The 92338-nt window shown below is 61.5% G+C and carries 58 protein-coding genes and 1 rRNA gene (1 of these 59 running past the window's edge); 37 read left to right on the top strand and 22 right to left on the bottom strand.

Annotated features, from left to right (window positions below):
- A 5S ribosomal RNA gene (rrf, locus tag AEQ67_RS28225) occupies nt 1-100 on the top strand; the annotation flags it as partial.
- Nucleotides 101-212: 112 nt separating this feature from the next.
- Here rrf and AEQ67_RS28220 read toward each other — a convergent pair.
- The gene (locus AEQ67_RS28220) at nt 213-1136 is read right to left on the bottom strand and encodes a TIGR03571 family LLM class oxidoreductase (protein WP_059407039.1); all 924 of its coding nucleotides are present in this window, start codon (nt 1134-1136) and stop codon (nt 213-215) included.
- Between the two features lie 265 nt (nt 1137-1401).
- On the opposite strand from AEQ67_RS28220, the gene mrdA reads away from it, so the two are divergent.
- A complete protein-coding gene (gene mrdA / locus AEQ67_RS28215; protein WP_059407038.1) occupies nt 1402-3294 on the top strand; it encodes a penicillin-binding protein 2 in 1893 nt (630 codons plus the stop codon).
- 12 nt (nt 3295-3306) lie between these two features.
- Here the strand turns inward: mrdA and AEQ67_RS28210 are convergent, their stop codons facing one another.
- A complete protein-coding gene (locus AEQ67_RS28210; protein ID WP_059407037.1) occupies nt 3307-4266 on the bottom strand; it encodes a LysR family transcriptional regulator in 960 nt (319 codons plus the stop codon).
- 157 nt (nt 4267-4423) lie between these two features.
- Between AEQ67_RS28210 and AEQ67_RS28205 the strand changes: the two genes are divergently transcribed.
- The 6 genes from AEQ67_RS28205 (at nt 4424) to AEQ67_RS28180 (ending at nt 9925) form a co-directional block, all read left to right on the top strand.
- The gene (locus AEQ67_RS28205) at nt 4424-5725 is read left to right on the top strand and encodes an MFS transporter (protein WP_059407036.1); all 1302 of its coding nucleotides are present in this window, start codon (nt 4424-4426) and stop codon (nt 5723-5725) included.
- Nucleotides 5722-6477: a class II aldolase/adducin family protein gene (locus AEQ67_RS28200; RefSeq protein ID WP_059407035.1), complete on the top strand. Its 756-nt coding sequence runs from the start codon at nt 5722-5724 to the stop codon at nt 6475-6477. The genes AEQ67_RS28205 and AEQ67_RS28200 overlap by 4 nt, the downstream gene beginning before the upstream one ends.
- The gene (locus AEQ67_RS28195; protein ID WP_059407034.1) at nt 6474-7403 is read left to right on the top strand and encodes a 2-hydroxyacid dehydrogenase; all 930 of its coding nucleotides are present in this window, start codon (nt 6474-6476) and stop codon (nt 7401-7403) included. The genes AEQ67_RS28200 and AEQ67_RS28195 overlap by 4 nt, the downstream gene beginning before the upstream one ends.
- Nucleotides 7404-7530: 127 nt before the next feature.
- On the top strand, nt 7531-8910 hold the full coding sequence (locus tag AEQ67_RS28190) for an MFS transporter (RefSeq protein WP_059407033.1): 1380 nt from the start codon (nt 7531-7533) through the stop codon (nt 8908-8910).
- Nucleotides 8911-8928: 18 nt separating this feature from the next.
- On the top strand, nt 8929-9321 hold the full coding sequence (locus AEQ67_RS28185; RefSeq protein ID WP_059407032.1) for a RidA family protein: 393 nt from the start codon (nt 8929-8931) through the stop codon (nt 9319-9321).
- A complete protein-coding gene (locus AEQ67_RS28180; protein WP_059407031.1) occupies nt 9314-9925 on the top strand; it encodes an RraA family protein in 612 nt (203 codons plus the stop codon). The genes AEQ67_RS28185 and AEQ67_RS28180 overlap by 8 nt, the downstream gene beginning before the upstream one ends.
- On the opposite strand, the gene AEQ67_RS28175 is transcribed toward AEQ67_RS28180, so the two are convergent.
- Complete coding sequence (locus AEQ67_RS28175) at nt 9922-10854, bottom strand: LysR family transcriptional regulator (RefSeq protein ID WP_059407030.1); 933 nt, start codon at nt 10852-10854, stop codon at nt 9922-9924. The two genes, AEQ67_RS28180 and AEQ67_RS28175, sit on opposite strands and share 4 nt — an antisense overlap.
- A 162-nt stretch (nt 10855-11016) precedes the next feature.
- Here AEQ67_RS28175 and AEQ67_RS28170 point away from each other — a divergent pair, with 162 nt between their 5' ends.
- The 7 genes from AEQ67_RS28170 (at nt 11017) to qhpG (ending at nt 20644) form a co-directional block, all read left to right on the top strand.
- Entirely contained in the window at nt 11017-12327 is a 1311-nt protein-coding gene (locus AEQ67_RS28170) for an MFS transporter (protein WP_059407029.1), read from the top strand.
- A 138-nt stretch (nt 12328-12465) separates the two neighbouring features.
- A complete protein-coding gene (locus tag AEQ67_RS28165; RefSeq protein ID WP_059407028.1) occupies nt 12466-13695 on the top strand; it encodes a Zn-dependent hydrolase in 1230 nt (409 codons plus the stop codon).
- 136 nt (nt 13696-13831) lie between these two features.
- Complete coding sequence (locus AEQ67_RS28160) at nt 13832-14857, top strand: histone deacetylase family protein (protein WP_059407027.1); 1026 nt, start codon at nt 13832-13834, stop codon at nt 14855-14857.
- A gap of 211 nt (nt 14858-15068) precedes the next feature.
- The gene (locus AEQ67_RS28155; protein WP_059407026.1) at nt 15069-16973 is read left to right on the top strand and encodes a sigma-54-dependent Fis family transcriptional regulator; all 1905 of its coding nucleotides are present in this window, start codon (nt 15069-15071) and stop codon (nt 16971-16973) included.
- Nucleotides 16973-18691, top strand: a complete 1719-nt coding sequence (locus AEQ67_RS28150) for an ABC transporter ATP-binding protein (protein WP_059407025.1) — start codon at nt 16973-16975, stop codon at nt 18689-18691. Before AEQ67_RS28155 ends, AEQ67_RS28150 begins: the two co-directional genes overlap by 1 nt.
- A complete protein-coding gene (gene qhpE / locus AEQ67_RS28145; RefSeq protein ID WP_059407024.1) occupies nt 18681-19358 on the top strand; it encodes a subtilisin-like serine protease QhpE in 678 nt (225 codons plus the stop codon). Before AEQ67_RS28150 ends, qhpE begins: the two co-directional genes overlap by 11 nt.
- The gene (gene qhpG, locus AEQ67_RS28140; RefSeq protein ID WP_059407023.1) at nt 19355-20644 is read left to right on the top strand and encodes a flavin-dependent monooxygenase QhpG; all 1290 of its coding nucleotides are present in this window, start codon (nt 19355-19357) and stop codon (nt 20642-20644) included. Before qhpE ends, qhpG begins: the two co-directional genes overlap by 4 nt.
- A gap of 128 nt (nt 20645-20772) precedes the next feature.
- Here qhpG and AEQ67_RS28135 read toward each other — a convergent pair whose 3' ends face one another.
- Nucleotides 20773-22263: an aldehyde dehydrogenase family protein gene (locus AEQ67_RS28135; RefSeq protein ID WP_059407022.1), complete on the bottom strand. Its 1491-nt coding sequence runs from the start codon at nt 22261-22263 to the stop codon at nt 20773-20775.
- Between the two features lie 276 nt (nt 22264-22539).
- Here AEQ67_RS28135 and AEQ67_RS28130 point away from each other — a divergent pair, with 276 nt between their 5' ends.
- A complete protein-coding gene (locus tag AEQ67_RS28130; protein ID WP_059407021.1) occupies nt 22540-22794 on the top strand; it encodes a DUF1652 domain-containing protein in 255 nt (84 codons plus the stop codon).
- A 48-nt stretch (nt 22795-22842) separates the two neighbouring features.
- Here AEQ67_RS28130 and AEQ67_RS28125 read toward each other — a convergent pair whose 3' ends face one another.
- A complete protein-coding gene (locus tag AEQ67_RS28125; protein WP_059407020.1) occupies nt 22843-23199 on the bottom strand; it encodes a hypothetical protein in 357 nt (118 codons plus the stop codon).
- 344 nt (nt 23200-23543) lie between these two features.
- On the opposite strand from AEQ67_RS28125, the gene peaA reads away from it, so the two are divergent.
- The 4 genes from peaA to peaD all read left to right on the top strand — a co-directional run bounded on the left by peaA (nt 23544) and on the right by peaD (nt 28103).
- Nucleotides 23544-25124, top strand: a complete 1581-nt coding sequence (gene peaA / locus AEQ67_RS28120) for a quinohemoprotein amine dehydrogenase subunit alpha (protein ID WP_059407019.1) — start codon at nt 23544-23546, stop codon at nt 25122-25124.
- Between the two features lie 82 nt (nt 25125-25206).
- Nucleotides 25207-26637 carry a quinohemoprotein amine dehydrogenase maturation protein gene (gene peaB / locus AEQ67_RS28115; RefSeq protein WP_059407018.1) on the top strand — a complete coding sequence of 477 codons (1431 nt, stop codon included), beginning with the start codon at nt 25207-25209 and terminating at the stop codon, nt 26635-26637.
- A 1-nt stretch (nt 26638) separates the two neighbouring features.
- Entirely contained in the window at nt 26639-26962 is a 324-nt protein-coding gene (gene qhpC, locus AEQ67_RS28110; protein WP_008145336.1) for a quinohemoprotein amine dehydrogenase subunit gamma, read from the top strand.
- A 22-nt stretch (nt 26963-26984) separates the two neighbouring features.
- Nucleotides 26985-28103 (top strand): quinohemoprotein amine dehydrogenase subunit beta, encoded by a 1119-nt coding sequence (gene peaD / locus AEQ67_RS28105; RefSeq protein ID WP_059407017.1) that lies wholly within the window; start codon nt 26985-26987, stop codon nt 28101-28103.
- A gap of 134 nt (nt 28104-28237) precedes the next feature.
- On the opposite strand, the gene AEQ67_RS28100 is transcribed toward peaD, so the two are convergent.
- Together AEQ67_RS28100 and AEQ67_RS28095 are read right to left on the bottom strand one after the other, a co-directional pair.
- Nucleotides 28238-28639, bottom strand: a complete 402-nt coding sequence (locus tag AEQ67_RS28100) for a lysozyme inhibitor LprI family protein (protein WP_059407016.1) — start codon at nt 28637-28639, stop codon at nt 28238-28240.
- 63 nt (nt 28640-28702) lie between these two features.
- Complete coding sequence (locus tag AEQ67_RS28095; RefSeq protein ID WP_059407015.1) at nt 28703-29101, bottom strand: GFA family protein; 399 nt, start codon at nt 29099-29101, stop codon at nt 28703-28705.
- A 222-nt stretch (nt 29102-29323) separates the two neighbouring features.
- Between AEQ67_RS28095 and AEQ67_RS28090 the strand changes: the two genes are divergently transcribed.
- Together AEQ67_RS28090 and AEQ67_RS28085 are read left to right on the top strand one after the other, a co-directional pair.
- Nucleotides 29324-29812 carry an SRPBCC family protein gene (locus AEQ67_RS28090; protein WP_059407014.1) on the top strand — a complete coding sequence of 163 codons (489 nt, stop codon included), beginning with the start codon at nt 29324-29326 and terminating at the stop codon, nt 29810-29812.
- A 7-nt stretch (nt 29813-29819) separates the two neighbouring features.
- Complete coding sequence (locus tag AEQ67_RS28085; protein ID WP_059407013.1) at nt 29820-30629, top strand: aminoglycoside phosphotransferase family protein; 810 nt, start codon at nt 29820-29822, stop codon at nt 30627-30629.
- A gap of 761 nt (nt 30630-31390) precedes the next feature.
- Here the strand turns inward: AEQ67_RS28085 and inhA are convergent.
- Nucleotides 31391-32074 carry an isonitrile hydratase gene (gene inhA / locus AEQ67_RS28080; protein WP_059407012.1) on the bottom strand — a complete coding sequence of 228 codons (684 nt, stop codon included), beginning with the start codon at nt 32072-32074 and terminating at the stop codon, nt 31391-31393.
- Nucleotides 32075-32165: 91 nt separating this feature from the next.
- On the opposite strand from inhA, the gene AEQ67_RS28075 reads away from it, so the two are divergent.
- The gene (locus AEQ67_RS28075; protein ID WP_059407047.1) at nt 32166-33149 is read left to right on the top strand and encodes a GlxA family transcriptional regulator; all 984 of its coding nucleotides are present in this window, start codon (nt 32166-32168) and stop codon (nt 33147-33149) included.
- Here the strand turns inward: AEQ67_RS28075 and AEQ67_RS28070 are convergent.
- The 3 genes from AEQ67_RS28070 to AEQ67_RS28060 form a co-directional block, all read right to left on the bottom strand.
- Nucleotides 33118-34017, bottom strand: a complete 900-nt coding sequence (locus AEQ67_RS28070) for an alpha/beta fold hydrolase (RefSeq protein ID WP_236710410.1) — start codon at nt 34015-34017, stop codon at nt 33118-33120. The genes AEQ67_RS28075 and AEQ67_RS28070 overlap by 32 nt on opposite strands.
- A 268-nt stretch (nt 34018-34285) precedes the next feature.
- Nucleotides 34286-34675, bottom strand: a complete 390-nt coding sequence (locus AEQ67_RS28065) for a hypothetical protein (protein ID WP_059407011.1) — start codon at nt 34673-34675, stop codon at nt 34286-34288.
- A gap of 293 nt (nt 34676-34968) precedes the next feature.
- A complete protein-coding gene (locus tag AEQ67_RS28060; RefSeq protein WP_059407010.1) occupies nt 34969-36804 on the bottom strand; it encodes a glycoside hydrolase family 15 protein in 1836 nt (611 codons plus the stop codon).
- Nucleotides 36805-37061: 257 nt separating this feature from the next.
- Here AEQ67_RS28060 and AEQ67_RS28055 point away from each other — a divergent pair, with 257 nt between their 5' ends.
- The 5 genes from AEQ67_RS28055 (at nt 37062) to AEQ67_RS28035 (ending at nt 63259) form a co-directional block, all read left to right on the top strand.
- Entirely contained in the window at nt 37062-38234 is a 1173-nt protein-coding gene (locus tag AEQ67_RS28055) for an MFS transporter (protein WP_059407009.1), read from the top strand.
- Between the two features lie 186 nt (nt 38235-38420).
- Complete coding sequence (locus AEQ67_RS28050; protein WP_059407008.1) at nt 38421-39155, top strand: thioesterase II family protein; 735 nt, start codon at nt 38421-38423, stop codon at nt 39153-39155.
- A 245-nt stretch (nt 39156-39400) separates the two neighbouring features.
- A complete protein-coding gene (locus AEQ67_RS28045) occupies nt 39401-50380 on the top strand; it encodes a non-ribosomal peptide synthetase (protein ID WP_059407007.1) in 10980 nt (3659 codons plus the stop codon).
- Nucleotides 50380-62142: a non-ribosomal peptide synthetase gene (locus tag AEQ67_RS28040; RefSeq protein ID WP_059407006.1), complete on the top strand. Its 11763-nt coding sequence runs from the start codon at nt 50380-50382 to the stop codon at nt 62140-62142. The genes AEQ67_RS28045 and AEQ67_RS28040 overlap by 1 nt, the downstream gene beginning before the upstream one ends.
- A gap of 160 nt (nt 62143-62302) precedes the next feature.
- Nucleotides 62303-63259 (top strand): alpha/beta hydrolase, encoded by a 957-nt coding sequence (locus AEQ67_RS28035; RefSeq protein WP_059407005.1) that lies wholly within the window; start codon nt 62303-62305, stop codon nt 63257-63259.
- Between the two features lie 240 nt (nt 63260-63499).
- On the opposite strand, the gene AEQ67_RS28030 is transcribed toward AEQ67_RS28035, so the two are convergent.
- The 5 genes from AEQ67_RS28030 to pvdM all read right to left on the bottom strand — a co-directional run bounded on the left by AEQ67_RS28030 (nt 63500) and on the right by pvdM (nt 71721).
- Entirely contained in the window at nt 63500-65977 is a 2478-nt protein-coding gene (locus AEQ67_RS28030; RefSeq protein ID WP_059407004.1) for a TonB-dependent siderophore receptor, read from the bottom strand.
- Between the two features lie 222 nt (nt 65978-66199).
- A complete protein-coding gene (locus AEQ67_RS28025) occupies nt 66200-67849 on the bottom strand; it encodes a cyclic peptide export ABC transporter (RefSeq protein WP_059407003.1) in 1650 nt (549 codons plus the stop codon).
- 222 nt (nt 67850-68071) lie between these two features.
- Nucleotides 68072-68935 carry a dihydropyoverdine dehydrogenase gene (pvdO, locus tag AEQ67_RS28020; protein WP_059407002.1) on the bottom strand — a complete coding sequence of 288 codons (864 nt, stop codon included), beginning with the start codon at nt 68933-68935 and terminating at the stop codon, nt 68072-68074.
- Between the two features lie 125 nt (nt 68936-69060).
- Entirely contained in the window at nt 69061-70341 is a 1281-nt protein-coding gene (gene pvdN / locus AEQ67_RS28015; RefSeq protein WP_059407001.1) for a pyoverdine-tailoring periplasmic protein PvdN, read from the bottom strand.
- A 30-nt stretch (nt 70342-70371) separates the two neighbouring features.
- Complete coding sequence (gene pvdM, locus AEQ67_RS28010; RefSeq protein ID WP_059407046.1) at nt 70372-71721, bottom strand: pyoverdine-tailoring dipeptidase-like protein PvdM; 1350 nt, start codon at nt 71719-71721, stop codon at nt 70372-70374.
- Nucleotides 71722-71959: 238 nt separating this feature from the next.
- On the opposite strand from pvdM, the gene pvdP reads away from it, so the two are divergent.
- Nucleotides 71960-73579 (top strand): pyoverdine maturation tyrosinase PvdP, encoded by a 1620-nt coding sequence (pvdP, locus tag AEQ67_RS28005; protein ID WP_059407000.1) that lies wholly within the window; start codon nt 71960-71962, stop codon nt 73577-73579.
- 131 nt (nt 73580-73710) lie between these two features.
- On the opposite strand, the gene AEQ67_RS28000 is transcribed toward pvdP, so the two are convergent.
- The 3 genes from AEQ67_RS28000 to AEQ67_RS27990 are packed head-to-tail and all read right to left on the bottom strand — an operon-like array spanning nt 73711 to nt 78259.
- Nucleotides 73711-75105 carry an efflux transporter outer membrane subunit gene (locus AEQ67_RS28000; RefSeq protein WP_059406999.1) on the bottom strand — a complete coding sequence of 465 codons (1395 nt, stop codon included), beginning with the start codon at nt 75103-75105 and terminating at the stop codon, nt 73711-73713.
- A 7-nt stretch (nt 75106-75112) separates the two neighbouring features.
- The gene (locus AEQ67_RS27995; RefSeq protein WP_059406998.1) at nt 75113-77086 is read right to left on the bottom strand and encodes a MacB family efflux pump subunit; all 1974 of its coding nucleotides are present in this window, start codon (nt 77084-77086) and stop codon (nt 75113-75115) included.
- Entirely contained in the window at nt 77087-78259 is a 1173-nt protein-coding gene (locus tag AEQ67_RS27990) for an efflux RND transporter periplasmic adaptor subunit (RefSeq protein WP_059406997.1), read from the bottom strand.
- A 392-nt stretch (nt 78260-78651) separates the two neighbouring features.
- On the opposite strand from AEQ67_RS27990, the gene AEQ67_RS27985 reads away from it, so the two are divergent.
- The 6 genes from AEQ67_RS27985 to AEQ67_RS27960 all read left to right on the top strand — a co-directional run bounded on the left by AEQ67_RS27985 (nt 78652) and on the right by AEQ67_RS27960 (nt 88413).
- Nucleotides 78652-79134 (top strand): sigma-70 family RNA polymerase sigma factor, encoded by a 483-nt coding sequence (locus AEQ67_RS27985; protein WP_059406996.1) that lies wholly within the window; start codon nt 78652-78654, stop codon nt 79132-79134.
- Nucleotides 79135-79282: 148 nt separating this feature from the next.
- Nucleotides 79283-80620, top strand: coding sequence for a lysine N(6)-hydroxylase/L-ornithine N(5)-oxygenase family protein (locus AEQ67_RS27980; RefSeq protein ID WP_059406995.1), 1338 nt, complete (start codon nt 79283-79285; stop codon nt 80618-80620).
- Between the two features lie 489 nt (nt 80621-81109).
- Nucleotides 81110-83812 carry a magnesium-translocating P-type ATPase gene (gene mgtA / locus AEQ67_RS27975; RefSeq protein WP_059406994.1) on the top strand — a complete coding sequence of 901 codons (2703 nt, stop codon included), beginning with the start codon at nt 81110-81112 and terminating at the stop codon, nt 83810-83812.
- 218 nt (nt 83813-84030) lie between these two features.
- Nucleotides 84031-84435: a hypothetical protein gene (locus tag AEQ67_RS27970; RefSeq protein ID WP_059406993.1), complete on the top strand. Its 405-nt coding sequence runs from the start codon at nt 84031-84033 to the stop codon at nt 84433-84435.
- A 111-nt stretch (nt 84436-84546) separates the two neighbouring features.
- Nucleotides 84547-85173, top strand: a complete 627-nt coding sequence (locus tag AEQ67_RS27965) for a response regulator transcription factor (RefSeq protein WP_059406992.1) — start codon at nt 84547-84549, stop codon at nt 85171-85173.
- Nucleotides 85174-88413 carry a transporter substrate-binding domain-containing protein gene (locus tag AEQ67_RS27960; protein WP_059406991.1) on the top strand — a complete coding sequence of 1080 codons (3240 nt, stop codon included), beginning with the start codon at nt 85174-85176 and terminating at the stop codon, nt 88411-88413.
- Between the two features lie 3 nt (nt 88414-88416).
- On the opposite strand, the gene dkgB is transcribed toward AEQ67_RS27960, so the two are convergent.
- From dkgB to AEQ67_RS27945, 3 genes are all read right to left on the bottom strand, one after another.
- Complete coding sequence (gene dkgB, locus AEQ67_RS27955; RefSeq protein ID WP_059406990.1) at nt 88417-89220, bottom strand: 2,5-didehydrogluconate reductase DkgB; 804 nt, start codon at nt 89218-89220, stop codon at nt 88417-88419.
- Nucleotides 89221-89420: 200 nt separating this feature from the next.
- Nucleotides 89421-89948 carry a PaaI family thioesterase gene (locus AEQ67_RS27950; RefSeq protein ID WP_059407045.1) on the bottom strand — a complete coding sequence of 176 codons (528 nt, stop codon included), beginning with the start codon at nt 89946-89948 and terminating at the stop codon, nt 89421-89423.
- Between the two features lie 286 nt (nt 89949-90234).
- Complete coding sequence (locus AEQ67_RS27945; protein WP_059406989.1) at nt 90235-91143, bottom strand: LysR substrate-binding domain-containing protein; 909 nt, start codon at nt 91141-91143, stop codon at nt 90235-90237.
- Between the two features lie 104 nt (nt 91144-91247).
- Between AEQ67_RS27945 and AEQ67_RS27940 the strand changes: the two genes are divergently transcribed.
- The gene (locus AEQ67_RS27940) at nt 91248-92114 is read left to right on the top strand and encodes a pirin family protein (RefSeq protein ID WP_059406988.1); all 867 of its coding nucleotides are present in this window, start codon (nt 91248-91250) and stop codon (nt 92112-92114) included.
- 93 nt (nt 92115-92207) lie between these two features.
- On the top strand, nt 92208-92338 hold the start of the coding sequence (locus AEQ67_RS27935; protein WP_059406987.1) for an isochorismatase family protein. Its footprint extends 553 nt past the window's final position; 131 of the gene's 684 nt are visible here — the first part of the coding sequence; the start codon lies at nt 92208-92210; the stop codon falls past the right edge of the window.

Genomic DNA, 92338 nt, shown 5'->3' with positions numbered 1-92338 from the left:
CATTGGAACCACCTGATCCCATCCCGAACTCAGCAGTGAAACGATGCATCGCCGATGGTAGTGTGGGGTTTCCCCATGTGAGAGTAGGTCATCGTCAAGATTAAATTCCGAAACCCCTATCTGCGTACGCAGGTAGGGGTTTTGTTTTGCCCGCAGGAAAGTGCTCCGAAAAAGGGAGCGCCCAATGGCGATCCCTGGTTCCAGCAACATCGTCAGTGGAACTTCGGCAGAACGTGTTCGGCAATCTCTTCAATAACCTCTGCCACAGGACGCTCGCTACGACGCAGGTGCAGACCAACGTGCTGTACACCCGCCTCACGCAATGCATGAAGCTCGTCGATTAATGCCAGCCGCCCACTGCTGCCGCCAAAACGTACGCGTCGCATCGGTGCATTAGGATTGGCTGCCAGATCGAGATGAACGAAGCTGATGTAGGGTTTATCGCCACCGACCTCCCGCCACAATCCGACTCGACGACGATGTTCGTCCGGAGTACCGGGGTAAGCAAGCCAGCCATCCATATGCTCACCGATCCAGGCCGGGGATTGCTGACCAAGCCCGGCCACTAATAACGGCACCGGTTGATCACGCTCAGGAAGCAATCGAGCGCCTTCAGGCAGTAGCCCTTCGCCTTGGCTGCGCAACAACTCGACCGTGTCGCGAAAGATCTCGCCGCGCTGATCGTAGTCCACGCCAAACAACGGATATTCCATCGGGCGGTCGCCACTGGCCACGCCAAGGAGCAACCGGCCATCGCTCAACTCATCGACACTGTTGGCTGCCTTTAGCGTCAGCCAAGGTTGACGCAACGGCAGCACAACGGCCGCCGTACCCAGCATGATGTTGTCGGTAATCCCCGCCAGGTAGCCAAGATAAGAAAAGGTTTCGAACACCTGCGCGGCATCACCGAATTGAGGGTCGTAAACCGGGACATCGCGAACCCACAGTGCGCGCAAACCCGCCTTATCGGCCAAGCGCGCCATGGCAGCGTGCTGCTTCAGATCGGGCACCCCAAACGGTCTATCCTCAGCCATCCTCAGCCGCTGGCCATCACTGGACCAATCATTATCGAGCGGCAGTTCCAGCCCGATGGAAAATCCATTCGGGCCAAGCAATCGTTGAAAACGTGGGTGCATGAAAGACTCCAAAAAAGGGAATGACATACACCCAGTATCTACAGGCCCTCCCGCAAGAAAAATGCATGAATGGGAATATCAATCTTGCGTAAAACGCACGATTAAGAAAAAGCCGACCGTCGTTTTGGCCCTCAAGGACAACCGTTCGAGGAAATCGCGCTAAAGTGACCGCGCGGTTTTTGGTATGGTGCAGCTCGTTTTTTAACGGACTGATTTCAAGCCCACGGATCGGTGCTTCCTTTTTAGTCAAAGAGCTGCTGCAGAAATGCCCGAACCCATACCGATCAAGGACCATGAAGTAGAGACGCGGCTGGTCAATAAAAGACTGATGGCTTGCGCTCTTTTCGTCGTCGCCATTACCTGCGCGCTGGTGGTGCGCATGTATGTCCTGCAGGTGGTCGAATTCGACTATCACTCGACGATCTCCGAAAACAACCGGGTCCACGTCCTGCCAATCACGCCCACCCGAGGTTTGATCTATGACCGCAATGGTGTGGTTCTGGCGGACAACCGACCGAGCTTCAACCTGACGATCACCCGCGAACGCGCCTCAGATGTCAAAGAAGAACTGGATGAGGTCGTCACTCTCCTGCATCTGCCGACGGAGGATCGCACGCTGTTCGAAAAGGCGATGAAGCAGGCGCGCCATCCGTTCGTACCCGTCACTCTGTTCTATGAACTCAGCGAAGAGCAGATCGCCGTGCTCGCGGTAAACGAGTTCCGTCTGCCGGGGATCGATGTCGAGCCACAGTTCGTTCGCCACTACCCGCTGGGCGCGCATTTTGCGCATTCGATTGGCTACGTTGGCCGTATCAACGAGAAAGAATCCAAAGCCTTGGACACGGTGGAATACCGAGGCACCCAATCCATCGGCAAGACCGGTATCGAAAAATTCTACGAGTCGGAGTTGCACGGCCAGGTTGGTTACGAAGAAGTCGAAACCAACGCCCAAGGCCGCGTATTGCGGGTGCTCAAGCACACTGATCCGATCCCGGGCAAAAACATTGTCCTGAGCCTCGACGTCAAACTTCAGGAAGCCGCCGAGGAAGCCTTGGGTGATCGCCGTGGTTCGGTGGTTGCACTCGATCCGTCGACCGGTGAAGTGCTGGCCATGGTCAGCAAACCGAGCTTTGACCCGAACCTGTTTGTCACCGGCATCAGTTTCAAGGAATACGCGGCACTGCATGACTCCATCGACCGGCCGCTGTTCAACCGCGTCCTGCGCGGTCTCTACGCGCCGGGTTCGACCATCAAGCCGGAGGTGGCGATTGCCGGCCTCGATGCGGGTGTGGTCACCCCACAGACCCGCGTCTTCGATCCGGGTTATTACCAACTCCCGGATTACGACCACAAATATCGTAACTGGAACCACAGCGGCGACGGTTGGGTGGACATGGACGCGGCGATCATGCGCTCCAACGACACCTACTTCTACGACCTCGCCCACAAACTGGGTATCGATCGCTTGCACGACTACATGGCGATGTTCGGCCTCGGCGAGAAGGTCTCCCTGGACATGTTCGAAGAGTCTGCCGGCCTGATGCCGTCCCAGGCCTGGAAGCGCGCCACCCGTCGTCAGGCCTGGTTCCCTGGCGAGACGGTGATCCTCGGCATCGGTCAGGGCTACATGCAAGTCACACCGCTGCAGCTGGCTCAGGCCACGGCGCTGATCGCCAACAAAGGTGTGTGGAACCGGCCGCACCTGGCCAAGACCGTGGACGGTGTTGCGCCGGTGGATGAGCATCCGATGCCGAACATCCTGCTGAAGAATCCGCATGACTGGGAACAGGTCAACCACGGCATGCAGATGGTGATGCACGACGCTCGCGGGATCGCCCGCGCGGCGGCGCTGGGGGCTCAATACCGTATCGCCGGCAAGAGTGGTACTGCGCAAGTGGTGGCGATCAAGCAGGGTGAGCGCTACAACCGGGCGAAAACCCTGGAGCGTAACCGCGACAACGCCTTGTTTGTCGGTTTCGCCCCGGCCGAGCACCCGAAGATTGTCATTTCGGTGATGATCGAAAACGGTGAGGCCGGTGGTCGCGTTGCCGGTCCCGTGGTGCGGCAGATCATGGATGCCTGGTTACTCGATCAGGACGGCCACCTCAAGCCGCAATACGCTACGCCAGCCAAAGCGCCCGGCGATCCTCACGTCTAAACAGTCAAGGCTTCACAGCACAGGCTCACGAATGCTGAGCATGTGCTGGAAGCTTTCGAGGAACACCGTTTCGGCCTGACTCATCTTCTGCTCGCGATTCCACAACAGCTGGATATCGAAATCCACCACCCCGTCTTCCGGTGGTAAACGCCAAAGCAACCCTTGCTCGACATCCCGGCGCACCAGGTGTGTCGGCAGGCAACCAATACCAAACCCTGCGCAAATCAAGCGGTAAATTTCTTCGAAACTGGTGGATGACGCGACGATCTTGCCGGTGAAACCTTGCTCGTCGCGAAACAGCGTCAGCGGTGAAAGGTTGCCGCCGAGCTGGTCACTGGTGAAGCTGACGAAGTTCTCCGCAGAGAGTTGTTCAAGTGTCAGATTCTGTTGCCCAAAGAGTCGATGGCGCTGCCCGCAAAAGTACGCATAACGCTCGCGAAACAGCACCCGTTGCTCCAGCCGGGGTTGCGGCAAACGACACAAGCCAACACCAACGGTCGCGGTCTTTTGCAGCAACGAACTGATGATGTTCGAGCTCCCCATCACCTCGACTTCAAACTCGATTTTCGGATGGGTTTCGTGGAAGTCGGCAAGAAATTCATCGTAGTGCCGCGCTTGCACGCCGCTGACGGTGAGGATGCGGATCTTGCCCACCACGTCATCGTTACGACTCTCTACCACCGTACCCAAGCGAGAAATATCCCCGTAAATGTCCGCTGCAATGCGCAGCACTTCCTCTCCGGTTTCCGTCAGATCAAACCGTCGTCCGCTACGGGCAATCAATACACATTCCAACTGTTCTTCCAGCCGTTTCAGGGCCTGGCTGACGGCTGACTGCGTGATGTGCAAACGCGCGGCGGCACGGCTCATGCTGCCTTCCTGGCCGATCACCAGATAAGTGCGTAGCAGGTTCCAGTCGAGGCGGTCATTGAGAAACCGGCGACCTACCCACGGGTTCGAAGTGGAGGGCATAAACATTCCTGGTAGTAGCGTTGCTAATAGTAAAGATAAGAATTTGAAAATTGACTAATCCTGGCACGGAAGCGATAAAGCTAACAAGCGCCACAGAGTGCAATCCGTAAACAGCCTTCAGTACCTGCCCAAAACTATAAATACACAGGGTCTTTGCATGCACACTACCCCTCAACCGCGTCGAGCTGCGGCCGCTGCCTTCATTGGCACGACCATCGAGTTCTACGACTTCTACATTTACGCTACGGCAGCGGCGTTGGTGCTCGGGCAAGTGTTCTTCCCTAGCAGCGACCCGGTGATGAGTACCCTGGCAGCTTTCGGCAGTTTCGCTGTCGGTTTCATCGCTCGCCCAATGGCCGGCATGGTGTTCGGTCATCTGGGCGATCGCCTCGGCCGCAAAAAAATGCTGCTGGTAACCATGGCGCTGATGGGTTTGGCGACCGCTGGCATCGGCCTGTTGCCGAGCTATGCCAGTGTTGGCATCTGGGCGCCGGTCGGTCTGATTGTGCTGCGTTTGATCCAGGGCATTTCGGTCGGTGGCGAGTGGGGTGGGGCGGTGCTGATGGCCAGCGAGCACGCACCGGCCAAGCGTAAAACCTTCTACGCGTCTTTCGCCCAACTCGGCAGCCCGGCCGGTTTGCTGTTGGCGTTGATCGCCTTTCGCCTGGTGACGTCCCTTGAACCGGAAGACTTCCTCGCCTGGGGCTGGCGTCTGCCATTCCTCGCCAGCGGTGTGCTGATGATGGTCGGCCTGATGATTCGCTCCGGCGTTCACGAGTCGCCGGAATTCGCCAAGGCGCGGGACAACAACGAGACCGCCAAATACCCGGTGAAAGATGTCATCCGCACCTGCTGGCGGCAGATCCTGTTCGCCGCCGCTGCGGTGACCATCGGTTCGGCCGGATTCTTTTTCACCAACACCTTCATGATCACTTACGTCACCCAGTATCAAGGCATCGCTCGCTCGACGATCCTCGATTGCCTGTTTCTGGTGACCGTCATTCAGTTGCTCTCGCAACCGCTTTCCGCATTGCTCGCCGAGCGCATAGGCGAAGGGCGCTTCCTCAAACTGGTTGCGCTGCTGTGCATGGTCACGCCGTATCCGATGTTCCTGCTGGTGGGTACGCAAAACATCGTGCTGATGACCGTCGGCATTGCGCTGGCGGTGGTGATTCTCTCGGCGCTGTACGCGGTGATCGCCGGCTACATGACCCAGGCATTCCCGGTGCACCTGCGCTACTCGGGCATTTCTATCGCTTACCAGCTGAGTTGCGCGCTGGCCGGCGGCACCACGCCGCTGATCGGCACGCTGCTGGCGAGCAAGTTTTCCGGACAATGGTTGCCGTTGGCGGTGTTCTTCACCTTGCTCTCAGCCCTGTCCCTGATCGGTGTTTGCGGCCTGGCGCGTCTGCGCGCCAACCCGGTCGTCACCCACGCTGCTAAAGAGGTGTATTCGTGAGTAAACCTGAACACATCGGCCCGGTTGAATGGCAAGCCCGTTGCGAACTGGCTGCGCTGTATCGACTGGTCGCGCACTTTCGCATGACCGACTTGATCGACACGCACATCACTCTGCGGATTCCGGGGCCCGAGCATCATTTTCTGATCAACCGTTATGGGGTGATTTTCGACCGCATGCGCGCTTCGGACCTGGTGCGTATCGACCAAGAGGGGCGAGTGGTCGACCCGGCTTATGAAGGTCATCGGGTCAACGCCGCTGGCTTCGTCATCCACTCGGCGATCCACATGGCCCGCCCGGATCTGAACTGTGTGATCCATACTCACACGGCTGCCGGCATGGCGGTCGCTGCGCAGAAACAAGGCTTGCTGCCGATCACTCAGCACGCGCTGAAGTTCTACGGCAAGTTGGCGTATCACACCTATGAAGGCATCGCCCTGTCGCTGGATGAGCGCGAGCGCTTGATTGCCGACCTGGGGCCGCACCGGGCGATGATCCTGCGCAATCACGGGTTGCTGGTCGGTGGCTCGGGCGTGGCCCAGGCGTTCCAGGAAATTCACTTTCTGGAGCGTGCCTGTCAGGCGCAAGTGGCGGCACTGTCCGGTGGTTCGGCGTTGCATTACCCATCGCCGGAAGTCTGTGCGCACACCGCCGAACAGTTTGACCGCGATGAGCAGGACAACATCATCGACTTGGCCTGGGAGGCCGCTTTAACCCTGATCGAATCCCAGCGTGAGTCCTATCTGTCATGAACACCGTGGTTCTGTTGTCCCGCGATACCCTGCTGCTCAAGCAACTGCAAGCTGCGTTTGCCCGCAGCGCGCCGCAGCTCACCACCGTGCTGGCCGATGATCCGTTGGCCAGGAACGCGCAGATTGCCGCGTGCTGGTTTCCCTTGCCGGGCAGCCTCGCTGCGTTGCCGAACCTGCAGGTCATCCACTCAGTGGCCGCTGGCATCGATCACCTGGAACACGACCCGTCGTGCCCGGATTTGCCCGTGTGCCGGGTTGTCGACCCCGGCCACCGTCAAGGCATGACCGAGTACGTGCGCTGGGCAGTGATCCACTTTCACCGCGGCTTCGATCAAGTGTTATTACAGCAGCAGGAACAGCGCTGGGAGCGTCCGCTGCAACGGGCGGCGGGGCAGTTCAAAGTCGGGGTCATGGGCCTCGGGTCGTTGGGCAGCGCTATTGCCCTCGACCTGGCTGCGGCCGGGTATGACGTCCGTGGCTGGGCTCGTCGCAGCAAGGATTTGCCGGGCGTGCAGACCTTCGCCGGAGCGGAAAAACTCAATCCGTTTCTCGATGGCCTGGAGCTGCTGATCAACCTGTTGCCCCTGACCAGTGAAACCCGCGGCATCCTCGGCAGTGCAACGTTTGAGCACCTCGCCAATGGCGCCTCCATTGTCAATTGTGGTCGAGGCGGGCATCTCAATATCGACGATCTGGAACAAGCGTTGAGCCGAGGAAAATTACGCGGCGCTCTGCTGGATGTTTTCGAACAGGAACCGCTGCCGGTCGATCATCGTCTCTGGAATATGCCCGGCGTCACCATCACCCCACATATGGCCTCGGCAGCCTCCCACGACTGTATTGCCGAACAAGTAGCAGAAAACTTCCGCCGATTGAATGCCGGTGAGCCGCTATTGAATTGTGCGGACAGAACACTCGGTTATTAATAAGTAAGCGCCTTGCATATTCGCCCATTTAGTTGGGCGATCTATAACAACAATTCCTCATTTCGAACGTTTTACTGCCAGTTAAAACAATTAAATACGAGTTCTTGAAGAACTCCTGGAGACAGTAATGAGCGATCTATCGCCTGTAGAAAAGTCCGGCGCACCTCCTGAAGTTGCAATCAGCATGAAGAAAGTTGCCGTGGCCAGTGTGATCGGCACCACCGTGGAGTGGTACGACCTGTTTGTTTTCGCCACCGCGTCGGCGCTGGTGTTCAACAAAGTGTTCTTCCCGGACTTCGATCCGTTGATCGGTACATTGCTGGCTTTCGGTACGTTTGCTTCGGCGTACCTGGCGCGGATTGTCGGTGCGGCACTGTTCGGTCATTTCGGTGACCGTTTGGGACGCAAGTCGATGTTGTTGGTTTCGCTGCTGACCATGGGCGCGGCTACATTCGCCATCGGGTTATTGCCGAACTACGCGGCCATTGGTATCTGGGCGCCGATCCTGTTGCTGCTGCTCCGGGTGATTCAAGGCCTGGCGCTGGGCGGCGAGTGGGGCGGGGCGGTGTTGATGGCGGTGGAACATGCGCCGGCCAATAAACGCGGCTTGTATGGTTCATGGGTGCAGATCGGCGTGCCGGCCGGGACCATGATTGCCAACCTGGCGTTCCTGTTGATCGCGGCGTGGCTGTCCCCCGAAGACCTGTTGGCGTGGGGCTGGCGCATCCCGTTCCTGGCCAGCGTGCTGTTGATCGCCGTAGGTTTGTACATCCGCTTGAACATCGCTGAAACCCCGGCCTTCAACAAGGTCAAGGAAGCCGAGGTCCAGGTCAAAATGCCGCTGGCCGAAGTCTTCCGCAAATACTGGAAACAAGTGCTGCTGGGCGGGATTGCCACCATGTCGACCGGTGCATCGTTCAACATCATCGTCGCGTTCGGCTTGACGTACGGCACGCAGAATCTCGGGTTCAGCCGCAGCGTGATGCTCGGCGTGGTGCTGCTGTCCTGCGCCTGGTGCATCGTCATGTTGCCGGTGTTCGGCGCGCTGTCGGACCGCTACGGACGCAAGCCGATTATCGTTGCCGGCATCGTCGCCGAAGCGTTGGTGGCTTTCCCGCTGTTTTGGTTGATGGACACCAAAGAGCTGCCGCTGGTGATCTTCGGCTACCTGCTGTTGATGACCGCGTTCGCGGCCAACTACGGACCGATTGCGACGTTCCTCGCCGAGCTGTTCGGCACACGAGTGCGTTACTCAGGGTTGTCGATCAGCTACATGTTGTCCGGCCTGCTCGGCAGTGCGGCGACGCCCATCGTCACCACCGCCTTACTCGCAGCGACCGGCAAAGGCTCTTCGGTGGCCTGGTACATGATTGGTGCGGCGTTGATTTCGCTGGTGGCGCTGTTGCTGCTGACCGAGACCTTCAAGCGAGACATCAGCGAAGTCCCGACGGCAGTGCCGGCCGCTGATCCCGTTCTCGGAAAATCAATCAAATCGGCTGCAGCCTGATTAACGGAGTTCAACACCATGCGCAGAATTCAATCGGCCCCGGGCTTCATCGGCCCGGTCGGCCCTTACTCCCAAGCGGTGGTCAGCGGGCATCTGGTGTTCACCGCCGGGCAGATTCCGGCCCAGAGCGGGCTTGATGATCAGCCGGCCCATTTCACCGAACAGGTTCGGCAAACCTTGCGCAACCTGGAGGCGATCCTGATTGAAGCCGGGTCCGACTTCAGCCACGTGATCAAGGTCAACGCCTACCTCACCGATCCGGCGCAACTGGAGCCGTTCAACGCGGTGTATCGCGAGTTCCTCGGCCATGCACCGCCGGCGCGAACCACGGTGTGTGTGGCGCTGTGGGGTGTTTCGCTGGAAATCGATTGTGTGGCCGAGTTGATTGCCAAGGAGCCGCAGCATGGATGAGTCGCAGCTGATCGAACAGCTCAACGCGGTGAGTTTTCCGACCCTCGGGCATTTTCTCGAGGAGGGCTTTGCCGACTCGCAGCTACGAGCCATGGTGCCCGGCGTGAAAATCGTCGGCCGCGCGCTGACGCTGAAACTGGTCGGCGCTGATGCGATTGCGGTCAATCAGGCACTGGCGTTGATCAAACCCGGCGATGTGCTGGTAATCGACACTGGCGGCGACTGGCAACACGCCCCGGTTGGCGCCGTCACCAGTTGCGCCGCGAGTTGTGCCGGGGCTGTGGGCATTGTGGTCGACGGCGTGGTCACCGATCTGCTGGAACTGCGCGAGGCCGGGCTGCCGGTCTTCGCCCGCGGCACCAGCCTGCTGACCACCAAGCTGCATGGCCGTGGCGACAGCCAGATCAATCAGCCGATTCAGTGTGCCGGTGTCACGGTGCACCCCGGGGATCTGGTGCTGGCGGACGACAACGGCGTGCTGTTTCTCGACCCGGTCACCGCGCAAAACGTCATCGAGCGCGCGCTGGCCTCGGATCGCGCCGAGCCACGCTTGCTCGAACGTTTACGCGCCGGGGAGCCGGTGGCGCAGGTATTGAGCGTTTAGGCCGTCAGCCGTTGTTGCAGACTTTCAAGGAAGATCGTCTCGGCCCGGCTCATGCGCTGCTCGCGGTTCCACAGCAAATGAATGTCGACATCGGCAATCCCTTCGTGGGGCGGCAGGCGCCAGAGCAAACCCGCTTCGACGTCCGCCGCCACCACGTGCTCAGGCAAACAGCCAATGCCGAACCCGGCGATCACCAGTCGCCGGACTTCTTCCAGGCTCGGTGACGAGGCGACGATGCGTCCGCTGAAACCCTGCTGATCACGAAATATCGTCAGCGGCGAGAGCATGCCGCCAATCTGGTCGCTGGTGAAACTGACGAAATTCTCGCGCTGCAAATCCCCCTCGACCACGTTCTGCCGGCCGAACATTGCATGGTGCTTGCCGCAGAAAAACGCATAGCGCTGACGCAGGAACAGCCGTTGTTCCAGGCGCGGCTGCGGGCGACGATTGAGGCTCAGGCCGAGGGTCGCGGTCTTTTCCTGCAAGGCGCTGACGATGTCGGAACTGCGCATCACATCCACTTCCAGATCCACACGCGGATGCTGCCGATGAAAGTCCGCGAGGAAGTCATCGAAGCGGTCCGAGAAGATCCGGCTGATGATCAACAGCCGAACCTTGCCGATCACTTCGTCGGCCGGCTGCTCCAGCACGCTGCTGACCTGGGACATCTGCCCATAGATTTCCCCGGCGAGTTCGAAGATCTGTTCTCCGACCTCGGTCAGGGCAAACCGTGGCCCACGGCGGGCGATCAGTTGCCGACCCAGTTGCTCCTCCAGACGCTTCAACGCCTGGCTCACCGCCGGTTGTGTCAGGTGCAGGCGGGCGGCGGCACGGCTGATGCTCAGCTCCTGGCCGATCACCCGAAAGGTGCGCAGCAGGTTCCAGTCCAGGCGGTCGTTGAGCAGGCGTTGCACATCGCGTTCGGCCATGAAATCACTCGATTATAAGGTGGCGTAATACTTCGCATAATAAATAGAAAATTGACTAATCATAGCCCCGGGACGATAAATCACACCTAGACAGGCGCCGTCAGAGTGCCTTGATTCAGCCGTTTCTCTCCTGCCAAAAAAACAATCAAAGGAGCCCGACCTATGAAGCCCCAAGCTTCTTCCCAGCCGCGCCGTGCGGCAGCCGCCGCCTTCATCGGCACCATGATCGAGTGGTACGACTTTTACATTTATGCCACCGCTGCCGCGCTAGTGTTCGGCGCGTTGTTCTTCCCGTCCGACGACAAACTGTTCAGCACCATGGCCGCGTTCGGCCCCTTCGCCGTGGGCTTCTTTGCGCGGCCGTTGGGCGGGATTATCTTCGGCCATATCGGCGACCGGATCGGCCGCAAGAAGTCGCTGATCATTACTTTGCTGATGATGGGTGTGGTCACGGTGTGCATCGGCTTGTTGCCGACCTACGCACAAATCGGCGTAGCGGCGCCGGTGTTGCTGATTCTGCTGCGCATCGTCCAGGGCATTGCCGTCGGTGGCGAGTGGGGCGGGGCGGTGTTGATGGCGGGTGAGCATGCGCCGAAAGGTCGACGCAATTTCTTCGCCTCCTTTGCGCAACTGGGCAGCCCGGCCGGTTTGATCCTGTCGCTGCTGGCGTTCAGCGCGGTCACCCGTTTGCCGGAAGAAGATTTGATGAGCTGGGGCTGGCGCCTGCCGTTCCTCGCCAGTTCATTGTTGCTGCTGGTGGGCCTGGCGATTCGACTGGGCGTGAATGAGTCGCCGGAGTTCCTCGCCAGCCGCGAACTGGCCAGCAAAAGCACACGCAAGGAGCAGGCGCCAGTGATGGAAGTCCTGCGCACCGCGTGGCGTCCGCTGCTGCTGTGCATCGGCGCTAATACCCTCGGGATTGCCGGGGTGTATTTCACCAACACCTTCATGATCGCCTACACCACGCAACAACTCGAACTGCCGCGCTCGCTGATTCTTGAGTGCCTGTTTGTGGTGGCGATCATTCAGTTCTGCATCCAGCCGCTGGCGGCGTGGGTCGCCGAGAAAATTGGTGCGACGCGTTTTCTGTGTCTGATGTCGTTGCTGGCGATGGGCTCGCCGTACCCGATGTTTGTGCTGGTCAGCTCGGCCCAGGCGCCGCTGATTATCCTCGGCATCGCCTTGGCCGTGGTGTGCATGGCGTCGTTTTACGCGGTGATCGCCGGTTACGTCAGCGGCATGTTCGAGACCCGCGTGCGCTACACCGCGATCTCTCTGGCGTACCAGATTTGTGGAGCCCTGGCCGGTGGCCTGACGCCGCTGATCGGCACGATGCTGGCGCACAAATACGCCGGTCAATGGTGGCCGATGGCGGTGTTCTACAGCCTGATCGCCGCGACGTCGCTGATCTGTGTCCTGTCCCTTGCGCGTCGCCATGCCCGCGCCGAGCGCATCGAATTTGCCAATGCCTGAATCCGATCAATCACAAACAACTGCACCCCTGTAGGAGCTGGCTTGCCAGCGAAGGCGTCCGAAAGATTGATACCCGTCCCAAGGGCCCCTTCGCCAGCAAGCCGGCTCCTACACAGAGCTCAATTCGTGGAGTAACTCATGTTAAAGATTAATGGTGAACGCCTGTGGGCGAGTCTGATGGCCATGGCTGAAATCGGCGCTACAGCACGCGGTGGTAGCTGCCGTCTGGCCCTGAGTGATGAAGACCAGGCCGGTCGCGAACTGTTTTCCCACTGGTGCCGCGAAGCCGGCATGACCTTGAGCGTGGATGCCATCGGCAACCTGTTCGCCCGCCGTGCTGGCACTGATCCTGACGCCGCGCCGGTGATGATGGGCAGCCACCTCGACACTCAACCCGAGGGCGGGCGTTTCGACGGTGTGTACGGCGTGCTCGCCGGTCTGGAAGTGGTGCGTTGCCTGAACGATCTGGGCATCCAGACCCGCAAGCCGCTGGAAGTGGCGGTGTGGGCCAACGAGGAAGGCGCGCGTTTTACCCCGGCGAGGTTCGGCTCGGCGGTGTTCACCGGAATCATGCCACTGGACGCGGCGTTGGCGGTGCGTGACATCGATGGCATCAGTGTCGCCGAGGCGTTGCAGCGCACCGGGTATGCCGGCGAGCGTCCGTTGGGCGGCGCGGTGGATGCGTACTTTGAAGCGCACATCGAACAGGGTCCGATTCTCGAAGACAACGCCAAAAGCATCGGCGTGGTCAGCGGTGGCCAGGCGATTCGCTGGCTCGACGTGCGGGTCGAAGGCATGGCAGCGCACGCCGGCACCACGCCGATGCCGTTGCGCAAGGACGCCTTGTACGGCGTGGCGCGGATGATCCAGGCCATCGAAGGCCTGGCCACCGATTTCGCACCGGAAGGCCTCACCACCGTCGGCGAGTTGAGCATCAACAAGTCCTCGCGCAACACCATTCCGGGGTTGGTGAATTTCACCGTCGACCTGCGTCATCACCGCGATGAAGCCATTGATGCGATGGAGCAGCAGGTGCGTGCACGGCTACAGGCAATCGCCGACGGTCGCGGCTTGAACCTGACGATCACCCCGCACTGGATCAGCCCGGCGACGCCGTTCGATGTCGATTGCGTGGCGGCGGTGCAGCAAGCGGTCGACGGGTTGGGCTACGCTCAGCAATCGATTGTCAGCGGCGCCGGGCATGACGCGATTCACCTGGCGCGGTTCTGCCCGACGGCCATGGTGTTCATCCCGTGCGTCGGCGGCTTGAGCCATAACGAAGCCGAAGATGTGCTGCCCGAAGACGTGCGTCAGGGCACCGATGTGTTGCTCAACGCCGTGCTGTCCCGCGCCGGCCAAGTCGAGTAACCGCCATCCCTGTAGGAGCGAGGCTTGCCCGCGAAGGCGTCAGCACATTCAGCATCGACGTTGCCGGACACACTGCCTTCGCGGGCAAGCCTCGCTCCTACCGGCGTACCAAGATCAACTGACAGGTGTTTACCCCATGCGCAGTTTTTTCCATCCTGAACAATTGCTCCACCATCCACGCAGCTACTACTCCCGTGGGCAGATGCGCACGCCGCAGGAAGTGCCGGAGCGCGCGCAGCGCCTGGTGCAGGCGTCGCACTCGCTGGGTTTTACCGTCGAGCAACCGACCGATGCCGGGCTCGATCCGTTGCTGGCGGTCCACGGTGCGCCGTATCTGGAATTCCTTGAGGAAGCACATCAGCGCTGGAAGGAAATCCCCGAGGATTGGGGCGACGAAGTGATGTCGAACATCTTCGTCCGCGAGCCCAACGCCTTGCGCGGGATTCTCGCCCAGGCCGCACGCTACCTGGCGGACGGCAGTTGCCCGGTGGGCGAACAAACCTGGCGCTCGACCTATTGGTCGGCGCAAAGCGCAATTGCCGGGGCCCAGGCGTTGCTCGATGGCGAGCCGGCCGCGTATGCCTTGTGCCGTCCACCGGGGCACCACGCCCGGGCCGAAGCGGCGGGTGGTTTCTGTTATGTGAACAATGCGGCGGTGGCGGCGCAGGTGTTGCGCGGCGGGTTTGCGCGCGTCGCCGTGCTCGATACCGACATGCACCATGGGCAAGGGATTCAGGAGATTTTCTACGACCGCGATGATGTGCTTTACGTCTCGGTGCATGGCGATCCGACTAATTTCTATCCGGGGGTGGCCGGGTTTGCCGATGAACGCGGGGTCGGGGCGGGCGAAGGTTTTAACCTGAACTTGCCGATGGCGCACGGTTCGAGTGAGGCGGATTTCCTAAGTCAACTGGATGTCGCGTTGGCGGCGGTGCAGGATTTTGGCGCCGAGGTGTTGGTGCTGTCGCTGGGGTTCGATATTTTCGAGCTGGATCCACAGAGCAAAGTGGCGGTGACGCGCGAAGGGTTTGCGCTGCTGGGCGAGCGGATTCGCAGTTTAGGGTTGCCGTGTCTGATCGTGCAGGAGGGCGGGTATCACCTGGAGAGCCTGGAGGATAATGCCCGGGCGTTTTTTGTGAATGCCGAGGTGTGGCAACTCTGAGTTTTGTGGCGCCTGGGAGGGCGCTTTCGCTGGCAAGCCAGCTCCTACAAGAACCGGTCACCCTTGAACCTGTAGGAGCTGGCTTGCCAGCGAAGAACGATAACGCGGTGCAACGGATGAAACACACTTGCCATCCCCCTGACGTTAACGTAAAGATTGCGCCAGGGCGCTGAATTTGAAAGGCGCAAAGCGGACCGATCCGGAGCGCTTGATGACGCTAATAAAAACAACTCCACCCAAACTGCACCGCGAAGCCCGGCTGGCCCGGGAAAAACTCCATCTGGAGGGCGAAGTCCCCGATGGCGTGTTGCGCGCGGAAATCGATGCGTCGTGGCGGCGCAGCCTCAGCCATGGCGTGCATTTCAACGGCAAGCATGAGCTGGCGCTGGAATCGAGTGCGACGCTCGACGTGCTGCTGTCGAGCAATCGGCTGCTGATCGACGCCGCTTTGCCGGCCATTGATTACCTGGCCGAACGCCAGGGCAAGGAAGGCCTGATCATCCTCGCCAACTCCGACGCGACCATTCTCGCCGTCGAAGGTCGCGCCGATCGCCTCAAGGGCAGCGGCCTGCAAGACATCACCCTCGGTGCCTGCTGGAGCGAAGCCGCGCGCGGCACCAATGCGCTGGGCACCGCGCTGGTCGAAGCCCGGCCAACGATGATCGATTGCGGCGAACATTACCTCGATCGCCTGACCGATTTCTCCTGCACCTCGGTGCCGATCCATTGCCCGCAGGGCGACATCCTCGGTGTGCTCGACCTGACCCGCGAAGGTCCGCTTGGCCGCGTCCACGACAGCACCGCATTACTGGCCATGGCCGTCAGCCAGATCGAAAGCCGGGTGTTCAACGCCAGCTATCCGGACCAGATCGTCCTGGCCTTCCACAGCCGCCGACAGTACCTCGAATCGCCGTGGCAGGGCTTGCTGGCAGTCAGCCTCGGCGGACAAATCCTCGCGGTCAGCGCCCAGGCCTGCCAGTTGCTGCACGCCGAGCGTTCGGCGTTGGTCGGTAGACGGTGCGAAGAATTCCTCGGCGTCGATGGCCTGCAATTGTTATCGCGCCTGCATCAGGGCGGCATCGGCAGCCTGCAAACCGCCAAAGGCGAATTCTTCTACAAAACCCTGCGCGCGCCACAGCGCTCGATCAACGTCAGTACACCTGCGCGCAGCACGGTCAAAACCGCCAAACCCCAACCGGACCTGGATGCCCTGGCCGGCAGCAATGTCCGTTATGCCCGTGCCTTGCGCATGGCCCGACAAGGCCTGGCCAATGAATTGCCTGTGTTGCTGCTGGGCGAAACCGGCACCGGTAAAGAAGTCATCGCCCGCGCCCTGCACATGGCGGGCACGCGCTGCGACAAACCCTTCGTCGCGGTGAACTGCGCGGCGATTCCCGAAGGCCTGATCGAATCGGAACTGTTCGGCTACCGCGAAGGCGCGTTCACCGGCTCCCGGCGTGGCGGCATGATCGGCCGCTTGCAACAGGCCCATGGCGGCACCTTGTTTCTCGATGAAATCGGCGACATGCCGCTGGCCTTGCAGGCGCGTCTGTTGCGGGTGCTGCAGGACCGCAAAGTCGCGCCGCTGGGGGCTGGCGAGGAACAGGACATCGACGTCGCGCTAATCTGCGCCACCCACCGCGACCTCAAGCGCCTGGTGGAAGAAAAGCACTTTCGCGAGGACTTGTTCTACCGGGTCAACGGCATCAGCGTGATGCTCCCGGCCCTGCGCGAACGCGACGATTTCACCGCTCTGGTCGGGCGCCTGCTGACCAAACTCGACGCACCGACCTCTGTCCTGCACGACGATTTAAGCCGCTTGCTTGGCAACTATCACTGGCCAGGCAACATCCGCCAATTGGAGATGGTCCTGCGTACTGCGCTGGCCATGCGCGAACCGGGCGATACCGTGCTCACGCTCGACCACTTGCCCGACAGCATGCTCGACGAACTGACCGCCACCGAACGCCCTCAGGCCGGGAGCATTCGTGAAAATGAACTGGAGCTGATCCGCCAATCCCTGGACAGCCATCAGGGCAACGTCTCGGCCGCCGCCGACGCCTTGGGCATCAGCCGCGCGACCTTGTACCGCAAGCTCAAACAGTTGCGCTCGTGATGCAGCGCCTGATCGTTCGGCTGATCCACAGCCAGAACCCCGAAGCCCTGCACGTGGCGTTGCGTTGGCTCTACAGCTTTGTGCAACCCCATCGTCTGGCGATTGCCGGGCTGCTCGGTTTGTCGGCCTGTGCTTCAGCGCTGGTGCTGGTGCAACCGTGGCTGACCAAGCTGCTGATCGACGACGGCCTGCTGGCGCGCAACTTCCCGATGCTGGTGCTGATCGCCGGGCTGATGATCGTTGCCGGGTTGCTCGGCACGCTGCTGTCGGGCATCAATCGCTACCTGCACACGCGGTTGTCCGGGCGGATTTTGTTCAGCCTGCGCGACGACCTTTATCGGCATTTGCAAACCCTGTCGCCGAGCTTCTACGGCCAGCGGCGCATCGGCGACCTGATGTCGCGCCTGGATGGCGACGTCGCCGAGATCCAGCGCTTTGCCGTGGACTCGCTGTTCTCGGCGGTGTCGAGCGTGATCGGCCTGGTGGTCGCCGTGGCCATGTTGTTGACCCTGTCGTGGAAGTTGTCGTTGCTGGCGCTGGTGCTGATTCCCCTCGACGTACTCTGGTTGCGCTGGATGCGGCGCAAGGTCGAGCGCGATGTGCGGCAGTTGCGCGAGCGCTCGGCGGACATGTCTTCGTTCATGGTCGAGACGCTGCCGGTGATGAAATTCATCCAGTCCGCCGGCCAGCAACAGCGTGAAGCACGGCGGCTGGAGACCCTGGGTCACGGCCACATGAGCCAGGTGCTGCGCTTGCAAGTCACCGAGTTTTTCACCCAGGCCGTGCCGGGTACGTTGACGTCCCTGTCCCGCGCCTGTGCGTTTTTGATTGGCGGGTATTGGGCGGTGCAGGGCACCTGGCAACTCGGCGCATTGATCGCGTTTTCCACCCATTTGGGCATGGCCGTCGGACCGGTGCAGAGCCTGCTCGGGCTGTATGTGGCGATCCAGCGGATGACCGTCAGCCTCGGACGCGTGATGGAATTGCGCGGCGAGGAGCCGACCGTGCTCACGCCGGTTTCGCCGCAGCCGATGCCGAGCTCCGGCGAGCTGCGTTTCGACGACGTGCACTTCAGCCATCCCGGTCGCCCGAGCACCTTGCGCGGCATCGAAGCGCGAATTCCCTACGGCTTGAAAGTCGCCCTGAGCGGCGGTTCCGGGGGGGGTAAATCGACCCCGATTGATCTGCTGCACCGCCACCACGACCCACAGTCTGGCCGGGTGTTACTGGGAGACGTCGACTTGCGCGAACTGGACCTGTTCCAACTGCGTCGGCGAATCGCCGTGGTCAGTCAGGACATTGTTTTGTTTCGCGGCAGCCTCGCCGACAACCTGGCCTACGCCGTACCGGACGCCAGCCGCGAGGCGATCACCGAAGTGGCGCGGTTGGCGCAACTCGACAGCCTGATTGCCACTTTGCCGGAAGGCCTCGACAGCCCCTTGGGCGAGCGCGGCCAGCAGTTGTCCGGCGGGCAGAAACAACGCATCGCCATTGCCCGGGCGCTGTTGCAGGACCCGTTGATCCTGGTGCTGGACGAAGCCACCTCGGCGGTGGATGAAGCCACCGAGCGCGAAGTGATCGAGGCCATCGACCGCCTGTTTGCCGGGCGCACGCGGATTCTGATCAGCCACCGTCCTTCCACCCTGGCCGATGCCGATCTGCGCTTTGAATTGCTCGACGGCGTGCTCATTTCAAAAACGGTGCTGCATGAAGCCTGAGTTGCGGATTGGCGTGGTGGACAGCGGCCACTCGGTGGTGCAACGGGTGCAAGTAGTGGCCGGGCGGCGGTTCTCCTTGCTGGATGACGGGCTGGCCGAAAGTGACTTGCGCGACGATCCGCTGGGCCACGGCAGCGCGGTGATCGAGGCCATCGGCCGGCGCGCACCTTCGGCGGTGTTTTGCGTCGCTCAGGTGTTCGACCAGCGTGGGGTTACTAGCGCGTTGCAGATTGCTACGGCGATTGACTGGCTGGTGGCGCAGGACGTGCGGCTGATCAATTTGAGCCTCGGTTTACGTCAGGACCGTAGCCTGCTGCGTGAAGCCTGCGCGGCAGCCGTGGCACAGGGCATTTTGCTCTGTGCGTCGAGCCCGGCGCAGGGCGAGGGCGTGTTTCCGGCGAATTATCCGCAGGTGCTACGCGTCACCGGCGATGCCCGTTGCGGCGAGCATGAATGGTCGTGGCTCAACAGCGCTCAGGCAGATTTCGCGGCATGTGTGCACGGGACGTATCCGGGGCAGTCCGGCGCCAGTCTGGGTTGTGCGGCGTTGAGCGGGCACATTGCCGGCTTTCTGGCTGAACACCCCGAAGCGTGTAACGAACAGGTCATTGAATGGCTGCGGGAAAACGCCCGTTATCGCGGCCCTGAACGGCGTTTCGGCCCATGATTTTTATTCTCGGTGCAGGACCTGCGGGCGCAGCGGTGGCCTTGGGTTTGCGCCGACTCGGTTACCCGGTGACGCTGGTCAGCGAGTGGCGACGGTTTGCCGCGCTGGAGGGCGTTTCCGTGCGAGTGCTGGAGGCCTTGCGTGGCGCCGGCCTGCATCAAGCGCTGGCGGACGCGGCCTTGCCTTCCCAGCGGCAAGTGTCGTGGAACGGCCAGCAGCATGCACAAAATATCGAATTCCTGCTGGATCGCCCGAGCTTCGATCGCGGCTTGCGCGAGGACCTGCGTGTTGCCGGCGTCGAGCTGATCGAAGGTCGGGTGTTGACCGTTCAGACGTCCGCTTCGGGACACCGGATCGAGATCGAAGGACGCGAAACGCTGTTCGCAGATTTTCTAGTGGAGGCCCGTGGCCGTCAGGCACCGACCCTCGGCAAAGGCCTGCGCGGGCCGGAAACGGTGAGCCTGCTCAATCGCTGGCAAGGCACGCCGGGCAGCACCGCCAGCGCGGTGGAAAGTCTTGAGGACGGCTGGGCGTGGATGGCGCGACGGGCCGACGGCCAGTGTTACTGGCAATGGACGGTGGACGTGGCCAGCGCTGAGTTGCCGGGCAAGGCGATGTTGCTTGATTACTGTCGCCAGCGACGTCAGGGCTCGGCGTTGGCCCGGGCGTTTTTTGCTGATGGGCCGCAAACGGATCTGCAACTGCATGCGCGCAGCAGCACCGCCATCCTGTGCCCGCAGGTGTGTGGCGATAACTGGATTCGGGTGGGAGATGCGGCGATGGCGGTGGACCCGTTGTCGGGCAATGGCATCTTTCAATCGTTGTCCTCGGCATTGCAGGCGCCGACGGTGATCAACACGCTGTTGCGCAAACCCGAACGAGCGGCGCTGGCGCAGCGCTTTCACCAGCAGCGGGTGGAGCAGTTATTTTTGCGTTTCGCGCGGATTGGGCGGGATTTTTATGCGGATGAACAGCGGTGGCTGGATCAGCCGTTCTGGCAAGCGCGGCGGTGCTGGCCGGATGCTGAGGTGGCGCATGCCGAGGCGGATTTTGCGTCGCTGAGGATTGAGCGGGCACCGGTGTTGAAGGATGGGTTTGTCGATGAGGTTGAAGTGGTGATTACGGCGGATCAGCCGTTGGGGATTTGGCATGTTCAGGGCGTTGAACTGGCGCCGTTGGTGCGGCGGTTACAGACCGAGTCGGCCGAACAGGCGCTGGCCGGGTTGACGGTGGAGCAGGGGCGGGTGGTTCGGGGGTGGTTGTTGAGTCAGGGATTTAAACCTTGAGATTTGCGGTGGCTAATCTGGCCTCATCGCGGGCAAGCCCGCTCCCACGGTGATTTGTGTGATGTCGCTTCAACACAAAACCTGTGGGAGCGGGCTTGCCCGCGATGGCGTCCGAAAGAACGCTGCTATTACAACTTGATCAGCACCGACTTCAACTCAGTGTAATGCTCAATCGCCGCATACCCCATCTCCCGCCCAACCCCCGACATCTTGTACCCGCCAAACGGCAGCGCCGGGTCCAGGGCGCTGTGGCAGTTGACCCACACCGAACCCGACTTGATGCGCGGAATCATCCGGTGCACCGCCGCCAGGTCGTTGGACCAGACGCTGGCCCCCAATCCATAAGGACTGTCGTTGGCCATGCGCAACGCATCGGCTTCGTCATCGAACGGAATCGCCACCAGCACCGGGCCGAAGATTTCTTCCTGGACCAGCGAGTGCTTCTGATCGACATCCACAATCACCGTCGGTTTGACGAAGAACCCCGGCCCGAACTGCTCGCCGCCGCAGGCGATGGTCGCGCCACTTTCCCGGCCCTTTTCGATGTACCCGTAAACCCGCTCCTGCTGGCGTGCCGAGATCAGCGGCCCCATCTCGACACTCGGGTCCAGCCCGTTGCCGAGCTTCATGGCGTTGGCGATGTCGGCAATGTCCGCCACCACGTTGTCGAAATGCTTGCGCTGCACATACAGCCGCGAACCCGCGCAGCAGACTTGCCCCTGATTGAAGAAAATCGCGCTGGCGGCACCGGCTGCGGCGGACTTGAGGTCGGCATCGGCCATGACGATGGTCGGCGATTTTCCGCCCAGTTCCAGCGTAACGCGGGTCATGGAGTCCATGGCGATCTTGCCGATCTGCTTGCCCACGGCGGTGGAGCCGGTGAAGGTCAGCTTGTCCACCAGCGGGTTGTGGGTCAGGGCCGAGCCTGCGGTGATGCCGGTGCCGGTGACTACGTTGAACACGCCTTCCGGGTAACCGGCTTCCAGCACCAGTTCGGCGAGTTTCAATGCGGTCAGCGGGGTTTCGTCGGCGGGTTTGAGCACCACGGTGCAGCCGGTGGCCAGGGCCGGGCCGAGTTTCCAGCAGGCCAGCAACAGCGGGAAGTTCCAGGCAACGATGGCACCGACCACGCCCACGGCTTCGCGGCGGATAAAGCTGTGGAACTGATCGTTGGGCATCAACGGCATCGACACCTCAACGCTGGAGCCTTCGATCTTGGTGGCCCAACCGGCCATGTAGCGCAGGAAATCGATGGACAGCTGCACGTCCATCACCTGGGCGACCGCGGCACTTTTGCCGTTGTTCAGGCATTCCAGTTGCGCCAGCAGTTCGGCATCGCGCTCCATCAGGTCGGCGAGTTTCCACAACAGGTTCTGCCGCTCCCGGGGGCGGGTGCGGGTCCAGACGGAATCATCGAAGGCCCGGCGGGCGGCGAGTACGGCGCGGTCGACATCGTCGGGCGTGGCCCGTGGCACCACGCACAGCACTTCGCCGGTGGCCGGGTTGTGCAGCGGCATGGTCTGGCCGTCGGCAGCCTCGACCCATTCGGCGCCGATCAGCATGCGCGGGGCGCGCTGGATGAACGCCGAGGTGGCGGGAAGCAAGTAAGGGAGGGGCATGGCGAAACCTCTTGTTGTTCGTGAGAACAGGGGTTTCGCAATGGCTGTGCCAAGTGTCGGGAAGGGGCGGGAAAGCCCTTTGTCGGTGGGGTTTTGGCTAACCTGAAGTCATCCATGCAGGGCAGGCTTTGTCGCAAATCGCGACAGCGGCTGAGACGACGAGCAACCGGGTTGCGACCTTGAGCCCCCCAGTATTGAGGACTAGAATTTTCAGGCTCGGAGGGTGAAATGACGGAGCATTTACCCCGTCACACATCTGGCGCGAGGGAGGTAGCGATGTTCCTTTCAACCCTGGAAATTCAAAGCATCATTGAGCATAAAATGTTGCCTGCCGTGTGCACATGCAGCGTCGAAGCAGACCAATCCCTGACGATTCGGGTCTGCGACTGCATGACTGGCAAAGTTGATCTGGTGGCGACCCATGTTCCCCTGTGGACGCTGGACAGCCCCCACGCCATTGCCTCGCTGGTGGCCGATATGCGGCAGGAAATCGAAGCTCACAAAGGCGTTCAGCCGACCTTTTTCATCTGACCCGACGTCACGCCGCACCACGGAGGTGGTGCGGCCAGCGTCGACTGATCAAGACGCCACTTGCCGGGAAATTTCTTCGAACGTGGCGCCATCTACGGCAGCCAACAGCTTTCTGTCATCGTTCAGCGTTGCCAGAAACGTCACTTCGGTTTCCTTGCCCGCCAGCATGAATCCGGCAATCGCGCCGATAGGCCCTAGCAGCATGGCGCCGGCCACGCCGAAGCCGATGGCGTCCTTGATGTTGTTGATCGACTCCTCGTTGGCAACTTCCAGGCGCTTGAACGATGAGAGTGGAAGGTTGATGCCGGGCCATGGGTGAAGCGGCGTTCTGAGGGTGAAAACGCCCTCTCGGTACTCTCCGTCACCCTGCAGAAAGTCCCCCGCCAGGACAGTGATGCTTGCCATTTTTTTATCCTCGACTGGCAATCGGTGAACAACCATTTCGCACTGGCAGGCAACCCTCGTCAATCGTCGGCCGATGAGCTGTTTCGGCCGGGGCATCTATGCTTGTCTCAGACTGCAACACCTGTCGCGATATTAGACGCAGGCGATCGGGTCCAGAACGGGCTTAAGGCAGTCATCTTCACGCAACTCATTGATTCAAAAGCTTATCGGCAAGCTGGCACGCTCCGTGTATTGCTCATCGCAGACGTTTCTCTTGCCTCCGTCAGCAGCGCGCCGCCGACGGCAGAAACCATAAAAACGATAAGCCACAAAAATAAGAAAGCACCGTGCGAGGTTCGACGTTGATGAAGAGAAAACTCCGATCAGGCCTGAGCGCCAGTCTGCTGGCCGTGGCCGCTTGTGTGGCGCTGCATTCGCCTTACAGCCTGGCAGCCCGCGACGCCCAGACCATCCTCAAGGAAACCTGTCAGGGCTGTCATACCCCTGAAGCCGATAACGCCCTGAGCCGTATCAGTCACCAGCGCAAAACGCCGGAAGGCTGGCTGATGAGCATCGCCCGCATGCAGACCATGCACGGTTTGCAGATCAGCGATGACGACCGCCGTACCCTGGTCAAATACCTGGCCGACACCCAAGGCCTGGCGCCCAGCGAAACCGACGGCGTGCGCTATGCGCTGGAACGGCGACTCAATACCGTCGAGAAATTCGACGACCAGACCAGCCAGATGTGCGGCCGCTGCCACTCCGGTGCGCGGGTCGCCCTGCAACGCCGTCCGGCCCAGGAATGGGAACGCCTGGTGAATTTCCACCTCGGCCAATGGCCGTCGCTGGAATACCAGGCCCTGGCGCGCGACCGCGACTGGTTCGACATTGCCCGCAAGGACATGGTGCCGCTGCTGGCCAAGCGTTATCCGCTGGACAACCCGGCCTGGCAAAAATGGCTGAAAGCCGCACCGAAGGCCGAGGCCCTGGTGGGTGACTGGAGCTTCAGTGGCCATCTGCCGGGCAAAGGTGAAGTGGCCGGGGTGATGAGCGTGACTGCCGACGGCAGCGACACCTTCAAGGTCAGCGTCAAAGGCCAATACGCCGACGGCAGCCCGTTCAACGGCGACGGCAGCGCGATTCTATACAGCGGCTACGAATGGCGCGGCAACGTGACCATCGACGGCGTGACCATGCGCCAGGTGTTCGCCGCTCAAGGCAGCGCCCTGCAAGGCCGGATGTTCGAGGCTGAACACGACGAACGCGGTCTCGATTTCGTCGCCGCCAAACAAGGCAGCAGCCGTTTGCTGGCGGTGCAGCCGGGTTATCTGAAGGCCGGCGCCGAAACCGAAGTGACCCTGATAGGTAGCGGTCTGACTGGCAAACCGAACTTCGGCAAAGGCGTGGAAGTGGTCGCCATCGTCGAGCAGAGCCCTGAGCGGATCAAAGTCAAACTCAAGGCTGCGGCGAATGCCCAACCGGGCATGCGCAACGTCACCGTTGGTACGCTAAAAGGCCCGACCCTGTCGGTCTACAGCAAAATCGCCGAAGTCAAAGTCGTGCCGGAATTCTCGGTGGCACGGATTGGCGAGGGCGGTGGTTCGACGCCGAAAGTCCAGGGCCGTTTCGACGCTGAAGCCTGGGGCAAAGGCGCCGATGGCAAGCCGTATCGCATCGGCGTGTTCCCGGCGCAATGGTCGGTCGAAGCCTTCGACGACCGCGCCAAGGAAGACGAGGACGTCAAGTTCGCCGGCACCATGCAGGCTGACAGCGGCGTGTTCACACCGGGCGATGCCGGGCCGAACCCACAACGCAAAATGTCCACCAACAATGCCGGCAACCTCAAGGTGATTGCCGCCGTCGACGACGCAGGGAAATCCCTGACCGGCGAAGGCCACATGATCGTCACCGTGCAACGCTGGAACAATCCACCCATTCCATGAGTTGACTGATCTCTCACGGTTTCAGACATCTTTTTGGAATGACCGCAGGCCCCGTAAAACGGGGTTTGCACAGGAGGTTGCAATGGGCGCTATTTTGAATCTGGTTGAACGGAACCTGCACGAAGTGCATGTCGATGCCGACCGCATGCTGTTTCACATTCCCAGCAGTTCGCTGTTCGCCAGCGATGAGCTGACGGGCACCATCATTGATACTTTGCGCGGTCCCGGTTGTTCCTCGGACGACCTGATCCAGCGTTTGTCCGCGCGCTTCAACGGCGAAGAAATCACCGAGACCCTGCGCGAGTTGATGTCACTGGAACTGGTCAGCGACGGCTCGCCACTGACCCCGGACATTGGCACCAAGCGCGTCGAGCGCACGGCGATCAATACCGTGGTGCTGAACGTCAACACTGGCTGCAATCTGAGCTGCACGTACTGCTACAAGGAAGACCTCGACAAGCCGTCGGCCGGCAAGAAAATGGACGTCGAGACGGCGGTCGCCTCGGTGGAAATGCTGCTGCGCGAATCGCCGGATGAAGAGCGTTTCACCGTGGTGTTTTTTGGTGGCGAACCGCTGAGCAATCGCAAGCTCATCGAGTACATGGTCGACTATTGCGAGAAGCGTTTCCGCGAGGCGGGCAAGTTCGTCGAGTTCGTCATGACCACCAACGCCACGCTGCTCACCGAAGAGACTGTGGACTACCTGAATGCCCACCGTTTTGGCCTCTCGGTCAGTATCGACGGGCCGAAAACCGTGCACGACCGCAATCGCATCACCGTGGGCGGGCAGGGCACGTATGACGTGGTGCGGCGCAAGGCCGAGATGCTGCTGTCGCGCTACAACAGCCGTCCGGTCGGTGCGCGAGTCACGTTGACCACCGGCGTGACCGATGTGGAAACCATCTGGGATCACCTGTTCAACGAACTGGGTTTTGCCGAGGTCGGCTTTGCCCCGGTGACCTCTGGCGACATCAGCACCTTCAACCTGTCCAGCGACGAACTGATCGAAGTCTTTGCCAGCATGAAAAGACTTGGTCGGCGTTACCTGGAAGCGGCGCTGGAGCACCGCAACATCGGGTTCTCCAACCTGCACCAGTTGATCACCGACATCCACGAAGGCCACAAAAAAGCCCTGCCCTGCGGCGCGGGCCTGAAAATGCTGGCGGTGGATCACAAAGGTGAATTGAACCTGTGCCACCGCTTTACCGGTTCGAGCCTGCCGACCTTCGGCAATGTGCACAGCGGTGTGAAGCAGGTCGAGTTGAACGACTTCCTGTCCCAGCGCCTGGACCGCACCAACACCGGTTGCGAGGACTGCCAGATCCGCAACCTCTGCTCCGGCGGCTGCTACCACGAGAGCTACGCCCGTTACGGCGACCCGACCCACCCGACCTATCACTACTGCGAACTGATGCGTGACTGGGTCGACTTCGGCATCGAGGTCTACACCCGGATCATGGCCCACAACCCTGCGTTTATCAGCAGCTACATCACTCCGCGCAAGGCTCACTGATATGAAACATCTCAAGGCAATCAATAATAAAGCGTTGAAACTCGATGAGGCCGCGGCCGAAAACCGTATCGAAGAAGTGGTGGCGATGAGCTCCGTCGCGGGTTGTGCCTCGACCACCGACCCGGGTTGGGAGATCGATGCGTTTGGCGGGGTGTCGTCGTTGTGCCAGCCGATGGAAGCTGACCTGTATGGCTGCTCCGACCCTTGCTGGTGGCCGGCCCAGGTGCCCGACATGATGAGTACCTACCCGGACTGGAACAAGGATGCCCAGGCGTCCAACGAAAACTGGCGCAACCTCGGGACTGTCTTTCCAAAAGACAAGTAATCGGACACAGAAGGATTTCAGCATGCTTACTGTAAAAGCCTGCGGCCTGGCCGCGTTTGCCGTCCTGAGCGTCTGTTCACTCAACGTTCTGGCCGATGAAAACACTGCACTGCAAGACGGTCACGAGTACATGTTGACCACCAATTACCCGAACAACCTGCACGTCATCGACCTGGCCACCGACACCTTGTTCAAGACCTGCAAGATGCCGGATGCCTTTGGTCCCGGCACCGTGCAGTTGTCGCCGGATCGCAAGACCGCCTACGTGTTGAACAACCACTACGCGGATGTCTACGGCGTCGAGCTGGACAGCTGCAAACAGGTGTTCCACGCCAGCATCACCCAGAAACCGGGGGAGAAAGCGAAGTCGATGTTCGCTTTCACCCTCAGTCATGACGGCAAGGAACTGTTCGCCATCGCCAACCCGACGTTGATGCTCAACGACCGTTACGAAGTGCAGCAGCCTCGACTGGATGTCTACGCCACCGACACCGGCATGGACGCCAAACCCGTGCGCAGTTTCCCGGCACCACGGCAGCTGACCATCATGCAGAGTGGCGACGACGGCACGCTGTATGTGGCGGGGGCGGATGTCTACAAGGTTGATGTGAACACCGGCAAGTTCGACGTACTGATCCCCAGCCGTCACTGGAAACGCCCGAACTACAGCGCGCCGGACGTGCTCTACGTGTGGAACCAGCAGACCTATCGCCATGATTTTTCGCTGCTCTACACCACCGCGAAATTCAAGGACAAGAAGCAGGACCCGTTGACCGCCGAGTACCTCTACGGGCTGTTCAGCATCGACCTGAAAACCGGCAAGACCGAAACCACCGACTTCGGCCCTCTGACGGAAATCTACTTCAGCGGCATGCGCTCGCCCAAGGACCCGAACCTGATGTTCGGCGTGCTCAACCGCTTGGCCAAGTACGACATCAAGCAGAAGAAAATGCTCCAGGCGGCGACGCTGGATCATTCCTACTACTGCATTTCCTTCAATAAGGACGGCAGCAAGATCTACCTGGCGGGGACGTTTAATGACGTGGCGATCTTTGATCCGGAGAGCATGAAACAGATTGGCAGCATCAAGTTGCCGGGTGGGGATATGGCGATCACGACTGCGCAGATATTTGTCCGGTAATCCCGGCGTCTGAAAAGACGCCTTCGCGGGCAAGCCTCGCTCCTACAGGTTTGAGTCGTTCGCCGTGTTGTGAACGACTCAACTCTGTAGGAGCGAGGCTTGCCCGCGAAGAGGCCCTCAAGCACACCAAAGCATCAAGCCCCCGGCACCGGGCAACTCAAATCCCCCTCCTGACACTTCAAGTAATTCTTGAACGTCTCAACCCGCGCCTTGGTCAATTCAGTGATGCAATTGCTGTAGATCAGCGGATACACACTTCCACCCTCCACCCCGGCGCTCGAGAACTTGCACTCGGCATCCCGAAACGCCACCCACGCTCGCTGTGCGCCGATCAGCAGTTTTTTGCTGTCAGGGTTGCTCTTCAAACGCGTGGTGATCTGCTGGTACAGCGCATTCAACTCCTTGTCGGCAGCCTTGTTCTGCTGCGCCGCGCACTGATTCATCGTGGTCTGATCGGTGGCATTTTCGCAGTCCACGGCATGGGCGAGGGTGCTGAACAGCAGAGGCGTCAGCGCCAGGAAAAAGCGTGGGTGCATGGTGTTTCTCGCTATGACATGAAAAGTTGACGTGCAGTGTAGCGCTGCGGCGTGATCAGTCATCTATGCCTGCCATTCAGGGTGTTTTTCAATCGCCTCATATTCAAGCCAGGGCACGTCATGAGATGTCCAGATATGCGCTTGAGGCGTCATTTTCGGGTCAACATCCAACGTCGCTACACGCACGATAACGTGGGGCTGGGCCAAACGTTCTGCCACCAAGTGTGAGCCACACACCGAACAGAAATGCCGAAACTTGCCCGGCGACGATTCATAGCTGCTGAGCCGGTCCTGGCCTTTGGTCCAGCGAAAGTGTCCGCGCAGGACCCCGGCAGTCGAAGCGAACGCCGCCGCATGGGCCTTGCGACAGGTTTGGCAGTGGCAATGACTGATGGGCATGTCGAGGCTATCGAGTTCGTATTCGATGGCTTTGCACAAGCAGCTACCGTGCAGGCTATTCATGATATTTCCCCGTGAGAATGAGTGGGTGTGGGGGCCGATCTTCTTGTCTGATGGGCAAACGTTAGCAGCTTCAGGTCGCCGACTCTTGCCTTCAAATCCGTGCTACGGGTCAAAAAGTCAGCCGAATATTTCACACAGGGTTGATTGCAAAGCCCGATTGATACAACTTTAGGGTTGGTCTTGTGGTCTTACAGGCCTACTGTTCATTACAGGAGGTGACATATGAACCCAGCATCAGATCGCATCGAAAGGAAGATCCTGTTAAAAGCGCCGCGTTCGCATGTCTGGCGCGTGCTGGCCAATGCCGAAGCCTTTGGGCAGTGGTTTGGCGTGGCACTGGAGGGCAAGCGTTTTGTCGCCGGTGAGTGGACTCAGGGGCAGATTACGTACCCCGGTTATGAGCATTTGCTGTGGAATGTACTGGTTGAGCGGGTCGAGCCGGAGCGGGTGTTTTCGTTTCGCTGGCATCCGTATGCGGTGGAGCCCGACATGGACTACTCCCAGGAGCCCACCACGCTGGTGCTGTTCGAGCTTGAAGACATGGACAACGGCACTTTACTCAAGGTCACCGAGTCCGGTTTCGATCACATTCCGCAGACGCGCCGGCTCAAGGCGTTCCGCATGGACAGCCGGGGCTGGGATGAACAGATGAGCAACATCGAAGAGTTTCTGAAAACCAGCGCCAAGGCACGCGAGCGTCAGGAAGAGTGAGCGCTGCATGTTTGAGCCCTGGTTAACGCGCTGGGAGCTGGTGCCGGACGGCGAGCCGATCATCACGCCCGGCAGTCGCTTGCTGCCGGTGCGCATGGGTGATGTGCCGGCGATGCTGAAAATCGCCGTCGATACCGACGAAAAGTTCGGCAACCGGCTGATGACTTGGTGGGGAGGCGAGGGCGCTGCCCGCGTCTACGCCCATGAAGATGACGGGTTGTTGATCGAGCGTGCCATGGGGCAGCGGTCATTGATGGACATGGCGCTCAACGGCCAGGACGACGAAGCCAGCCAGATCCTGTGTGCGGCATTGGCGCGGCTGCATGCGCCGCGACCTTCGTCACCCCCTCCGCTGGTGCCATTGGCGCCATGGTTCAAGTCGCTGCGTCTGGCGGCCGAACAGCATGGCGACCCTTATTCCGTGAGCCTCGCCGCTGCCGAAGCCTTGCTGGCCGAGCCGCAGGACGTCGTGGTGCTGCACGGCGATGTTCATCATGACAATGTTCTCGATTTCGGCCCGCGAGGCTGGTTGGCCATCGATCCGAAACGGGTGATCGGTGAACGCGGTTTCGACTACGCCAACATTATCTGCAATCCCGAACTGCCCACGGCGACGGATCCGCTGCGCTTTCAGCAGCAAGTCGCAATGGTGGCACAAGCCGCCGGACTTGAGCGTCGGCGATTGCTGCAATGGGTGCTGGCGTTTGCCGGATTGTCGGCGGCCTGGTTTCTCGAGGATGACGATGCCCTGGCTGCTCAACGTCAGCTGCAGGTCGCGGAACTCGCGGCTTCCATGCTCGACACCTTACGCGTCTAAGGGTTTTCGGAAGGGGTGGTATAGCGAATGTCTTACATGTAATGGTAACTATGTCGCCTATTACAGATTGGATCCGATGCGTAATCTAGCCTCATCAACTGAAGCACAGGAAGTGCCTCAGGATCACGGACGATCGACCATCAGCAAGGAACGCTACCGACAGGGAGTCGACATGGTCTTGGGAAAACCCGCTTCGGCGGGTTTTTTTTCGTCTATCGAAAAGCGCTGGCATATTTTCACCCTGTAGCAGCTGCCGAAGGCTGCGTTCGGCTGCGAAGCAGTCGTAAAAACAGACACTGCGGTGCTTCTGACATACCGTGTTTATAGGGTTACGACTGCTTCGCAGCCGAACGCAGCCTTCGGCAGCTGCTACAGGGGAGAGGTTTTGTGGCTTAAATGGTCAAAGGCTTACGCTGGGGCGCTGGTATGTCCTCTGTTTACCCTTAACCGATGTGGTTAATCTGGATCCATCAACTGAGTCGCAGGATGCACTCAGGATCACGGATGATCGACCATAGGCCAGGATGGCTGCTGACAGGATGTCGCAATGGTCTTGAGAAACCCGCTTAGGCGGGTTTTTTTTCGCCCGGAATAAAGCACCAACACCGACCCTGTAGCAGCTGGCGAAGCCTGCGTTCGGCTGCGTAGCAGTCGTAAACCCAGAGCACACGTTTTCCTGATACACCGCGTGTGCTGATTTTTACGACTGCTGCGCAGCCGAACGCAGGCTTCGCCAGCTGCTACGGGGTTCGCGTTGTGGCTTAGCGGTCTAGTTTCGCGGCTACTCGCTCGGTGATTTCCGAGCGCAATTTCAACGACCCTGCGGAGCGTTTGCGTGCTTCCTCCAGCACGCCGACCGGCGCTGTCTCGGGGCTGCCCGAAGTAAACGGTGGCGCCGGAGCGTATTCCAGCTGCAACTGCACCAGTTCTGCAGTGTCCTTATCGAACAACTCTGCAGCCAGGGTCAGGGCAAAATCGATCCCTGCGGTAATTCCGCCCCCCGTCAGCAGATTGCCGTCGCGCACCACCCGATCCTTAACCGGAGTTGCCCCCAACGGCGCCAACAGTTCGTGATAGGCCCAATGAGTGGTGGCGCGTTTGCCCTTCAGCAGACCCGCCGCGCCGAGCACCAGCGCGCCGGTGCAGACCGACGTGACGTAACGTGCATTGGCTGCCTGAATCTTGATGAAGGCCAGCGTCTCGTCATCCTCCATCAATGGCCCTACGCCGCTGCCGCCGGGTATGCAAATCACATCCAGCGCCGGGCAATCGGCGAAGGTGGTGGTGGGTTTCAGTACCAGGCCGGTGCTCGCGGTGACCGGCACCAGGTCCTTCCAGATCAAATGCACTTTCACGTCCGGCAGTGAGGCCAGTACGTCGTAAGGGCCGGTCAAGTCCAGTTGCTGAACCTGTGGAAACAACAGAAAACCGATCTGCAACGTCATGGCTTTTTTTCTCATGAAGTGGGTGGACGACTTCACTGTAGACTCGTAGGATTTGGCGTATACGCCAATATCCCCACGAATTACGCCAATGATGCCTAAGACCATTCACGTGCTCGCGTTTGCCAATGTGCAACTGCTCGATGTAACCGGGCCATTGCAAGTGTTTGCCTCGGCCAACGATATCTCACGCCAGCAAGGGCTGGCGCTGCCTTATGCACCGACGGTGATTGCTAGTGGCGGCGGGGCGGTGATGTCGTCGGCGGGGCTGGCTCTGCTGGCTGAACCGTTACCCGAGGAGGGCAGCGACACCTTGATTATCGCCGGTGGCTGGGGTGTTTATACGGCGGCGGACGATCAGTCGCTGGTGGCGTGGGTGCGTGAACATGCGACGGATTGTCGGCGAGTGGCGTCGGTGTGCACCGGGGCGTTTTTGCTCGCGGCCAGTGGCTGGCTCGATGGGCGTCGGGTGGTCACGCACTGGACCCGTTGCGATCAGTTGGCGCAGAAGCATCCAAAACTGCAGGTCGAACCCAACCCGATTTTCATCAACGACGGCCCGGTGTGGACCTCGGCCGGGGTCACCGCCGGTATTGACCTGGCGCTGGCCATGGTCGAAGAAGACCTCGGTCGCAGCATGGCCCTGGAAGTGGCACGGCAATTGGTGGTTTTCCTCAAGCGGCCCGGTGGCCAGTCGCAGTTCAGCGTGACCCTGTCGCTACAGAAAGAAGGCAACCGTTTCGACGATCTGCATGCCTGGATCAGCGAAAACCTCACCCTGGATCTGGGCATCCCGACCCTTGCCCTGCAGGCCGGCATGAGCGAGCGCAGCTTCGTCCGCCACTACCGCGCCGACACCGGCCAGACCCCGGCGCGGGCCATCGAATTGATTCGGGTCGAGACAGCGCGCCGGTTGCTCAGCGATACCGGCGTGCCGATCAAACGGGTGGCGATGCAATGCGGATTCGGCAGCGAAGAAACCCTGCGCCGCAGTTTTCTACGGGCCATGGGCGTAACGCCGCAAGCCTATCGCGAGCGGTTTTCCGTCAGCCTTCCAGCAGATCCAGTAATGCTTTGACCGTCGCCGTCGGGGCCTCTTCGGGAATGTTATGCCCCACGCCCGCCAGCATTCGGCGCTCATAAGGACCGGTGAAATGCTCGATGTCGTCGTCGAATTCGGCTGCGGGCCCTACGCCATCGTCGGCGCCGCACAGGGAAATCGTCGGCACGCTGATCGGCGGTTGTTGGCTGAGCGCTTGTTCCATCCACTCCAGCGCCGGGTCGCCGGGCGCATACATGAACCGGTGGCGATAGGACTGGATCACCACGTCGACAAAATCCGGGTTGTCGAAGGCAGGAGCGCTAAGTGGATACAACTCAGGCCCCTTGGCCCAGGTGGGTGACCACAACTTCCACAGTAATTCGCACAAGGCCCGGCGATTGTTCGTCAGGCCTTCGACACCGCGCGGTGTGTGGAAATAGAACTGATACCACAGGCGGTGCTCGGTTTCCGGGTCTCGCGGCTGGATTGATTTTGGAATGTTCTGAAGGTTGTAGCCGTCACCGGTAACCAGGCAACGGACCCGCTCCGGCCACAGCGCCGCGACGATGCACGCTGCCCGACCGCCCCAGTCATATCCGCAGAGGGCGGCTTGTTTGATGGAGAGGCCGTCCATCAGATCGAGCAAATCCTGGGCGAGCGCGGCTTGTTGGCCGGAGCGCAGGGTGTCGGGGCTGATGAAGCGGGTCGGGCCATAACCGCGCAGGTACGGGACGATCACGCGATAGCCCTTTGCGGCAAGGACTGGGGCGATTTCATCGTAGGCGCGGGGGGAGTAGGGGAAGCCGTGGAGCAGGATGACCGGATCGCCGGTGGCGGGGCCGTGTTCTTCGTAGGCGAGCGTCAAACAGGATGTTTGAGTGGTTTTGATGGGGTAGCCGGTCACGACAAACTCCAGGAGTTGTTGGCATTCTAAAATGCCGGACGATGACTTCATTAAGCGATTTCAGCTGTCACGCATTACTTGTAGCAGCTGGCGAAGCCTGCGTTCGGCTGCGCAGCAGGCGTGAAACCAGGCAACGCGGTGTATCAGGAACCCGTGTGCACAGGGTTGACGACTGCTGCGCAGCCGAACGCAGGCTTCGCCAGCTGCTACAGGGGGGTGCGTTTTACTCCCGGGTCCTTGCCGCGCCGCTACCGCAGCGCAACGAATATCAGGTTTCAACTTCCGCCATCTGATTGAAGTATTTCGATCGATCCGGCGTGAACGTCACCACCATCTTGGTCCGTGAACAGGTCCACGCCCGCTCTTCAGCCAAATCTACATCCAGATCATCCCCGCGCAACCCTTGCCACTGGGCGAGGTATTTGAGGGAACCGTACTTTTCGAGTTTCTTCAGGCTGCGGCTGACGCCACCTGTCCAGCCCAGCACCGGCAGTTCGCCGGCAAGGCACTGTTGCGCGAGGTCGGGAAAGCGGGCGGCGCGTTGGCGGCCTATTTCCCAGCATTTGATCAGGCCCTTGTCGTCGGCTTCCCACAGTTCATCGCGGTTCAGGCCTGAGCGCAATGGGGTGTCGATGCTGCGGTGGATGTGCTGGGTCATTCGGGTTCCTTGAATTCGGGTTTTCTTGGGCAGCTCCGCTGCACCCGTTGTCCGTCGATGGTAGGGGGGGATTTGAGGGCTGGCAACAAGGGATTACGGGGTGGCAGTGCAGGGCATTCACGGGTTTTGTTTAATTGTTGTAGGTAGAGATTCAGCCTGTTGGTCTTGTGGGTGGCTGATGGTCCCATCGCGGGCAAGCCCGCTCCCACAGGGTTTGGTGGTGTTCACACAATTGTGTTTACACCGAGAATCCATGTGGGAGCGGGCTTGCCCGCGATTGAGGCGACGCGGTCTCAAGGCTGCCAGAAATTCTTCTCCCCACTCAATTTCCGATCGAGAAAACTCGCCGCGCTGATCAGTGCCAGGTGCGTCAACGCCTGCGGTGTATTCCCCAGATGCCGGGCGTGACTGTCCAGCTCTTCGGCATACAAACCCAGCGGGTTGGCGTACCTCAACAGCTGTTCAAACTCCAGATGAGCCTTTTCCACCTGACCCGCCCGGGCCAGGCATTCGACGTACCAGAACGAACATGCGGCGAAGGCGCCTTCGGTGCCGGGCAGGCCGTCGATGCGGGTGTCATCGTTGCGATAGCGGTACACCATGCCGTCGCGCACCAGGGTTTTTTCGATGACTTGCAGGGTGGCGAGCCAGCGCGGGTCCTTGGCGCTGACGAAGCGCACCAGTGGCATCAACAGCATCGAGCCGTCGAGCGCGGTGCCGCCCTTGTACTGAACGAAATGCCCGCGTTCTTCGTTCCAGAAGTTTTCCCAGATGTCGACGTAGATCGCCTGCCGCGTCTGGTCCCAGCGGGCGAAAGGCGCGGGCAATGAACGTTTGGACGCCAGGCGAATGGCCCGGTCCACGGCGACCCAGCACATCAGTCGCGAGTGCAGGAAGTCGTGCTCTTCGCCGCGCATTTCCCAGATGCCAACGTCCTTTTGCTCCCAGGTTTCGCAGACCTGATCGACCACTTCCACCGCATGTTTCCAGCCTTCATGGGAGATGGCCTCGCCGTATTTGTTGACCAGGTACACCGCGTCCATCAGCTCGCCAAAGATGTCGAGCTGGATCTGATCGTAGGCCTGGTTGCCGATGCGCACGGGTGTTGCGCCGCCATGGCCGGACAGGTGCGGCAGTTCGGTTTCCGGCAACTCCTGACGGCCGTCGATGGCGTAGAGGATGTTCAGTTTCTTCGATTTGCCCTGGCAGTCGCTGACCCGCCCGCGCAGCCAGCGCATGTAGGCGTTGGCTTCCTCGACGAAACCCAGACGCATGAAGGCGTAGACGGTGAACGAGGCGTCGCGGATCCAGGTGTAGCGGTAATCCCAGTTGCGTTCGCCGCCCGGTGTTTCCGGCAGGCCGAAGGTCGCGGCGGCGAGGATCGCACCGTGTTTGCGCGAGGTCAGCAGCTTCAAGGCCAGGGCCGAACGATTGACCATTTCCCGCCAGCGACCCCGGTAGTTGGACTGGCCGATCCAGTCGCGCCAGAACTTCAGCGTGCGTTCCAGGCTCAGCGTGGCAGCGCCGGTCTTGAAGCGTGGGTCGTCGATGCCGCCGAGCAGGAACTCAGCGCTCTGGTCTTGATCGAGGGTGAACTCGGCAATCGCCGCGTTGCCGTCGATGCTCAAGGATTGATCCGAAGACAGGCGCAGCGAGGGCTGATCGGCGGCCGCAAAGGTCACGTCCTGTTCATCCATGCGTGCGCGGGTCTTGGCCCGAGCGTAGTCATGGCGCACGGCGCAGCGCATGCGAAACGTCGCCTGGCCGCTGACCACGCGCACCCGGCGGATCAGCATGGGTAAATCGTCCTCAGTGTCGCCGATGGGCAGCAGGTCGGTGACCTCGACCACCGCGCGATCGCTGAGCCAGCGGGTTTGCAGGACGTTGGTGTCGGGCAGGTAAATCTGTTCGCGACGGGCGTCGGGCAAGTCCGGCGACAGTTGGAAGATACCGGCCTCGGGGGTGTCCAGCAGCGAACAGAAGATCGACGGGCTGTCGAATTCGGGCCAGCAGAAAAAGTCCACGCTGCCCTTGTCGTTGACCAGTGCCGCGCTGCGCATGTCGCCGATGATGCCGTGGGCGTCGATGGCGCTTTGTCGTTCGGGGTGATGATCGTGGGAATTCTGCATGAAGGGTGAAGCCTTGCGTCGAGGGCCTAATTAGCTGACTGGTTTGGACGGTGGAGAGTTCATTTGTCGGAACGAGCACAGTGGCTTTGCTGGCCTCATCGCGGGCAAGCCCGCTCCCACAATTGTTTGTGTACGCCGCTCAACTGTGGGAGCGGGCTTGCCCGCGATGGGATCTTCACATTCCACCAACAATTGGCGGCTTCCCTCGCGATCAGCCTTTGTGGACACTTGCAGGCCATTGTCGAGACCCACACCCCATGGCAAACCCCTACCGCGAATTATTCAACGCCCCAGGCAGCGGAGCCTTTGTGCTGGCCGGGATGATCGCGCGCATGCCGATTTCCATGACCGGCATCGGCCTGATCACCATGCTCTCGCAGTTACAGGGTGGCTACGGACTGGCCGGCGCGGTGGCGGCGACGTTTGCCCTGGCCACGGCATTTTGTGCGCCGCAGGTTTCCCGGCTGGTCGATCGTTTTGGTCAGCGGCGGATTTTGCCGGTGTCGGCGCTGCTTGGCGGCGGGGCGTTGCTGATGGTGTTGCTCTGCACGCGCTTGCAGGCGCCGAACTGGTCGTTGTTTGTATTCGCCGCGCTGGCCGGTTGCATGCCGAGCATGTCGGCGATGGTGCGGGCGCGTTGGACCGAGGTGTATCGCGGTCAGCCTCAACTGCAAACTGCCTATGCGCTGGAATCGGTGCTGGACGAGGTGTGCTTTATCGTCGGGCCGCCGCTGTCGGTGGGCTTGTGCGTGGTGGCGTTCCCCGAGGCCGGGCCGTTGGCGGCGTTGCTGATGCTGGCGATCGGGGTCACCACGTTTGTCTTGCAGCGCGGCACCGAGCCACCGGTGCATCCGCATGAAGAGCACCATCAACGCTCGATCATTCGTTCGGTCGAGATTCAGTTGCTGATGCTGTTGATGGTCGCCATGGGCCCCATCGTCGGCGTGGTGGATGTGGTCAGCGTGGCTTTCGCCCAGCAGCAAGGGCAACCGGCGGCGGCGAGCATTGTGCTGTCGGTGTACGCCATCGGCTCGTGCCTGGCCGGGCTGGCGTTCGGGGCATTGCGTTCGAAAGTGCCGTTGCCGCGATTGTTTCTGTACGGCGGAGTAGCGACGGCGGTGACCACGTTGCCGTTGCTGCTGGCGGCGAACATTCTCGGGCTGTCGCTGGCGGTGTTCGTCGCGGGACTGTTTTTTGCGCCGACGTTGATCGTGGCAATGGCGCTGGGGGAGCAAATCGTACCGCCGGCCAAACTCACCGAAGGCCTGACCTGGCTGGTCACCGGGTTGAGCATCGGCGTGGCGATCGGCGCGGCGAGTTCCGGGGGGCTGGTGGATGCGTTGGGCGCGCGCAGCGGGGTTTGGGTGGCGATTGCCGCCGGGGCCGTGGTCCTCGGTTCTGCCCTGCAAAGCTATCGCCATTTGAAATAGAGAACCATTGTGGGAGCGGGCTTGCCCGCGATGACGGAGTGTCATTTAACAATGATGGTGCCTGACACACCGTTATCGCGGGCAAGTCGGATCGCCGCACCGCCGCTCCCACAGGGATCTCCATTCAACTAATTATTGTTGTGCCTCATACGTTCTCTTATACAGACAACTTTCGAGGTAAACCCGGTGACCCAGCTGACTTTGCTCTGCCTGCCCTATTCGGGCGCGAGTGCCATGGTCTACAGCCGCTGGCGGCGCAAACTGCCGGAGTGGCTCAAGCTGCAGCCGTTAGAACTGCCGGGCCGTGGCGCGCGGTTTGGCGAACCGTTGCACACCGACATGCGGCGTCTGGCGCTGCAACTGGCCCACGAACAAAAAGCCACGCTCAAGGCGCCATACGCGATGTTCGGCCATAGCCTGGGCGCGTTGCTCGCCTGTGAACTGGCCCATGCCTTGCGCTCGCTGGGTGGCCCGGAACCGGTGGCGCTGTTCGCCTCGGGCACGGCGGCGCCGACGATGCGGGCCGACTACGACCGGGGTTTCGCCGAGCCGAAAACCGACGCCGAACTGATCGAGCAATTGCGCACCCTCAACGGCACCAGCGAGGAAGTCCTGGCCAACGAAGAGCTGATGAGCCTGACGCTGCCGGTGCTGCGCGCGGATTTTCTGCTGTGCGGGCGTTTCGAACCGCAGCAGCGCCCATTGCTCAAGTGCCCGGTGCATGTGCTCGGCGGCAAGGCTGACCGCGCCACCACCGAGCAATTGATCGGCTGGCGCAAGGAAACCCACGGCAGTTTCTCCGTGGACATGCTCGCGGGCGGGCACTTCTTTATCCATGAGCATGAAGCCAAGGTGCTGCGGGTGATCAAGGATCAGCTTGAGGTTCATCATCGGCGCCATGGCTTGATGGCCGTCAGCTAACAGATCTCAACCATCACACACCCCCTGTAGGAGCTGGCTTGCCAGCGAAGAGGCCATGACGGGCAACATTGATGTTGGCTGTCAGGCCGCCTTCGCTGGCAAGCCCGCTCCTACAAAGGCCGTCTGCGCCGCGTATTGCCCTCCTTTCTGATAGTTGTTCTCATTCGCTAATTTTTCCGGTCTGCATTCGTTTTATAGGGACGACGTGCCTTTGTGCTTCCTGCCAACGATCCGGATGCTAAGAAATGAATGCTGAAGACTCCTTGAAACTTGCTCGCCGGTTTATCGGGTTGCCCCTGGAAAAGCGCCAGATGTTCCTTGCGGCCTTGCACAAGGAGGGCGTGGATTTCGCCCGTTTTCCGATTCCGGCCGGCGTCGAAGCCGAGGATCGCCAGGCGCTGTCGTACGCCCAGCAACGCATGTGGTTTCTCTGGCAGCTGGACCCGCACAGCGGCGCGTATAACCTGCCGGGCGCGGTGCGGTTGACCGGGCGTCTGAACCTGCCAGCGCTGGAACAGGCCTTCGCCAGCCTCGTGGCACGCCACGAAACCCTGCGCACAGTGTTCCAGCGCCAGGCCGACGACACCTTGCTGCAAGTGCCGGCCGCGGCGCCGCTGGTGATCGATCAGGTGGATTTCAGCGCATTGCCGGCCTCGGAGCGAGAGACGGCCATCGCCAAAGCGGCCGAGCAACAATCGGTGCAGCCGTTCGACCTGGAAACAGGCCCGTTGCTGCGCGTCACCGTGCTCAAGCTCGCCGAGCAGGAACACGTCCTCCTGCTGACCCTGCACCACATCGTGTCCGATGGCTGGTCGATGAACGTGCTGGTCGACGAATTCATCCGTTGCTACGACGCTTTTGACGCCGATACGCAACCGCAACTCGCGCCACTGCCGATCCAGTACAGCGACTATGCGTTGTGGCAGCGCCGTTGGCTGGAGGCCGGCGAGCAGGCGCGGCAACTCGACTACTGGCAAGCGCAACTGGGCGCCGAGCACCCGGTGCTGGAACTGCCCGCCGATCACCCGCGCCCGGCGATGCCGAGCTATCGCGGCACCCGTTACGAGTTCGCCGTCGACGGGCAACTGGCCGAGCAACTGCGCGCCACCGCGCAGCAGCACAACATCACCTTGTTCATGCTCTTGCTCGGTGCGTTCAACGTGCTGCTGCACCGCTACACCGGGCAGACCGACCTGCGCGTCGGTGTGCCAATCGCCAACCGCAACCGCGCAGAAATCGAAGGGCTGATCGGCTTCTTCGTCAACACCCAGGTGCTGCGCACCCAGCTCGATGGCCAGACCCGCGTCGACGAGTTGCTGCGCGCCATCAAGGAAACTGCTCTCGGCGCCCAGGCCCATCAGGACTTGCCGTTCGAGCGCCTGGTCGAAGCGCTGAAACTGGAGCGCAGCCTCAGTCACACGCCACTGTTCCAGGTGATGTACAACCACCAGCCGCAGGTTGCGGACATTTCCACCGTGACGACGGCATCCGGCCTGGCGCTGGGCGTGATCGAGTGGGAAGGGCGCACCACCCAGTTCGACCTGACCCTCGACACCTACGAGAAGGGCGGCAAACTGCACGCCGCGCTGACCTACGCCAACGACCTGTTCGACCCCGCGACCATTGCGCGTATGGCGCAGCACTGGACTCACCTGCTGCGCGGTATGGTCAGTGATTCGCAGCAACGCGTCAGTGATTTGCCGCTGCTGGAAAAAGCCGAATATCAGCGCATCGTCCATGACTGGAATCGCGCCGACGAAAGTCTCCCGCTGGACCTGTGCATTCATGAACTGATCAGCCAGCAAGCGACCGCCAGCCCGAGTGCACTTGCCGTGACCTTCGCGACGAAGCAGCTGACTTACGCGGCGCTCGACAATCAGGCCAATCGCCTGGCGCACAAGCTGATCGAACTCGGCGTAGGCCCGGAAGTCCGCGTCGGCGTGGCGATGCCGCGTTCCGAGCAACTGCTGGTGGCGTTGCTCGCGGTGCTCAAGGCCGGTGGCGCCTACGTGCCGTTGGACCCGGATTACCCCGCCGAACGCGTGGCCTACATGCTCGAAGACAGCCGCGCCCTGGTGCTGCTCACCGAGCAATCTGTCGCTGCGACATTGAGCGTATCGGTCGACACCCAAGTGTTGCTAATGGACAACCTGGCGCTGGCCGCTTACCCGAGCAGCGCCCCGATTACCCGCGTCACGCCGAACAACCTGGCTTACGTGATCTACACCTCCGGTTCCACCGGCAAGCCCAAAGGCGTGGCCATCGCCCATCGCAACGTGCTGGCGCTGATCGACTGGTCGAAATCGGTGTACAGCCGCGCCGACATCCAAGGCGTGCTGGCCTCGACCTCGGTGTGTTTCGACCTGTCGGTGTGGGAGCTGTTCGTGACCCTGGCCAACGGCGGCTCGGTAATCATCGCCCGCAATGCCCTGGAGTTGCCGCAGCTGCCGGCGCGGGATCAGGTGCGCCTGATCAACAGCGTGCCGTCGGCGATCAATGCGTTGCAACGCGACGGGCAGATCCCGCCGAGCGTGCGCATCATCAACCTCGCCGGTGAACCGCTGAAGCAAAGCCTGGTGGACGCGCTGTACGAACAGTCGAGCGTCGAGCACGTCTACGATCTGTATGGCCCGTCGGAAGACACCACCTATTCGACCTGGACCCGTCGCGAGGCCGGTGGCCGCGCCAACATCGGCCGTCCGCTCAAGCACACCGCCAGTTATTTGCTGGACGCCGATCTGCAACCCGTGCCGCAAGGCGTGTCGGCCGAGTTGTACCTGAGCGGCGCCGGCATCACGCGCGGCTACTTGGCGCGCCCCAGCCTGACCGCCGAAAAGTATGTGCCGAACCCGTTCGCCAGCAACGGCGAACGCCTGTACCGCACCGGCGACCTGACCCGTTATCAGGCCGACGGCACGCTGCAATACGTCGGGCGCATCGACCATCAGGTCAAGGTCCGTGGCTTCCGCATCGAACTCGGTGAAATCGAAACGCGGCTGTTGCAGCAGGACGCCGTGCGTGAATTGGCGGTGCTGGCGCAGGACGGCGTCAACGGTCAGCAACTGGTCGCCTACATCGTGCCGACCGCTCCGGCGTTGCTGGACGATATCGACGCGCAAGCGAGCCTGCGTGAAACCCTGAAAGCGGCACTGCGCCGGCACTTGCCGGATTACATGGTCCCGGCGTTTCTGCTGTTCCTCGAGCAGCTGCCGCTGACCCCCAACGGCAAACTCGACCGCAAGGCCTTGCCGGCCATCGACGGCACTCAACAACGCGAGCACGTCGCGCCACGCAGCGCCCTGGAAAAATCCCTCGCCGCGATCTGGCAGGACGTGTTGGCCATCGACAACGTCGGCCTGGAAGACAACTTCTTCGAATTGGGCGGCGATTCCATCGTTTCCATGCAAGTGGTCAGCCGCGCGCGTCAGGCCGGGATCGTGTTGAGCCCCAAGGACCTGTTCCAGCACCAGACCATTCGCAGCCTGGCGCAAGCGGCTCGCAGCGGTGAGCAACACCTGATCGACCAAGGTCCGGCGGTGGGCACGGTGGTGCTGGCGCCGGTGCAACAGTGGTTCTTCGAACAAGCAATTCCCGAGCGTCAGCACTGGAACCAGTCGCTGCTGCTGGTGCCGCGCGAGGCGCTAAACGTCGAAGCGCTGGATCAGGCGTTGGTGAAATTACTCACCCAGCACGACAGTTTGCGTTTGCGTTACCAACAGACTTCCAAAGGCTGGCAGCAAATCTACACAGCGCCGACCACTGAATCGGTGTTGTGGCAGCGTCAGGCGCAATCGATCGAAGGGCTCAACGCTCTGTGCGACGAAGCCCAACGCAGCCTCGATCTGCAGAACGGTCCGTTGATGCGTGCGCTGCTGGTGGCGATGGCCGACGGCACCCAACGTTTGCTGCTGGTCATTCATCACCTGGCGGTGGACGGTGTTTCCTGGCGCGTACTGCTGGAAGATCTTCAGCAGTTTTACAGCGGCAACGTCGTCGCGATAACGAAAACCAGCAGCTACCAGCGCTGGGTCGCACGCCTGCAGGATCATCTGCCGACCTTTGAAAACAGCCTAGATCACTGGCAAACCCAGCTGCGTGAAGCACCGACCGATCTGCCATGCGACCGCCCGAACGGCGCACTGGAAAACCGCTTCGAGCAGAAACTCGAACTCAAATTCGACGCCGAGCAAACCCGCAAGCTGTTGCAACAAGCCCCGGCGGCCTATCGCACCCAGGTCAACGACCTGCTGCTGACTGCCCTGGCGCGGGCGGTTTGCCGCTGGAGCGGGCAGGGCAGCACGCTGATTCAGCTGGAAGGCCATGGCCGCGAAGACCTGTTCGACGACATCGACCTGACCCGCACCGTCGGCTGGTTCACCAGCCTGTTTCCGGTCAACCTGATCCCGGCGAACGACCTCGGCGCGTCGATCAAAACCATCAAGGAGCAACTGCGCGCTGTGCCGGACAAAGGCCTGGGCTACGGCGCCCTGCGCTACCTCGGCAGCCCGGCGATCCGTGCCGAACTGGCCGCATTGGCGCAACCGCGCATCACCTTCAACTATCTGGGGCAGTTTGACCGGCAATTCGACGACGCCGCGCTGTTCATCCCGTCCACCGAAGGCAACGGTGTGGCACAGGACCCGTCGGCACCGCTAGGCAACTGGCTGACCATCGAAGGCCAGGTCTACGGCGGCGAGTTGTCCCTGAGTTGGGGCTTCAGCCGTGAGATGTTCGACACCGCGACCATCCAGCGTCTGGCTGACGAATACGCGCAAGAATTGCACGCGCTGATCGAACATTGCTGCACCGTTGAAGCACCGCAAGCGACACCGTCGGACTTCCCGTTGGCGCGGATCAATCAGGCGCAACTCGATGCATTGCCGGTCGCCGCCTCGACCCTTGAAGACCTTTACCCACTGTCGCCGATGCAGCAGGGCATGCTGTTCCACACCCTGTATGAGCCGCAGGTGGGCGCCTACATCAGCCAGTTGCGCCTGGACATTCAGGGACTCGATCCGTTGCGATTCGCTGAAGCCTGGCAAGCGGCCGTCGAGCGTCACGACATTCTGCGCAGCAGCTTCCACTGGCAGGGGCTCGACACCGTGCACCAGGCGATTGTGCGTCAGGTGGCGTTGCCGCTTGAAGTGCTTGAAGCGACCGATACCGATGCGCTGGCCGACGCCGAACGCGCCCAGGGTTTCCAACTGGGCACCGCACCGCTGTTGCGTTTGAAGCTGGTTCGTACCGGCGCCGGTGACTGGCACCTGATCTACACCAGCCACCATATTTTGATGGACGGCTGGAGCAACGCGCAGTTGCTCGCCGAGGTGATCCAGCATTACGCCAACCGGCAGTCGCTGCCGGCGCCGTCGGGGCAATATCGCGATTACCTGGGCTGGTTGCAGCAGCAATCGGCAGTGGCTAGCGAGCATTTCTGGAAAGCCGCGTTGGCGCCGCTTGAAGCACCAACGCTACTGGCCGAAGCTTTAAGGCCACCGGTTGGCGCCGAGGGCACCGAAGAGCACCGCGTCACCCTCGACACCAGCGCAACCCAGCGTCTGGCCGAGTTCGCCCGCCAACAGAAAGTCACCCTCAACACCGTGCTGCAAGCGGCCTGGAGTCTGTTGCTGCAACGCTACACCGGCCAGGATTGCGTGGTGTTCGGGGCCACCGTGGCCGGGCGTTCGGCGCCGCTGCCGGGGATCGAAGAGCAGCTTGGGCTGTTCATCAATACGCTGCCGCTGGTCTGCGCGATGCGGCCGGATCAAACCGTCAGCCAGTGGCTGGGCGAGCTGCAAGGGCTGAACCTGGCCATGCGCGAGTTTGAGCATGTGCCGCTTTACGACATTCAAGGCTGGGCGGGGCAGCAAGGTTCGGCGCTGTTCGACAGCCTGCTGGTGTTCGAAAACTTCCCGGTGGCCGAAGCACTGAAGCAAGGCGCGCCGGCCGGGTTGTCGTTTGCCAACCTGCACAACCATGAGCGCACGCACTATCCGCTGACCCTGGGCATCGAGTTGGGCGAAGGTCTGAGCCTGGACTTCAGCTACGACGCGGCGCGGTTCAGTGCGGCTCAGGTTGCTGAGTTATCGGCCAATTTGCAGCATCTGCTGACGCAATTGGTGGCGCTGCCGAACGCGGCATTGGGCGCGTTGGAATTGCTTGATGTCGACGGCAAAAAAGCAGTGCTCGTGATCAGCCAACCGGCCACGGTTGAGTTATCCACAACGCTGTTGGTACACGAACAAATCGCCGCTCAGGCTGCCGCCACTCCGCATGCGTTGGCGTTGCAGGTCGACGGTCAGACTTTGAGCTACGGCCAGTTGAACACCCAGGCCAACCGTCTGGCTCATCGGCTGATCGACAACGGTGCCGGCCCAGGCAAGCGTGTCGGCCTTGCGGTGCGTCGTGGTCCACAATTGATCGTCAGCCTGCTGGCGGTACTGAAAAGCGGTGCGGCCTATGTGCCGCTGGACCCGAACTACCCGGCTAAACGCCTGAGCTACATGATCGACGACAGCCGCCTCAACGTGCTGCTGTGCGAATCGGGTCTGCTGGACGATTTGCCGCTGCCGGTGGAACTGCGTCTGTTAAGCCTGGACGCGTCGCTCGGCTATCCCGACCACAATCCGCACAATCACGCGGTCACCGACAATCTGGCTTACGTCATCTACACCTCCGGTTCCACCGGCCAGCCCAAAGGCGTGGCCATCGCCCATGCCGCGCTGCGTGAGTTCTGCCAGAGCGCCGCCGACTATTCGCGGCTGTCGGCATCCGACCGCGTGTTGCAGTTCGCCACCTTCAGTTTCGATGGCTTCGTCGAGCAATGCTTCCCGGCGCTGTGCGTCGGTGCGGCGCTGGTCATGCGCGGCGATGAGCTGTGGGATGCCGGCCGAATGGCCGCCGAAATCGTCGCTCAAGGCGTGACCGTGGCGGACTTGCCGGCCGCCTACTGGTATTTACTGGCCCGTGAATGTGCCAGCGGTGCCGTGCGTAGCCTGGGCCATTTGCGCCAGGTTCACGTCGGCGGCGAAGCGATGTCGGTCGAAGGTCTGCGCTTGTGGCATCAGGCCGGTTTGAGTCACGTGCGTTTGCTCAACACCTACGGGCCGACTGAAGCGACGGTGGTGTCCAGCGTTCACGAGTGCCACCTGATCGATGCCAGCGACGCGTTTGGCATTCCAATCGGGCGTGCCATCGCGGGCCGCGCGTTGTATGTGCTGGACTCGGCCGGTCAACTGCTGCCAAACGGTGGCGTCGGTGAACTGTGCATCGGCGCGCCGTCGAGCCTGGCGCAAAGTTATTTCGATCGCCCGGCGCTGACCGCTGAACGCTTCCTGCCAGACCCGTTTGCCCGTGAGCCGGGTGCGCGTTTGTACCGCAGTGGTGACCTGGCGCGTTACAACGCCGAGGGCGATCTGGAATACGTTGGCCGTATCGATCATCAAGTGAAGATTCGCGGTTTCCGCATCGAGATGGGCGAGATCGAAGCCTGCCTGCAAGCGCGGGAGGAGGTGCGCGAAGCGGCTGTTATCGCTCAGGACGGGACGCAACTGGTGGCGTACATCGTGGCCAGCAGTGCAGTGGTTTCTCAGACCGACTATCTCGAAAACCTCAAAGCCGTTCTGCGCCAGTCTCTGCCGGAATACATGGTGCCGAGCCATCTGGTGCTGCTGGCCAAATTGCCGCTCAACAACAACGGCAAACTCGACCGTAAAGCGTTGCCGCGTGCTGAAGCCATCGAGGCTCAACGGGCATTCGTGGCGCCGGCCGAGGGGCTTGAAACGCAACTGGCGCTGATCTGGCAGGCAGTGCTGCAAGTCGAGCGCGTGGGTCGCGACGACAACTTTTTCGAGTTGGGCGGGCATTCGTTGCTGGTGCTTCAAGTGATTTCTCGCGTGCGTCAGCACCTGCACCTTGAACTGTCCGTGAGCAGCCTGTTTTCCGCTGCGAACCTGGCGGAATTTACCGAGCGTGCAGCGCTGGCGAATGTCAGCGGCCAACCGCTGCTGCAACGTGCGCCGGTCGATCAACCACATATCCTGTCCTACGCCCAGCAGCGTCAGTGGATTCTCTGGCAACTGGACCCGCAGAGCCCGGCCTACAACATTCCCGCCGCGCTGCGCCTCAAAGGCCCGCTGCACCGCGAAGCCCTGCGCGAAGCCTTCGACCAGTTGCAGGCCCGTCACGAAACCCTGCGCACGACCTTCGAGCAGGATGGTCAGCAAGCGCGTCCGCTTGTCCACGCCGAAATGCCCTTGCAATTGAGCGAACGGCCTGTCGATGAATCCTCGATCAATAGCGCCGTGGCCGAAGAAATCGCCCGGCCGTTCGACCTGCGTAACGGTCCGCTGTGGCGCGTGTTGCTGCTACAAGTCAGCACCGAGGAACAGGTGCTGGTGCTCACCGTGCACCACATCGCTGCCGATGGCTGGTCGATGCAGGTAATGGTCGATGAGTTCAGCGCGCTGTATCAGGCTGCCGTCGATGGCAAAGCGGCGAACCTTGTCACTCTGCCGGTGAACTATAGCGACTACGCCCGTTGGCAGCGTGACTGGCTGGAGGCCGGCGAGGGCGCGCGTCAACTGACGTGGTGGCGCGAGCAACTGGCGGGTAGCCAAACCCCGCTTGAACTGCCGAGTGAACTGACCCGCCCGGCGCGTCGAACCGAGCGCGGGGCCAGCCTGGCGCTGAACGTTGATCGCACGTTGCTGGCCGGTTTGCGCCAACGTGCGCAGGAGCAACAGGTGACGCTGTTCATGCTGTTGCTGGCGAGTTTCCAGACCTTGCTGCATCGCCAGAGCGGGCAGCCGAGCATCAACGTCGGCGTGCCGAGCGCCGGCCGTTCGCGGATTGAAACCGAAGGCCTGATCGGCTTCTTCATCAACACCCAAGTGTTGCGTGCCGAGATCGACGGGCAGCAACCGTTCAGTGCCTTGCTGCAACAGGTCAAGCAAGTGGCATTGGCGGCACAGGCCCATCAGGACTTGCCGTTCGAGCAACTGGTCGACGCGTTGCAGCCTGATCGCAGCCTGAATCACAGCCCGTTGTTCCAGGTGCTCTACAACCATCAGCAGCAGTTGGGCGGCAGCGTTGAACGCACCGTCGCGGGTATGCAGGTCGAGCGCCTGCACTGGCAGCAACACACCACCCAGTTCGACCTGGTGCTCGACACTCAGGAGCAGGGCGAAGCACTCGACGCCAGCCTGACTTACGCCACGGACCTGTACGACGCAGCGTCCATGCAGCGCCTCGCCAAACAATGGCTGAACCTGTTGCGCGCCGTGGTCGAAGACCCACAGCAGCGGGTCGCTGAATTGCCGTTGCTGCAAGCGCCGCAAAAGGCTGCGCTGATCGAGCATTGGAACCCGGCGTTCCAGGCGCAAGCGCCGTCGCCCACCTTGCACCAGCTGTTCGAAGCTCAAGCCGCACAACGGCCGAACAGCATTGCGCTGGTCTACGAAGGCGAGCAACTGACCTACGCCGCGCTCAACGCTCAGGCCAACCGACTGGCGCGCAAACTGCGCGAGCAGGGCGTCGGCCCGGAAGTGCGGGTCGGCATCGCCACCGAACGGGCGATGCCGCTGGTGATCGGGCTGCTGGCGATTCTCAAGGCCGGTGGCGCCTACGTGCCGCTGGACCCGCAGTACCCGGCCGAACGCCTGAGCTACATGATCGAAGACAGCGGCATCACGCTGCTGCTGACCCAACACCATTTGATCGACGGTTTACCGGCCCGCCACGGCGTGCAAGTGCTGAGCCTGGAGTCGTTGCAGCTGGACGCTTACAGCACCGACAACCTGACGGCGCTGGCGACCCCGGACAACCTCGCCTACGTGATCTACACCTCCGGTTCCACCGGTCGGCCGAAAGGCGCCTTGCTCAGCCATGGCAACATCGGGCGTCTGCTGAGCGCTACAGCAACCGAGTTCAACTTCGGCCCGGACGATGTCTGGACGCTGTTCCATTCCTACGCCTTCGACTTCTCGGTGTGGGAGCTGTTTGGTTCGCTGTGCACCGGCGGGCGTCTGGTGATCGTGCCGTATGACATCAGCCGCGAGCCGCAAGCGTTTCACCGTTTGCTCTGTGATGAAGGCGTGACGGTGTTGAACCAGACCCCGAGCGCGTTCCGTCAGTTGTTGCCGATTGCCTGCGCCAGCGAAAAAAACCTGGCGCTGCGTCAGGTGATCTTCGGTGGCGAAGCCCTGGAAGTCGCCAGTCTGCGTCCATGGTTCGAACGCTTCGGCGACCAGCAACCCACGTTGGTCAACATGTACGGCATCACCGAAACCACCGTGCACGTGACCTACCGCGCCATCCGCCTGGCCGACCTCGACGGCAAGGCCCAAAGCCCGATCGGCCTGCCGATCCGCGACCTGCGCTGGTACTTGCTCGACAGCCAGTTGCAACCGGTGCCGGTGGGTGTGGCGGGTGAGTTGTACATCGCTGGTGCCGGTCTGGCGCGGGGCTATCACGGGCGATTCGGCCTGACCGCCGAGCGCTTCGTGCCGAGCCCGTTCGATGCCGCGCAGCGCCTCTATCGCAGTGGCGACCTGGCGCGCCAGCGTGTCGACGGCAGCATCGACTACCTCGGACGAATCGACCAGCAAGTGAAGATCCGCGGTTTCCGTATCGAACTGGGCGAAATCGAAGCCGCATTGCTGGCCCAGCCGGGTGTGCGCCAAGCGGTGTTGAGCGTGCATTCCAGCGAGGGCGGTCCGCAGTTGTGCGCCTACGTCGTCGCCGAACAAACCCCGCACGACCCGATTGCCTGGCGCGACCACCTGCGCGCCGCGCTCAAGGTCGATCTGCCTGATTACATGGTGCCGAGCCACTGGCTGCTGCTGGATGCCTTGCCACTGACCGGCAACGGCAAGCTCGACCGCAAGGCCTTGCCGCTGCCGGATGCCGAAGACTGGCAACGACCGTTCGAAGCCCCCGAAGGCGATCTCGAACGGCAACTGGCGGCGATTTGGGCCGACGTGTTGGGCGTGGCGCAGATCGGCCGGCGCGACAACTTCTTTGAACTGGGCGGGCACTCGTTGCTCGCCGCCCAGGCCAGTGCCCGCGTGGAACTGGAACTGGGCATCGAGCTGCCGCTGCGCGCGCTGTTCGAATCCACCGACCTTCAGGCTTATGCCGCCATGGCCGGGCAACACGCCCCGGCTGACAACGATGCACGTCTTGATGCGCTTGAGTCGCTTCTCGACGAGATGGAGATCAACTGATGGAACACACCACTGCCCAGCGTATCGCCAGCCGCTTCGCCGGCCTGCCTGCCGACAAGCGCCGCGAGTTTCTGACACGCATGCAGGAGCAGGGCGTGAGCTTCGGCCAACTGCCGATTCCGCCCGCTGCCGAGCCGCAAGCGACCTTTGAACTGTCGTACGCGCAGCAGCGCCAATGGTTTCTTTGGCAGCTCGATCCGCAGAGTTCGGCGTACAGCATTCCCGCCGCCCTGCGTTTGCACGGGCCGCTGAATGTCGCGGCGTTGCAGCAGAGTTTCGATGTGCTGCTGGAGCGTCATCAGAGTTTGCGCAGCCGTTTCGTCGAGGACGACGGTCAAGTGCTGCAGACCTTGGCTGCATTCACTTCGCTGCCGATCGAGCAGGTCGACCTGCGTGCCGAACCTCAGGATCAGCGTTTCGATCTCGCCATGAAAACCGTCGAGCAGGACATCGCTCGCCCGTTCGATCTGCAGCACGGTCCGCTATTGCGGGTCAGCCTGTTGCAGCTCGATGCCGACGACCATGTGCTGTTGCTGACTTTGCACCACATCGTCACCGATGGCTGGTCAATGGGCGTGTTGGTCGAGGAGTTTTCCCGACTTTACGCCGCCCATTGCCAAGGACAGAACGCGGCGCTGGAAGCGTTGCCGATTCAGTATTCCGACTACGCCTTGTGGCAACGTCGCTGGATGGACGCGGGTGAGCTGGAGCGTCAGCTCAACTGGTGGCGTGACACGCTGGGCAGCGAACAACCGCTGCTCGAATTGCCCACCGACCGCCCGCGTCCGGCGCAACCGAGCCAGCGCGGTGCGCGGCTGGATTTCGCCCTCGATGAACACCTGGCCAGCGGCCTGATCACATTGGCCAAACAGCGCGGCGTCACGCCGTTCATGCTGTTGCTGGCGAGCTTCCAGGCTTTGCTTTACCGTTACAGCGGCCAGTCCGACCTGCGCGTTGGCGTGCCGATTGCCAACCGCAATCGCGCGGAGACCCGTGGCCTGATCGGCTTCTTCGTCAACACCCAGGTGATGCGCGCCAAGCTCGATGGATGCCTGTCGTTCAGCCAGTTGCTCGACCAGACCCGCGCCGCGTCGCTGGATGCCCAGGGTTATCAGGACCTGCCGTTCGAGCGGCTGGTGCAAGCGCTGCAAGGTGAACGCAGCCTGAGCCACAGCCCATTGTTCCAGGTGATGTTCAACCACCAGCAAGCCAAACCGGCGGCGGTCAGCGGTTTACTCGCCGGCCTGCGCGTTGAAGCGTTGAATGCCACGGCGCACACCACGCAATTTGACCTGCAACTGGACACTCAGGAGGAGGGCGACAAGCTGTTCGCCAGCCTGACGTACGCCACCGACCTGTTCGACGCCGAGCGTATCGAGCACCTCGCTCAACATTGGCGCAACTTGCTGGCCGGGGTGCTGGCGAATCCGCAATGCCCACTGGCCGAGTTGCCGCTGCTGGATGCCGACGAGCGCCTGCGTATTCTTGATGACCTCAATGACACGGCTCAGGCGTATCCGGGCGAAGTCTGCGTACAGCGGCATTTCGAAGAGCGCGTGATTGAAAACGGTGAGGCGACTGCGCTGGTGTTCCAGGGGCAGTCCATGAGTTACGCCGAGCTGAACCTGCGCGCCAACCGCCTGGCCCATCACTTGCGAGCTCAAGGTGTCGGCCCGGAAGTGCTGGTGGGGATTGCTTGCGACCGTTCGTTTGAAATGGTCGTCGGCCTGTTGGCGATTCTCAAGGCGGGTGGCGCCTATGTGCCGTTGGACCCTGAGTATCCAGTTGATCGCCTGAGCTACATGATCGAAGACAGCGGCATTTCGCTGTTGCTGACCCAGGAGCATTTGCTGGCGCAATTGCCGACCCCGGACCACGTGCGCACCGTGTGCCTGCACGCCGAGGCTGACTGGTTGAGCGATCTGCCAGGGACTGATTTGCCGAACCTTTCCGTCGCTGAAAACCTCGCCTACGTGATCTACACCTCCGGTTCTACCGGCAAACCCAAAGGTGCGGGCAACCGCCATGTGGCGCTGCACAACCGTCTGGAGTGGATGCAGCACGCCTACAACTTGCTGCCGAGCGACCGCGTGCTGCAAAAAACGCCGTTCAGTTTCGACGTGTCGGTGTGGGAGTTTTTCTGGCCGCTGATGAAGGGCGCCACGCTGGTCATCGCCGCGCCGGGCGAGCATCGCGATCCACAACGTCTTGCCGCGCTGATCGTTGAACAGGCGATCACCACGCTGCACTTTGTGCCGTCGATGCTTTCGGCGTTCATCGCTGCCGACGAGACGCTCGCTTGCACGTCGTTGCAACGGATCATTTGCAGCGGCGAAGCGCTGCCGATGGAACTGCAACGCCAGACCATGCGCAGCCTGCCGCAAGCCCATCTCTACAACCTCTATGGCCCGACCGAAGCGGCCATCGACGTCACCCACTGGACCTGCGTCGAAGAAGGCCGCGACAGCGTTCCGATCGGCCGCCCGATCGCCAACCTGCGCACCTGCATCCTCGACAGCGAACTGCAACCGTTGCCGCTGGGCGCGGTGGGTGAGCTGTACCTCGGCGGTGTCGGCCTGGCTCGCGGTTATCACCGTCGTGGCGCGCTGACCGCTGAACGTTTCGTGGTCGACCCGTTCGGCAGCGGCGAGCGCCTGTACCGCACCGGTGACCTGGCGCGCTACCGTGCCGACGGCGCCATCGACTACTGCGGGCGTATCGACCATCAAGTGAAGATTCGCGGTTTGCGCATTGAACTGGGCGAAATCGAAGCGCGCCTGCAAGAACATGCCGACGTGCAGGAAGCCGTGGTGCTGGCCCTCGATGGCCCGAGCGGCATGCAACTGGTCGCGTACATCGTGCCGCAGGACCGCGCGTTGGTCAGCGCCGATGCCGAGCAACAAGGTGTGTGGCGTGAAACCCTGAAAAGCCATTTGCTCGCCAGCCTGCCGGATTACATGGTGCCGGCACAGACCGTGCTGATCGAGCAAATGCCCCTGAGCCCCAACGGCAAACTCGACCGCAAGCGCCTGCCCGCGCCGACCGCGCAGGTCAGCCAGCGCGCTTTCGAACCTCCCCGAACCGAACATGAGCAACTGCTGGCGCAGATCTGGCAGGACGTGTTGGGCGTCGAGCAGGTTGGGCGTCAGGACAACTTCTTCGAACTGGGCGGCGACTCGATCATTTCGATTCAAGTGGTCAGCCGCGCCCGTCGTGCCGGTTTGAGCCTGCAACCGCGCGACCTGTTCCAGCAGCAGACCCTGCAAGCATTGGCCGCCGTTGTGAAAGAGCAGGCCGCGCCGCTGGCGCAACAAGGGCCGGTGGACGGGTTGCAAAAACTCACGCCGATCCAGCGCTGGTTCTTCGACGAGCCGATTGCGCAACGTGCGCACTGGAACCAGGCGGTCTTGCTGGTGCCGCGTGAAACCCTCGAATTGCCACGTCTGCAAGCCGCGTTGCAACGGGTGCTCAAGCAACACGACGCGCTGCGTTTGCGTTTCAGTCAGGTCGACGGCCAATGGTCGGCGCGGTATGTCGGAGCCGACAGCGCCGACGTTATCGACATGCTCTGGACCGCTCGTGTGGCCAGCGCTGCCTCGCTGGAATCGGTGTGCGATGAAGCGCAACGCAGCCTGAGTTTGCAAGACGGCCCGTTGCTGCGGGTGGCATTGATTGCTCAGGCCGATGGCTCGCAGCGTTTGCTGTTGGTGATCCATCACTTGGCGGTGGACGGTGTTTCCTGGCGGGTATTGCTGGAAGATTTGCAGGCTGCTTATCAGGGCCATGACCTGCCGCCGAAGACCAGCGCCTTCCAGGCCTGGGCCGACAAACTCGACGCGTATGTACGCTCCGAAGCGGCCGCCAGCGAACTGAGCTGGTGGCAGGCGCAACTGAGTCTCGCAGATGATTCGCTGCCTGCGGCCAATGCCGAGGCCAGTCAGGCCGGGCATCTGCGCCAAGGCGTGAGCATTGGTCTGGACCGCGAGCAAACCCGTCAACTGCTACAACAGGCGCCGGCGATCTACCGCACGCAAGTCAACGATTTGCTGCTGACCGCACTGGCCCGCACCCTCAGCCGCTGGACTGGCCACGACTCGGCGCTGATTCAGCTCGAAGGCCATGGCCGCGAAGAGCTGTTCGACGACATTGACCTGACCCGCACCGTCGGCTGGTTCTCCAGCCTGTTCCCGGTGCGCCTGACACCGACCGCAGACCTCGCCGGTTCGATCAAGGCGGTCAAACAGCAACTGCGCGAAATTCCCGGCAAAGGCCTGGGCTTTGGCTTGCTGCGCTACATGGGCGATGCCTCGACCCAAGCCGCGTTGGCTGCATTGCCGCAAGCGCGCGTGACCTTCAACTACCTCGGCCAGTTCGACCAGAGCTTTGCCGAGGACGCTTTGTTCACTCCAGCTGCCGAGTCCAGCGGTGCCGCGCAATCGGCGGATGCACCGTTGCCAAACTGGCTGTCGGTGGACGGTCAGGTCTATGGCGGTGACCTGAAACTCGACTGGACCTTCAGCCGCAAATGCTTTGACCTGCGCGATATCGAAGCGCCGGCCGCCGATTACCAGCGCGAGTTGCCGGCGCTGATCGCCCATTGCCTGAGCGATGGCGCAGGCGGCGTGACCCCGGCGGACCTCCCGTTGGCGCGCCTGACCCAAGCACAACTCGATGGCCTGCCCGTGCCCCCGGCGCAGATCGAGGACCTGTATCCGCTGTCGCCGATGCAGGCCGGTTTGTTGTTCCACAGCCTCTACGAATCCGAATCCGGCGCCTATGTGAACCAGCTCAGCGTCGAAGCCCGTGGGCTCGATGCCGAACGGCTGGGCCGCGCCTGGCAAGCGGTGCTCGACACCCATCCGATCCTGCGCAGCAGTTTCCACTTCCCCGATGGCTTCGAAGCGCCGGTGCAACTGGTCCATCGTCACCTGCAATTGCCGCTGACCTGCCTCGACTGGCGCAACCGCAGCGATCAGGCCGAAGCGCTGGCGCAGCTGATCGACACCGAGCGCCTGCAACTCGATTCAACCCAGGCGCCGTTGATGCGTCTGACCCTGGTGCGCCTCGACGATGAGCGACAGCAACTGATCTACACCCACCATCACCTGTTGCTCGACGGCTGGAGTAATTCGCTGCTGTTGAGCGAAGTCCTGCAGCGCTATGCCGGGCAGCACGTGCAGGCGCCGACCGGGCGTTTCGCCGATTACATTGGTTGGCTGCAACGTCAGGATGCGCAGGCGGATGAGCTGTTCTGGCGTGAGCAATTGTCGACGCTGGACAACCCGACCCTGCTGGCGCAAAGCCTGGCCCATGGCAACCTGAAAAACCTGACGACAACGGCATTTGCCGACCATCGCCAGACCTTCGATGTCGCCACCAGCCAACGCTTCAGCGAGTTTGCCCGTCAGCAAAAAGTGACGCTCAACACCTTGGTCCAAGGTGCCTGGGCCCTGTTGCTGCAACGCTACAGTGGCCAGCGCAGCGTCGCGTTCGGCGCGACCGTGGCGGGGCGTCCGGTGGACTTGCCGGGGGCTGAAAGCCAGCTCGGTTTGTTCATCAACACCTTGCCGGTGATCAGCAGCCCGGACGCAGTCGAAAGTGTCGGGCACTGGCTGAGCCGTTTGCAGGCACAGAACCTGGAATTGCGTGAGCATGAGTTCACGGCGCTGGGCGACATTCAGCGCTGGGCCGGACGTGCCGGCGAGCCGCTGTTCGACAGCCTGCTGGTTTTCGAAAACTTCCCGGTGGCCGAAGCGCTGCAACAAGGCGCGCCGGCGGGTTTGAGCTTCTCGATCCCGCAGAACCACGAACGCACCAACTTCCCGCTGACCCTGGCGGCCACTGCTGAAGCTCAATTGAGCCTGAACTGGAGCTACCAGTGCGCGCACTTTAGCGGCGAAGCCATTGCCCGCATGAGCGAGCATCTGGCTGCGCTGCTGGCGGCGATGGTCGCCGTGCCACACGCAGCATTGAGCGAACTCGACCTGCTGACCGCACCGGAACGCGTACAGCAATTGCTCGAATGGAACCCGCCGTTCACCGCGGCGGAAAACCCGCTGTGCGTGCATCAGTTGATCGAGGCCCAGGCCGTTGCCCGACCGGACGCCACGGCGCTGATCTTCAACGATCTGGAATTGAGCTTCGACGACCTCAACCGTCGCGCCAACCGCTTGGCCCATCACCTGCGCGCACTGGGCATCGGCCCGGAAGTGCGGGTTGGCTTGGCGATGCAGCGCTCGCCGGAGATGATTATTGGCCTGCTGGCGATCCTCAAGGCTGGCGGCGCCTACGTGCCGCTGGACCCGGCCTACCCGGCGGAACGCCTGCGCTACCTGATGGAAGACAGCGGGATTTCGCTGCTGCTCAGCCAATCGTGGCTGCGGGAAAAGCTGCCATTGCCGCAAGGCTTGCCGGTGCTGGAAGTCGATCGTGAACCACTGGAGTTCATGGCCGAGACCAACCCGGTCAACCTGACCTGCGGCGAAAACCTCGCGTACCTGATTTACACCTCGGGTTCCACCGGGCGCCCGAAAGGCGTCAGCGTGGCCCACGGTCCGCTGGCCATGCATTGCCTGTCGATCGGCGAGTTGTACGGCATGACCCCGGACGACCGCGAACTGCAATTTGCCTCGATCAGCTTCGACGGCGCCCACGAACGCTGGCTGACGCCGCTGGTGTTCGGTTCGGCGGTGATGCCGCGTGACGACGAGTTGTGGAGCGTGGAGCGCACCTGCGCCGAGATCGAAAAGCACGGCATCACCATCGCTTGCTTCACCCCGAGCTACCTGGTGCAGATCGCCGATTTCATGGGCGAAGCGGGGCGTGATTTGCCGATCCGTTCCTACACCCCGTGCGGGGAAGGCATGGCCAAGCATGCGTTCGATGAAGTCCAGCAGGTGCTGCAACCCAAGCGCATGATCAATGGCTACGGCCCGACCGAAACGGTGATCACGCCGCTGATCTGGCTGGCGTATCCGGAGACCGAATTCGACTCGGCGTTCATGCCGATTGGTCGTCCGGTGGGCAACCGTAGCGCCTATATTCTGGACGGCGGCTTGCAACCGCTGCCGGTCGGCGTGGCGGGCGAGTTGTACCTGGGCGGCGAAGGCGTTGCGCGCGGTTACCATCAGCGACCGGACCTGACCGCCGAACGCTTCGTGCCGGACCCGTTTGTGCCGGGCGCCCGTTTGTATCGCAGCGGCGACCTCGCACGGTTCCGTGCCGACGGCGTCGTGGAATACCTCGGGCGTATCGACCAGCAAGTGAAGATTCGCGGGTTCCGTATCGAACTCGGCGAAATTGAAGCCTGCCTGCTCGAACACGAAGGCGTGCGTGAAGCCTTTGTCATCGACCGCGAAGGCCCGGTGAGCCGGCAGTTGGTCGGCTACGTGGTGCCGCGCGATCCGCTCGCCAACGAGCACGATTTGCGTGAAGCGTTGACGTTGCACCTGCGCAGCCGTCTGCCGGCGCACATGCTGCCGGCGCACTTGATGTGCCTGGCCACGTTGCCGCTGACGCCGAACGGGAAACTCGACCGTCAAGGTCTGCCAGCGCCTGAAGCGTCGCGTCAGAGCCACGATCAAGTCGCCGCCGCGTCGCCGGCCGAAGCGCTGCTGGTGGAGATCTGGCAGGAATTGCTGGGGCTGGAGTCGGTGGGCGTCACCGAGAACTTCTTCGAGCTGGGCGGTGACTCGATCATCTCGCTGCAAGCGGTGAGTCGTGCCGGGCAGCGCGGGCTGGTGTTCAGTCCGAAGCAACTGTTCGAACAGCAAACCATTCGTGCCCTCGCCGCAGTGGCCAGCAGCCGTGAAGCGGCGTTGGTTGATGCGCCGAAAATCGAGGCGTTTGCCCTGGTGCCACACATCGACATTGCCGCCCGCGAGGGTCTGCAAGACTTGTATCCGCTGTCGCCGATGCAGCAAGGCATGCTGTTCCATTGCCTCGATTCGCCGGAGCTGAACCCCTACGTCAACCAGTTGAGCGTGGCGGTGGACGGTTTGCAGGTGCCGCGTTTCCGCGCCGCTTGGCAAACCCTGGTAGAGCGTCATGAAGTGCTGCGCGCGGCGTTCCGCTGGCGCGATGGTTTGGCGGATCCGCTGCAAGCGGTGTTCGCCGATGTCGAGTTGCCGATCGAAGAAATCGACTGGCGCGACCGCACCGACACCGAACAGGCGCTGAGCGAACTGGCGGCAGCGGAGCAGGCCAAGGGCTTCGACCTGAGTTGCCCGCCGTTAATGCGTTTTATTCTGGTGCGCCTGGGTGACGACCGTTACCAGATGATCTGGATTTACCACCACTTGCTGTTGGACGGCTGGAGTGCTTCGCGTCTGTTGGGCGACATGCTGCGCCTGTACCACCACGACAGCCTGCCGACCCTGACCGGTCGTTACGCCGATTACATCGCCTGGCTGCAACGTCAGGACGGCGCGCAGGCCGAAGGCTTCTGGCGCGAACGTCTAGCCTTGCTTGAAGAACCGACCATTCTGGCCAAGGCTTCGGGTGCGGCGGGTTCCGGTCACGGCGTGATGTACAGCAACCTTGATGCCGAGACGACGCGCAAGCTGCACACGGTCGCGACGCGTCGGCGCGTGACGCTCAACACCCTGGCGCAAGGCGCGTGGCTGCTGCTGTGGCAACGCCGCAGCGGCCACCGCAGCGTCGCGTGCGGCGCCACGGTGGCGGGGCGTCCGACCGGGTTGGCCGGTGCCCAGGACATGCTGGGTTTGTTCATCAACACGTTACCGGTGATCCAGACGCTTGATCCGCAACAGCCGTTGGGCGAGTGGTTGCGCGATTTGCAGGATTACAACCTGATGGTCCGCGACTACGAACACACACCGCTGTCGGACATTCAGCGCTGGGCCGGGCAGGGTGGCCAGGGCTTGTTCGACAGCATCATCGTGTTCGAAAACCATCCGGTGGACCGTGCCTTGAAAGGAGGCGAGGAGGGTGAGCTGCGCTTTGCCGAAGTCGGCAGCGGCGGGGGGACCAACTTCCCGATGGACTTGATGGTCAGCGCCAACGAAGAAGGGCTGGAGGTTGAATACCTGTTCCTGCGTGATCGCTTCAGTGAAGTAGAAGTGCAGCGGATTCGTGCACAGCTGGAAGGCCTGCTGCGTGCGTTGCCGGAAGATGCCACGCGCCTGCTCGGCAACATCGGCTTGCCGCAAGCGCTTGTCAGCCTGCCGCAGGTGTCCGACGACAACGCCGATTTGCTGCACGCGTTCAATCAGCATGTGCGCACGCAGCCGCAGAAAATCGCTTTGATCTGTGAAGATCGGCACGTCAGTTATGCCGAGCTTGCGGCTCAGGCCAATGGGCTGGCGCAGCAATTGATCAGTCGCGGTATCGGCGCGGAAAGTCTGGTGGCGGTGGCGCTGCCACGTTCCGAGCGCACCCTCATTGCGTTCCTCGCGGTCCTGAAAGCCGGCGCGGCGTATCTGCCGCTGGACCTCGCGTACCCGGCCGAACGACTGGCGTACATGCTCAGCGATTCGGCGGCGAGCCTGTTGCTCTGCGATAGCGATCTGTGCGAGCGATTGGCCCTGGCCAATAGCCCGCCACGCTTGTTGCTCGATCAGTTATCCGTTGATCTCAGTGTCGAGTGCCCGGTTTCCAATCCGCTGCCGGGGCACCTCGCGTACCTGATCTACACCTCCGGTTCCACTGGCCAGCCGAAAGGCGTGGCCGTGGCGCGTGGTCCGATCGCCCGGCATTGCCGCGGCATCATCGAGCTCTACGAACTGGCACCGCGCAGCCGCGAGTTGCACTTCATGTCGTTCGCTTTCGACGGCGCCCAGGAGCGTTGGCTGAGTGTGATGTTGGCGGGCGGCAGCCTGGTGATTCGCGATGACAGTTTGTGGACGCCCGAACAAACCCTGGAAGTGCTGCATCGTCATGCCGTCACCGTGGCCTGCTTCCCGCCGGCGTACCTGCAACAGATGGCCGAAGTGGCGGAGCGTCTGGGCAATCCGCCGGCGGTCGAGGTGTATTGCTTTGGCGGCGACGCGGTGCCGGAGGCCAGTTTCGAGCAGGTCAAACGGGCTCTGCGTCCGCAGCGTCTGGTCAACGGTTACGGCCCGACTGAAACCGTGGTCACGCCGCTGTTGTGGCGTGCCGAAGCCAGCGAAACCTGCGACGCGGCGTACGCGCCGATTGGTCGTGGCGTGGCCGGGCGTGGTTTGTACGTGCTGGATGCCGACCTCAATCCGTTGCCGGTCGGCGTCAGTGGCGAGCTGTACTTGGGCGGCGAATGCCTGGCCCGTGGTTATCACCAGCGTCCAGGTATGAGCGCCGAGCGCTTTATCCCCGATCCGTTCGAGGCCGGTGGCCGCATGTACCGCACCGGCGACCTGGTGCGCCAGCGCGAGTGCGGTTTGATCGACTATCTGGGGCGTCTTGACCAGCAAGTGAAGATCCGTGGTTTCCGCATCGAACTGGGCGAAATCGAAGCGCGTCTGCGCGATTGCGTCGGCGTGCAGGATGCCGCCGTGGTGGTGCACGACACGCCAACCGGCAAGCAATTGGTGGGTTATGTGGTGGCTGCCGGCGCTGTCGGGTTTGATCGTCGCTTGAAGTCTGAACTGCAAGCGCAACTGCCGGACTACATGGTGCCGGCGCGGATTATGGTGCTGGAGCGCTTCCCGCTGTCGGCCAACGGCAAGCTCGATCGCCGCGCACTGCCGCAGCCTGAATGGGCGCTCGGCGGTTATCGCGCGCCGCGCAACGCACTGGAAACGGCGCTGACGGCGATCTGGCAAGAGGTGCTCGGCGTGCCGCAAGTGGGCGTCGACGACAACTTCTTCGAACTCGGCGGCGACTCGTTGCAAGTGCTCAAAGTCATCTCGCGGGTGCGCAGCCAGCCGCAACTGGGCTTTGAATTGAAGCTGCGCGACTTGATGCAGAAACCGTGCATCGCCGAACTCAGTGGCTATCAGGCTGCCGAACCTGCGAAAGCGCCGGACCCGTTATTGGCGCTGAATGCGCGGATCCCCAACGTGCCGGCGCTGTTCTGCCTGCACGCCGGTTTCGGCACGGTGTTCGACTACGAACCGCTGGCGCGACGTCTGGAAGGCCGGCGCACGGTGTACGGTTTGCAATGCCGGATGCTGCTCGACCCGCACTGGCAGGATGAGTCGTTGCTGGCGATGGCCCAGGCCTACGCGCAACGGATTCGTGTGCAGCAGGCTGAAGGCCCGTATTACTTGCTGGGCTGGTCGTTGGGTGGTGCGTTGACGCAACTGGTCGCGCATGAACTGGAACGTCAGGGTGAGACGGTAGCTTTTGCCGGGTTGGTCGACAGCTATGTGGCGGGCACGGCGGAAGCGGGGGACTGGCGTGAGGATCTGGGGGACTTCCTGAAGTTTGTACTGGGGCTGCCAGCCGAGGAGGCTCAAGTGTTGATCGCACTAAAAGCCGCTGACTTGAACGAACGCGAAGGTGCCGCCGCCGTAATCGAGGCCGCCATGCACGGTTCCAATGGCCATGCGGCGTTGGGTGCGGGTGAACTCACGCAGATCTTCGCCACCGGCTCATCGCTCAAGCAACTGGCGCTGGCCCATCGACAACTGCCGTCGATTCAGGCCTCAGCCCATCGCTGGTGGGTGGCCGGGCGTGACGATGAGCGTCGGGTGTTCGAGGCGCAGGTGGGCAGCCATGGCATCGATCGCTTGTTGGCCGGCGGACATTACGAGTTGCTGCGCGGCGACGAATTGCTCGACGAGCTGGAAGACCTGTTGGAGCGCAGGCCAGCTATCGCATAACCCCCTGTAGGAGCTGGCTTGCCAGCGAAGAACGTTAACGATAACGCGTGTTAACCAGGATAACGCGGCGCTCTCAGGTGCTTCGCTGGCAAGCCAGCTCCTACAGGGGAGCGTCGCTCGTTTCTTGATTATTGATCTCTTTGTTTAAAGGATTCGTCCCATGGCTATTTTGCCAGAACTTGAAGCTTTCCTCGAACTCGCCGAGTTCGGCCGCCTGACCGGCAAAAGCCGTGCGATGCATGAGCAGACTCCGCAACAGGCGCGGATCGATTTTGAAGCATCGTCGGGATTTCTCGATGTGCCACTGGACAGTGTTGCCTGCGAGGATTTCACCATCGCCGCACGGGACGGCCACAGCTTGTCGGCAAGGGTGTATCGCGATGTGAATTCGGTTGCCGGGTTGCAGCCGGTGGTGCTGTATTTCCATGGCGGCGGTTACGTGGTGGGCAGTCTCGATTCCCATGATGCGTTGTGTCGGCGGCTGGCGGCCCAGGGTGGTTTTGCCTTGTTGACGGTGGATTATCGCCTGGCGCCGGAGTGGCGTTTCCCGACCCCGGTGCAGGACGCCTGCGATGCCGGTAACTGGCTGGTCCGTGAGGGTGCGGCACGTGGCCTGGACGCGACTCGGGTGGCCGTGGCCGGAGACAGCGTGGGGGCGACATTGGCTACGGTGTTGTCGATCATGGCAGTGCGAGAACCTGAGGAACTGGCGTTGAAACCCAAGGCGCAATTGCTGGTGTACCCGGTGACGGACGCCACGACCAAACGCGCCTCGCACCGGGATTTTGCCGAAGGTTATTTGCTGGAGACGCCGACGCTGGATTGGTTCTACGCCCACTACGCACGCACGCCAGAGGACCTGGCGGATTGGCGCTGCTCGCCGTTGCTGGCGCAGGATCTGTCCGGCGTGGCCCCGGCGCTGGTGTATCTGGCCGGGCATGACCCGTTGCGTGATGAAGGGCTGGCGTATGCCGAGCGCCTGCGTGCAGCCGGTACTGACGTGACGTTGCTGGAGCAACCGGGCATGACCCATGACTTTATGCGCATGGGCGGGTTGTTGAGCGAAGTGGCGGGGATTCACGCGGAAGTGGCGGGGTGGGTGCGTTCGCGGGTGTGAGTTGAGGTGGCAGAAACCGTCATTCCTGGATTGGGGGTGGCGGTTTTTTTTGTGTCGGGGAAGAGGGGTTTTGGTGGCTCGACTATTGTCTTCGCGGGCAAGCCTCGCTCCTACAGGGTTGGTGTCGATCTGTAGGAGCGAGGCTTGCCCGCCAAGGCGGCCTGCCATTCACCACAAATCCACCGCCCATAAAAAATGCCCGCATCTCACGACACGGGCATTTTCATTTCAACTTACCGCTCAGAAATCATACTTCGCCGTGAGCTGGAAGTTACGCGGCTCGCCGTAGAACGTGGTGCCGAAGTTGCCCAGGCCTGTCAGGTACTTCTTGTCGAAGACGTTGTAGGCATTGGCGGTGAAGCTCAGGTGTTCGTCGTACTGATAACGGGTCATCAGGTCTACGAGCGTGTAGCCACCTTGCTTGAGCATGGTGCTGCCGCCTTCGCCGTTGCCCACGTTCGGGCTGAAGCTCTGGCCGTAGAAAGCGCTCTGCCAGCTGATACCGCCACCGACGGTGAACTGGTCCAGCGCGCCGGGCAGGCGGTAGGTGGTGAACGTACGCACCACGTGTTCCGGTTTGCTGGTGGCCAGCGGGAAGCCGAAGATGCGTTGATGGTCATCGTCGCGAGTACGGGCGTAGGTGTAGCCGGCCGAGAGGTTCCAGTCTTGCGCCAACTCACCGGCCATTTCCAGTTCCACACCCTGGGTGGTCGCGCCAGAGATGGCTTTGTAGACGTCCTGGCCGTTGTCGACGTTGGTGGTGACGTATTGGGCGACGTTGTCCTGGTCGATGCGGAAGAAGGCCAGGCTGGCGTTCAGCTTGCCTTCGAAGTAGGCCGCTTTCAGACCGGTCTCGTAGCTGTTGCCTTCAACCGGCTCCAGGGTCTTGCCGCTGGCGTCCTTGTAGATTTGAGGCTGGTAGATGCTGGTGTAGCTGGCGTAGACCGAGTACGTATCGTCCAGGTCGTAAACCACACCGGCGTAAGGCGTGACGACGCCATGTTCCTTGTAGCTGGCGTGGGTGTCGGCAAAGCCTGAGCCCGGATAGTAGGAGTAATCCTCGTTGTACTTGTAGGTACTGACACGGCCGCCGAGAATGAACGACAGGTCGTCGGTCGGACGCAGGCGCGTGGCCAGGTAAGCGCCGTTCTGGCTTTGGGTGCGCTCGTACTTGCCGTTTTTCGGGAAGTCCTGTTTCGCCAGGTGGCCTTCCCAGTCGAAGATGTTGCCCGTGACCTGACCGAAGGCGGTGGAGTCGTAGGTCGCGCCGGTCTGACGGGAGTGGGAGGTCATGAAACCTGCCACCAGTTCATGCTCGCGTCCGCCCAGGCTGAACGGGCCGGAGACGTTGACGTCAGCCGTGTTCTGCACGCGATGGCCTTCCCAGCGCCCCCAGTAAAAGAACATGCCTTCGCCGGTGGCGCGGTCCGGGTAACCGCCGCTGGCCGAGGCCAGTTGGGTGTCGTGATCGGTGGTTTTCTGATCGAAGCTGGCTTTGAATTTCCAGCCATTGGCCAGTGCTTGTTCCAACGATGCGAAATAGGTGACGCTGTCGAAATCACGACGGCTCCAGTCGGCACCCGGGTTGAAACTGCGCGTGAAGTCGGTACGGCCGCCGTCGGCGAAGTACGGCGAGTTACCGGTCCAGGAACTGCCGCGCGGGGTGGCGCTGGACTTGTCGACGCCGACGGTCAACAGGGTATCGTCGGTCAGGTCAGCTTCGAGGACGCCGTAGTACAGGTCTTTCTTCTGGCTGTAGTGGTCGATGTATGAATCTTTGTCCTGCAAGGCGCCGACGAAGCGGCCGCGTACGCTGCCGGTATCGTTCAGCGAGCCGGAGATGTCGCCTTCGGTGCGGTAGTTGTCCCACGAACCGGCGGTGGCGCTGACCGACGCCTTGAAGTCTTTGGTCGGTTTCTTGCGGATCAGGTTGACCGTGGCGGACGGGTCACCGGCGCCGGTCATCAGGCCGGTAGCGCCTTTGATGACTTCGATGTGGTCGAGGCTGGCCGCGTCATCGCTGTTGTTCGGGTTTTCACCGTACACGCCGTCGTAGGGAATGTTGACGCCATCGTACTGAAAGTTGGTGATGGCGAAGCCACGGGCGGAAAACTCGGTACGGTCGCTGTCGTACTTCTGCGTCGTGACACCGGGGGTGTTGCGCAACGCGTCGGCGACGCTGGTGACGCCGCGATCGTCCATCTGCTGACGAGTGACCACAGTCACCGATTGCGGGGTTTCACGAAGGGTCAGCGGCAGCTTGGTCGCAGTGGTGGTGGCGCCGGTGGTGTAGGCGCCGGTGTCTTCGGTGGTCAGGCCCAGGGCCTGGCCGGAAATAGTGGTCGCGCCCAGTTGCAGGCTCGAGCCGCCGCCGGACACCAGCGTCACGCTATTGCCGTTGATCTGGAATGAAATGCCGGTGCCTTGCAGCAGGGCCTTGAGGGCGTCGGACGGTTCCAGAGAACCGGACACCGCGCGGGACTTGATCCCGGCCACCTGGTCCGGGCTGTACAGGATTTGCAGGTTGGTCTGCATGCCCAGTTCGGTCAACGCGTTGGAAAGCGGCTGAACAGGGATATTCACTTTTACAGGTGCCGCATTGGCCATCGAGCTCCCCAGCAAGGTGGCGGTCAGCAGTACGCTGGTGAACAGGGTACGGTGCAAAGTCGGGCGCTGTACGGCCAACGAGAGAGGTGTGCGGCGTGTTTGAGGTCGCATTACTTACCTGAGCTCCTGAAAAAGTGTTGGGCAGAGTTTTTGTTAATAAGAATGATTATTAGACGCGGCACGAACGAGAAACCGGAAAGAAACCGGAAAAATAAATTAGTGAGTGATGGAAGAAGGGGGATGTGGTCGCGTTTTTGTTGGAGCCAGGCTTGCCGGCGAAGGCGATCTTGAGTACGCCTTCGCCGGCAAGCCTGGCTCCTACAGGGCGGTGTTTCAGGCAGGGGCGAGTTCGGTGATGACGCGGCCGCTGTCCATGCGCACAAGCTGGTCCGCCACGTCGAAGTAACGGTCGTCGTGGGAGATCACGATGATGGTCTTGCCCAGGCGCTTCAGGTCCGGCAGCAGCTCGGTGTAGAAGATGCGACGGAAGGTCGGGTCCTGGTCGGCCGCCCATTCGTCGAACACCAGCACCGGGCGTTCCTCCAGCCACGCATTGACCAGCGCCAGGCGTTTGCGTTGGCCAGTGGAGAGATCGGTGGTGGTGAAGTTGCCGTCCTTGACGCTGACCTTGTGCGCGATCTCCAGCCGTTGCAGGTATTGGTTGGCGTCTTCGGGGATGTGCGTATCACCCTGCACCACGTCGTCGAACAGGTAGTAGTCGGCGAAGATCGTGGTGAATAACTGGCGATAGTCATCGCGATTCTGCGCGTCGATCGCCTCGCCGTTGACGCGGATTTCCCCCTGTTGCGGCGTGTACAGGCCCAGCAGCAACTTGATCAGCGTGGTTTTGCCGCAGCCGTTTTCGCCGACGATGAACGTGATGTCACCGTGCTTGATCGTCAGGTTGACCGGGCCCAACTGGAACGGCGCGGCACCTTCGGCAGCCGGAAAACTGAAGCGCACATCAGCCAGTTTCAGTTCGTGCACGGTGTGTTTGACGTTGCCCTTATCGCTGAGCAGCAGATGAGGTTCCGGAGTAGAAAACTGCTCGGACAGTTCGGCGATCCGGCGGAAGGCGATCTGCGCGCGGCTGACGATCGGCAGGGTGCTGATCAAGTGTTCCAGCGGGCCTTTCATGTACAGCAGCACCAGCACGAAGCCGCTCATCACGGTTTTGTCGGCGCTCGGCCAGAAGGTTTGCAGCGCCAGCGCCAGGCCGATCACCACGAAGAACAACATCGAGCCGAAGGTCTTGGCGATGACGAAGGTGTTGATCGAGCGCACCTGGGTGTTGCAGATGAACTCGGCGGTGGCCTTGATGCCGGAGACGAACATGCGCTGGCGGCGTGGCCGGTGGATGCGCAATTCCTTGGCACCTTCGGCAATCGCGTTGTAGTGCTTTTGCAGCTCGTCTTCGGCATCACGGGCGGCCATGAAACCTTGCACGCCTTTGCTCTGGGCGTAGGCCTGGATTGCGGTGCCGATCAGGATCGCGGCGACCATGATCAGGAACATCGGCCACGACAGAATCGCCAGGTAGCCCATGCAACCGAGGGTCACGGTGACGGAAATCGCCAGGGGCGCGAAGGCGAAGGCGAAGTCGCTGATGGTGTCGACGTCGTGGGTCAGCACCGGAATCAACCGGTGGCTGCGGTAGCGTTCGATCTGTTCGATCGGCGCCGACAGGACCTTTTCGCCCAGCTGTTTACGCAGCTTGGCAATGATGTGCTGGCCGACATAGTTGGTGCCGATGTCCGAGCAGATCGAACTGGCCAGGGCCAACAGGCACAGGCCGGCGAACAGCGCGACGACGCCCTGGGTCAGGCCGGTTTCCGAGTGCAGGGCGTTGTTGATGGTCGCCAGTAATACCGTGACGCTCAGGCCGCCGACCATGCCCAGGAAGATCGACGCGGCGACGATGAGCCGAAAGGGTTTCAACAGGGCGAACAATTCGCCGATGGCGCCACGGGTTGGCTGGGTCATGGAAGACAGTTCCTTGGGTCGTAAAGGCAGATACCCAGTAGAACGTCTGGTCGGGGGCTTAATTTAGAAGGTCGCCGACTGGCGGCAACACCGACCCACGCCGCCCCTGTAGGAGCTGGCTTGCCAGCGAAGGCACCCTCACAGCCCCCATCATCACATGCTGGGTTCGCGTGATCGTTCTTCGCTGGCAAGCCAGCTCCTACAGGGGGGGCGTTTGCCGGGTTAGAGATCGCGCACGATGCGGAAGCCCATCCAGTCGCCACGCTCTTGCGGGTATTGGCTGTTGCGGTTGCCGGAGCGGGAGAACACCGGGGCTTCACCCCAGTCGTTGCCGCGAATGCGCACGGCTTCGCAGTTGGGCTCGACCCAGGCGCTGCCATCGGTGGGCGCACCGACGTAGTCCGGGTGTTCGCAATCTTCGACCCACTCGTAGACGTTGCCGTGCATGTCGTACAGGCCGAAGGCGTTCGGCGGGTAGCTGCCCACCGGCGAGCTGTAGCTGTAACCGTCCGCCGGGCCATAAGTGTTGGCGTGCTTGGCGATGCTGTATTCCTTGCCTGCATCGAACGGGAAGGGGAACGGACCTTTGCTGCCACCGCGCGCGGCGTATTCGCGTTGCGCCTCGCTGACCATGTGGTACTTCTGCCCGGTTTTTTTCGACAGCCAGGCGACGTAGTTTTTAACGTCGTCGAAGTTCATGCACACCGCTGGCTGGCGCGGGCTCTGCGGATAACGTGGCTTGCTGGCGACGCACTCGCGGCCCGGCCGGGCGTCACCGTTGGCGATGGTCACGCCGCTCTCACGCACGTAGCTGTCCCATTCACCGGCAGTGACCTGGAAGCGGCTCATGGCGAACGGCTTGGCGAAAGTCACTTCGTGCATCGGGCCTTCGTCGGGTTCGCGCCCGACTTCATCGTCTGGCGTGCCCATGGTGAAGGTGCCGGCGGGCAGCACGACCATTTCCGGGCAGTCGCGGCAGTCCTTGAACACGTTGCCCGCAGGCGGGGCAGTGGCGGCCTGCGCGGCGGTCGGCAGCAGGCCGGCGATAAGTGCGGCCAAGGCGAGGGTCAGCAGATCACTGTTCATGAGTCATCTCGATTAAAGAAAAATCCGGGTGAAAACCAAACCTGTAGGAGCCAGGCTTGCCGGCGAAGGCGTCCTTGAGAGCGCCTTCGCGGGCAAGCCTCGCTCCTACAAAAAGCGGGTTTGTGTCAGGTGGTTTTGGTTAGCAGGGCCATGAAGCGGTCGATATCGTTCTCGGTGTTGAGCAGGCCGGGGGCGATGCGGATCACCGGGCCGACGTCGCGCTCCACCGAGTCGCAGACCACGCGGTTCGCCATCAACTGGGCGGCGACTTTTTCGCAGTCGCGGTCCTTGATCCGGAAGAAGGTGAAACCGGCCGACAGGTCCGGGCTCTTTGGCGTCACCAGTTCGATCTGCGGCTGTTCCAGCAGGCGATTTTTCGTATAGGTGTTGAGGGCGTGAATGCGCGCCTGCACGTCGGCCTTGCCCAGTTCCAGATGCAACTTGAAGGCCTCGTCCAGGGCCCAGCGATGTTCGAAGCTGTGGTAGCCGCCCGGGGTCATGATGGTCGAGAACGAGGTCGCTTCGGAGAAGGTCGGAATGGTCGGCGTCACGTCCTTGAGCTCGGCCGAACGTGCGCAGATGATCCCGGTGCCGCGCGGGCCGAACATCCATTTGTGGGTGCCGGCAATGAAAAAGTCGCAGTGCATGTCGGGGAAGTCGAGATCCTCGACGCCGAAACCGTGCACACCGTCGACCACATAAAGGATGCGGTCCTTGTCTTCGCGGTGGCGGTTCTGTTCTTCCACCAGTTTGCCGATTTCGCCGATCGGCAGCTTCACGCCGCTGCCGGCTTGCACCCAGGTCATGCCGAGCACGCGGGTGTTCGGGCGAATGCCTTGGGCGATCGAACCGCGCACCTCCTCCACCGACATATCACGACTGTTCTCGAACAGTTTCAGCTTGCGAATCTTCACTCCGTCCTTTTGCTGGCGGTAATCCAGTGCGTAGTTGGTGGCGTAGTGTTCGTGTTCGCTGGTGAGGATTTCCTGGTCGGGGCGCACATGAATGCCGCCGTAGATCAGCGAAAGACCTTCGGTGGTGCTGCCGGTGAGGGCGATCTGCTCAGGCGTGGCCTTGAGATAACGACCGGCCCAGACGCGCACGGCGTGCTCGCGCTTTTCGGTTTCCCCCAGGTCCCAATCCATGGCCCGACCGGGATTGCGGTCAAGGTTGGCGCGGTGCATTTCGATTGCGTCCCGCACGGGTTTCGGGTGCGAGGTCACCAGGAAATTGGCGAAGTGCAGGTAGTCCGGGTCTTGATTGAACAGCAGGCGCAGTTGCGCCCACTTGTCCTTGGGCAGCGCTGCCGGACTGGCGGCCAGCGCCGGCAGATTCACAGCGCTGCTCAGGGGCAGGCCGGCGGCGAGAATGCCGGCCTGCTTGAGGAATGAACGACGGTTGGTCATGAGCTCGATTCGCTTTTGCAAAAGTAGGGATCAGTTTTTCGCCACTGGTTTGGACGACTGCTGCACCTGGTCCCAGACCCGCAGGAAATTGCCGCCCCAGAGCTTGGCGATATCGGCTTCGCTGTAGCCACGGCTGATCAGCTCGGCGGTCACGTTGCGTGCTTCGCTGACGTCCTTCCAGCCATCGAGGCCGCCGCCATCGTTGAAGTCGGAGCTGATGCCGACATGGTCGATGCCGATTTTCTTCACGGCATAGTCAATCGCGTCGCCGTAGTCCTTGAGGTTTGCCTTCGGTTCTTCATCGACGATGGCGTAGAGCTGGCTGGCGTATTCGCCGAAACGCTGTTCGGACCAGACGGTGATGATCGGGTCTCCCGGCATCAGCGCCATTTCCAGGCCTTGCAGCGGTTGCAGGTCGAAGCGTGCACGCAGGGCGTTGAGTTTGTCCTGGGTGGCTTGGCTCAGCGGGCGGATGTAGGTCGGGAAACCGACAATCTGCACCACGCCGCCGCTGTTCTTGATCAGCTGCATTTCCTGGTCGCTGAGGTTGCGCGGGATGTCCACCAGCCCACGCGGCGCCGAGTGCGACGCGACCATCGGGGTGCGGCTCAGTTGGGCGACTTGCTCCAGGGCCTTGGTTGACATCTGCGACACATCGATGATCACCCCGAGGTCGTTGAGGCGGTGCACGGCCTGCTGGCCGATCTCCGACAGGCCGCCGAGGGCGTCTCGCGAATCATTGAAGAACGGCAGCGGTCGCGACGAATCGGCCCAGGCGTTATTGCCTACGTAACTGAAGCCGAACATGCGCATGCCCCGGGCAGCCCACTTGTCCAGGGCGTTCAGGTCGTTGCCCAGCGGGTAGGCGTTGAGCATGCTCATGAAGATCGCGAACTTGCCTTCGCCGTGCAGGCGGCGGAAATCGTCGGGGGTGTAGGCGATGGCGACCTGGTTGGGGAAGTCACGCACCAGGGTGCTGATGATTTTGAAGCGGGTTTCCTGCTCGAACCGTGCCTCGTCGACGAAGCCGGCGGTGGGGCGGTGCGGGGCGTTGGCGCCGTTCCAGATTTCCGGCCAACCGAAAATCGTCAGGGCTGCGCCGGAGAGGCGTCCGCGCCCGCTCTTGACCAGGTCGAATTGGCCTGTGCCGTCTTTGTCGGCTTCATTGCCGGCGGTGCCGAAGTCCAGCGGCACGGTGACGTGGCTGTCGAAGGAGAGCATCCGCTCGTGCAGTTCATCGGCCTGTTTCATCACTTTGACCGGGTAGCCTGGGTTGTCCTTGAACCCGTAATCCCAGGCCGCAAAGCCCGCACCGGCGCTGATCGCCAGCGCCAGCGGCAGGCCGAGGTAAAGCGCCTTTTTCGAACGTGGTTTTGTCATGTTCATCTCAGTCAGGTTCGTTGCCCCGGTGTGGGGGGCTTTGCTATCTGGGATGGACGAGTCATCCGGTTGGAAATTTAGGGTGGGGCTGAGGGCCTCTTCGCGGGCAAGCCTCGCTCCTACAGGTTTTGCGCTAACCCGTAGGAGCGAGGCTTGCCCGCGAAGCTTTTAAATTTTCAGACCCAACAAACGTTCTAGCTTGGATAAAGCCTGCTTCAAGGCTGACACAGGTAGGGCAATGACGATTTCTCGACGATGGTTCATGGCAGGCCTGGCGCTGACGGGCGCCGCCGTGCCTGCGGCTTTTTATGGGCATCGCCAATGGACGAAAGCAGATCCGACGATCACCCCCGGCGAAGCCTCGTTCGATGTCGCCGACGTCGCCGGCCAGCACTTGGCGAACACCTTGCGCGGTGTCTGGCAGATTCGTTTCGAGGGGCGTGACGCCGGCATCGAAGGCCTGCCACAGGACGGGCTGGAGGTGTTTCTCGACATCGGCCACAAAGGGCGCGGCGTGTGCGGGTTTCTCGACACCGCCGAGCGTTTGCGTTCTGGCGAAGAACCTCGCTACCGCGTACTCGGCGACCTGGCCGGGGCCAAACCGGCGCAATTGAGCTGGCGCCTGCTCAGCGCCAACGGCACGCCCGATTACGAATTCAGCATGGCGCTGGACGAAGTCTGGGCCGGTTTCGGTAACGCTGGCAGCGGCACGCTCAGTGGTCGGGTGTTGAACCTGGATCGCCCACTGATGTTGACCGCGCAGGACAATCGCTTCATTGCCGTCAAACGCGTGTTCCCTGAAGCCCGCGAGCGCACCGGTCTCAACCGGACGCTGCTGGCCTGGCTTATTTCTCCCGAGCATCGGCTGTTTCACCAGCTCTGGCATGCATCGCGGGATAAATGGCACAGCTTGTCCGAGGACAAGCGCGGTGCCCTGCGTGGTATCGGCTGGCAGCCCGGCCCACGGGACAAGGAGCGTGATGCCCGCGGTGCGCGCAAGGATCGCAACGGTTCGGGTGTGGATTTTTTCTTCATGCACCGGCACATGCTCGGCAAGGCGCGTTCGATGCAGGACTTGCCGTCGTGGTCGCACTTTCCGTTGCCGCAACCGGAACTGGCTCGGGATCGTGTCGGGTTTGCACGTTACTTCGACAACCACGACGGTACGGCACTGCCGCCCACTTGGCTGGCTGACGATGATGCCGAGTACTCGCAATGGGTCAGCGACATCAAGACTGCCGAGACCTATCACAGTAATTTCCAGGTCTGGGAGTCGCAGTATCGCGATCCGCGTTACCTGTCGAAACTGACCTTGGGCCAGTTCGGTTCAGAGGTCGAACTGGGCCTGCACGACTGGCTGCACATGCGCTGGGCGTCGGTGCCGCGCGATCCGTCCAACGGCCATCCGGTGCCATTCGCCCGGGATCCGGCAGACTTTTCCGCGCGCTGGTTTGCGCCGGAAAACGACTTCCTTGGCGACCCGTTTTCCTCCCACGTGAACCCGGTGTTCTGGCACTTTCATGGCTGGATTGATGATCGTCTGGAAGACTGGTTTCGTGCGCATGAGCGCTTTCATCCGGGGGAGGTCAGTCGGCTGGAGGTCAATGGGGTGGCATGGTTTGCGCCGGGGCGTTGGGTCGAGATCGATGACCCGTGGCTCGGCCCGAGTACCCATGGTTGCAGCACCACGCCGGGGTTGCAGGACGGCAAGTCGGTGGAAATGGACCCGGAAACCATGAAGCTGGCGCTGCGGATGACCTTTGGCGAGGACGAGAAGAAGCTGGCGGATCTGTTCCGCAAGGTGCCGCAGCGACCGTGGTATGCGCGGCATTTGAAGCCTAAGCAAAGCCAGGCTTGATGAACGCGTAATCGTTCAATCGCGGGCAAGCCCGCTCCCACAGGTTTTGTGTCGTGCCCGAATCATGCGGCAAACACAACACCTTGTGGGAGCGGGCTTGCCCGCGAAGGGGCCCGAACAGACACCACAAATTACATCGCCTGCCACCCGCCGCCCAGCGCTTTGTACAGCGCAATGCTCGCCTGCAACCGCGACAACCGCAGCTGCACATTCAAATCCTGCGCTGCATACAGCGTGCGCTGGGTCTCCAGCACCGTGAGCAAATCCTCGGCCCCGGCCTGATAGCGGCTTTGCGCAATGTTGAATGCGGTCTGCGCCTGGTTCAGTTCTTCACCTTGCCACTGGCGCTGTTCGTCGAGCCCACGAATGCTGTTGAGGGCTTTTTCGACGTCGGCGAAGCCATTGATGATCGCCCCGCGATACGCCTCCAGCAGTTCTTCCTGACGCGCCGTGGCTTTGTCGCGTTCAGCGCCCAAGCGTCCATTGTTGAACACCGGCGCGAGTAATCCGGCGGTGAGGTTGTAAAAGGGACTGCGCAGGATGTCACCGGCGCGGTCGGCGCCGGAGCCGATGTCGGCGGTCAAGGTCACGGTCGGCAACATCGCCGCGCGGGCGACGGTGACGTCGGCTTTCGCCGCCGCCAATTGCGCTTCGGCACGGGCGATGTCCGGGCGGCGGCTGAGCAACTCGCTGGGCACGCCGGCGGCGATGGTTGGCCATGACAACTGCTCAAAGCGCTCACCCCCCAGGCGCACTTCCTGCACCGGTCGACCGAGCAGGGCGGCGAGGCTGATCAACGCGTCCTGCGCCTGTTGCTGCACCAGCGGCAATTGCCGTTGCTGCGCGGCCACCAGGCTTTTCTGCTGGGCCAGTTCCAGCGCCGTCGCCGAGCCCGAGTCAAAACGAGTCTGCACCAGTTTCAGAACGTTCTGCGCATTGGCCAGGTTCAACCCGGCAATGCGACTTTGTTCCTGCAGCGACAGGGTTTGCGCATAGGTATTGGCGACGCCGCTGAGCAGCGTCAACTCCACCGTGGCCTGATCGAATTCGCTGGCCTGCAAGCCGAATTGCGCACTGTCGCGGGAGGCACGCTGGCCGCCCCAGAAATCGATTTCGTAACTGGCGCTGAGGTTGGCGTCGAAGTAATCCACCGCCTTATTACTGCTGTCGGCATCGAGTTGGCTGTAACCGTTGCCGCGCAGCAGTTTCTGGCGGTTGGCCTTTAAAGCAGCGGTCACTTCCGGTAGCTGCGAACCGCCGGCAATCACCGTGTCGGCCTGCGCCTGGCGTACCCGGGCGATGGCAGCGGCCAGGTCATAACTGCCGACGCGGGCCTGTTCGATCAATAGATCAAGCTGCGGGCTGCCGAAGCGCGTCCACCATTGCAGGTTGCTGCGGGTGGCGTTCTCGGGGGGCGGCGATTGCCAGGAGGAGGGCGGTTGAAGGCCGCTGTCCGGGCGCTGGGCAGGACTGCCGCAGGCGCCGAGCAACAGGCAAAGGGTCAGCAAACTCAGTTGCGGCTTCATCAAGAGATCATTCACTGGTAAGGGCCGTGACCGGGTCAAGTCGGGCAGCTTTGCGGGCCGGCATGAAGCCGAAGACAACACCGGTGACCAGGGCGCAGCCGAAGGCGCCAAGCACCGCCATCAAGGAGAACGCGACGGCGACTTCGCTGAGAATCAGCACGCCGCCGACGATCAGCGCCAGGGCAATCCCGGCCAGCCCGCCGACCACCGAGAGCATCACCGCTTCGGTGAGAAACTGGCGGAGGATGTCGCGTTGGCGGGCACCGGTGGCCATGCGGATACCGATCTCGCGGGTGCGTTCGCGCACGGTCATGAGCATGATGTTCATCACGCCGATGCCGCCCACCAGCAGCGAAATCGCGGCAATCGAGCCGAGCATCAGCGACAGGGTATTTTGCGTGCGCGCTTCGGCCTGAATCATCGCCGCGTTGTTGGTCAATTCGAAATCCTTCTTGCCGTTGTGCAGGCGCAGCATCAACTGTTCGATGGCTTTTTCGGTCTCTTTGACCTTGCGCGCGTCGGCGGCGGCAATCGCTACGTATTCCGGATTGTGCGTGCCGAACAGCCGCACACTAGCGGCGGAATAGGGGATGGCGATGCGGTCGTCGCTGTCGGAATCACCGGAGCTGGCGCCTTTTTCCGCGAGCACGCCGACCACCTGGAACGGTACGTTCTCGATGAGGATGTACTGGCCAATCGGGTTGGCCACGTCCTTGAGCAACTTGGTCCGCACCTTGTGCCCGATCACTGCGACGGCGGCGGCGTTGCGTTCATCGTCCTGGGTGAAGTAGCTGCCTTCCACCACGGGCCAATTAAAGATGGCCGGGAAGTTGGTGTCGTTGCCGCCGACGTAGCTCAAGTGGTCGAGGTTGCCAAAACGCACCCCGGCTTCCTGGCCGTTTACCGGCATGATGCGCATGACCTGCGGCAAACTCGCCACCGCCGCGACGTCGTCCAGGGAGACGATCCCCAACGGTGTGCGCGGGTTCGGTGACGAGCCGCTGAGGTAAATGATGTTGGAACCGAACGCGCCCATTTGCGCCATGACCTGGCGCTTGCTGCCTTCACCGACGGCCAGCATCACCACCACCGACGCAACGCCGATGATGATCCCGAGCAGGGTCAGCGCGGTACGAAACTTGTTGATCCACATCACCCGCCACGCCGCTTGCACGGCATCGACCAGTTCGCCTTTCCAGGCCCCGGTGGCTTCGGCGCCTTCGGTGAGGCGCTTGCGCAGGTCCACTGCTTGCAGGGCGCCGGGATTGGCTGAGGTTTGTACGTCGGGGTTGTCTCGGGCGCTGTCGCTGATGATCAACCCGTCGCGAATCTCGATGATGCGTTTGGCCCGGGCCGCGACTTCGCGGTCGTGGGTGATGAGGATCACCACGTGGCCCTGGCTCGCCAGTTCGTCGAGCAGGGTCATGACCTCGGCGCCGCTGTGGCTGTCGAGGGCGCCGGTGGGTTCGTCGGCGAGGATGATGTGGCCGCCGTTCATCAAGGCGCGGGCAATCGAAACCCGTTGTTGCTGGCCGCCGGAGAGTTGGTGCGGGCGGTTGCCGGTGCGCGAAGCCAGCCCGAGACGATTGAGCAGGGCGGCAGCGCGGGCGTGGCGTTCGGCCGCCGGTAAGCCCGCGTAAATCGCAGGCATCTCGACGTTTTCCTGGGCTGAGCCGGACGGGATCAGATGATAGCCCTGGAACACAAAACCAAAGGCTTCGCGGCGCAGCCAGGCCAGTTCGTCGCTGTCGAGGGCGGCGACGTTTTCCCCGGCGAAGCGATATTCGCCCGACGTCGGGCGGTCGAGGCAGCCGAGGATGTTCATCAGCGTCGACTTGCCGGAACCGGAGGCGCCGACAATCGCCACGAATTCCCCGGCGTGGATCGACAGGTCGATGCCGCGCAACACGTGAACTTCAGGGGCGTCGCCACCGCCGTAGGCTTTGCGGATGTCCTGCAGGTCGATCAGGGGCGTCAGCATTCAGCCGCCACTCCCGTCGGCCGGGCCGATCAGCAAGTGATCGCCTTCCTGCAAGCCCGCGAGGATCTGCACGCGCAAGCGATCACTGATGCCGGTGCGGACGACACGTTGTTCGATGCGGCCGTTTTTGGCGACGACCTGCGCGGTCTGGATATCTGCTTGAGTACCGGTTTGCAAAGCAGCGATCGGCGCGGTGAGGACGTTTTTCGCTTGATCGGCGACGAAAAATACTTGCGTGGTCATTTCCGCCATCAACGCGTTGTCGGCGTTATCGACGTCGAGCAACACGGTGTACAGCACCACGCGGGCGCTGCCGCTTTTGCTCGAACTGGCCGGGCTGCCGCCGCCCTGGCTGGTCTGGTCGAGCGGCTTGGGCGGCACCGGCAGAATTTGCCGCACGGTGCTGTTCCAGCGCCGGTTGCCGCCGCTGAGGGTGGTGAACCAGGCCGTCATGCCGGGCTTGACGTGGCCGATGTCCGCTTCTGAAACCTCGGCCCAAACCGTCATGGGCGACAATTTGGCGATGCGCAGAATCAACGGCGTTTGCTGCTGGGCGTTGAGGGTCTGGCCTTCACGGGCGTCGAGGGCGACGACGGTGCCGGACATCGGTGCGTAAATCCGCGTGTAACCCAGTTCGGCCTGATCGCTGCGCAGGCTGGCCTGTGCCTGGCGGATCTGCGCCTGGAACATGTCGATGCGGGCCTGGGTGGCGCGCAGTTCGGCCTCGGCGGTCTGCACATCTTCTTCGCGGGTGGCGCCACCCGCCTTGAGGTTCTGTTGGCGCTGGTATTTCTGCTTCGCCAGGTCGTGCTGCGCCCGTTGCTCCTGGAGCTGCGCCTTGAGGTTTTCGATGGAGAAACGCCCGGCGTCGAGTTTGGCCTGTTGCGTCGAGGGATCGATTTCCACCAGCAGCTGGCCTTCCTTGACCACGTCGCCGACTTCCACATGGATCTTGTGGATCTGCCCGGACGCCTGCGCACCGACGTCGACATAGCGTCGCGGTTGCAGGGTGCCCAACGCGGTGACGCTGTTTTCGATGTCGGCGCGGCTGACCTGCACGGTGGCGAATTGCCCGCGGCCGGGCGGGATGATCTGCCAGGCGGCGACGGCGATAACGGGGATCAGACAAAGTGCTACAAGCAGGGCGCGTCGGGTCTGTCGGGGACGTTTCATGCAGGGTTCCGGCCAATGAATATCGGCCCGTCGTTCAAAACAGATGAATAGGGACGGGGAGCTGTCCTGTAAACGAGAAAAGGAGTGGGGAATTTAGCCCCGGACATATGGCGTAACACCTGTAGGAGCTGCCGAAGGCTGCGATCTTTTGATCTTGGTCTTTTTAAAATCAAAAGATCGCAGCCTCGTTTCACTCGACAGCTCCTACAGCTCCCACAGGTCCCACAGGTGAAACGGTGACTATTTATCGGGTAAGACAAAGCAACACTTTAAATCTATATGAGAATTACTATAAATTACGCGCCTCGAACTGCCACTATCGTGCCACTGCCTATTTCGGCGGTGGTTCAGGTGGCTCAAGGATTGAAACCGCACCTGTGCGGCCGGGAGTCATGTTGGAAAACTACTATCGCGAGCTGGTGTGTTTTTTGAACGCCAAGCTGGGCAACCGTCAGGTGGCCGAAGATGTGGTGCATGACGCTTATCTGCGGGTACTGGAGCGTTCCAGCGACACGCCGATCGAGCAACCCCGGGCCTTCCTTTATCGCACCGCGCTCAACCTGGTGATCGACGACCATCGGCGCAATGCCCTGCGTCAGGTGGAATCGCTGGAAGTGCTCGACAACGAAGAGCGCTACTTCACCCCCTCGCCCCATCACTGCCTCGATCACGGCCAGCGCCTGGAAATGCTTCAGCGCGCGCTGGCGGAATTGCCACGGCTGTGCCGCGAGAGTTTCCTGCTGCGCAAGATCGACGGCCTGTCGCACCCGGAAATCGCCGAACACCTGGGTATTTCCCGGGCCCTGGTGGAGAAGCACATCGTCAATGCGATGAAGCATTGCCGGGTGCGGATGCTGCAATGGGATGCGCATTGATCCGTTCTGATGGGTAAAAAACAGTATTAAATTTTGTTTCATTGTCCTCGTTCCATAGCAACAGACGATCTGCTGTCCTGCTCAAGGCCGGTCAGGTCACTTAGGCTTACTCCCCGTTGCTCGGGGGTTCATCCAGAGGACACTGGAAATGACACAGGCAATTGCATCGCCCTTCGTTCACGACCTGATCGGCGTCGGTTTCGGCCCTTCCAACCTGGCGCTGGCCATCGCCCTGCAAGAGCGCGGGCCGAGCCAGGGCGAACTGGATGTTCTGTTTCTCGACAAGCAGGCCGACTACCGTTGGCATGGCAACACCCTGGTGACCCAGAGCGAGTTGCAGATCTCTTTCCTCAAGGACCTGGTGACCCTGCGCAACCCGACCAGCCCTTATTCGTTCGTCAATTACCTCAAGCACCACGGTCGTCTGGTGGACTTCATCAACCTGGGCACCTTCTATCCGTGCCGCATGGAGTACAACGACTACCTGCGTTGGGTCGCCGGGCAATTTGAAGCGCAGAGCCGTTACGGCGAAGAAGTGCTGACCATCGAACCGGTGCTGCACAACCAGCAGGTCGAAGCGCTGCGGGTGATTTCCCGTGATAGCCACGGTCAGCAGCACGTGCGCACCACCCGTTCGGTGGTGGTCAGTGCCGGCGGCACGCCGCGCATTCCCGAAGCGTTCAAGGCGCTGAAGGGTGACAGCCGGGTGTTCCACCACTCCCAGTACCTGGCGCAGATGGCCCAGCAGCCGTGCGTGAACAACCAGCCGATGAGCATCGCGATCATCGGCGGCGGGCAGAGCGCGGCGGAAGCGTTCATCGATTTGAACGACAGTTTCCCGTCGGTGCAGGTCGACATGATCCTGCGCGGTTCGGCGCTGAAGCCGGCGGACGACAGCCCGTTCGTCAACGAAGTGTTCTCGCCGGAGTTCACCGACCTGGTGTTCCAGCAGGCGAGCAGCGAGCGTGAGCGTCTGGTCAACGAGTACCACAACACCAACTATTCGGTGGTGGACATCGACCTGATCGAACGCATCTACGGGATCTTCTACCGGCAGAAAGTTTCGGGCATTGCACGTCATGCGTTCCGCACCCTGACCACCATCGAAAAGGCCACCGCCACCGAGCGCGGCATCGAACTGGCGGTGCGCAATAACGCCACCGGTGAAGTCACGGTTCGTCATTACGACGCCGTGGTGCTCGCCACCGGTTACGAGCGTCAGATGCACCGCAAACTGCTGGCGCCGCTGGAGCAGTACCTGGGCGATTTCGAGGTGGATCGCAATTACAAACTGATCACGGACGAGCGCTGCAAGGCCGGCATTTATATGCAGGGCTTCTGCCAGGCGAGCCATGGCTTGAGCGATACGTTGTTGTCGATCCTGCCGATCCGTGCCGATGAGATTGCCGGTTCGTTGTATGAACATGGCAAGGCGCGGGGGCATGGGCGTTCGGTGATGGATTTGTTGTTGGCCACAGCGAGCTGAGATTTTCGGTGGCTGTGAGGCCGCCTTCGCCGGCAAGCCGGCTCCTACAAACGAGGATCCTTGTAGGAGCCGGCTTGCCGGCGAAGAGGCCCTCAATAACACTCAAAAACCAGAATTCTGAACCCTCCCTGAAGAACCCCGCGATTCCCCCATCACACGCCGTTTCTTCGTTTACTCTCCAGAAATCGGGGCGTAAGCTTCGCGCGTTTTCAATCAATAGCGGAGACCCACAGTGGGTACTTGTTCGAGTGACAGTAGTCGGCCGGTTTCAGTAACCGGCACCTTCCCGGCAAGATAACGCGCAGCCTTTTGTGCCGTTGTCTCGCCCAATAGCGAGCAGCGGCATCCCGATCGCGGCCAGTCATGGTCCGTGTCCCGACGTCCTTCTCATCGACGCTGAACCGTGCGTGATGTTCGACTGTGTGTCGTCATCGCGGCGCTTCGACACGCCTGCTCGACGGTTTCCCGGCTGACCCAGGGGGAACTGCCATGAACCTGACCCTGCTCAAAGAATTCTTCGCCGGATTCCTGCGCACCCGCCACATCGCCCGACACTTCCGGCGCCTGGCGTTGCTGGAAAACTTCACCGACACCACGGTCAGCCGTGAAGTGCCGCCCACCCTGGCGCAAACCCTGGTGAGCGCCGCCAACAGCGACACCGGCCAACTGCTGGACACACTCGGCAGCCACACCGACGGCTTGAGCGAACTCGAAGCCGATGCCTTGCGCGCGCAGTTCGGCCTCAACGAAGTCGAGCACGAACAGCCACTGCCGTGGTGGACCCACCTGTGGCACTGCTACAAAAACCCGTTCAACCTGCTGCTGACCTTGCTCGCGGTCATCTCCTGGCTGACCGAAGACATGAAAGCCGCCATTGTGATTTTCTCGATGGTGGTGCTTTCGACCTTGCTGCGCTTCTGGCAGGAAACCAAATCCAACCAAGCGGCTGATGCCCTCAAGGCCATGGTCAGCAACACCGCCACGGTGATGCGTCGGGATGCGCAGCGTATCGAATTGCCGATCAAGCAACTGGTGCCGGGCGACCTGATCGTGCTCTCGGCCGGCGACATGATCCCCGCCGATTGCCGGGTGCTCAGCGCCAAGGACCTGTTCGTCAGCCAGGCGGCCATGACCGGCGAATCGATGCCGGTGGAAAAATTCCCCCGGCAGCAAGACCTCGACACCCGCAACCCGCTTGACCTGGACAACATTCTGTTCATGGGCACTAACGTGGTGTCCGGCACAGCGTTGGCGGTGATTCTCACCACCGGCAACAGCACTTATTTCGGTGCCCTGGCCCAGCGCGTCGGCGCCACCGATCGTGCGCCCACCTCGTTCCAGACCGGGGTCAACAAAGTCAGCTGGCTGTTGATCCGCTTCATGTTCGTGATGGCGCCGCTGGTGCTGTTCATCAACGGTTTCACCAAGGGCGACTGGACCGAGGCGCTGCTGTTCGCACTGTCGATTGCCGTGGGCCTGACCCCGGAAATGCTGCCGATGATCGTCACCTCGACCCTGGCCAAGGGCGCAGTGTTCCTGTCGCGCAAAAAAGTCATCGTCAAACGCCTCGACGCGATCCAGAACTTCGGCGCCATGGACGTGCTGTGCACCGACAAGACCGGAACCCTGACCCAGGACAAGATTTTCCTGGCACGTAACGTCGACGTCTGGGGCAACGACTCCGACGACGTACTGGAAATGGCCTACCTCAACAGCTACTACCAGACTGGTCTGAAAAACCTGCTGGACGTCGCCGTGCTCGAACACGTGGAAATCCACCGTGAACTGAAAGTCGGCACGGCGTTTCGCAAGGTCGACGAAATCCCGTTCGACTTCACCCGGCGGCGCATGTCAGTGGTGGTCGCCGAGCGCGATCAGTCGCACCTGTTAATCTGCAAAGGCGCGGTGGAAGAAGTGCTGGCGGTGTGCACCCGGGTGCGTCACGGCGAACTCGATGAAGCGCTGAGCGATGAATTGCTGGCGCGGATTCGTCAGGTCACCGCCACCTTCAACGCCGAAGGCTTGCGGGTCGTCGCCGTGGCCGCGCGGCCGATGATTGAGGGGCGCGACACTTACAGCCTGGCGGATGAACAGGCCCTGACGCTGATCGGCTACGTGGCGTTCCTCGATCCGCCAAAAGAAAGCACCGCACCGGCCCTCAAGGCATTGGCTGCGCACGGTGTGGCGGTGAAAGTGCTGACCGGCGACAACGAACTGGTGACCGCGAAGATCTGCCGCGAAGTCGGCCTCGAGCAACAAGGCCTGCTGATGGGCAACGACATCGAGCGCATGAGTGACGCGCAACTGGCGGTGGCGGTCGAGACCACCAACGTCTTTGCCAAACTCACGCCGTCGCACAAGGAACGCATCGTCCGGCTGCTGAAAGCCAACGGCCATGTGGTCGGGTTCATGGGCGACGGCATCAACGACGCGCCGGCCCTGCGCACCGCCGACATCGGCATTTCGGTGGACAGCGCGGTGGACATCGCCAAGGAAGCGGCGGACATCATCCTCCTGGAAAAAAGCCTGATGGTGCTGGAGGAGGGCGTGCTGGAAGGGCGGCGGACCTTCGCCAACATGCTCAAGTACATCAAGATGACCGCCAGTTCGAACTTCGGCAACGTGTTCTCGGTGCTGGTGGCCAGCGCGTTCATCCCGTTCCTGCCGATGCTGCCGATGCACCTGCTGGTGCAAAACCTGCTGTACGACATTTCGCAAATCGCCATCCCGTTCGATAACGTCGATGAAGAAATGCTCAAGCAACCCCAGCGCTGGCAGCCAGCGGATGTCGGGCGTTTCATGCTGTTTTTCGGGCCGATCAGTTCGATCTTCGACATCACCACGTTTGCCTTGATGTGGTACGTGTTCGACGCCAACACCGCGGACCACCAGACCCTGTTTCAGTCCGGGTGGTTCGTGGTCGGCCTGCTGACCCAGACGCTGATCGTGCACATGATCCGCACACCGAAGATTCCGTTCCTGCAAAGCCGCGCGGCGATGCCGCTGATGGTGATGACCGGGATCATCATGGCCGTGGGCATTTTCCTGCCGATGGGGCCGCTGGCGCACTACTTCAAATTGCAGGCGCTGCCGTCGCTGTACTTCGTGTTCCTGCCGGTGATTCTGCTGGCGTACATGGCACTGACCCAGGCGGTGAAGGGGTTTTACATCCGCCGGTTTGGTTGGCAGTAATCCTGCCAATTGTAGGAGCTGGCTTGCCAGCGAAGGCGGCGTAACAGCCAGCATGTATGTTGAATCTCATGGCCTCTTCGCTGGCAAGCCAGCTCCTACAAGTGCAGCCGGCCAGCGGATAAAGCCTCCAGATTTTTAGGAAATGTCCTACATCAAGCCCGGTGAGTCTTCCGTAGCCTTGCGCCCCTACGAATCCGACACCCTGCTGGGGGCCCACGTTGTCGAACAAAGCCTTACGTATCCTGATCGCGGACGAGCAGCATTTTCACCGAATGAAGGTCGAGCGACTGTTCAACCACCTCGGCTACTATCGGATAGCACCGGTGAACAGTCTCGAAGAGCTGTTGACGCTGGTCGACTACGGTAGTGAGCCATTCGATGCGGTGGTGATCAATGCATCGCTCGGGGGCGAGGTGTTGAACCTGCTCGATTTTCTGCGCGATCACCCGCAGGTTCATCACGCCTTGATCTACCACGGGCAACAGGCTCGACTGCCAATCTGTGTTGAACAGAACGTCGAGGTGAGTCATGGAGCGCTGCCTGATTTGCCAAGTGTCCAGCGGTTGATGGCGATCATTGATCCTCCGCTACCGTTCGTCGCTACTGTCATTTCTGTCAGGTAGAACCGCCCGGATTTCCATGCAAGAGTCTTCGCGCAGCTGCTGCGTCTAACCTGGGTCAGCCCCATGGGCATTGATCGCCCAAAATGTCGTGTTTATGCACAGGGAGTTGCCATGAAGTCAGTGCTGATTGCGGACGATCATCCGGTGGTTCGCGCCGCAGTCAAACTCGTCCTCATGAAAGAGGGGTTCAGGCGGATATACGAAGCGTCCTGCGGGAACGAGGTCCTGCCGACGATCCGCGAACATGCGCCGGTCCTGGTGGTGCTGGATCTGGTCATGCCTTCGCTCGATGGGCTCGATGTACTGGCACGCATCGCAAGCAGTGACGTGCCGTGCCGCGTCCTGGTCTTTACGTCCCAGGAACCGTTGTTTTTCCAGGAACGTTGCATGCGGGCCGGCGCCGCCGCCTATGTGTCCAAAACCAATGACCTGGAGCATTTGCACAAGGCCGTGCACGCGGTCATGGCCGGTTATACCTATTTCGCCCAGCTGCCCTCGAGCTCGGTGTCGCTGAACGCGCTGCAACACAGCGAAAAGCAAATGGTCGACACGCTCTCCGACCGCGAATTGACCATCCTGCAATACCTGGCCCGTGGCATCAGTAACAAGTTGATTGGTGAGACCATGAACCTGAGCCACAAGACCGTCAGCACCTACAAGACCCGCGTCATCGACAAACTCAAAGTGAAGTCTGCGGTGCACCTGAGGGATTTCGCCCTACGCAATCACCTGATCTGAATGAACATCGTCGCAGGCCTGCGCAGCCTGACAAAGTGGCTGTTGCCGGGGCTTTGCCTCTGGGTATCGAGCGTCTGCGCGCAGCCGCAAGCCCTGACGTTGCTGGGACGTTCCAGTGTGGAGGGTTACCACGCCAGTCTGTTGGTCGCCGATGCACGTTGGCTGCAACAAAAGGGCCGATTGGTGCTCGCTGTTTCTGCTCCGGATTATCCACCGTTCGACATCACCACCTCGGGTGACGCGTTCGAGGGGCTGACGGCAGACTATGCCGGTCTACTCCAGCAGCTGCTGCACGTGGAGATCGACGTCCAACGCTATCCATCGCGAAAGGATGCGGTACAAGCGATCAAGCAAGGCACGGCAGACCTGCTGGGCACGGCCAACAGTTACGAGGCCGAAGACCCGGAGTTATGCCTGTCCAGTGGCTATGCCATTGATCAACCGGTCCTGGTGACACGCACCGATTCACTTCAGGTGCTCGCCCCGGATTTGTCTGGCAAGCGAGTGGCAATGCTGTACCACTATTTACCTGAACAGAACGTGCAGCAGTTTTATCCACAGGCTGACGTTCAGCTGTTTGCGTCGACGCTGGGGGCCGTCGGGGCTGTCGCCTTTCGTAAGGCCGATGTCTATCTGGGCGATGCTATCAGCGCCCATTACCTGATCAGTAAAAACTACCTCAACAACGTCCAGCTGGCCGATTTTTCGCGCATGGAGCCCGGTCGTTTCGCGTTTGCCATGGCCCGCGATAACCGACAATTGCAGCGGATCGTCAACCGGGCACTGGCGGCGGTAACGACCAACGAGCAAATGAACATTCTGCGTCGATGGGGGGCCAGCGGTACGTCCATCGCGGGTGCGTTACCGCTGCACTTCAGCGTGGCCGAGCAGCACTGGCTCGATCAACATCCGCGCCTGAGGGTGGCGATCAACGAAAATTTGATGCCGATTTCGTTCTTCGACACAGAAGGCCAATTTCGCGGGATCAGCGCTGATGTACTGGAGAGAATCAGCCTGCGCACCGGATTGAAATTCGACATTCGGCCGACAAAATCAGTCGCCGAGATGTTGGAGTGGATCAGGACCGGGCAAGTCGACCTGGTGGCCGGGATAAGCCCTAGTATCGAGCGTGAAGCCGAGTTGCGTTTCACCCGGCCGTTCCTCACCAGCCCGAATGTGTTGGTGACTCGCGTGGCGCCGGACAGTCCCACGACCCTGGATGAAATGGCCGGCAAAACCCTGGCGGTCACCCAGGGCAACAGTGCCGGCGAATACATTCGCCAGCATTACCCACAGATCAGGCTGGTCAATGCACCGCTGACGGCAGAGGCCATGGACATGGTCGCCCAAGGCAAGGCACACGGTGGCATCAACTCATTGATCGGCGCGCGCTACATGATTTCCCGGCAATACCGGGATCGATTGCAAGTCACCAGTACGGTCGGCACCGACCCCGCCCGCAGTACCCTGGCGACCAGTCGCGACGCGCCTGAGTTGCACTCGATCCTGGACAAGGCGTTGCTCAGCCTGGCACCCGATGAAGTCGATGAGATAACCCAGTATTGGCGCAATGACCGGATGGTGGAGCAAAGCTATTGGCTGCGTCACCGTCAGGAGATTTTCCAGGCCTTCGCGGCGGCCGGCGCCTTGCTGTTGCTCGCGCTGGGCTGGATCGCCTATCAGCGCCGGCAGATCCGGCTGCGCCAACACTTGCTGGGCCAATTGCAGGACGCCAAGGACGCCGCCGACGACGCCAACCGGGCCAAAACCACGTTTCTGGCGACCATGAGCCATGAGATCCGCACGCCGATGAACGCCTTGCTTGGCATGCTCGAACTGGCACAGAAACGCGCGGACGAGGGCGTCACCGACCGTTCCGCCATTGAGGTGGCGGCCAATGCCGGGCAGCAGTTGCTGGCATTGATCGGTGACATCCTGGACATCGCGCGCATTGAGTCCGGGCATTTATCGCTGACGCCTGAGCGGGCCAACCTGCGAGCGCTGGTCGAATCGGTGTGCCGGGTGTTCGAAGGGCTGGCACGGCAGAAGCAGTTGCAGTGGCGAGTCGAACTGGGCGAGCACAGCGACTGCGACGTGTTGATCGACCCGACGCGCTTCAAGCAAGTGCTGTCCAATCTGTTGAGCAATGCAATCAAGTTCACCGGTGAAGGCGAGGTGAGCCTTACGCTGCGGGTGGAGCCCGGTTTGCCGGAACATCTGGCCGTGAGTGTGCGCGTTGAAGACAGCGGTATCGGCATCAGCGAGGTCGATCAGCAGCGACTGTTCAGCCCGTTTGTGCAAGCCGGCAATAGCCGGCAATCAGCCCGGACCGGGTCTGGGCTAGGGTTGGTGATCAGCCGCACGCTGTGCGAAATGATGGGCGGTCGATTGCAGCTTGGCAGTGTCCTCGGCCGGGGTACGCAGGTCGATATCAGCCTTGATCTGATCGCGTTGCAACCGTTGACCCGCAGTGAGTTGCCGGGGATCGGGTTGCAGGTGCCCGGCCGGGCATTGACGATTCTGGTGGTCGACGATTATCCGGCCAATCGATTGTTGCTCTCACGGCAGCTGAGCTATCTGGGGCATCGTGTTGTCGAGGCTGAGGATGGCGAGCAGGGTCTTGCGCAGTGGCACGAGCATGCGTTCGATCTGGTCATCACCGACTGCAACATGCCGGTGGTCAGTGGCTATGAATTGGCGGGAGCGATCCGCGATGCAGAGCGCTTCGACGGAGCATCGCCGACGTTGATCCTGGGGTTTACCGCCAATGCGCAGCCCGAGGAGAAGATCCGCTGTGTGGAGGCGGGCATGGACGACTGCCTGTTCAAGCCCATCCGGCTGGCAGATCTGAGCACTTGGCTGGCATCACGGTTTGCCAGCGAATCGCCTGCCGTGATCGAACAACCTTCAAACTCTGAGATTGACCTGAGCGGTCTGGAGCGATACGTCGGGGCGGATCGTGCGTTGATCGATGAATTGTTGCGCGATCTGGCCGTGACCAACCGCAGTGATCGGGATGACCTGCTTCAGGCGCATGCAAGTGGTGATCGACAGGTCCTTCAGGTGCTGGCGCACCGCATCAAGGGCGGCGCGCTGATGGTCCGGGCGGTCAGCCTGATCGAGTGTTGCGAACAACTTGAGCACGCATGCGCTGAGGGCCGCGCGGCACTGATCGACGAAGCCGTCGATCAGTTGCAGCTAGCCATGACGCGCCTGGACCAGAACCTTGGGCAGGGCTGACGCTTAATCCCAGTGTGGGGCGATGCCTTTGGGACTGGTCAACCGTTGGCCGCGATCAAGACCGGCGATCAACGCCATGTCGGCCTCGCTCAACTTCATTGCGCAGGCTTTGAGGTTGCTGGCGAGATTGGCGCGTTTGGTGGACGAAGGGATCACCGCATAACCCAGTTGCATGGCCCAGGCCAGGGTGACGTGTGCCGGTGTCGCTTGAAGGCGATCGGCGATTTTCTGGATGACCGGGTCTTTCAGCACTTCGCCGTAGGCCAGGGTCATGTACGAAGTGATCTGCATGCCCTGGCTCTGCGCGAACTCGACGACTTTGCGGTTTTGCAGGTACGGGTGCAGTTCGATCTGGTTGGTGGCGATGTTCTCGGCACCGACGGCGGCGATCGCCTGTTTCATCAGGTCGATGGTGAAGTTGGACACACCGATCTGCCGGGTCAGACCCAGTCGTTTGGCTTCGAGCAGGGCGCCCATGAATTCTTCGACCGGCACCTGGTCTTCCGGGGACGGCCAGTGGATCAGGGTCAGGTCCAGGTAGTCGGTTTGCAGTTTTTGCAGGCTCTCCTTGAGGCTGTCGATCAGGCGGTCCCTGGCGAAGTTGGCGACCCAGATCTTGCTGGTGATGAACAGGTCTTCACGGGCAATGCCACTGGCGGCGATGGCTTCGCCGACTTCGGCTTCGTTTTCGTAGATTTGCGCGGTGTCGATGGCGCGGTAGCCGAGCTCAAGGCCAGTGCTCACCGAATCGATGACCACCTGGCCTTGCAAGCGAAACGTACCAAGACCGAATGCGGGAATAGACATCAATGACTCCAGGGTTGCAGTGGGAATGGGCAGGAGTATCCCCGGCTGTACCCTTGAGAAAAACAGTGTAATGGTCAAAGCAATGTTTACCGAAAGTCATGAATCAAAAGATCGCAGCCTCGTTGCACTCGACAGCTCCTACAGAGGACGCATTGCCCTGTAGGAGCTGTCGAGTACAACGAGGCTGCGATCTTTTGCTCTTAAAGAATCATGCAAGTCGTCGAGCCGGTCGCATACAACCGCCCATCCACGTCATAAATCCGCCCCTCGGCTAACGCCGTCGAGCGCCCCAGATGCACAATTTTGCCCTCGGCCCGCACCGGTCCGCTGGCGCCGGTCAATGCGCGAACGTAGCTGATGCGCAAATCCAGCGTCGTATAGCCCTGACCCTTTTTCAGCTGCGTATGGATCGCACACCCCATGCACGAATCCAGCAACGTCGCGGCATAGCCACCATGCACGCTGCCCAGCGGGTTGTAGTGCCGCGAATCTGGCGTGCCCTGGAAGATGAACAGCCCGGCCGACCATTCGATAGGGATGAAATCCATCAGCGAGCCAATGGGCGGCGAGGGCAGTTCGCCGTTGCCGATGCCTTCGAAAAACTCGGCGGGGGACAGGGCGCTGACCTCGGCCATGGACAAACTGCCAGGCCCGGCGAGGCGGGGGCGCATGGCGTGTTCCTGAGCGACCCATTGGGCGGGCGGGGCGTCGCGGGGTGGGCTTTGCATGATCATGTCCTCGGACGGGAGCGGATATTATGGTTGTAATCCCTGCCGATATTATGTCCGAAATAAAAACTTCGCCACCCTTAACGCGACCTGTAGCAGCTGTCGAGCTTGCGAGGCTGCGTTCGGCTGCGCAGCAGTCGTAAAATCAGGCAACGCGGTGTATCAGGAAAACCGTGCGCTCAGGGTTTACGACTGCTGCGCAGCCGAACGCAGCCTCGCAAGCTCGACAGCTGCTACAGGGCCGAACGCAGCCTCGCAGGCTCGACAGCTGCTACAGAAGCAGCGGCTAGGCGATGTCGCTTTGGCTGAATTCTTCGCCCAGGAAGTCGATCAACGCTCGCACCGACGGCAGCAGCCCACGCCGCGAGGGGAAGATCGCATGGACGATCCCGCACTTGGGCGCCCAGCCCGGCATCAGTTCAACCAGACGTCCGGCGGTGATGTCATCGCGCACCACCACTTTAGGTAAATGGGCGATGCCGATCCCGGCAACGACCGCGTGACGCAATGCCAGCAAGTCATCGGTAACCATGCGCGGTGCGTGGCGAATTACCGCGCTGGCGCCGTCCGCGCCGAACAGTTCCCATTGATATTCTCGCTGCGCCGCACCCCAGTGCAGGCTCGGCAAACCGCTGAGGTCGGCCGGGGTGGCCGGGGACGACAGGCGCGGCACAAACGCCGGACTGCCCACCAGGCTCTGGGTGCTGTTGCACAGCACCTTCATCACCATGTCGGTGTTCTCCAGTGGCGGAAAGCGCACCCGCAAGGCGATGTCGAAACCTTCGTGGATCAAATCGACGCGGCGGTTGGTGCTCTCGATGAACAGCTCCACCAACGGGTATTTGAGCATGTAGCGGGTCAGCATCGGCCCGACCCAGGAGTTCAGCAGCGCGGTCGGGCAACTGATACGCACCAGGCCCTGGGGCTCGGAGCGGTTGCGTTCGATCAGTTCGGCGGCGCTTTCCGCTTCGACGCGCATGGCCAGGCAACGCTGGTAGTAGGCCTGGCCGATTTCCGTCAATGAACAATGCCGGCTGGTGCGGTGCAGCAGGCGCACGCCGAGGCGTTCTTCGAGTTCGGCGATGCGCCGGCTCAGCTTTGATTTGGGCATGTCCAGTGCTCGCCCGGCGGCGGCGAAACCGTGGTGTTCCACCACTTGGGTGAAGTAGTAAAGGGTGTTGAGGTCTTCCACCATCGTTCTCCAAATAGAACGCTAAGGCTGATTTTTGCAGTCTAGTGCATCAAAGGGTTCAGTTTTAAGCTTTGTCCATCGCGTCAAACACCTGATTCGGAGGCAGCATGAAAAAAATCATCGGTATCTACACCAGCCCACGGACCCATTGGGTCGGCGACGGTTTTCCGGTTCGCACGCTGTTTTCCTACGACAACCTGGGCAAACACATCAGCCCGTTTTTGCTCCTGGATCACGCCGGTCCCGCTGAATTCACCCCAACCACCGAGCGTCGTGGCGTTGGTCAGCATCCACACCGCGGGTTCGAAACCGTGACTATCGTTTATAAGGGCGAACTGGAGCACCGCGATTCCACCGGCAGCGGCGGCAAGATCGGCCCCGGCGATGTGCAATGGATGACCGCCGCCTCGGGGATTCTCCATGAGGAGTTCCACTCCGAAGGCTTCGCCAAAACCGGCGGCACCCTGGAAATGGTGCAGCTGTGGGTCAACCTGCCGGCCAAGGACAAAATGGCCGACGCCGGCTACCAGACGATTCTCGACGCTGACATCCCGAGCATCCCGCTCAAGGACGAGGCCGGCAGCCTGCGCTTGATCGCCGGCGAGTTCGACGGCCAGACCGGCCCGGCGCACACGTTTACCCCGATTGACGTGTGGGATCTGCGCCTCAATGGCGGCCAGTTGTTGACCCTGGATCTGCATGAAGGCCGCAACACCGCCCTGGTGGTGCTGCGCGGCACGGTTCAGGTCAACGGCCTGGAACTCGTGCGCGAAGGGCAGTTGGTATTGCTCGAACGCAACGGCCAACAAATCAGCCTGGAAGCCAACAACGACGCCGTCGTGTTGTTGCTCAGCGGCGAGCCGATCGACGAACCGATCGTCGGCCATGGCCCGTTCGTGATGAACAGCGAGCAAGAGATTCACCAGGCGTTCGCCGATTTCCAGTCGGGCCGGTTCGGCCGGATGCACGGTTAATTCGTAACGGTTCAGCAACCCGCTCTACACAGGATGCGTAGGCCGGTGACCAGGCCAGGGATGGCTTTTGCCTGAAAACCAGAGGAAACGCACATGACTACTACCCACGCGGCCAATTTCAACGGCTTGAAACCCACCATCGACCCCAACGATACCGCGATGCTGTTGATCGATCACCAGAGCGGATTGTTCCAGATCGTCAAGGACATGGACGTACCACAACT

This window comes from Pseudomonas sp. RIT-PI-q (assembly GCF_001297125.1).
GTDB lineage: Bacteria > Pseudomonadota > Gammaproteobacteria > Pseudomonadales > Pseudomonadaceae > Aquipseudomonas.
The sequence above is the reverse complement of the archived record's forward strand: the minus strand, read 5'-3'. Positions and strand labels throughout refer to the sequence as shown.

Bases quoted from the DNA above. Each gene is read 5' to 3' on its own strand.
- AEQ67_RS28220 (WP_059407039.1), bottom strand. From the start codon at position 1,136: ATGCACCCACGTTTTCAACGATTGCTTGGCCCGAATGGATTTTCCATC.
- mrdA (WP_059407038.1), top strand. From the start codon at position 1,402: ATGCCCGAACCCATACCGATCAAGGACCATGAAGTAGAGACGCGGCTG.
- AEQ67_RS28210 (WP_059407037.1), bottom strand. From the start codon at position 4,266: ATGCCCTCCACTTCGAACCCGTGGGTAGGTCGCCGGTTTCTCAATGAC.
- AEQ67_RS28205 (WP_059407036.1), top strand. From the start codon at position 4,424: ATGCACACTACCCCTCAACCGCGTCGAGCTGCGGCCGCTGCCTTCATT.
- AEQ67_RS28195 (WP_059407034.1), top strand. From the start codon at position 6,474: ATGAACACCGTGGTTCTGTTGTCCCGCGATACCCTGCTGCTCAAGCAA.
- AEQ67_RS28190 (WP_059407033.1), top strand. From the start codon at position 7,531: ATGAGCGATCTATCGCCTGTAGAAAAGTCCGGCGCACCTCCTGAAGTT.
- AEQ67_RS28185 (WP_059407032.1), top strand. From the start codon at position 8,929: ATGCGCAGAATTCAATCGGCCCCGGGCTTCATCGGCCCGGTCGGCCCT.
- AEQ67_RS28180 (WP_059407031.1), top strand. From the start codon at position 9,314: ATGGATGAGTCGCAGCTGATCGAACAGCTCAACGCGGTGAGTTTTCCG.
- AEQ67_RS28175 (WP_059407030.1), bottom strand. From the start codon at position 10,854: ATGGCCGAACGCGATGTGCAACGCCTGCTCAACGACCGCCTGGACTGG.
- AEQ67_RS28170 (WP_059407029.1), top strand. From the start codon at position 11,017: ATGAAGCCCCAAGCTTCTTCCCAGCCGCGCCGTGCGGCAGCCGCCGCC.
- AEQ67_RS28165 (WP_059407028.1), top strand. From the start codon at position 12,466: ATGTTAAAGATTAATGGTGAACGCCTGTGGGCGAGTCTGATGGCCATG.
- AEQ67_RS28160 (WP_059407027.1), top strand. From the start codon at position 13,832: ATGCGCAGTTTTTTCCATCCTGAACAATTGCTCCACCATCCACGCAGC.
- AEQ67_RS28155 (WP_059407026.1), top strand. From the start codon at position 15,069: ATGACGCTAATAAAAACAACTCCACCCAAACTGCACCGCGAAGCCCGG.
- AEQ67_RS28150 (WP_059407025.1), top strand. From the start codon at position 16,973: ATGCAGCGCCTGATCGTTCGGCTGATCCACAGCCAGAACCCCGAAGCC.
- qhpE (WP_059407024.1), top strand. From the start codon at position 18,681: ATGAAGCCTGAGTTGCGGATTGGCGTGGTGGACAGCGGCCACTCGGTG.
- qhpG (WP_059407023.1), top strand. From the start codon at position 19,355: ATGATTTTTATTCTCGGTGCAGGACCTGCGGGCGCAGCGGTGGCCTTG.
- AEQ67_RS28135 (WP_059407022.1), bottom strand. From the start codon at position 22,263: ATGCCCCTCCCTTACTTGCTTCCCGCCACCTCGGCGTTCATCCAGCGC.
- AEQ67_RS28130 (WP_059407021.1), top strand. From the start codon at position 22,540: ATGTTCCTTTCAACCCTGGAAATTCAAAGCATCATTGAGCATAAAATG.
- AEQ67_RS28125 (WP_059407020.1), bottom strand. From the start codon at position 23,199: ATGGCAAGCATCACTGTCCTGGCGGGGGACTTTCTGCAGGGTGACGGA.
- peaA (WP_059407019.1), top strand. From the start codon at position 23,544: ATGAAGAGAAAACTCCGATCAGGCCTGAGCGCCAGTCTGCTGGCCGTG.
- peaB (WP_059407018.1), top strand. From the start codon at position 25,207: ATGGGCGCTATTTTGAATCTGGTTGAACGGAACCTGCACGAAGTGCAT.
- qhpC (WP_008145336.1), top strand. From the start codon at position 26,639: ATGAAACATCTCAAGGCAATCAATAATAAAGCGTTGAAACTCGATGAG.
- peaD (WP_059407017.1), top strand. From the start codon at position 26,985: ATGCTTACTGTAAAAGCCTGCGGCCTGGCCGCGTTTGCCGTCCTGAGC.
- AEQ67_RS28100 (WP_059407016.1), bottom strand. From the start codon at position 28,639: ATGCACCCACGCTTTTTCCTGGCGCTGACGCCTCTGCTGTTCAGCACC.
- AEQ67_RS28095 (WP_059407015.1), bottom strand. From the start codon at position 29,101: ATGAATAGCCTGCACGGTAGCTGCTTGTGCAAAGCCATCGAATACGAA.
- AEQ67_RS28090 (WP_059407014.1), top strand. From the start codon at position 29,324: ATGAACCCAGCATCAGATCGCATCGAAAGGAAGATCCTGTTAAAAGCG.
- AEQ67_RS28085 (WP_059407013.1), top strand. From the start codon at position 29,820: ATGTTTGAGCCCTGGTTAACGCGCTGGGAGCTGGTGCCGGACGGCGAG.
- inhA (WP_059407012.1), bottom strand. From the start codon at position 32,074: ATGACGTTGCAGATCGGTTTTCTGTTGTTTCCACAGGTTCAGCAACTG.
- AEQ67_RS28075 (WP_059407047.1), top strand. From the start codon at position 32,166: ATGCCTAAGACCATTCACGTGCTCGCGTTTGCCAATGTGCAACTGCTC.
- AEQ67_RS28065 (WP_059407011.1), bottom strand. From the start codon at position 34,675: ATGACCCAGCACATCCACCGCAGCATCGACACCCCATTGCGCTCAGGC.
- AEQ67_RS28060 (WP_059407010.1), bottom strand. From the start codon at position 36,804: ATGCAGAATTCCCACGATCATCACCCCGAACGACAAAGCGCCATCGAC.
- AEQ67_RS28055 (WP_059407009.1), top strand. From the start codon at position 37,062: ATGGCAAACCCCTACCGCGAATTATTCAACGCCCCAGGCAGCGGAGCC.
- AEQ67_RS28045 (WP_059407007.1), top strand. From the start codon at position 39,401: ATGAATGCTGAAGACTCCTTGAAACTTGCTCGCCGGTTTATCGGGTTG.
- AEQ67_RS28040 (WP_059407006.1), top strand. From the start codon at position 50,380: ATGGAACACACCACTGCCCAGCGTATCGCCAGCCGCTTCGCCGGCCTG.
- AEQ67_RS28035 (WP_059407005.1), top strand. From the start codon at position 62,303: ATGGCTATTTTGCCAGAACTTGAAGCTTTCCTCGAACTCGCCGAGTTC.
- AEQ67_RS28030 (WP_059407004.1), bottom strand. From the start codon at position 65,977: ATGCGACCTCAAACACGCCGCACACCTCTCTCGTTGGCCGTACAGCGC.
- AEQ67_RS28025 (WP_059407003.1), bottom strand. From the start codon at position 67,849: ATGACCCAGCCAACCCGTGGCGCCATCGGCGAATTGTTCGCCCTGTTG.
- pvdO (WP_059407002.1), bottom strand. From the start codon at position 68,935: ATGAACAGTGATCTGCTGACCCTCGCCTTGGCCGCACTTATCGCCGGC.
- pvdN (WP_059407001.1), bottom strand. From the start codon at position 70,341: ATGACCAACCGTCGTTCATTCCTCAAGCAGGCCGGCATTCTCGCCGCC.
- pvdM (WP_059407046.1), bottom strand. From the start codon at position 71,721: ATGACAAAACCACGTTCGAAAAAGGCGCTTTACCTCGGCCTGCCGCTG.
- pvdP (WP_059407000.1), top strand. From the start codon at position 71,960: ATGACGATTTCTCGACGATGGTTCATGGCAGGCCTGGCGCTGACGGGC.
- AEQ67_RS28000 (WP_059406999.1), bottom strand. From the start codon at position 75,105: ATGAAGCCGCAACTGAGTTTGCTGACCCTTTGCCTGTTGCTCGGCGCC.
- AEQ67_RS27995 (WP_059406998.1), bottom strand. From the start codon at position 77,086: ATGCTGACGCCCCTGATCGACCTGCAGGACATCCGCAAAGCCTACGGC.
- AEQ67_RS27990 (WP_059406997.1), bottom strand. From the start codon at position 78,259: ATGAAACGTCCCCGACAGACCCGACGCGCCCTGCTTGTAGCACTTTGT.
- AEQ67_RS27985 (WP_059406996.1), top strand. From the start codon at position 78,652: ATGTTGGAAAACTACTATCGCGAGCTGGTGTGTTTTTTGAACGCCAAG.
- AEQ67_RS27980 (WP_059406995.1), top strand. From the start codon at position 79,283: ATGACACAGGCAATTGCATCGCCCTTCGTTCACGACCTGATCGGCGTC.
- mgtA (WP_059406994.1), top strand. From the start codon at position 81,110: ATGAACCTGACCCTGCTCAAAGAATTCTTCGCCGGATTCCTGCGCACC.
- AEQ67_RS27965 (WP_059406992.1), top strand. From the start codon at position 84,547: ATGAAGTCAGTGCTGATTGCGGACGATCATCCGGTGGTTCGCGCCGCA.
- AEQ67_RS27960 (WP_059406991.1), top strand. From the start codon at position 85,174: ATGAACATCGTCGCAGGCCTGCGCAGCCTGACAAAGTGGCTGTTGCCG.
- dkgB (WP_059406990.1), bottom strand. From the start codon at position 89,220: ATGTCTATTCCCGCATTCGGTCTTGGTACGTTTCGCTTGCAAGGCCAG.
- AEQ67_RS27950 (WP_059407045.1), bottom strand. From the start codon at position 89,948: ATGCAAAGCCCACCCCGCGACGCCCCGCCCGCCCAATGGGTCGCTCAG.
- AEQ67_RS27945 (WP_059406989.1), bottom strand. From the start codon at position 91,143: ATGGTGGAAGACCTCAACACCCTTTACTACTTCACCCAAGTGGTGGAA.
- AEQ67_RS27940 (WP_059406988.1), top strand. From the start codon at position 91,248: ATGAAAAAAATCATCGGTATCTACACCAGCCCACGGACCCATTGGGTC.